Consider the following 115,343-nt stretch of genomic DNA (forward strand, 5'->3'; position numbering starts at 1 on the left):
CTATCTCGCTGAACTGATATCCGAAGATACTGCTGCATCTCTGACCCAGTGTTGAGTCGATAACGGGTGAAAGCATGGAGTCAAATTTCTCCATGATTGAAAAAATTCCTCCAAAAGGTGTGAGTTTTTCGAATTTTATTTGTACCTTTGCAGCGCCTTGTTACGATTTTCGCTTGTTTTCTAATTGCAACACTAAGATAAGTGAAAAATCTGACACGGCAAAATCCTAGGCAACTTATTGTTGCTCAGGAACTTATAAATAAAGTTAAATTATAGTGTTGCGGAATTAAGGTTTTAATTGCAATTTTATGGTCACTTATTTTGATGCATGTGAGATTCTTGAAATGCTGTCTGAAGCATCTGTAAAGGTGTTTCTGGACGGCGGTTGGGGTGTCGATGCACTTATAGGCAGAGAAACAAGAATACATAACGACATCGATCTGTTCGTAGAGAAGAAAGACTATGGTAAGGCCATATCCGTGATTACCTGGAAGGGATACAGAGAAGTTGTAATGGACTATACGACCGATAGCCATACTGTCTGGAAAGATGACAACGGAAGAATAATCGATCTGCATTGTTTCGAATATGTCGAAGATGGAATTCTATATGACGGATACACTTTCCCAAGCGAAACTTTCTCAGGTAAAGGAAATATCGGGAATATTGAGGTAACATGCATAAACCCGGAGGCACAGGTACAGTTCCATCTTGGATATGAATACGATGAAAATGATGTCCACGACGTCCTGTTATTATGCAGAACTTTCAATCTTGAGATACCGGAGCAATATAAAACTCACATCTGATTCAATATGCTATGATTACTGATAGTTATGATATTGAAACTGAACCAATGATCAATCTGTTTGATTTCTACGGCAGACGTGGAGATTTTGCAGATATATGCCTGATAATATTCTCGAAGGAGATTCATCGGCATTTACTTGATTCCTACGAATCTGAAATTATTGCAACTATGCCGGCTTGCAATGGCGATACGCATATCTATAAAACAACTTATAAAGGAGTTACGATAACTTTCTACCTGTCAGGAATAGGTTCAGCAGTAGCATCCTCTCAATGTCATCTTGCAAGCTGGCTAACTGGAGCATCAAAGTTCATTATGTTCGGTTCCTGTGGCAGTCTTGACCGTACAACCACACAAGGTAGATTTATCATACCGACACAAAGTTACAGAGGGGACGGGTGTTCATATTATTTTGCAGCACCATCCGACTATATTGATATAGCCGCAAGCAAGGAACTTTCCATAATTTTCGACAAATTATCTGTACCATATATTACAGGTAAAATATGGACGACAGATTCGATGATCAGAGAAACAAAAGGACTTGTACGCAAACGTATGGAAGAAGGGTGCATCGCTGTAGAAATGGAATTGGCTGGAGTTCAATCTGTGTGCGACTTCTACAATTTGAAGTTGTATGCTTTTTTTGAAACAGGTGACATTTTGGATACAAATGGATATGAAGCCAAAGGCTTGAACAATGCCAACCATAGTTTAAACAAACTTTATATTGCTTTAGAAACGGCAACCTACATCTGAAGTATATCAGAATTGTAAATTCCCATTTAGCGGACTATATAAAAAGTATTCCATAACCATCTATACGTGGTTTACGGAATGCTTACTTTATAACAATTAGGTTTACACTCGTTTATTTTGACGGTGCAAAGTTACTCATGCTATCTGGCTCCCACAACGGGCAATAGTGCACATTTTCAAGAAAATGACGTTTTCAAGAAAAAAAATATCCCTACAAACTTAGACTATGCCAAGTTTCGTAGGGATTTTGGAGGGTATAAACATTAGATTACTTCGTCCAGTGGTAGTGACTGTCGAGCATCAGGAAGATAGCCAAGCCGAAAATAACGAGTCCAAGGACAAAGAAGAACCAGAAGAAATACTGCACATAGTGTCCGAGGTAGGTTCCGTCGTACTCCTTGTACCTTTCCTGAACCCTTCTACGTTCTTCATAAAACATTTGATTGACCTCACGGATATGCTTCTGCATCTGAGTGGTCATCCATTCATGTTGTTTGTCGAACATGTCCTGAATCTTCTTCCAGTCAACATCATCGACTCTGACTGAAACCTTCAACTTGGTTGGGGCATCCTTCAGAACATTGTCAATGTGGGTATTGATGGTGTCAACCTTACCACTGATAGTGTCAACGGCATTGCCAAGAGCAGTCTGAGCTGAATTGTACTTACGGATGGCAGACTCCAGTTGAAGAGTTGCATTGATCCAAGTGTTGGTCGCTTTGTCAATGTTCTCACTCAACTGCCTGAGTTCAGGCGCACGACTGACAACAGCATCCTCGGCATCATGCTCTTCAATCTCTTCCTGGACTTCGTTCATCATGTCATCGAAGTCAGGCTTCTGCTCGTCATCTTCGATGAGTTCTTCTACATGTTTTGTTCTTCTCATTGATATGTAGGATTTGTCTAACGGTGGAATGAACGTCTTTTCTGCGGTGGCTTGCACATGGCATGAGCCATCTGGAGGCAACGGCGAGCCCGCTCACGCTCGTCTTCGTCATCATCCTTACCCCAACCAGAGGAAGGAGCAGAACCACCACCGCCACAAGATTCGGACACGGTTGTTGCTGCATCAATCATATCAAGGAAGAGAAGCATACCTACATGAGAAATGTCCTCTCTTGATGCAGTCATATCAGAATCAGGAACCTGAACCTCATTGAGGAAGATGTCCTTGACCGTGTTCGGAATATAGATTCTCTTCATTTCACCGCTAACATTGACATTGAAGGCAGTCTTGGTAGCAACTGGCAATGGCTTAGAATTGGACTGGGTAGGTTTCGTTGTCTGAGCAACATGGCGAGCAGGGCGAGCCGGTGAAACGGAAGGTGAAGCAGGTCGCATCTTGACCTGAGTAGGCTTAGGATGCATCTTCTTCCATGTGGCTTCAAGCTGTGATACCATGAACTTTCGACCGATGGCAGAAGCCTTGAACACTGAGGCATTCTTGCCGATGGTGTAGCCCACAAGTTTGCAGTTAGTAGTGTCATACCTTGGATTGACCTCATAGCCTCTCATGCGAAGCATATCAAAGTAACGGTCAATGTCGAAACTATCCATCTTCTGAAGGGTATATTCGCAAAACTCCGCTATATCTTGTTGGCGCATTTCACGAACCTCCTGAGGTTGCTCCCAACCATGCCTTGCGTTGATAATTTCCGCAGCCCTTATTGCTCTGATGTGAACATCGTGAACATCGTTGGTCTTGCCGTCATTATCCACACGGCAACAGTCAAGATGCAGGTGAAGGGTTCCAGACTTGGAATCCCGATGCAAGGCAGCAACACTCATAGAATTGCGGAAATTGGTCTTGACCTTCTCCTTAAAGCCTTTGGGTAAAAGTCCGACTGAATCCAAAGCTTCCAATCCTTCATCAGCGAGGTTTGCCCAGTCATCCAAGGTATAGTTCTCTGACTCTTCCTTGGATGGGGAGAGTACAAACGTGGTCATGAAGCGTTCCAACTTTCGCCCAACAGTCCTGTCCTGTTGATGCAACTGGCAGTGATGCTTCATCCGATACCAGATTTCGGTGGCATCGAGATAGTCAGGCATGTGGTTCACCTTGACCACGGTTGCATCCTCCTTCTCCATTGCGTACCTTGCGGCATTGCCGCCATAGGCTACTGGTCTTGCGAGTATAATCATTCGTCTTCTTGAACTTTGGTCAGTACAGGAGAAGTAAGGTTGTCTTCAATGCTATACCAGTGTTTGATGAGTCGTTCAACGGCTTCAATCCACCACTTCATGAACTTTGGAGATCTGAACATCTTCTGCTTTTCCTCGGGTGAAGCATCGTGCAACTTACTGCGGACTTTTATCAAGTCGGTACGTGCCTCAGTCAGAGAGTTCAGGGCTTTGCTTTCCTCTGGAGTGAGTCGCTGACGTGGGTGATGCTTCTTGCCAGTCTCAACGAGATACTTGCCTATGCTCATACCACATTCCTTAGCGAGTTTTTTCAGTTCCTTCCAGTCCTTATCGGTACAGCGGAAGGAATGCACCCTTGTGGGTGTCTTCTTGATAATCTTCTTTTTCTTAGCCATATCTTTGAATATGATTAAAGGGATGAATATAAATCAGTAAAAAAGAAGGACATAGGTCTGCGAGCCTGCGAGTAGCCCGAGAAACTTTTAGGACTGCATAAATTTGGTCACAAATAATGTAGTACAAAAGGATTTCTCGAAAAGTACCTCTTAAAAATCGGTCCTTTTACCTGCTAAGTTCCCGTCAGGGCTTAGAAAGTCGTTTCGGCTTGCCGTGTTGTCCTGTATCGGTAAACGTCCTTTGGGATGGTTTGGCGGTGCAGGTCGCATTCCTGAGTCCTCAGACGGCTATTTGTTGCCGTTCTGGTTGTAGTAGCCGTTAGGCTTCTGATAGCCGTTGAAAGGCGGTCTTTGATTGCCGTTAGGCTGTTGTGGCTGCTGTCCTCCTTGCTGAGAAGGTATCTGCTCATGCTGCTTCCCTTCATTCTGCTTGCCATCGGCTTCACCTTGGGGAGAAGGGCTGTCAGCAGACTGCGGGGAATTGTTTTCAGGAGGTGATGGTGACTTGTTGCCATCTGCTCCAGACTTACCCACATTGCCACTATCATTAGATTGTGGTGATTGGTGCGACACATTGCCAGTTGTCTGAGGATTGTTGCCCTCGGCAGAGTCATTGGATTTGTCATCGGCAGAAGCAGAACCTTCCTTGTCCTTCTTCTTGTCATCAGGATCCTCAGTGATGATGACCTTGGAGGCAGGAACTTCCGCATGGATGATTGCCGTACTGTCGTTATTGCGCTTTAAGGCAAAGGCATTCGACACGAACTTGGCATCAACATACCAGCCTGAGAGACAATGAAGGGTGTAGATGCGGTTATCTTCCACTTCCTGAGAAGAGAAAATGCCCACAGCCTCCATAGCATCCAACAGCTTTGGAACCGTCTTGCGGTCTTTGTCCCAGAGTTTGGCAAGTTGGGTATTGTCAACCATAACTTGACCTGCCAAGATTTCTACTTGCTTGGTCTTGCTGATTTGCACAAGTTTTGGAACTGGCTCGGCAAGATCCACAAGCGACATGAAGCATTCCATACGGTCAATCTTGTACTTCTTGCTTCGAAGATGCTTCAACTGCTCTTCAGAGAAAGTGAAGCAACGATGTAATTTTTTATCGTCCATAGTCTATGATATTATTGAAATGTAACCGAATAAAGGGAAAAGGAATATGCCATCAAAAAGAAGAGAATCACTGGATAAGTTCAACCAGGGATTTCTTCATGTCATCATCAATGACTCGGTATCGGGCAAAAGCAACGCTGCCTTTGGCATGACCAGACATAGAAGCAACCAAATCAGGGTCTTTGACCATGCGGTAAAGATTACCGATAAAAGTCCTTCGTGCAAGATGAGAGGTAGCCACATCTGAGATTGGCTTCTTCTCTTCAAGCCGTGTCTTAGGGTTAATCACAGTGACAACACGATTTACCTTGGCACGCTTCAAGATTCTACGGATAGCATCGTTGAACTTGAAGTTATAATGCTTGGGGAAGATTGGTTCATCATCACCATGGTCATGGCCATCAAGGATAGCCATAGCCTTGGGGATAAGAGGAACCCTTACAACGTCACCTAACTTGCCCTTGGTCTTGATGGGGATATATTCCAGAACACCGTCAATAATGTTCTTGGGGGTGAAGGTCACAAGATCACTATGACGGCATCCGACCATACACTGAAACACGAACATATCACGATACTCAGCAAGTTCTGCATCATCCGTTAGGTCTGCATCCAGAACTTGGTCACGCTCCTGAATGGTCAGGAAATATGGAGTGCCATAGAGTGCCTTGGGCATGTCATAGCCAAAGAAGGGGTCATTGTTTGTGACTCCCTGCTTTCGTACCCAGTTGCAGACGGTACGCATCAAGGTCATGTTAGTGACGATGGTATTCATAGATATGTCATAGTCAGAAGACAGGAAATCCGCAAACACACGAAGATCATCGGCAGTCATGCTGTCAATGTTCATCGGGTGTTTGTGTTCATCCTCAAAACGAGTAACCTTGTCAATCAGGCATCGGGTGTTGCACTCCTGATGCTTGCCGAAATGCTTGTTCTGAAGGTACCTCTCTGCCCAGATGACAAAGGATTTGCTTACCGCCATGCCACTGCCCATGCAATAGGCATTGGGGTGGTGATAGGCAAATATCAGTCGTCTTAGCCAGTCGGAGTTTGCTCCGATATAGTATTCCCTGGTTATGATACCTGTAATCTCCTTGACCTGTGAGTCAAAGAGGTTTCTGGTATCGTCATCCACAAGATTGACACGGCTCTTGTAGCCCTGTCGTTCTTGGCTCCAGTGATTGGGATTGATCTGAAGTTCGCTTGCGCACTTGACATCAAGCCCTTTGTCACGGACACGGAAGTACACCGAAGCACGGCTGTCAAGGTCGTTCTTCGATGTATCTTTCTGACGTATGTAAGCGGTAACTCTCATTGATATGTCTATGATATGACAAAAGGGAAAGAAGAAACTATCTGCGGAAATGCAGGTGACGATGCTCGGGATAGTCCGAAGCAATGTCCTTCAGCTGCTGTTCAAGTCGCTCGTTCTGGTATGGAGTGAGCGCATGGATAGCCTTGATGCAGACACTCTGCACAAGCAGGGTTCGTCTGCCGATAGTGTTTTCTTGGTCAATGCCCTTGTTGGCATGTGAAATCTCGCACAGTTCATTGAAGGCATCCTTCATACTGTGATAGCCTGTGCCATCCTTGGCATAGGTAACGGCAAGGCTGGCTACCTGAGCCAGTTTGTCGTTGTACTGCTGTTGATTGAAATCCTGATTCATAATACTCATTGATTAGTGGTTGGCAAGTTCATTCAGCTTCTGGGCTGCTGCCTCCTTGGTCTCAGCCTCAGACATGCTGCGGTTCTGACGCATCCACTTCAGAAGTTCAGCCTTCTCAAAGTAGATGAGTTTGCCGTTTGGACGGAAGAAAGGAAGCTCATGACGATGGGTCATCTTGTAGAGACTGCTCTTTGATATACCCATGAAAAGGGCTGCTTCTTCAAGTGTCAATACCTCCTTGGCTGCGCTGAGAGTGTTCTCCAGAACCTCGATGCGATGCTCAAATGACTCTACCTTCAAAAGAAGAGTCTCGTTGTCAATAGTCTTATTCATAATCTTGATATTTAGTTGTTTACGTTATCCTGAATGCTTGGTTTTGAGATAGCAAGCCCCTAAGGGTAGCGGAAACCACTACCTTGAATCAGGGCACTGCTTTTGATGAAATGAAACTGGTTGTTATCCTGAATCGGCTCGTTAGCCGTTATTCGTTATCCTGTATATCTATGACCTTGCGAGGGTGCGTGTTGGTCGCTGCCGTTCGCTTGGTTCGTGGAATCTTCTTGTTCTCGGTGTGTGGCTTGCGACTCCTGAATACCGTCTTGGTATTGGAGATAGCCTTGACCTTTTCCTCAGTCAGCACGTCTGCATAGACTGCGGTTGATTTGAGCGACTTGTGACCCATGAGTTTCTTGGTGGTCTCGATGTCACCAGTAGCCGCTTGGATCAATGTGCCAAAGGTATGTCGGGAGGTATGGAAGGAGATTGTCTTCGTGATACCTACCTTCTTGGCTATTCGTTTGAGAGCTGCATCCACATTGGCATGGGCAGGAAGGTGGAAAACCTTGTCATCCTTCTTGGGTGGCATCCATGCTTCTGCGGTTGAGCAGATTGGGACGGCATTGAGTTCCTTGGTCTTCTTCTGGACGATTACAAGTGTGTTCGTTACCTCGTTCCTCATGATGTTTGACCATCGCAAAGCCCTTATGTCGCTGATGCGTAGTCCTGTAAGGCAAGCGAAGCCAAATGCCAACTGGGTTTCCCTGACTCCGTTAGTCTCTTCGGATGCCATGAAGAGTTTGAGTTCATCGGGTGTAAGGTACAGCTTGTGACCAGACTTTGGCTTGGAGATTGTGTCTTCCTTCTCCAACTGATAGAAGGGGTTTGCCTTCAACTTGCCAGTCTTGACTGCCTTGTTGAATACTGCGACAATGCGTTGCTGCATGTTCCGCAAACTGGCATTACTCAACGGCTTTGCCTTGACTCTCACATACTTCTGAGGTACATAGTCATTCTTCAGCCAAAGAAAGAATGCCTTGAACCATGTCTTATCGAACTTCATCAGAGTGATGTGCGGTCTGCGTTTGGCTTTCAGAAACTCCTTCATGCGTTCTTGAAGGTATTGAGTCTGCTCGACAGTCCTCTTGGAATATTCGGGATTGCCGTCCATCCACTCCATGTAAGTCTGGATCCAGTCAATGACTTCGGGTGAGTCATCGTTGGGAATGTCGGGTACAACCATCAAGTGACCTTTCTCGGGAATGGTCTCGGGATGAAGGACGCGCTCGGCACGAATCTCCTGCGCACGTTTCAAGGTAGCCTCGTTGCGTTCCTTTGTCTCTTGGTTAATCTCAGGGATTAGGTAGAGGGAAAGGAACTCAAACTTGCGCTTGCCATTCTCATAGATGTCAAGATACAGGCTCTTGTTGTCGTTTTCAAGGTCTTTTTGTCGAAGTGTGATGGTCATATCAATGATTGTTATAATTGGTTATACCACTGGGGTGAAACACCACCCTGGTTTATCAAAGGGGGTGATTTCAAGTCACCTCCCTTAACTCTTTGAAGGGGGGGGTACTTTCAAAGTACATCCTTTACTTGAACATTCCATCAATGAGGTTGATGGCTTCCTCCTTCTTCTTATCTACGATTTTCGCATAGATTTCAGTGGTCTGAATGTTGGTGTGACCCATCAACTTGCTTGTGGTGAACAGGTCTGCGCCAAGTGTCAGCATCATTGTGCCGAAGGTGTGACGTGAACAGTGGAAACTGATGTGCTTCTCTACACCTGCTGCCTCTGCCCATTTGCGAAGGGCTCTGCCTATGACGGTCTGAGTAGTTGGTATATCAAAGAAGGGAGTTGTTATTCCCTTTGGTTTTGGTAACCAACGCTTTGCCTCTTCAGAGAGTGGGATGATGACAGGCTTCTCCGTCTTCTGCATTTCCATGTCAATATACTCGCCCTTGCCGTCAGGAGTCTTGAAAATGTGAATCGGTGCAAGTTTGTACATATCACTGAGTCGCAATCCAGTGAAACAAGCAAAGATGAAGGCTTGCTTGACCTCTGGGCGGTAACTGTCGGTTGCCATGAGGGCTTTAAGTTCCTCAATGGTAAGGTATTCCTTCTTGCCATCCTTTGGCTGAATGCGCTCCTTGGCATCCAGTTCCTTCATTGGATTGTTTCGGATAATACCTTGACGGACAGCATTGTTGAGAGTAGTCGAGAACATGCCGAGGTAACGGCTTGCCGTGTTCTGGCTGATAGGTCTTGGCTCAATGTACTTGCAGTGTGAGTTTGGGAAGGTGCGAAGGAACTTCACATACCCACGGCAGAAATCAGCATTGACCTCTTCAAGGGTGATGAAGGTCTGATTGGACTCTTCAAGATATTTCTCCACGGTGTGAAGCATTTCAACACGACAATGGAGGGTTGACTTCTTGGTGCTGACTCCACCTTCACAATACTTCTTGATCCATCCTGTCAAGAGTTGTGAACCCTGCTTGACGGTTTCCCAGTCTTGCACTCCGTGACCATGGAGAGCCTTGATGCGCTCTGCCTTGATACGTTCTGCGAGTGCCATCGTTTCCTTGTTCTGCTCCTTGCAGAGTGGATTGACCTCAGGAATGATATAGAGTTTCAGATACTCATACTTCCTGACTCCCTTCCAGTAGATGTCAAGATAGATACTCTTGTTGCCATCTGCGAGGGATTTGAGACGAATCTTTATCGGCTCCTTCAGTTTGACTTGTTTCTTTGGTCTTGCCATGCTTGTATATTTTTTATTGGTAATTTACTCCCGAAAGAAGGGAAAATGAATTGGCTCACCCGATAAACCAAGGGGATTAGGCATATAGTTTTGTAAGTCTGAAAAGAAAGAACTTTATATCCGTTACTCCTCTTAAAGCAGCTCTAAACGCCTTTATTTTAGCATTGAATGATTCAGCAAAGGCATTAGTTGCTCTATTGACAAAGAAGTTCAATACTTCATCATAATGCTCGTAAAGTGTGGCGGCAATAACATTGAAACTCTTAAAACCGGAATCGTCCACTTTATTGTACCAGCGTGCAAGCGAGAGTCTTGCTGCATCTTTGATGGTATTCTTGGAAAATATCATTCTTAGCGAATGTGTGAGAGAATAAGCCTCTTTAAGGTCTGGATATATTTCAAAGAGCACCTCTGCTCTTTTCCTCTGACTTTCCGTCCATTTGTCGGGTGATTTGAAAAGCAGATATCTACTGCGAGCCAACAACTGCTTGTGGGTGTCACCGTTTGCAAGCACAATTGGAGTATATGCTTTGCCCAGGAATTTGGCCTCTTCTCTGGCCTCCGTATCTGCTTGAATGGCCTCCCATCTATATGCGATGCGCATCTCCTGCAAGGCATCATATGTAAGTTTCTGTATATGAAAGCGGTCTATAGTACGCATTGCATTCGGGAAACAGCGTCTGGCTATAAGCTGCATGGAATTCGACATATCCATTGTTATTTCCTTTACTATCTGTCTCTTGTCCTCGCCAATGCGCATAAGTGCTTTTGTGACAGCATCTGCCGCCACACCCTTTACTATCGCAACGATGGTACCTTTGCCTCCACGTGAAGATCTGTTGCTTACTATCGTGTACAACTCGCCATTGCTTGGAGCCGTTTCGTCAATGCAGAGGCTTTCACCTATGTTTTCGGGAAAGACAAGCCAGTCTTCTGCATGTGAAAGTTCTGACCATTCACGGTAGCCGCTGAGTACTTCCTTGTATTGCTTTTCAAACGTATCACCGTTTATGTGATAATAGCGGTCAAGCGAACGGGAGGTCGTAGGAATTGTCTCCATACACTCCTTTTAAAAAAGCCGCAAACTCTTTTGAGTAGCGGGTCCCTTCTGCCTTTAGGTTATAAGAGTCGGAGAAGTATCGATTATTCTGCTTGTCATACCATCTGCGTCTTCTGACAATTAAATCAACGCCTTTGTCGCGTATTGGGAAGTCACGTATAGTTGCGGCGTCACAGAACCCTTTGGATTCAATCTCTGTATTCTCTTTATATTCAGCCTTAACCGATTCGTCAAGATAGATGCGAATAAGGGATGCCTCTTCTTCTACACGTACTACTTCAAAATTTGAAAGTATCTCTGATGGCAGAATTAACTGTGCCAATGCTAAAAGTCCTTGATTATTCATGGTACAAAGGTATAAATAATCTATAGAACCAAAGAATTATCCCCATGGTTTATCGGGTGAGCCAATGAATTTTGCAGAGGGTCTGCGAGGTTTGGGCTTTTCGGATGCTGATATATCGTTTCTGCATCGTGATTATGCCCTTGAAAGCATGTGCAAAGATATGAAAATCAAGCCATATATGAGAAACAAATCAGAAACAAAAATCATTTTATTATATCTTTTTAAGAGTCGGTTGAGCAAGAATCGGAAAATTCAAAAATTCGCTTATTCGCTTGATACTAAGCACTTTATTTGTCACTTCCTTTCTTGTCCTTTCCAACCAATTTTGGAGGACTAAGATATTCTTGACATCCTGCTCCTCGTTGTTCATGGCGATGTAAACCGAGATCGCACCGACCACAGCAACAACGCCAGCGATGGCATAACAGAGCTTCACGACGAAAGGCACGTACTTCGCAATCTCCTCCGTGACGGTTGCCAGAGCATCAGTGCCGGCAGTGTAATCACCAGCGGCGTTCTGGGCATAGGTGGCAATGGTGCCACAGAGGAGCATCAAGGCAAGCGTCTTCATTCGCTTGGCTCCAAACAGATTTTTCGCAATTGTTTTGATTTTCTTCATTTGCTTTCTTTTGATTTACTTAATTTGTTACTACACACAATTATCTCTCCTGCAGGTTGAGATGTCTTTGTTATCCTTAATCTTTTGTACCTATACTATGTTATATCCGAAGAAGGCAGGGAACAGGATGGTGGCACCTATCATGAAAAGGCATGCGCCGATAAGCATCATGATGGACTTGGTAACATCTCCTTCGCCTGTATTCATCTTTATATATATCTGTAGTGCGCCAATGATGGCAACTATGGCTGATATGGCATAAAGGAGATAAACCACGTAGAGCATCATGGTCACTGTGAAATCGTGGGCATTGCTAAGAGCATCAGCTCCCCAGCTGTAATCAACACCACCACATTTGGCAGATGCCGACATGGGCCAGAGGAGCATGATGCCTGCAATGGCAAACAATTGATTGTATTTACATCTTATCCCTGGCATTCTTCTTCTCTATTTTTCGTTTGTTATGCTTCTCGTTGAGATTCTGCATAAACTCATCGGCAAAGAAACTGCACTGAGCTTTGGGGTCGATATGCTCCAAGTGCGCATCATTCTCTTCATTGAGTTCCTGGCTTGTTACGGGCTGCTCCGTCTGGGACGGTTGTGGAGTTTCCTCAACTACAGGAGGATTGACTACTACTGATTTGCCTGTTGGGTTCAAAACCCTAAGTCCATCCTCCGTAACCTGTTCTGTATAGGTGGGGACGCTTAAATCAGGGTCATCGCTGTGCTCTTCTACCGCAACAGGCAGCTCCTCGTTGGCCATGTCACTGACATCATAGGTCTCTTCTTCTGTACTTTTTTCACCTTTCTTTCCGTGGAGGTCTAAAGTGATCTGCACTGCGAAGTACACCACATAAGCAAAGGTTAGGACGAGTGCAAATATTACAAATCCTGACATTGTTCAATTTGATTTTTATGTTATCCAATATAATTATTATCATACTCGGAAGATAGACGCTTGTCCTGTGTTATCCCGAAATTCAGTGCAAAGGAACATATAATTCAACGAACAAAGAAAAATTGCAGGGTTAAGCGTATCATACTTAACACACATTACAAAATAAGTATGATTTTCTTTGAATAATCATACTATAAGGAGCGACTTTAATAAAAAAAGAGGCTCCGTTGAAGGAACCTCTCGAATAGTAGCATTGACAGTGGGGGAATATATGTTATACTGATTTCATAATACCGTTTATAACATCGTTGACATCCTTATAATTGGAATATCTGTGTGATTCATCAACGGTTTGACAACTATAGGCGTTTGTTATCCTTTGGGTGGCTTTAACACCTGCATCATCGTTGTCAAGGAAACAATGAATACATGTATAATCTGCAAGAAAAGGAAGCAGTAATTTTACGTTGCTGACAGAGTTGAGAACGATGTAGTCGCAGTCTTCTTCAACACATAAGTCAATATCCAACTGCCATTTCTTGACGCTGGCATAAGTCAACATGTCGAAAAGACCTTCAAAGACACAACAATGTGGGCATTGAGTGCCAAGTGGACGGACTATGGATATTGATTTTTTACCAATGCTCCTCTTGCTGTACTTGTTACGTGCTTCCATACCGCCTTCTATGTTCTCAAATGCAATGGCATAATAATGCTTATCATAGATGCTATAGTGAACTTCTTTACAGAACTCCTTTGCTACATCAAAGTCAACACGGCGTTGCAGGATATAATCTCGAAGATAAGGATGCGATAACTCAGCAATTAAATCGATTACAGTATGTGCATCCTTGTCTTCATCCCGACTCATTCTTTGGCCTTGCTTCCAGATCTCCTTTTCTTCTTGCTCTTTCATTCTTGCCAAAAAATCAGCTGCAAAATCAAGGTTGTGCTGTCGAATTTCGTTCTCCAGGAATGAAAGAACTTCATGGCTATTCCAGGTTGGTTTCATCTTCTGCACAAGGTTAATGATATTACCTCCTTGACCTTCGCCATAGTCATACCATAAGTTTTTGACAGGATTGACATTGAAAGAAGGAGATTGCTCTGACCTAAATGGGGACAGATACCAATAGTTTCCTTTGAAGACATGAGACTTATGGTAGCCTTGTGTTTCAAGGAACTGGATGATGCTTACAGATTTGATTTCGTCTATTGTCATTACTCTATGTATTTACGGGCAATCGTAGTTTATTATATATATACCCTTTAAACTTAAACTCATAAACTTAATTTTGAGGTCGAGGAATGGGGTGGTAGTGATAGCCGTCTTTACTCTTGGTTATCAGCTTACGCTCGTAGAATATCTTTAGCATTTCTTTTATTGCGTTATCCCCACGCTTGTAGCCTTCTTCCGCATAGGATGCACCAAGAGCCTTCACTAACTCAAGATACTTCTGTGGTGGCTCGTTGCCAAATACTTTCTGTAATACTCTTGTGTGAACATCGTCAGAAAGAGATGTGAGAGGTTTGTCTTTTGGCTTCACAACTGTAACATGATACCCCACATCAAGTACAGGTAGAGAATTGTCATCGATGTAAAACGCCCAGGAGGAGAACTCCTTGTCACGCATATGCATAGGCTTCACCTCACTGATATTGGCATCTTGCTTGTCTTTGCTAATAATCAGTACTGTCTCAGCCTTGTTCTCCAACTCTGTTCCTATATGGCCACGAGTGTTATTGTCATTCTTGTTCAGATGCAATACACAGTGTATATGCAGATTGTATTTGCTCGTCCATGCCATTAGCATTGTCATCACATCGGTGGATTCCTTAGCGTTGTTGATGTCATACATGAGGTCACGAAGACCATCTATAATGACAAGACCAACACCTTCAAAAGTTCTGAGAGCATAGTCAATGAGAGCAATACGTAGTGAGGGGGTAAACTCCCTGAGCCCATAGAATCTTATGCGTTTATCTTCCTTGTTCAAACTAAGACCTGCCAAGCGATAAATACGCTCAATCACATTATGACAGTGGAACTTACTTTGCTCGGTGTCAAAATACAGGATCATACGCTTCCCCTCTGGCAGACTTGCACGGTAGTTAAGTACAGTTGTATTAGTGACGGCAGCTGCTACCATTGCGGTGATATTGAAAGTCTTTTTGCTTTTTGCCTTTCCTGTTGATGCACTGAAATTGCCAAAGGTGGCAATGGTGCAATCTCCAACCCAGAGTATCTGAGGAGGGACGGGTGGCTTCTCAGAGGCTTTTATTTCTCCTTGCCTGAGATAACTGTCAAGTTCATTGTCGTTGAAACTGCTTTTACATAGCATCCCAACTTCAAGTGAACCTGTTTCTGGTTCATCTTTGTCCCCTTTACTGTTTCTTCCTCTTGCCATTATTTTGTCTGTTTTGTTGCTTACACTTTGATGGGTCTATAACAACCTCGGATTTTTCCAGAAGGGCAGTCAGCTGGACATCAGAATAAATCCTGGTCATGTTCTTCTTTCGGCCTTTCATCTAATTAGTCTTTTGCTGGTTCTTTCCTTTCAAAAGAACAGTGGTTAGAGCGCATCCATCTCACTATCTCTTTCCGGTCAAAATAGATTGTCTTGCCCTTGGGCTTATAATGCGGAATCTCCATGTTCATCGTGAGCTTATATATCTGCGACTGTGAAACGCCAAGATATTCTGCGAGTTCAGTGGTTGTGAGCATTTCCTTAGTGATGTACAAACTGTTTTCAATCTTTTTCAGACGCTCTTCAAGCACTTCAGGCTCAACAGATTTGAGTTCACGGACTGTGATTTCTAACAACTCCACGCGTTTTGCGAGAATCTCTATGTCAATTTTCTTGTTTGCCATAATTACATGTATTAAATATTAGACAATGAGGGAGCTACCCCCGAAACGGAATCGATTCGGCGGCAAAGTTACCCTTTATATGTCTGCGGCAACTGACTATCCTCCTGACAGTTCTTTTTGTCAGGAGGATTGAAAGGGGAATTTGCTTTCAGTTGCTTACTTTAGTTTATTTCATTGCATTTCTTTCAGTTGATTTACAAGATTTGAATAAGCTTCATTTGGAAACGGTTGTGTTGATGCCCTAAGTTCTGTCAGGCGTGAACTAATTGCACCACGAGATGACGGCTTCATGGTTTTCTGAGGTGAAAGCAACTTGTTGTCTGCTATGAGTGATACCCAATTATGGGGAATCATCTTTTGCATTGAGAGAGCAAACATGAATTGAAGCACATGACGCATGTTCTGGACAACAAGGGGACGTTTCAACTTGCATCTGAAAAACAAATCCACAGTTCTTTCATCAACTGTATCAACAAAGAAATTCGACTCATTGGCGAATTGCGTGATGAGTCGAATCTGATTTTCATTGAAAGTTGCTAAGGAATGTGGAGTTTCTACCACATATTCAATGTGGTTGAATGAATGAACCATTTCTAAGAAATCTTTCTTCTCAAACTCTGGCAACTTGAAGAATTTTTCTACCAAATCCTTTCTTGTTGTAAGCAGCTCATAAATGCTGAAAAGATTCTTGAAATGGTTGCGGATTGATTCTTCTTCCTGAGAGAAAACGGGAAGATGATAACTGATAAAGTCGTTAACATAGCGGTCATACAACTTGCTGTCATTAACGATTTCCGACTGGTACTGCTCGTATGCAGCACGAAAGAGTGTCCAAAGCTCATCTTTGGAAGGCTCATTCTCCTGTTCTGGGCAATGATTAGAACACTGCAAACACAAAAAGAGAGAGCACAGAGGAGTTTTTCTTCTGACTCATATTGCTTTTTGTTATTGAAAAAATATATAATAAAAGTCCGCATGAAAGGGCGGACGAATACATGTTATCTCTGCTTGTAAACGATATATATAGTGTCATATTAGTGCAAAATTACAATATTACGGTGCAGTCTATTTGCACAGCTTGATAAATATTATATGTTACAATCATTTTGGGATATAAAATGAAAAATCTACATCAGAAAGTCCAATGTAGATTTCAATTGTAAGATGATATGGAAGATTATTTTCTTCTATTCGGTCGTTGGCGCAAGAGTTGATTTATCTCATCAGGAGTCATAGGAGCCTCGGTCTTGCATCCAGATTCCAGCCATTTAATAAGGTCGTCTTTGAAGAAAGTGTATTTCTTGCCTTTCTTGTTGACAGGAATCTGGCCATTTTGGATGTACAGGTACATGGTGGATTTCTTGATTTTGAGAAAATCACATGCCTCCTTCACATCCATAGGTATATGTTGTGAGGTTGATGGTTTATTGGCCTGACGGATTTCTTCACGCAAGACATCAATAGATTGTTCAAGCAAATCACATTTCCTGAGAATATTGGCCATTGCTCTTGGAATGTCATTAAAAGTTATCTCTTCGTACTCCATATAGTATTCTTCCATTAGTTATGATAGTGAAATTTGTAATCGTTGTTGTCGGGCACATCAATGCCAATAACACACTTACCTCTTTGTCTAAGTGTTCTTCTCATGCTTTCAATCTCAACGTCCTGAAGTTCTTGGGGGAAGCATTGCTTGATAAAAGTCGCTCTCTTTTGCCCACTCCAACCAAGTCTCTCACCGATGTTCCATGCATAGTGTCTAATATCGAGAGTGTTGAGTTTACCATTTGTATAAACAGGAATAATACAAGAATCTGGTACCTCATATAGTTTGATATTCTGGTTTAGTATTTCCAAGTTATCGTCAGTCATGTAGGGTGAGAAAACTGCATAAGTGTATTCTGAGACAGCATCAAAGATAGCACTTTTCCTGCTTTGCTGTTTAGCAATATAACGTTCACGCATTATCGTGACCTTATCTGTTTCATGAGAGTTGATCCCAGGATTGATGCTATTGTTGATGACAATATCCCTAATGGCCTGAGATTTGAAGATACTGAAAACTGTGCATACACAGATAACACATATAAAATAATAGAATATCATCGGCAAAGAAAAGAATACCTTCTCTGTCTGAGAGGTATGGCTCAGGTTTGTAATCGCTCCAAGAATTGTTGGAGCGATTACAACCAAAGCAGCGGTTACGAGGTTTGAAATGAGAAGAATCAAAAAGTTCTCTTTTAGCTTTTTTATCATTGCAACTGTACTTTTTTCGAGTTTTATGAATGCAAAGTTAGAGAGAATTCTTCTATTTACTACTATTTAGCACCAACAAAATGACCGCCTTAAACACTATTTATATTTCTCTGTTTCAGCGTTTTACATAGTGGTTTTGCTTTCACTTTTTTGTTTTGTTTATATCTTCTTTTCGGTTGGTTCCTGTTTGATTATTTTCACTTTCTGTTGTTTGTAATCCGTCTTTCACATTCGTTAACGTGATTCTGTTGGCTGCTTCGCGTGTTTTGGGGTCTGCATGTGAAGCGTATATCTGTGTTGTGCTCACATTCTTATGATTGAGCAGATGCTGTACTGTATAGATGTCTGTACCCATTTCGAGCTGCAGTGAAGCATAAGTATGGCGGAAGCAATGAAAGGTGATGTGCTTGGTGATTCCAGACGCTTTAAGCCATTGCTGCATTACTCCGTAGGTCATAGACCTGCTGAAACCTTCAAACACATATTCATCAGTAGTTTTGGGCATGATAAGTGCATAAGCATCTTCTCCAATAGGGACCTTCGTTTGTCTCTTTGTTTTCACACATTCAAAATCCAGATAGTGCCCACCATCTGCATAGCTACAAACATTATTCCATTTGAGGTTGAGTATATCACTGATACGCAGTCCGCTCAGACAGGAGAATAGAGCAGCTTTCCGAACAACAGGTTCAGAGCATTCTGTGTTATAAAGTCTCCTGACCTCTTCCAATGAGAGACTTTGCTTTACAGGCGGCGTACAAGGTATGTTATCTAACAGACTTGCAATATCGTCGGTAAAACGTCTTTCACGATAAGCCTTCGTCAAGACTTGCTTGAATATATTCCAATAGGCGGAAGCCGTGTTTCTTGATAAAGGCTTATTGACAATGTTTCTACCTCTTGACGATACTTTTGTATCAAGAAGATATTCCTTATACTTGTTACAGTACACCACATCAAGCATCTCAAAAGTACATTTGCCTTTGCAAAACTTCTCGAATTGTTTATACGCAGCATCACATTTTGCAAAGTTCCTGTTCACCATTTCTTTGAAATAGATCAGAAAATCTTCTTTAAGCCTGTCTTGATTAAAGAAGTCGTACTTCTCGTTAATTACATCAATGAACACTCTACAACGGATGGCTTCTGCCTTTGAGAGGATGATTTCATTGTACTGCTTCTGCTGGGCATTGATTGGATTGGCATAGATATACAAGCCAAGTGAGCGACGTCGAATTAACTCCATCGTCTCAGGGTCTCTGTACCCGGGCCAGAAGTCCAGGAACAGGGATTTGGTTCCGTTGCGCCTATCTCGCATTCGGAGTTTGACAGATTTACATACTTGCATATTGTTTTATTATTATTTGTTTTTGATGCAAAATTCCTAAATGATACAATGTTGACCTCAGTAAAGAGAAAGTAAATCATACTAATCAAGAGTAATTGATAGTAAATCGTCTTTTGAAAGACGTTTTTCCATCAATCTGTCGAACTCTTCTTTTCTGAAATATATGCATTTCTTCTTCTTTACTTTTGTGATTTTATAGCGTTTTACATAATAATGAACTATATCTTTTGATAAATGATACTTCTTCATTGCCTCCTCGACAGTGTAATATCGTTCGCGACCATCAAAATCTCCATTTTTCACTTGTTCGATATGCTGTTTAGAATAGTAGGTAGTACCATACTCCACCTTTGCGGGAATTTGATGGCGGTAGATAAAGGAGCGTACAGCATCTGCTGTCATTTTGTAGGTTGAACGCATCTCTTCCGGTGTAATCCAGTCTGTAATTTCCGAATAGTTGTTCTTCAGATTATACAGCACATCTATGGCTTTCTTCTCATAGAAGTTGAATCCTTTGAGTGCAATCTTTGGCGTTTTATGCTCTCTGGTCATTACACCTACATGTTTAACTCCCACCTTGAACATCTCTGCAACCTCTTCAGTTGAATAATAGCCATCTGGGGTTGGTGGGCATTTCTTCTCTTGGTGTTGAGCTTGGAGAACAAGCTTTTCGTCTCCGTCTGACTTTTCTGCTACTTTTGCATTTGCCATTCGTTCACGCATGACCTTATCAAAGTCAGTACGGAATATCATCGTAAACTTTCCACGTTTTTCCGTTCTGACATCAAAATGCTTCAAGGTGTAACTTACTTGGTCTTTTGATATGCCATATTTTTCCATAGCCTCTTCATAGGTACTCCAGTCAGGATCGATACTATCGTCCTTGCGTTTGATACAGTCAATATGCACCTTGGAGTAGAAAGCTTTCCCGTTACGGTTTACTCTTGGAACTTTGTGACGCATCACAAAAGTGATAACAGCTGTCCTTGTCATATTATACATATCCATGATTTGGTCAGCAGTGTAATAATTATCAATGTCTATCTCTTCAAGGAGGTCAGCAAAATGTGCGTCAATGGCTTTCTTGCTAAAGAAGGTGTTGCGTCCTTCATATATCTTGGGGATGCCCAGACGGTCACAACGCCCCCATACAGCCTTACGACCAATATTGTACTTCTCCATGATTTCCCGGAGAGTATAGTATTCCTGCTCCTCCTTTCTCTGATAACGTCTTTTCCGATAGGGAGTGGCATCATCAAACACACGTTCAATGTCTGAGTATCTCACAAAGGTCTTATTTCTTAACTTTACGGCTTTGATTAAGCCTGTCTGGAAATAACGATACACTGTAGGAAGACTGACATCGAACAGAACGCTCACGTCCTCGGGGGATAAAAATGCCTTATCACGCAGATAGTTATTTCTCTCTGCGTTTCGAAGAGATTCGGCATTTTCCTTCTCCCTTTTTTTCTTTTCTGCCTCTCGTCTCCGAAATGCGACACGTTCACACCCTCGACAGCAGTACTTGACCGACATTTTGGAAGCAACGAACGCTTTTCCGCATACTCCACATTCTTTAATTATCTCCATTTTACGCTTGCAATTCTGATGTTTTTTTCTGTAAAAGACCCCCGATTTTGTCTCAGTCTTTATCACATATTTTCAGTATTTCTCACGAGTGCCCTGCATAGCGGTTGTGACGGATAATGGAGGATTCTCAGTATTTCTCACGAGGTGTCCTACATAGCGTTTTGCCATTCCATTTGTTCGCACGATTGAAACGCAGGAACGAAATTTGAGCCAAAGTTACCTTGAAAAACTGGTATCAACAAATTACAAATGGAAAGTGTTAAAACGAAAAAAGCCACCAAAATGGTGGCTTATAAGCAGTTACAAAAACGTTTTGCAAGTATGGTCAGGCGGTCTATTTACCGATGCAGAAATGAGAGAAGATATTGCCAAGGACTTCATCCGTGGTGATGGTATTGCCCGTGATTTCGGAAAGATGAAAGAGGACTTGGCGTAGGTCTTCGCTTATAAGGTCGCCTGAAAGATTTGCGGAGAGACCTTCGATTACTCTCTGCAATGCTTCTTGAGACTGGCGTAGCGAATAGTAATGACGGGCGGAAGTGACGAGATAGTCGTTTTCATGTATCTCGGGAATGTTGGCGGCCTGGTATATGGCTTGTTTCAGTTCTTCCAGATTCGTACCGTACTTGGCACTGATGCCAATCTGGCGGAATACGCCTTTGGCTTGAGTGGGAGACTGGGTGTAGGCGTTGTGGTCAATTTTATTCCGGACGATGATAACCTTCTGATTGGTATCAATGGCGTCGATTGCAGTTTGCTCTTCTTCGTCAAAGGTGTCTTTGTCGGTCAGCCAGAGTATGATGGTCGCCTGCTTAAGTTTCTCGAATGTTCGTTCAATTCCAAGTTGTTCAATGGCATCATCTGTAGTTCGGATACCGGCGGTATCAATAAACCTGAACTTGATGCCATTAATAGTCGTAGCGTCCTCAATCACATCGCGAGTGGTGCCGTGGATGTCGCTGACGATGGCTCTATCTTCTCCTAACAACCTGTTAAGCAACGTGCTCTTGCCAACGTTTGTCTTGCCTATGATTGCAACGGCGACGCCTTCCTTGATGGCCTTGCCACTCTCGAATGATTTGCACAGACTATCAATCTTGTTCTCAATGCTTTCGGCCAAAGCAAGCAATTCTCCCCGCTCAGCAAATTCTAATTCCTCATGGTCGGAGAAGTCAAGCTCGAGTTCAAGCAGAGACGTGATTTTCAACAGTTTGTCACGAAGTATGGCCAAGTCGTTGCTGAAGTGACCTTTGAGCTGGGACATGGCTATTTTATGAGTCGCTTTATTGGTAGACGCAATGAGGTCTGCCACGGCTTCTGCCTGACTAAGGTCCATTTTCCCATTGAGGTAAGCGCGCATAGTGTATTCTCCGGGTGTAGCTTGGCGACAGCCTTTTTCAATAAGCATTCTAAGAATCGTGGCGGCTATGAACGTAGACCCATGGCATGAGATTTCAATAGAATCTTCTCCTGTATAGGAATGGGGTGCATGGAATACACTAACAAGGACTTCATCGACAACCTCGCCGTTGGAGTCTATGATGTTGCCGAAATGTATTGTGTTTGGGCGTGCAGATTTTAGAGGCCTCTTCGAGCTTGATATAAACACCATGTCAGCAATGTCAATCGCTCTGTCACCGCTGATTCTTATGAGTGAGATGGCTCCGCCTGCAGGTGTGGCCAGAGCGCATATAGTATCGTTGTTCATCATCTATATAATAAATATGTATATGTACCTCTAATATATATCCACGCCGATGGTGGTGTTGCTATATTCTATCAGCGTCATACCGTTGTCTCTTGTTTCTCACGTAGGACAATAGTATGACGCTGTTCGTTTTATACGAGATGTCTGTCAGGTCAGACTAGATTCTATCAAGTACTTCTATGATAAGATTGTCGATAGAATTCTTGTAATTAGCATTAGCTTCCTTGGCCACCCTGTTGGCAATTACCATACAGCAAGTCATGGCTTTGTGGCCCATGAGAGCGGAGAGGCCGGCGAGCGCGCTGGATTCCATTTCAAAATTGGTTATACGTAAGTCACCATATACGAAGCTCTCTACCTTCTCGTTCTGATGAGGGTCTGCCAGAGGAATTCTCAATTCACGACCCTGGGGGCCGAAGAAACCGCCACATGCGATGGTGATGCCTCTTACCATATCTTCGCCTGCAATGCGGTCTACCAACTCTTTGTCACCATCAATCACGTAGGGCGCTGAGAGAAGCGGACTCCAATTCATGTGCTTCTTAAATGCCTCCTCAAGTTTGAGGTCGCATACGTGGTTACGTCCGGCATAGAAGTTGAGCAATCCGTCGAAACCGATGCTTTTCACGCTGGCAACAAATGTTCCAACAGGTGTGTATGGCTGGAGACCGCCGCATGTACCAATACGTACAAATGTGAGTTGCTTGAAGGTTTCCTTCTCGTGTCTCGTCTTGAAGTCAATGTTGGCCAAGGCGTCCATCTCATTCACAACGATATCGATGTTGTCACAGCCAATACCTGTGCTTTGTACAGTGATACGTTTTCCTTTATATGTACCTGTGATGGTTTTGAACTCTCTGCTTTCTACTTCACACTCCTTGGTCTCAAAATGAGAGGCAACAAGTGCAACTCTGCCAGGGTCGCCAACGAGAATAATCTTGTCAGCGAGCTGTTCTGGCTTAACGTGCAGATGGAAAATGCTACCATCTGGGTTAATAATTAATTCAGATTCAGCAAAATACTTCATAATAGTTATCTGTTAATAAGTTTGTTCTCAGAGTTTCTTATTCTCTTTTCTGTCTCAGTAATTGTGTTGAGCAGTTGCTCTGTTTCTTGTTCTTTATTGATGATGTCAGTAGATACTTTTGCTTTCTGTCCTTTCGAGAGACTTTCATAATTCAGCCTCATCTTGTCAAGTTCTTCCATCTTTTTGCGATAGAGTGCCTTTTGTCCGTTGAACATCAGGAATTGCTGGCGGTTTGCTTTGCTCCTGAAGTTATCCAGGCGATGATAGACCAGCTTGTCATTGATGACAAAGGAGAAATACTCGTCGCTTGACTTGGCTGCTTGGCGTTCCAGCAGATTGGCCTTCTTTTGCAGCCCTTCTGCGCGGTTACCAAATTTCCATGTGTCGGCGATGCTTTGGATGTTGGCATACTTCTTGAGCTCATCTTCCGTCAAGTCATCCTCCTCAAAACTTTTGCGGAGAGTAGGTGGGATGAATGTATAGATACACACCTTGCCCTCTGGCTGGTTGCGGTCGCTTACCAACCATCCTATATTGTCATACTCGTCTATGGCAAGGAAGTAGTCATTGGCTGTGGAATTGAAGGGGAAACCATAATTCTGGGGCTCATAGAACTTGCCACTGTCGCTGTCGAATGTAGTTGTGAAGATATCGTAACCGCCAACACTGTTGGCTCCCTTTGCCGAGAAGAATAGAGTGATACCGTCAGACAAGACAAACGGATAATTGATTTGATGGAAGGCAGAGTCGATGCCTTCTACCTTGGTGCGTTTACCCCATTTCTCGCCAAGCCAGTCCAAGCGATAGAGCTTATTCCATCTGACAGTGTCTTCTTCCGCATAATAGGCTTGGTCTCCAAATTCATTGATATAGACCGACATCATTACTGATGTTTTCTTGGCCTTGTTGAAGAATTTGTTGTAAGACATGATTTCGCCAGACTCCTTATTGAGAGGAATCTTTGTCAGAAACGAGTCTCTGTCTACCACCAGACTGTCAATAAACATGATTTTTGCGGTTGATGGCAACATGGATGCGTATAGCTTCTCTTCGGGAGATGGCTCTGTCGACACCTTGACAGCCGGCCGTTTAACTCTGCGATGCTTTTGGGCTTGTGTTGATACACAAGCGGAGATGAGCATCATCAATATAATCAGTTTCTTCATAATGGTTATACTATTTCATAAACACAAGATAAACTGCACAGATAATGAGCAGAAAAGCAAGAATGTGGTTCCAGTGCAAGTTCTGGCCTTGGAAGAGGATGTTGGCTATAATGGCAAACACGACCAGACTGACGCATTCTTGAATCACCTTGAGCTGTACGAGCGAGAATGGGCCTCCATTGCCATCATAACCTATGCGATTGGCAGGAACCTGACAACAGTATTCCAAGAATGCGATAGACCACGAGAAGACGATAACCCCAATTAGTGGCCAGTCGCGTGAGAGGCCGGTTTGCTGTATTTTCAGATGGCCGTACCAGGCCAATGTCATAAATACGTTGCTCAGTATAAGTAGAATGATGGTGTACAACCCGTTCATTTTCTTTTCTTTATTTGTTGTCGTTAGACATGTTGATTAGGCGCTCAGCCATGTTCTTGGCAGCGCGACGCCCGTCGCCCATTGCCAGAATTACGGTAGCGCCACCTCTTACTATATCGCCGCCAGCATACAGTTCTGGACGACTGCTCTGCATCTGTTCGTTCACGACGATGGTATTCTTTCGCCCCAGTTCCAAGCCGGGTATCGACTTGGGTACAAGTGGGTTGGGCGATACGCCCACAGCAACAATTACCTGGTCACATTCTATTGTCAGTGTTTCCCCAGTAGCTATAGGGCTTCTTCTTCCGCTTGCGTCGGGTTCGCCCAGCTTCATGATATCGAGTACGGCAGCCTTCACGCGTCCTTCTTCATCAGCCAGATATTCTTTGGGATTATGGAGTGTAAGGAAGTTGATGCCTTCCTCTTTGGCATGCTTTACTTCTTCCAGACGGGCAGGCATCTCTGTCTCCGACCTGCGGTAGGCGAGGGTGACATCTGCTCCCAAGCGCTTTGCCGTGCGACAAGAGTCCATTGCCGTGTTTCCGCCGCCTACTACCAGCACTTTCTTGCCGATATTCATGGGTGTGTCTGTCCGTTCATTGGCGGCATCCATCAGATTTACTCGGGTCAGATACTCGTTGGATGACATAATATTGATGTAGTTTTCGCCAGGGATGTTCATGAAGTTGGGTAATCCTGCGCCTGAAGCGACGAATATCCCCTTGAATCCCTGTTCTTCGAGCTGCTCTACTGTTATGGTCTTGCCTACAATACAGTCGGTTTGGAATTCCACGCCCATCTTGCGAAGATTGTCTATCTCAACATCGACAATCTTATTGGGCAAACGGAATTCGGGAATACCATACTTCAGCACTCCGCCAATTTCGTGAAGTGCCTCGAATACATGTACGTGAAAGCCGTGCTTGGCCATTTCGCCAGCGAAACTCAGACCGGCAGGACCCGAACCGACAACCGCTACTTTGATGCCGTTCTTAGGTGCCATATCCGGCAGTGCGATACTATTGCTTTCACGTTCATAATCGGCGGCGAAACGCTCAAGATAACCTATGGCCACAGCTGGTTCGTTCATCTTGAGATGGATACATTTGCTTTCACACTGTTTCTCCTGGGGGCATACGCGGCCACATACGGCGGGCAGAGCCGAGGTTTGTTTCAGCACCTTGGCAGCAGCGAGGAATTCGCCGCGCTCTATATTCTTGATGAATGAGGGGATGTTGATACTTACAGGACAACCTTCCACGCATCCAGGCTTGGCACAGTCCAGACAGCGTTGAGCCTCAACGAGAGCCATCTCTTTGGTGAGGCCTTTGTTGACCTCTTCCAGTCGTGTTGTGGCGCGATAGGTGGCATCCAGTTCGGGCATTACCACACGGGCAATCGTTTTGCGCTCTTTGGCACTCTTCGCCTTTCTCAGTTCTTCACGCCATGCAGCGTTGCGGTCTGTGAGGTCGCATGCTTCGGCAGTATTGTTACACTTGCAGCTCTTGCTGTCATCACAGCTCTCTTTCTCTTCAGCTACGGGAATAGTTACGTGTTCGGCATAGTGTTCCATCTCCACGCGTTCAACGGCCTTGAAAGTACCCATACGCTTGAACATTTCATCCCAATCTACGAGGTTGCCGTCAAACTCAGGGCCGTCGATACATACAAACTTCGTCTTTCCGCCAATAGTCAGTCGGCATGCTCCACACATGCCGGTTCCGTCTACCATAATCGTGTTCAGAGAGACGTCGTTAGGGATATTGTACTTTTGTGCCATCAAGGAACAGAACTTCATCATGATGGGAGGTCCGATGGCAAGCACCTTGTCGACATGCTCGCGCTTGATGACCTTTTCCATACCTGCGGTGACCACACCTTTTTCGCCCCACGAACCATCGTCGGTCATGATGATGACCTCGTCTGAGTATTGGGCGACTTCGTCCACCATTATCACCAGTTCCTTTGTGCGACCGGCCAGTACCGATACTACTCGGTTACCGGCTTTTTTCAGCGCAGTAAGAATCGGTAATATTGCGGCTATTCCAATGCCGCCTCCAGCACAAAGCACGGTTCCGTAGTTCTCGATTTTTGATGGAGTTCCCAACGGGCCTACTACGTCTTCTATATATGCCCCTGGTTCCAATCGGCACAATTTGGTAGAAGAGAGACCTACTTCCTGTACTACCAGAGTAAGGGTTCCTTTGTCGGCATCAGACATGGCGATAGTATAGGGTACGCGTTCGCTGTTCTTGTCGACGCGGATGATGATGAAGTTGCCGGCTTTGCAGCTTCTTGCTATAAGCGGCGCTTCTATTTCAAGGCAGAATACTCTCTCTGAATATTGTTTTTTGGAAATAAGTTTGAACATGGTGGAATGATGATTTCTTGTTGTTAACAAGTGGGGAAGGGCTATTTGCCCTTACCCCATATATAATAAGGTGGAATTAGAAATTCTTGTCGTCGAGCATCTCGAAGCCGCAGTAGGGTACCAGTACACGAGGAACGCGGATGCCTTCAGGTGTCTGGTTGTTCTCAATGATAGCGGCTACAATACGTGGAAGAGCCAGGGCCGAGCCATTGAGTGTGTGGCAGATTTCTATCTTCTTAGTGTCATTGCGACGGAAACGGCAGTGCAGGCGGTTGGCCTGATAACTCTCAAAGTTGGATACTGACGAAACCTCAAGCCAACGCTTTTGTGCAGCGCTCCATACTTCGAAGTCATAGCAGATGGCAGAGGTGAAACTCATGTCGCCGCCGCACAGACGCAGAATATGATAGGGGAGCTCCAGCTTCTTCAGCAGACCCTCTACATGGTCGAGCATTTCGTTCAGACTTTGGTATGAATGTTCGGGAGTGTCGATGCGTACAATTTCAACCTTGTCAAACTGGTGGAGACGGTTGAGACCTCTCACGTCCTTGCCATAGCTTCCTGCTTCACGACGGAAACAGGCTGAATAGGCGCAGCGCTTGATGGGCAGGTCCTTCTCGTCCAGTATCTCGTCTCTGAAAATGTTGGTAACAGGAACTTCAGCAGTAGGGATGAGATAGAGATTGTCCAGATTGGCGTGATACATCTGGCCTTCCTTGTCGGGCAGCTGGCCGGTGCCATATCCGCTGGCTTCGTTCACTACGTAGGGAGGCTGTATCTCCAGATAACCGCTCTTGCGGGCCTCGTCGAGGAAGAAAGCCTCGAGAGCGCGCTGGAAACGTGCCATCTTGCCGATATAGAGAGGGAAACCGGCGCCGGTAATCTTGACGCCGAGGTCAAAATCAACCAGATTATATTTCTTGAGCAAATCCCAGTGGCAAGGAGCGTCTTCGGGAAGTTCGGGCATGGGGCCTCCTTCTTTGACTACCACGTTGTCAGCGGCATCCTTGCCTTCGGGCACGTCGTCGTTGGGTATGTTAGGGATGGTGAGCAGTATGTCTGTCATATCCTGCTGTGCCTTTGCCATAATCTCTTGCAGAGCCTTGTCGGTACATTTGAGCTCGGCAACTTGTTCCTTGGTCGAATAGGCCTCGTCCTTCTTGCCGTCTTTCATCAACTGGCCTATCTGCTTGGACAGCAGGTTCTGTTGTTGCTTGTTGTTGTCTAATTTCTGCTGGGTTTCACGACGTAGCTTGTCGTACTCCAGTACCTTCTCGATGGCTTCACGAGCACCTTTGAAGTGTTTCTTTTCCAACCCGCGCACCACGCGCTCGGTTTCTTCACTGATAAGTTTTAATGTAAGCATAACTTATACTTTATTATAATATGTATATTTACGCAGCAAAGTTAGTAATAATAATTGAAACGAACAAATAATCGTGACTCTCTTTATCTTGAAAAGAAATAAGCTGACAGAACGTCGTTCTCTCAGCTTATTCCGATTGTTTGTCATTATTGTTACTTGATTATCTCAAGTTCTTTGAATGCTTTCTTCAATATCTGAACACCGCGCTCAACCTGTTCTTGGGTGTGAGATGCCATAAGGGCAAATCTTACCAGCGTATCCTGTGGTGCGCAGGCTGGTGGGATAACGGGGTTGATGAACACACCGTTGTCAAAGGCCAGCTTGGTAACCATAAAGGTCTTCTCGATGTCTCTTACATAGAGAGGTATGATAGGACTTTCGGTATCTCCGATTTCAAAGCCTTCTTCCTTGAAACGCTTCAGAGCATAGTTGGTCACATCCCAAAGGTGCTCCAGACGCGAGGGCTCCTCCTGAAGGATGTGCAGAGCCTCGAGAGCAGCAGCGGTAGCAGCGGGAGTGTCGCTGGCACTGAAGATATAAGTACGGCAGCTGTGGCGCAGGAAATTGATGGTGTCTGCATCGCCGGCAATGAAGCCGCCAATCGATGCAAGGCTCTTCGAGAATGTGCCCATGATGAGGTCTACCTCGTCGGTCAGACCGAAGTGGTCGCAGACTCCGCGTCCCTGCTTGCCGAATACGCCAAGGCCGTGTGCCTCGTCTACCATGAGCGAACAGTTGTATTTATGCTTGAGTTCAACGATTTCGGGCAGCTTGGCCAAATCACCTTCCATAGAGAAAACGCCATCGACTACGATGAGCTTGATGGCCTCTTTGGGCAGTTTCTGAAGCACGCGCTCCAGATCTTCCATGTCGTTGTGCTTGTAGTGGAGCTGAGTGGCAAATGACAGACGGCGGCCGTCAACGATACTTGCGTGGTCGCGGTCGTCACAGATAATATAATCTCCACGGCCTACCACCATTGCGATAACGCCAGCGTTGACTGAGAAACCTGTGGCAAAGCATAGAGCGTCGTCTTTATGTTCAAACTCGGCGAGTTCTTTTTCTAATTGTACGTGAATGTCAAGAGTACCATTCAGAAAACGGCTACCGGCGCATCCGGATCCGTATTTATCAAGCGCTTTGTGGGCGGCCTCGATAACTCTCTCGTCACCGGTAAGACCTGTATAGGCGTTTGAGCCAAACATCAATACCTTGTGGCCGTCCATTTCTACTTCTGGACCCTGTTTGCTGGTTATTGCCCGGAAATATGGATACACTCCTGCAGCCATATACTTCTGTGGCTCTCGGTAATTCTTATACCTTTCTTGTAATTGTCCCATTTTAAACTCTCGTTATTAGTCAAATTTTGTGCAAAGGTACAAAAAAAACTTATAAAAGAGCGAAATGTGATAAGAAATAACTCTTTTTGATAAAAATAATACCGTTTGTGAAGAAATATGGAAAGCTTTTTTGTACTTTTGCAGTTAAAGATTCATTTATGAAGTTGAAAGTATTATTCATAATGAACCCTATTTCGGGTACTACGAGTAAGGATGGCATTGCGCCGTTAATCGACAAATATATAGACAGCAGCAAGTTTGATTGTCAGATTCGCGTTACCGAGTATGCGGGTCATGCCGAGCAACTGGCAAGGCAGGCTGTTGCTGATGGGGTTGATGTCTGCGTGGCTGTTGGTGGCGATGGGACTGTCAATGAGGTAGGTCGCGCCATTGTTCATTCCCATACGGCTTTGGGCATTATCCCCTGTGGCTCGGGCAATGGTCTTGCGCGCCACCTGATGATACCTATCAATATCCGGAAGGCGCTCGAGATAATCAATCTGTGCCAGATACGACCTCTCGACTATGGTGTCATCAATGGCTATCCCTTCTTCTGTACTTGTGGAATGGGTTTCGACGCTTGTGTCAGTCACAAGTTTGCCGAAGCTGGCAAGCGTGGCCCCATCACTTATGTCCAGAAGGTTCTGGAGGAAGGACTGAAGTACCAGCCAGAGACTTACGAGATATGTGATGAGAACGGGACCGCTACTTATAAGGCTTTCCTGGTCTCTTGTGCCAATGCGTCGCAGTATGGCAACAATTGCTACATTGCGCCACAGGCATCCATGAGCGACGGACTGATGGATGTAATCATCATGGAGCCATTCGACCTGCTCGAAGCGCCGCAGATAAGCATTGACATGTTCAATAAGACGCTCGACCAGAGCTCCAAAATCAAGACATTCAGAACCAAACATCTGCATATACACCGCTCCAAGCCCGGGATGATACATTTCGACGGTGACCCTGTTATGACCGACGCCGACGTTGAGGTTACGCTGCAGGAGAAGGGCATCAATATCGTCGTGAACCCTTATGCCGACCGAAGCAAGCGCAAGCCTAATGCCTTCCAGAGCGCCGCAGCGCAGATATTCAATGAGATAAATATCGTGCGTGACGACTTGTCGAAGCAGGGACGCCATGTGCTGGCGCTCAGCAAAGTGCTGCAACGCAAATTGAATATCTGACAGATGTTTTTATAGGTAAAACTCTTCTGTCAGTGCTTTATACCAAGCAGAACGGTCACCTCCCTCCATGAGGACGTGACACTTCTCCAGATAGGAGTCGGTCTGATATTTGCCAAACGTAACCAACATGCGTTTGGCAGTTTTTTTCTCTGTCGTCTTGATTAGTGTTTTCTTGTGGATGAAGAACCCTGCGATGCTGCTTTCCTGCAGGAAGACGGCCGACTGGTCGGTGGGGATGATTATCGATAGCAATCCGTTGGGGGCAAGTAGTCTATAGGCATGCCGGAAGAGGTCTTGGGGAAGCAGCGAGTCGGTGTGGCGTGCCATGGAGCGCTGCTCGTCGGGGCATTTCAGTGACTCTGAAAAGAAGGGAGGGTTGCACACGATGCTGTCATATTGTTGTGGTGGTTCAAATGATGACACATCGCTGTGATATACATTGATTCTCGAGGCAAAACGACTGTCAGCGACATTGCCCCGAGCCTGCTGGCAAGCCTTGGGGTCGATGTCGATACAGTCGATATGCGCGCCGTCAAAGCGCTGGGCCATCATCAGGGCGATGAGGCCGGTGCCTGTGCCGATATCCAATATCCTGTCGCCGCCGTCGGCCCAACTGCCCAAGAGCACACCATCGGTGCCCACTTTCATGGCGCACATGTCGTGCTTGACCACAAACTGCTTGAATGTAAAACAATCCTTCATAAGTGTTGCAGTAATCTCCTTAGTTACAAAGGTAATCATTTTCTCTGTAACCGACAACGTTTCGACCGATATCATTGCAGCCAAATCATTGCAAATCGTTTTTGCCGCCACGATGCTCCTTCATGATATTCTACATGTCGCAAGTTACATGAAGGACGAAACGGCGAAATTATCCGCGATGGCTTTTAATATGATTTTGAAGCGCGATTTGGTGATTTCATGACTTGAAACCATCATTGCAAACTGCGATTTGCAGAATTCGCGCTTTGCAATCTGCGCAAAGCCGTCTCGTAGGCAGATGAGGGTTAAAGTTGGCATCGCCAACGCGCCTGTCATTCACAAGATCGTGACTTGTGGAGAGGCGCGCGTCTCTTATACCTATTTATATTTGTATACAGAGAGTGGGGTGGGGGCTTGCAGATAAACGATGCAAACCTATTTTCTCTTGAACACAATCTGCTTGGGCAGCTTCACCCACTTGCGGTTGCGTGCCACCTTCAGCGCGCTTCCCTTGAGCTGCTTCAGGGTGCAGATGCCGTCCTTGCCGATGACCAGCTCTGCCTTCAGGTCTTCGCTTCCATAGTCATTGACCATGTCGAGCTGGGCTGCGGTGTCGCTGTGGTTGGTTCTGGCGTCTGTAATGAGCCATTTGCGGCCGTCTTTGTAGTCGCCCAGAAAGCCCGGCATGGCACCGTATATTTCCTGGTTGGGCACGACCACGTTGTTTTGGTAAAAATCTATTACCAGGTATATCCCCAACTCTTCGTTGACAAACTTTCCGCTGAAGTTCTTGGTTGACTGCGCAATAGAGTTTAGCGCTGCCAAAAGCAAGATAATGATGGTGTATGTTTTTTTCATTTCGTTACTTCCAAAGATGGTTTTTGCTCTTTTCAAGGGCAAAGTTAGTAATTCCAAATCAAGAAACGTGCCTATATTTGAAGATTTTAACACATAAATTTCTTATTCTGCGATTTTTAGATTACCTTTGCGTCGTATTATAAATAGTTATGAAGAGAACATTATTGTTTCCGGAATATATATTTGAGTCGAGTTGGGAGGTTTGCAATAAGGTTGGCGGTATCTACACAGTACTCTCGTCGCGTGCCCTCACACTACAGAAAGAACTCGGTGACAATCTCATTTTTATAGGTCCTGATTTTGGAGAGGAAACTCCCTATTTTACAGAAGACAAGCGGCTTTACATTGATTGGGTTAATCAGGAGAAGGAATTGGCTTTACGCGTGGGTAGATGGAATGTACCCGGCAATCCTATAGCAATCTTAGTTGACTTCAAACCATTCTTCGCTCAGAAGAATGATATATACACTTGGTTGTGGGAACACTATCAGGTGGATAGTCTGCATGCCTATGGCGATTACGACGAAGCCTCGATGTTCTCCTATGCTGCCGGCCGAGTGGTAGAGAGCTTCTATCGTTACTACATCAATGGCAACCGTCGCGTGGTATATCATGGCAATGAGTGGATGACTGGTCTCGGTCTGCTGTACGTCAAGAGCAAGGTGCCCGAGATAGCCACTATATTCACCACCCATGCCACAAGTATAGGTCGAAGCATCGCCGGCAACAACAAGCCGCTCTATCAGTATCTCGACGCTTACAATGGCAATCAGATGGCTGATGAACTCAATATGCAGTCCAAACATTCCATCGAATTGCGTACTGCCCACAACGTTGACTGCTTCACTACTGTGAGCGACATTACCGCTCTGGAGTGCAAGGAGTTGCTGGACAAGCCCGTAGATGTGGTTCTGCCCAATGGATTTGAAAACGACTTTGTGCCCAAGGGCGCTGCGTTTACCCGCAAGAGGAAGTTGGCAAGAGCCAAACTCCTGAACATAGCCAACGCGCTGATGGGTACCAGTCTGGACGACGACACCGTAATCGTGTCGACAAGCGGCCGTTATGAGTTCCGCAACAAGGGCATCGATGTCTTCATCGACTCTCTCAACCGTCTGCGTCACAATGACAGACTCAACCGCAATGTGCTCGCCTTCATCGAAGTGCCGGGCTGGGTAGGCATGGGCCGTCAGGACTTGCAGGAACGCCTCGCGCTGATGGAGCAAGGCAAGACTTTTGATACGCCCCTCGACAATCCGAGAGTCACCCATTGGCTGCACAATGCCAATGACGACAAGGTGCTCGGCATGATGAACTATCTCGACATGCACAACCGTCTCGATGACAAGGTCAAAGTGATATTCATCCCTTGTTATCTTACTGGCGACGACGGCATCGTCGATATGCCATACTATGACGTAGTGCTCGGCAATGACCTCTGCGTCTATCCCTCATACTACGAGCCTTGGGGCTATACCCCGCTTGAGGCCATCGCTTTCCATGTGCCTTGTATCACTACCGATTTGGCAGGCTTCGGACTGTGGGCCAACCAGGTAAAGGGGGCAGACAGCGAACTCAGAGATGGCGTCAAGGTGGTGCATCGTACCGACTATAATTATAATAATGTGGCCGACGAGCTTTGTGAGACCATTAGAGAGTTTGCAGCCATGTCGCCCGACGAGGTAAAGACATGCCGCGATGCGGCAGTGCGCCTCTCCAAGAAGGCATTGTGGAGCAAATTCATCGCCTACTACAAGGAAGCCTACGACATCGCACTCTCCAAGTCTGCAAAGAGATAATATATATTAATAAGGTAATACTAATAAATTACATATATGAAGATAAAGTCAGATTATGTCAACGAGCCGAAATGGAAGGAGTTGACAATCAAATCAAGATTGCCAGAAAAATTAAAATGTCTGGATGAGCTCGCTCACAACATGTGGTGGGGCTGGAACTACGAAGCACGTAACATGTTTAAGTGTCTCGATGAAAAGCTCTATGAGGAAGTTGGACACAACCCAGTGCTTCTTCTGGAGAGATTAAGCTATGATCGCAAGGTCGAAATCGTGAACGATACAAAGCTGATGAAGAAAATCAAGGATGTATATGCGAAGTTTACGACCTATATGAACGTCAAGCCCGATGCCAGTCGTCCTTCTGTAGCTTATTTCTGTATGGAATATGGTCTCAACCAGGTGCTCAAGATTTACTCCGGTGGTCTCGGTATGCTGGCTGGTGACTACCTCAAGGAGGCTTCTGACAGTAATGTAGACCTCTGTGCCGTAGGTTTCCTCTATCGCTTCGGCTACTTCACTCAGAGTCTGAGTATGGACGGCCAGCAGATTGCCAAATACGACGCCCAGAACTTCAATTCTCTTCCTATTGAGCGTGTTCTGGACAAGGATGGCAACCCTGTTGTGGTAGACGTACCCTATATGAACTATCAGGTACATGCTTATGTTTGGCAGGTAAACGTTGGCCGTATCAAGCTCTATCTGCTCGATACCGACAATGATATGAACTCTGAGTTTGACCGTCCTATCACCCATTCACTGTATGGCGGCGACTGGGAGAACCGTCTGAAGCAGGAAATCCTGCTGGGTATTGGTGGTATCCTTACTCTGAAGAAGCTCGGAATTACCAAGGACATCTATCACTGCAATGAGGGCCACGCTGCCCTGTGCAACCTGCAGCGTCTCTGCGACTATGTTGACAATGGCCTTACCTTCAACCAGGCTATGGAGCTGGTTAAGGCTTCTTCACTCTATACCGTTCACACTCCTGTGCCTGCCGGTCACGACTACTTCGATGAGTCTCTGTTTGGCAAGTACATGGGCGGCTATCCTTCACGTCTCGGCATCAGCTGGGATGAGTTTATCGGCATGGGTCGTCAGAATCCAGATGACCACAGTGAGCGTTTCTGTATGTCAACATTCGCTTGCAACACCTGCCAGGGTATCAATGGCGTGAGCAAGCTTCATGGCTGGGTTAGCCAGCAGATGTTCCAGCCCCTGTGGAAGGGATATTTTGCAGAGGAAAACTCAGTGGGCTATGTTACCAATGGCGTTCACTTCCCATCATGGACAGCGACAGAGTGGCGTAAGGTATATGACAAGTATTTCGACGAGTCGTTCATGAGCGACCAGAGCAATGAGTCTATCTGGCATGGTATCTACAACGTTCCAGACGATGAAATCTGGGAGACCCGTATGGCTCTCAAGAAGAAGCTCATTAGCTATATCCGTGAGAAGTTTACCCAGACATGGCTCCGCAACCAGGGCGACCCTGCTCGCGTGGTATCCCTGCTTGAGCGCATCAACCCCAACGCGCTGATGATTGGCTTCTGCCGTCGTTTTGCTACTTACAAGCGCGCCCACCTGCTCTTCACCGACCTGGATCGCCTCAGCAAGATTGTTAACGACCCCGAGCATCCAGTTCTCTTCTTCTTCTCTGGTAAGGCTCACCCCGCCGACGGTGCCGGACAGGGACTTATCAAGAAGATCTTTGAAATCAGCCAGCGTCCAGAGTTCCTCGGTAAGATTATCTTCCTCGAGGACTACGATATGCAGCTTGCCCGTCGCTTGGTATCTGGTGTCGATATCTGGATGAATACTCCTACCCGTCCTCTCGAGGCTTCCGGCACATCTGGTGAGAAGGCCGAGATGAACGGTGTGGTTAACCTCTCTGTTCTTGATGGTTGGTGGGTTGAAGGCTATCGTGAGGGTGCCGGTTGGGCTCTCCCCGAGAAGCGTACCTATCAGAACCAGGGTTATCAGGACCAGCTCGACGCAGCTACAATCTATGGTCTGCTCGAGAATGAGATTATTCCTCTCTACTATAAGAAGTCTAAGAAGGGCTATAGTGAGGGTTGGATTAAGGTAATCAAGAACTCTATCGCCACTATCGCTCCCCACTACACCATGAAGCGTCAGTTGGATGACTACTACACTAAGTTCTACAACGCCCAGGCTGCACGCTACCACAAGCTGGCTGCCGACAACAATCGTCTGGCTAAGGACCTGGCTCAGTGGAAGGAAACCGTTGCCGAGCGTTGGGATAGTATCAACGTTGTGTCTAAGGAGACAGCTCTCCTTGATAATGGCGGCGAGACCGGAGTAAGCTACAAGCTGAGATATGTTATCGACGAGCAGGGCCTGGTTGACGCTGTTGGTCTGGAGATTGTTTCGCTCAACAACGAGCTTACTCCTGATGGTCGCCAGGTTTACAGCGTTCATCCGTTCGAGGTAGTTGGCCACGAGGGCAATAACTATATCTTCGAGGTAAATGTTGAACCCGATGTTGCTGGTGCCTTCCGTACTTGTGTTCGTATGTATCCCAAGAATGCTGAGCTGCCCCATCGTCAGGACTTCTGCTATGTGAAGTGGCTTGACTAACATTATTAAATTTATATATGGAGAGGGTGGTTGTTTGAGCAACCATCCTCTTTTTTTGTCCACATCTGGCATTTTTATTTGTAATAGATTGTGTGATTAATATAAATGATGTATTTTTGCAGATGAGATAGGTCTTTGGAATGCGGCCTGTCAGAATAATATATAGTATAGATATGACCACCGATTACCAGATAAGAGTTACGCCGCAAGTCGCGGCAAGCGAACAGAGTATATTACAGTTTTTGGCAGACGAAAAGGGCGTCGACGTGACTAATGTTACGACCACGCGCATTGTCAAACGGTCAATAGATGCCCGTCAGCGTAATATATTCATCAACCTCACGGTCAGAGTCTACATCAATGAGTTTCCTTCCGGTGACTTCCAACGCACCGTCTATCCCCAGGTAGATGAAAAGCCTCAGGTGCTCGTGATAGGAGAGGGCCCCGGCGGCTTGTTTGCTGCTTTGCGACTGATAGAACTTGGGTATAAGCCGATTGTGCTTGAGCGTGGAAAGAATGTCCATGACCGTAAGCGTGATATGGCACTCATTGCCAAAATCCAAAAGGTGGATGAAGAGTCCAACTATTGTTTTGGCGAAGGCGGAGCTGGCGCTTACTCGGATGGCAAGTTGTTTACACGCAGCAAGAAGCGTGGCAATGTCGACAAAATACTTAATGTGTTCTGTCAGCACGGTGCCTCCACATCCATTCTGGTTGATGCCCATCCTCATATAGGTACCGACAAGTTGCCCCGAGTTATAGAAAACATGCGCAACACTATCCTTGGATGTGGCGGTCAGGTGCATTTCCAGACCAAAATGACCAGCCTCATCACAAAGGGCGACACCGTTGTTGGTGTAGAGGCCGTCGATTTGGTGACAGGTGACCAACGTAGTTGGAGTGGACCGGTCATTTTGGCGACGGGTCATAGTGCTCGCGACGTTTATCGTTATCTTTATCGTGACAATATTGAGATTGAGGCCAAAGGCATTGCCGTCGGTGTAAGACTCGAGCATCCCGCCATGCTTATAGACCAGATACAATATCACAGTAAGCAAGGTCGCGGCAAATACCTTCCTGCTGCAGAGTATAGCATGGTCACTCAGGTTGACGGAAGGGGCGTTTATAGCTTTTGCATGTGTCCCGGCGGTTTTGTAATACCCGCTGCAACAGGACCCGAGCAAATCGTTGTCAATGGTATGAGCCCCGCCAACCGTGGAACCAAGTGGAGCAATTCGGGTATGGTTGTCGAGTTGCGTCCCGAGGATATCGATGCAGACAATCCATTGGCCGTTATGCACTACCAGGAGGAAGTTGAGAAGATGTGTTGGCAACAAGGAAACCGTCAGCAGACAGCTCCAGCCCAGCGAATGGCTGACTTCGTGAACAACAGATTGAGCTATGACCTACCCGCAAGCAGCTATGCGCCCGGATTGATTTCGAGCCCATTGCATTTCTGGATGCCCAAGCCGATTGCATCACGGCTTCAGGAAGGTTTCAAGACCTTTGGTCGCCAGGCTCATGGTTTTCTTACCAATGAAGCGGTGCTCATAGCTATGGAAACACGTACCAGCTCTCCGGTGAGAATACTTCGCGACCGGGAAACGCTTATGCATGTGAGACTCCATGGCCTTTTCCCCTGTGGAGAAGGAGCGGGGTATGCAGGCGGAATTGTGTCTGCCGGCGTAGATGGTGAGCGTTGTGCCGAGCAGTGTGCTGCCTATCTGCAACAAATCTAATTCAGTCAGGCTTGAGATATAGCGTAGATTTCTATCGTAACAATCCGCTGTTCGTGATAGCGGTTATGTTCATTTTAGGCATAGCTTTGGGCGATATTCTTATGTTGCCGTTTGCAGTTTATGCCGTCCTCCTGATTTCCGCTATAGCTATCGGCAGCTGGTTCATGCGCTTCCCGATTGTTTCAAGTCTGAGTGTCCATGTCGGCGCCATCATCGCTGGAGCCTGGCTTGTCACCATCGCGAAAGAGTACAACAAGGCCATTCCCGTCGGGCGACATTATTATGAGGCTGTTGTCGTCAGCCAACCCGTCATTACCGACAAGTCTTTCAAGTGCGACTTGTGGATTGTCAATACTCCAGAGCCTATCAAGGTGAAGGCCACGCTGTTGCGCGATGCCCAACTCTATGGCGATACGCTTAGGCCTGGCGACGGACTTGTCGTCAGCACCGCCTTGAAAGCCGTAGCCGATGTAGACTACAGTGACGGACATTTCGATTATCAGCGCTGGCTGCGTGTCAATCACTATGATGCGACCGCTTATGTATGGCAAGACTGGCAACGTGAGCAAATCAAAATAAGCAATTTGCCAACCATGGAGAAAATACGCATGCGTGCAACGATGTGGCGTGGCAACTTGCAGGAGAATTACAGGCGTCTGGGTCTTGAAGACAGGACATTGGCACTCATTAGCGCGATGACTATTGGCGACAAGAGTCTCCTTGATGACCAAATGCGTGACGAATACTCCATTTCCGGTGCAAGTCACATCCTGGCTTTGAGCGGTTTGCATCTGATGGTGTTGTTTGTGATAGTCAATTACATTATGAATGGCATCGCCAAGTTTCTGATTGGTTACACCGGAGGCAAAGGAAGACTCACTATCAAATTCATTAAGGCTCTTTTATTGTTTGGGTTGATATGGGGATTTACTATCCTTGTCGGACTTTCGCCCAGCATTACGAGAGCCGCGACCATGATTAGCCTGTATGCAGTTGTCGATTTAGACAACAGACCACATCAGCCATTCAATACATTGGCGTTTACAGCCCTGGTAATCCTTCTCTTCAATCCCTTATCCTTGTGGGATGTTGGATTTCAGTTGTCTTTCATGGCCGTTTTGGGTATCTTCTTCTTTCAACCCAAGCGCCGACTCAACTGGTTTCTGTCACTGTTGTGGCTCTCCTTGTCAGCCCAGCTGGCGGTGGCACCATTGCTGTTATACCATTTCGGCCGGTTGTCCTGTTATTTCCTTCTCGCCAACATTGTGGTGGTGCCTTGCGCGTACATTATAGTTTATTCCGCATTTGCCGTATTGCTCCTTACCCCTGTCGCCATAATCCAACGGTGGATGGTGGCCATTCTCACATCTGCCGCCCATACCATGGACAGCAGCGTGAGGGGAATTGCCATGCTGCCCGGCGCTTCTATCGAAAATATTCATTTTGATGGCGTTCAGGTCGTTGCTCTTTATGTGTTAATCATTTGTGTGTATCGCATATTTTGTCTAACTTTGCATTCCAAATGATGAGTCGATATTTTATTTATCTTAGTTTTGACGGAACCGCCTATCATGGTTGGCAGATACAGCCCAATGGAATATCTGTCCAGCAGGTTCTTCAAGAACGATTGTCCACACTGTTGAGAGGCACCATCGAGGTGCTGGGTGCCGGTCGCACCGACGCTGGTGTCCATGCCCATTTGATGGTTGCACATTTTGATTATGACGGCGAGCTCGATGGAGCCCAACTGGCTTATAAGTTGAACCGGATGATGCCACGCGACATAGCCATACACGACGTGAGGAAAGTCGCAGACGATTTGCATGCACGTTTCTCTGCCGTCAAGCGCACCTATCGTTATTATATACATACCCATCGCAATCCTTTCCATCGTTTTTATTCCTTGGAGATGCCTTATCAGCTTGATTTCGAAGCCATGAATGAGGCAGCCCGGCTGCTGCTCGATGTCAAGGACTTCGGCTCCTTCTGCAAGGCAGGCGCTGATGTCAAGACCACGTTGTGCGACCTGACCAAGGCCGAATGGATTAAGATGGAGGAGCCTGGCTGCTGGTATTTCGAGATTAGCGCCAACCGTTTCTTGCGTAATATGGTGCGTGCCGTGGTTGGCACATTGGTCGAGGTAGGACGTGGCCGTATGACTCTGGATGAGTTCCGTGCGGTTGTAGCTTCCGGTAGCCGTAAAAATGCGGGCGAGAGCATGCCTGCTCATGCCCTTTTCCTCTGGGATATAGTTTATTAAATATATAAGTGATGGTCTGGTTAAGTCTTGCTTTCCTTTCAGCGCTGCTGTTAGGTTTTTATGACACATGTAAGAAGAAATCTCTCGATGGCAATGCTGTCATCCCCGTTCTTTTCCTTAACACCCTGTTTTCTTCTGTTATCTTCTTGCCCTTTATTCTTCTGTCCGCAAACTCCCATCTGTTAGAGGGGAGTATGTTTTACGTACAGTCCCAGGGTTGGGAGGTACACAAGTATATCCTGCTCAAGAGTTGTATCGTCCTGTCGTCATGGACGCTTGGCTATTTTGCCATGAAGCATCTGCCGCTTACCATCGTTGGCCCCATCAATGCCACCCGCCCCGTGATGACGTTGATAGGTGCGCTGCTACTTTTTGGCGAGCGACTCAATGCGTGGCAATGGGTGGGTGTGGTCTTTGCCATCATCTCTTTCTTTATGCTGAGCCGCAGCAGCAAGAAGGAAGGCATCGACTTCAAGCACAACATCTGGATAATCTTTCTTGTCGGAGCAGCACTGTTGGGTGCCGCCAGCGGACTGTACGACAAGTATCTTATGGCGCCTGCCGATAATGGCGGCCTCGCGCTTAACAGTATGACCGTACAGAGCTGGTACAATCTCTACCAGATGGCCATGATGGGTATCGTCCTTCTCATCTGGTGGTGGAAGAGGGGGAAGACCGAGCGCTTCAGATGGAGTTGGTACATCGTGTTCATCTCCGTATTTCTCTGCGCCGCCGACTTTGTCTATTTCTATGCCTTGAGCCTTCCTGCCGCCATGATTTCCATCGTTTCCATGGTACGCCGCAGTTCGGTTATCGTCAGTTTCATGTGTGGAGCCTTGCTTTTCCATGAGAAGAACCTGAAGTCTAAAGCCATAGATTTGCTGTTGGTGCTTGTGGGCATGGTCTTTTTGTGGATAGGAGGTCATTAAAAAATCAAAAAAACGTGCATCCACTTTGCCTTTTGCCATATTTCTTGTAACTTTGTACATAAATAACCACATTATTATGTCACGAAACATATTCAAAGGCTTGGGTATTGCCCTGATAACTCCCTTTACACAAGACGGTGAAGTAGATTATGCTGCGTTACAGCGCCTGATACGATATCAATTGGATAACGGTGCCGATTTTTTCTGTATTCTTGCAACCACTGGAGAGGCACCTTGTCTCTCTCGTGATGAAAAAGACAAGATAACGGAGGTCGTTAAAGAGATTACAAATGGCAGAGTGCCTATCCTTAAATATTGTGGTGGCAACAATACTCGTGAAGTTGTTGCCGAAATACAGGAAACCGACTGGTCTGGAATTGATGGTATTCTCAGTATCTGCCCGTATTACAACAAGCCCTCACAAGAGGGGCTTTACCAGCATTTCAAGGCAATAAGCCAGGCAAGCCCTCTACCCATCGTTTTGTATAACGTGCCAGGACGTACCGGCGTCAACATGAAGCCTGAGACTATCGTGCGCTTGGCGCGAGAGTGCCACAACATCGTGGGAGTCAAGGAGGCGAGCGGCTCGCTTGAGCAGGTGGATGAAATCATCAAGAACAAACCAGATGGCTTTGAGGTCATCAGCGGCGACGATGCACTTACGTTCTCTATGGTTGCAAGTGGCGCCATCGGAGTCATCTCTGTGATAGGCAATGCACTGCCCAAGGAGTTCTCGCGTATGATTAGACTTGAGTTCAAGGGCGAATACGACCCCGCCAGAACCATCCACCATCGTTTTACCGAACTTTACAAACTGCTCTTTGTTGATGGCAACCCTGCTGGAGTCAAGGCTCTGCTCAACGACATGGGATATATCGAAAATGTATTGCGTCTGCCTTTGGTCCCCACTACCATTGCGACCAAGGAGAAGATGGCCAACATTCTCAAGGAGCTTCGCATATAGGACGAGACTTCATTATAAGATACGAAAGAGGGATATGCTGTCAGCATATCCCTCTTTCGTATCTCTATTTGGCTTACACTTCAGTAAGTTCACCGGCTATAGAGTGAGCCATCAGCTCTCTGATTTTCTCCGAGTCATCGTATCTCCCTTGCAGATACATCAACTTGGTGGCGGCAGCCTCTACGGTGCTGTCTCTGCCAGAGATGATGCCCGCCTGGAGCAGTTGCCGTCCCGTATCATACCTTCCCATTTCCACCTTGCCCGATATACATTGGCTAATGTTGACCACCACCACGCCGCGATTGCTCGCCTCGCGCAGTTCATTGACAATCCATGGGTAGTGAGGTGCATTTCCGCTGCCATAACTGCGCATGATGATACCCCGGAGTTCGGGAGCCTCAAGCACGTGCTTCACTATATTCTCGTCTATACCCGGGAAGAGGGAGAAGATGATGACATTGCGGTCCATCTCCTTGTGCACGATAAGCGGTTTGCTGTAGTCGGGGGTAAGGATGTGATGGGTGTGGAAGGTGAAATCGACTCCCGCATCGCAGAGGTGCGGGTAGTTGAACGAGTCAAAAGCGTTGAACCCGTCGGCATTCTGCTTGGTGGCACGGTTGCCTCGCAGCAGATGGCCGTTGAAGTAGATGCACACCTCGGGCACCATCGGGGTGCCGTCTGGACGATAGGTCGACGCCAGCTCTATACTCGTCAGGATATTCTCCTTGCCGTCGGTGCGCAACTGGCCTAATGGCAGCTGGCTTCCGGTTAGGATTACCGGTTTGGTGAGGTTCTCTAAGAGGAAAGATAGGGCCGAAGCGGTGTAGGCCATGGTGTCTGTACCATGCAGGATGACAAAGCCGTCATACATATCATACTGTTCACCGATGATAGAGACCAGCTTTATCCATGAGTCAGTGCTCATATCGCTCGAATCTATTGGCGGATTGAACTGATAGATGTCTATATCAGTCTTGATATATTGGAATTCCGGCAAATGCTCTTTAAGATGCTTAAAATCCAATGGCTCCAGGGCGCCGGTAGCGGGGTTTACACCCATTCCAATGGTGCCACCGGTGTAAATGAGCAGTACTTTTCCTTTTTTTCTCATCATTAAGAATGTAAAGATGATTTGTCAAAATCATATATTCCATGCAAATTTACATTTTTTTTGGTTCTTGCACAAAAAAAATCAGTACATTTGCAACCAAAATAACATATTAATTGATTTATTGTATGAAACAATTTATGGATGCCGATTTCCTTCTCGACACGGAGACGGCCAAACATCTTTACCATGACCACGCTGCCAAGATGCCAATTATCGATTATCATTGTCATCTTGACCCTAAAATGGTGGCCGACAATCATCAGTTTTCAAGCATTACCGAATTGTGGCTTGGAGAGGACCATTACAAGTGGCGCGCTATGCGTACCAATGGCATTGATGAAAAATATATTACCGGTGATGCTTCCGATTGGGAGAAGTTTGAGAAATGGGCTGATACCATTTCCTACTGCTACCGCAATCCGTTGTATCACTGGACTCACCTTGAACTTCGTTCGGGTTTTGGCATAGACAAGGTGCTCAGCCCAGCCACTGCGCGCGAAATCTATGACGAATGTAATGAGAAACTCAAACTCCCCGAGTTTTCGGCACGCGGACTGATGTCCCGCTTTAATGTTGAGTGCGTCTGCACAACCGACGACCCCATAGATGACCTGACTTATCACAAGCAAGTCAAGGAAAGCGGCTTCCAGATTCACATGCTGCCCGCCTGGCGCCCCGACAAGGCCATGAATATTGACAAGGCGGGCTTTGCCGATTATGTGCAGACTCTGGGTGAAAAGGCCGGCGTGAACATCGTCCACTTCAAGGATATGGTTGATGCCCTCCAGAAGCGTCATGACTATTTCAACGCCTGCGGATGCCGTCTTTCCGACCACGGCATTGATGAGTTCTACGACGAGCCATACACCGCGTCACAGATTGAGACCATCTTCTCCAAGGCCATGCGTGGCATGAGCCTGTCGGCATTGGAGATTCGCCAGTTCAAGCATTGCTTCCTTACCCTTAGTGCTGAAATGGACGCCGCCGACGACTGGACACAGCAGTACCATTATGGCCCTATCCGCAACAACAATACGCGTATGTTCAACGCCATAGGCCCCGATACGGGCTTCGACTCCATCGGCGAGTTCAATACCGCTACGGCTATGTCTCATTTCTTTGACCATCTCAATAGCGAGGGCAAACTTACCCGCACCATCATCTACACCCTCAACCCCTGTGCCAATGAGATGATAGCCGCGATGATAGGCAACTTCCAGGATGGCAGCGAGCCGGGCAAGATGCAGTTTGGTGCAGGCTGGTGGTTCAACGACCAGCTCGACGGAATGACCCGCCAGATGAACGCCTTGTCCAACCTGGGTCTTCTGTCAAGGTTTGTGGGCATGCTGACCGACTCTCGCTCGTTCCTGAGCTATCCCCGTCATGAGTACTTCCGTCGTCTGCTGTGCAATCTGTTAGGTACAGACGTGGAGCGAGGACTTATACCCAATGACGAGGAACCCTTGGCACGCATGGTGGAGGACATCTCCTACAACAATGCGCGCAGATATTTCAGATTCTATTGATACCGTCCAGACCGAAGATAAACAGAGAGGGCTTGCAGCATCATGTTGCAAGCCCTTTTTATCTTTTGGCATGGCGGCATTGTCATTTGCCCTGTTCTTGATAGTAGATGACGGCAGCGAGAGTCGGGATGTGCGTTTGCTGCATATCATGGTCTTGTTGTGAGAGCAACGCAATATATATCAGTAAAAACCAAAAACATCCGAGGTCTCATTAAAGATAATTCCGTGGTTTGATTTATGGCTTTCACACTTTGATACCGTCTTTTCACGCCATGATTTTGTGGTTTCGCGCTTTGCAATCAACTCGTATCTTATCTCCAACTGAAATGGCGCCTCTGCGCGGTCAGGGGCGCTGGTTGGGGTAGAGGTGGTGGTCGCCATAGAACGGGCGGTTGTTGTCATACCACGCCTGTTGTACATCGACCTGGATGGAAAACGACGGACTGAAGTTGTATTTGGCACCTATACCGATGACATTGGCACCGGGAGTGGCAAAGCCATAACCCGTACGCATGGAGAAGGGTAGGGCGCTGTAGCCCCAATAGCCATATCCGGGCATACCATAACGATTGAAGAAGGAGTTATAGTTGTTGGCTATCGAGAGCTGGCCATAGGCATAGAGTTCCCACTTCTCATTGATTTTATAACCCAGAATGCCATAGAGACCGACATCACGGTAGGCGTCGCCGCCCCAAGTGGTGTTGTTGAAGTAAATGCCGGCTGCACCCCATAACTTGCCGTCGCGCGTAAGGGGCGCGAGATAGGCGGCATTGATGTTCTGGCCGAAGCCGCCACGATGAGGGGCGTGTTTGCCCAGTGTGGCAAAGGCGCTGAAGTCGAGCGCGAGGTTGAGCCCCTCGTGCATGCCGCCGATATAGGTATCGACATTGGGCTCGGGTTGGGCAAGCTCGGTATTCAGAAGCCGTGGCTCGCCATTGTAGATGCGTGGCGCCTGTCCTATATAATATAAGGTGTCGCCGGGAAGCAACCATTCGTTGCGCATATTGTCTGCACTGTGGAGCGGACCACGTGCTATACGCTGTGCAAATATGGCGTGGCTCATGCTGAAGAGCCATATTAAAAGCATAATTCGTTTCATAACGGCAAAATTAATAGTTTCGGATAACTTATCGGCAACTTCGAGGCAAAAAAAGTTGGTTTTGTTTGCCTTGTTAACCTAATTTATGTTACCTTTGTAAATTGTAGAGCTTTTATTAATCACTAATATAACGATAGAAATGGGTTTTTTGAAGTCATTATTAGGCTTGGGTGGCGACGATGACGCCGCCAAGAACGACGATAACAAGAGTAAGGAATTTGATGTGCTCAAGTACGACGGCGTGCGCGCCCTCCGTATGGGTCAGAACGAGTATGCGGTAAAGTGCTTTGAACATGCGCTCCAGATACATGATGACCTTGAGACCTGTGACTATCTCTCCCAGGCCTATCTGCGACTCGGCGACCTCGAGAATTCCTACCAGTATCTCGGTCGTCTCGCCGAAGCACAGCCCGACAATGAGCAGATATGGCTGCGTATGGCCAATGTGGCCTATATGCGTGAAGACTACGACGCCCAGCAACAGATGAGCAACAAGGCTTTGGAAGTTAATCCTGAAAGTGCCGAAGCCCATTACTTGTTGGCCCAATCGTATGTAGGACAGGGCAACCCCATACTGGCAATAGCCATGCTTACCAAGGCAATAGCCATCAACGAGGCTTTCCTCGGTGCCAATCTGCTGCGTGGAGAGACCCTCCTAAAGATGGGCGACCTCGCCGGTGCCGAGGCTGATGTGAAACTGCTCATGGAAAAGGTGCCCGACAATGAGGATGCGCTGCTCCTGGCTGCCAGAGTGGCCAAGGCCAAGGATGACCTCGATGGCGCTTTGGCTTACTATGACCGCGTGATTGACGCCAATCCTTTCAGCGCCGCTGCCATGAAGGAGCGCGGAGCGGTGAAGTATGCTAAGGGCGACAAGGAAGGCGCCGAGGCCGACGCCCGTGCTGCGCTGGAACTGGAACCCGAACAGGTGGCCGATGTCAATGGCGACTATACCGCCCGCGGTACCGAGGACATACAGCGCAAGGTCGAAGAAGCCTATCGCAACACCAATCCATTCGGTGTATAAGCCGGTAGGCTCAGTGAACGTGTCCACCACGTAAACAGGTATGATGGCCCTGCCGACGAGCGGACGCTGTGCACTCGCCAGGTACCTGGAACGAAGGGTGGCTGCGACAGCGATGACCGCAAAGGTGATGGCCAGCGTGGCGACAATTGCAGATAATTGAAAAAAAACTATCGAAATGTTTGCATGGTTCATTAGAAAGTTATACTTTTGTATCATAAACGCAATAATAACGATAATATGATAGCAATGAACGCATACTTTTATGGCTTTTACTTTTACTTTGCAAGCAATTGTGAAGCGGGAAGTTGCGTATAAAATCAACTTAGGATATTAACATAACAGTAATCCCGCTTCAAGCCTATTGGAGCGGGATTTTTGCATAAATAAAAGATACGAATGAAGAGAGTAGCAATACAGGGAGTAATCGGGTCGTTTCATGATATAGCGGCACATCAGTATTTCGAAGGAGAACAGTTGCAAATCATCTGCTGCTCAACCTTCGAACAGATATTCGAGAATATCAGACGTGACCCCACCGTGATTGGCTTTCTCGCCATTGAGAACACGATAGCCGGCTCGTTGCTGCATAATTATGAACTGCTGCGCTCGTCGGGTACTACCATCGTGGGCGAACACCGTCTGCACATCCAGCATGCCATCTGCTGTCTGCCCGACGACGACTGGACCAGCGTGACCGAGGTACACTCGCACCCCGTGGCGCTGATGCAGTGCCGCAACTTTCTCTCCAACCATCCTGGTATCAAGGCTGTGGAAGGCGAGGACACCGCTGGGAGTGCCGAATACATCAGCCGTAACCGCTGCAAGGGTTGGGCGGCCATCTGCCATGCCGATGCCGCCAGGCTCTATGGCATGAAGGTGCTGGAAGACCATATCGAGGACAACAAGCACAACTTTACCCGCTTCCTGGTGGTATGCCATCCCAACAAGGCCGATTTCATGAGGCAGATAGAGCATACCAACAAGTCGAGCCTCGTATTCTCGTTACCCCACGAGGAAGGCAGTCTGTCCAAGGTGCTTACCATTCTCTCCTTCTACGACATCAACTTGACCAAGATACAGTCTCTGCCCATCATCGGGCATGAGTGGGAATATCTCTTCTATGTCGATGTGACCTTCGACAATCTCACGCGTTACCGCCAGTCGATAGACGCCATTATACCACTGACTAAAGAACTACAAATAATCGGAGAATATGAACAACATTAAACCAGCCAGCCGCCTGGACGCGGTACAGGAATATTACTTCAGTCGGAAACTCAAGGAAGTGGCACGACTCAATGCTGAAGGACAGGATATCATAAGTCTTGCGATAGGCAGCCCCGACCAGCCGCCTTCGCCCCAGACCATCGACAAACTCTGCGAGGTGGCACATGACCCGTCGGCCCACGGCTACCAGCCCACGATGGGTACGATGGAATTGAGGAAGGCTATGGCAGACTTCTACCACAGATGGTACGGCGTGGAGGTAGACGCCGCCAGTGAGGTGCAGCCCCTGATAGGCAGTAAGGAAGGTATACTGCATATCACTCTCGCCTTTGTCAATCCTGGCGACGAGGTGCTGGTGCCTAATCCTGGCTATCCTACCTATACCTCGCTCAGCAAGATACTCGGTGCCAAGGTGGTCAACTACAATCTGGACGAAGACAATGGCTGGCAGCCCGATTTCGAAGAACTGGAGCGCAGAGATCTGTCGCGCGTGAAACTGATGTGGACCAATTATCCCAACATGCCCACCGGCGGCGATGCCCGCATGGAAACGTACAGCAAGCTGGTCGACTTTGCCCGCCGCCATGACATCGTAGTGGTCAACGACAATCCCTACTCGTTCATCCTCAACGAGCATCCCCTATCTCTGCTCCAAGTGGAAGGCGCCAAGGACTGTTGTATAGAGCTCAACTCGATGTCGAAGGGCTACAACATGCCAGGATGGCGTGTGGGAATGTGTGTATCAAACCCACAGTTCATCAGTTGGATACTGAAAATCAAGAGCAATATAGACAGCGGTACCTTCCGCGGACTGCAACTTGCTGCGGCGGAGGCCCTGACAACCAATACCGAAGAGTGGCATAGAGAATATAATATCAACGTGTATCGCCGTCGCCGCGAAATAGCCGAGCGCATCATGCAGGCTTTGGGCTGCACTTATGATGACAGTCAGGTGGGTATGTTTCTTTGGGGAAAAATCGCTGACAAGTATGCCAATGCCGAGCAACTCACCGAAAGGGTGCTGCACGAGGCCCGGGTCTTCATTACCCCAGGCTTCATATTTGGCAGCAATGGCGAACGCTATGTGAGAATTTCGCTCTGCGCCCAGGGCGATAAGATGCAGGAAGCACTGAGACGCATCGGCGGTCTGGCATGGTGATGATATTAACGATAAAACAACACATTAAAATACGAATAATATGGAATTGGATCTTCTCCCTCTTAATCTGCCGAGCGATAACGAACGCCCGTTGGTCATAGCCGGTCCTTGTTCGGCTGAAAGTGAAGAACAGGTAATGGAAACAGCCCGACAGCTGGCTGCTAAAGGATGTCATAACTTCCGCGCCGGTGTGTGGAAACCCAGAACCAAGCCAGGTGGTTTTGAAGGTAAAGGTGAAGAGGCGTTGCCCTGGTTGCAACGTGTCAAGAAAGAGACCGGCATGCTCGTATCTACCGAAGTGGCAAAGCCCGAGCATGTGGAACTCTGTCTGAAATATGGCATAGACATCCTGTGGGTAGGCGCACGCACAGCAGCCAATCCCTTTGCCATGCAGGACTTGGCAGACGCGCTCAAAGGAGTGGATGTGCCCGTGTTTGTCAAGAACCCCGTCAACCCCGACCTGGAACTCTGGATTGGCGCCATGGAGCGTATCAATCAGGCAGGCATCAAGCGTATGGCTGCCATTCATCGCGGCTTCTCCAGCTTTGATAAAAAGATTTACCGAAACCTGCCTATGTGGCAGATACCTATGGAGTTGCATCGTCGCATCCCAACACTTCCCATCATCTGTGACCCCAGTCACATCGGCGGTCGTCGCGAACTGATTGCCCCCTTGTGCCAACAGGCTATGGATCTGGGCTTTGATGGTCTGCTGGTCGAAAGTCACTGCTCTCCTGATGAAGCATGGAGCGATGCCAAGCAACAAGTGACGCCAGAAGTATTGGATTATATATTAAGTTTATTGATAGTGAGAGACGAACATGTAACCACCGAAGGCATAACGCTCTTGCGCAAGCAGGTGGATGAACTGGACAACGAGTTAATGAACCTTCTGTCGAAGCGAATGCGTGTATGCCGCGAGATAGGTCAGTACAAAAAGGAGCACAACATGACTGTATTCCAGGCCAACCGCTATTCGGAAATTTTGGACAAGCGTGGCGCGCAAGGTGCGCTGCTGGGTATGTCGCCAGAGTTTATCGCGCAGGTTTTTGAACACGTACACGAAGAGAGCGTGCGCCAACAGGTAGAAATCATCAACCACTAAAACGGCAAGAAAGAGAATAACAGCATCTATGAAGATATTGATTATGGGAGCAGGGAAGATGGGGAGTTTCTTCATCGACCTGCTCAGCTTTGAGCACGAGGTTGCGGTATATGAGAAGGACGCCAAACGCATGCGGTTTACATATAACTGCCAGCGGTTTACGTCTCTTGATGAAATAAAAGGTTTTGCCCCAGAACTGGTTATCAATGCGGTGACGGTGAAGTATACCATACCTGCATTCAGAGAGGTCATTCCATATCTGCCGGAAGACTGCATCCTGAGCGATATCAGCTCGGTCAAGACCGGGTTGAAGGAATTCTATGAGAGTACGCATCACCGCTACGTATCTACCCACCCGATGTTTGGTCCGACCTTTGCCAATCTGAACCAACTGTCGGAAGAGAATGCCATCATCATCAGCGAAGGCGACTATATGGGACGCATCTTCTATAAAGACATCTATGCTCGGTTGGGACTGAACATATACGAATATACCTTTGAAGAACATGACAAGACAGTGGCATATTCACTGAGTATACCTTTCGTCAGTACGTTTGTGTTTGCGGCGGTCATGAAGCATCAAGACGCTCCCGGCACCACGTTCAAGCGGCATATGCGCATCGCCAAAGGCGTATTAAGCGAGGACGACTACCTGCTCCAGGAAATTCTGTTCAATCCCTACACCCATGACCAGGTGTCGCAAATACGCAGCGAGTTGAAGGAACTGCTCGAAATCATTGACAATCGTGATGCGGATGGGATGAAGGACTATCTCACCAAAATCAGGAAGAATGTAAAGGACTAAAAGACACGGGAGGGGTATGTGTAGTCTGCTGGCTCTGCTGATGGGCATTTTCACGATGGTCGAACTAAATTGCGAAAATCTCTTTGATTGTCGTCATGACAGTTTGAAGGAAGATACTGAGTATCTGCCTACGAGTTATCGTCACTGGACTCCTTACAGATATTGGACCAAGCTGAACCACATAGGTCAGGAAATTATCGCATGTGGAGAGTATCGCGGCAGGTTTGAAATCCCCGACCTGGTGGCTTTGACCGAGGTCGAAAACGACAGTGTGCTTTTTGACCTCACCCGTCGCTCCATACTGCGACAGGCTCGTTACGAATATGTAATGACCTCTTCGCCCGACGTGCGTGGCATCGATGTGGCGCTGCTGTATTCTCCGTTTACGTTCAAGCTATTGGACAGTTATGCCATACGTATAGAACCGATGAAAGGGATGAAGCCCACGCGCGATATATTGTATGCCAAGGGTTTGACGATAGCGGATGACACGCTGCATGTCTTTGTGGTGCATGCGCCAAGCCGCTCGGGAGGTGAGAAGGAAACTCTGCCTCATCGAATGTGCGTGGCTGCCAAGCTGTTGGAATCGACAGACTCGGTGCTGGCCATCTCGCCATCGGCAAGGATACTGATAGCCGGCGATTTCAATGATACCGAGAAAGACAGGTCGGTCAAGAAAATCGTGGAGCATGGCTTGGTGGAGCTCTCGACCCAACTGCACACAGCCAATGGTGCAAAGGGAACTTATAGGTTTCGTGGGAGATGGCAGAATCTGGACCATATTTTCGGTACGCGTCCTATGTGGGACGACTGGATAGGTGCTGAGCTGGGTGCCTTCAAGTTCCTGCTCACTGAAGACAAGAAATATGGTGGCGTGCAACCTCGTCGCAATTACATAGGAATGAAGTATCAGAATGGCTACAGTGACCATCTGCCTCTGATAGTACGTTTCAAAATTCGTGGCAATTAGTGTTTTTTCATCTGCTTTTATTTGGAACATATATGAGTTTTCCCTATATTTGCAGATGATTAACAATATAATATAATGTATTATGAAAAAGTGGATTTATTCATCGGCGATTTTGGCGTTTTCCATTATCGTGCTGGGGCTTTGCCTGAAGTGTGGTATAGATGACTTCGCCAACAAAGACCGTAAGGTTACGGTTAAGGGACTGGCTGAGAAGGAAGTGGAAGCAGACAAGGTGACATGGCCAATCCTATTTAAGGAAACGGGTAATGACCTGCCGGCTTTGTATGATGATATTGCCAATAAACAGGCACGGATAATCAAGTTTCTGCATGAGTCGGGACTGAATGACAAGGACATTACTATAAATGCATCCAAGGTGGTGGATCTCAATGCAGACCAATATTCGTCTAACAACAAGCCTTACCGCTACGTCATCACTGCCATTATGACTGTGACTTCACGCAATGTCAAACTGGTAAGGGGCATTATAGCCAAGCAAAGTGTGCTCCTGAAGCAGGGGATAGCTATTGTCGGGGGTGATTATGAAAATCCGACGGTATACGAGTATGTCTCCTTCACGTCGATGAAGCCGAAAATGATGGAAGAAGCTATACATAATGCGGAGAAAACGGCCCAGCAATTTGCTGAAAACAGCCATTCCAATCTGAACAAGATAATCAGTGCCGACCAGGGGCAGTTCAGCATCGAGGACAGGGACCAGAACACTCCTTGGATTAAAAAAGTGAGAGTTGTCACTACGATAACTTTCTCTCTCAAGGACTGAAAATCGCACGATTGTACCAATATTATTGCACATATATATATATATGTGTGCGCGAGGATAGCGCGGATGTTTTAAAATTCTATAAAACATCCACGCCATTCATCTTTTTGTACCAATAATTCGTTATTTTTGCAATAAAAATATACAAAACAATGTTTGAGAATTTAAGTGACAGACTGGAACGCTCCTTCAAGATACTTAAAGGTGAAGGAAAAATCACGGAAATTAACGTTGCAGAAACTCTGAAGGATGTTCGCCGCGCATTGGTAGATGCAGACGTGAACTATAAAGTAGCTAAGCAATTTACAGATACAGTCAAGCAGAAAGCGCTTGGCATGAATGTGCTTACAGCGGTAAAGCCAGGTCAGCTGATGGTGAAACTTGTACACGACGAGTTGGCAGAACTGATGGGTGGAGAGGCCGTTGAACTAAAGCTCAATGGCAAGCCTTCCGTTATCTTAATGTCGGGATTGCAGGGTTCTGGTAAAACTACTTTTACTGGTAAACTTGCAAACAGGCTGAAGACTAACAATGGTAAGAAACCTTTGCTCGTGGCTTGCGACGTCTATCGTCCTGCTGCTATTGAGCAGCTTAAGGTTGTTGCGGCTCAGATTGGTGTGCCTGTCTATACCGAAGAAGGTAACAAGGATGTAGTAGAGATTGCGCTCCACGCCATCCACGAGGCCAAGGCTAAAGGCTATGACCTGGTTATCGTTGATACTGCCGGTCGTCTGGCTGTTGACGAAGAGATGATGGATGAAATCTCTCGTCTCAAGGATGCTGTTAATCCTGATGAGACTCTCTTTGTGGTTGACTCTATGACCGGCCAAGATGCAGTTAATACCGCGAAGGAGTTTAACCAAAGACTTGACTTTGACGGTGTGGTACTGACTAAGCTCGATGGTGATACTCGTGGCGGTGCTGCCCTCAGTATCCGTACGGTTGTCAACAAACCCATCAAGTTCATCGGTACCGGTGAGAAGATGGAGGCTATTGATGTCTTCTATCCCGAGCGTATGGCCGACCGTATCCTCGGTATGGGTGACGTGGTCAGCTTGGTTGAGCGAGCTCAGCAGCAGTATGACGAAGAAGAAGCCAAGCGTCTCCAGAAGAAAATCCAAAAGAATCAGTTTGACTTTAATGACTTCCTCAACCAGATTAACCAAATCAAGAAGATGGGTAATCTGAAGGATTTGGCCAGTATGATTCCTGGAGTTGGCAAAGCCATCAAGGATATTGATATCGATGACAATGCGTTTAAGGGTATTGAGGCCATCATTTATAGTATGACTCCTGAAGAGCGTAGTAATCCTGGTATTTTGAATACAAGCCGTCGCCAGCGCATCGCCAAAGGTTCCGGAACGAATATTCAAGAGGTGAACAGACTGATTAAGCAGTTTGACCAGACACGTAAAATGATGAAGATGGTTACTGGTGGTAGTATGAAGGGTATGATGAGCCGTATGAAGGGAATGCCTGGAATGCCTAAAATGTAATAATGTATGGCCGAATATAAAATAATTGATGGAAAGGCAACTTCCATTGCCATTAAAAAGGAAATTGCTGAAGAAGTAGAGCGTATCGTTGCCGCTGGAGGTAAACGCCCTCATCTGGCAGCTGTGCTCGTTGGTCACGATGGTGGTAGCGAAACCTACGTCAAGAACAAGGTTATTGCCTGCGAGCAGTGCGGATTCGTTTCGTCGTTGATTCGTTATGAAGAAGACGTGACTGAAGAAGAGCTGTTGGCATGTGTAAATCGTCTGAATTCGGATGAAAATATTGATGGATTTATCGTGCAGCTTCCCCTGCCTAAGCACATTGACGAGCAGAAAATCATTATGGCTATCGACTATCGTAAGGATGTTGACGGATTTCATCCCATCAACGTTGGTCGCATGTCGATAGGCTTGCCATGCTTCGTCTCTGCGACTCCATTGGGTATACTTACGTTGCTGCGCCATTACAATATAGAGACATCTGGAAAGAAGTGTGTCGTGCTCGGGCGAAGTAACATCGTCGGAAAGCCCATGGCCCAGCTCATGATGCAGAAGCAATATGGTGATTGTACTGTTACCGTCTGTCACTCCCATTCCCAGAATCTCAAAGAGGAGTGTAAGCAGGCAGACATCATCATTGCTGCCATCGGTAGACCGCATTTCGTTACAGCTGATATGGTGAAACCTGGAGCGGTTATAGTCGACGTGGGCACAACGCGCGTTCCAGATTCAAGCAAGAAGAGTGGTTTCAAACTTACCGGAGATGTCGATTTCGAGAATGTGGCTCCACTTGCATCGTATATAACTCCAGTTCCAGGTGGGGTGGGCCCAATGACGATTTGTTCCTTAATGAAGAACACTCTGTCAGCCGGCAAAAAGGAATTTTACAAATGACAGCGAACGATTATTACCAGCAAGGCAACGAATATCGTAGACAAGGCGATTGGCAAAAGGCCATGAACTGTTATCTTGAGGCAATTGCCTTGGATGGAGATTCTCCTGCCGTTGAAGCTAAGGCGATGCTGGATGATATATTGAACTTCTATAACAAGGACGCATATAATCCTTAAATACTATATTATTATGAGCAAAATCAAGGGTGCTATCGTAGTCAATACTGACAGATGCAAGGGATGTCAATTGTGCATTGTCGCTTGCCCGAAGAATGTTATTGCATTGGCTCAGAAGAAAGTGAACGTACATGGCTATCCCTATGTCGAAGCAGTTAATCCTGACGACTGTATAGGGTGTGCAAGTTGTGGTATTGTCTGTCCTGACGGTTGCATAACTGTCTATAAGAAAAAAATGGAGGAATGATTATGGCAGAACAGGAAGTAAAATTAATGAAAGGAAATGAAGCTATTGCTCATGCAGCAATACGTTGCGGTGCTGATGGCTTCTTCGGTTATCCAATTACTCCACAGACAGAAATCATAGAGACGCTCTCTGTGTTGAAGCCATGGGAGACAACGGGAATGGTTGTTCTTCAGGCCGAGAGCGAGGTGGCTTCTATCAACATGGTTTATGGCGGCGCGGGAGCCGGAAAGAAGGTATTTACGACTTCTTCATCACCTGGTGTGTCGCTAATGCAGGAGGGAATCAGCTATATGGCTGGTGCAGAGATACCCGGTGTCTTTGTAAACGTTCAGCGTGGAGGCCCTGGACTCGGAACCATCCAGCCCAGTCAGAGTGATTATTTCCAGTCAACCCGAGGTGGTGGCAATGGTGATTACTATGTGATTGTGCTTGCGCCTAACTCTGTTCAGGAAATGGCAGACTTTATGGACCTCGCTTTTGATTTGGCTTTCAAGTATCGCAACCCAGCTATGATTTTGTCGGATGGCGTTATAGGCCAGATGATGGAAAAGGTAGTCCTTCCGCCTATGAAGCCACGCCGCACGGAGGAAGAGATACGACGAGAATGTCCATGGGCAACCATCGGCAGGACTCCCGACCGAGACATTAATATTATGACATCGCTCGAGTTGCAGTCCGAGGTGATGGAGCAGCGTAATATACATCTTCAGAAGAAGTATGACATAATCAAGGAGAATGAAGTCAGATTTGAGAAGACCAACCTTGACGATGCCGATTATGTCATTGTCGCTTTCGGCAGTGTAGCCCGAATCTCGGAAAAGGCTGTCGAGCTGGCGCGTGAAGAAGGTATAAAGGTGGGACTATTCCGCCCGATTACCTTGTGGCCCTTCCCCGAAAAGGAGATAGCCGAGTTGGCCAAGACCAAGAAAGGCTTCTTGGTAGCCGAGTTGAACGCTGGTCAGATGATAGAGGACGTCCGCCTCGCCGTCAATGGTGAAACCAAGGTCGCGCATTTTGGCAGACTTGGTGGCATGGTGCCTGACCCCGAAGAGATTGTTAACGCATTAAAGGAGGAATTGCTATGAACAACGAAATAGTATCTCAAGAAAATCTTGTGTATCAGAAGCCAAAATTAATGAACGATACCACCATGCACTATTGCCCCGGCTGCTCGCATGGAGTTGTTCACAAACTGGTTGCTGAAGTAATCGAAGAAATGGGATTGGCAGAAAAGACCGTCGGAGTATGTCCTGTGGGATGCGCGGTCTTCGCATATCGTTATTTGGATATCGACTGGCAGGAAGCAGCCCACGGCCGAGCTCCAGCAGTTGCCACTGGCATCAAGCGCTTATGGCCCGACAGACTCGTGTTTACCTACCAGGGTGATGGAGATATGGCATGTATCGGTACTTGTGAGACGATACATGCGCTCAATCGCGGCGAGAATATTGCAATGATTTTCATCAACAATGCCATTTATGGTATGACCGGCGGACAGATGGCCCCGACCACCCTCGTAGGCCAGAAGACAAGTACCTGTCCCTATGGACGTGACCCGGAAATCCACGGCTGGCCGCTGAATATTGCCGAACTTGCCGCCCATCTCAAGGGAACCTGCTATGTCACTTGCCAGAGCGTCGAGAGTGTTGCGTCGATTCGCAAAGCCAAGATGGCCATCCGCAAGGCTTTCGAGGCATCCATGAAGGGTCTTGGTTCGTCGCTGGTAGAAATCGTTGCGACCTGTAACAGCGGTTGGAAACTCTCTCCAGTCAAGGCCAACGAGTGGATGAAGGAGAATATGTTTGCCAATTATCCCAAAGGCGACTTAAAGGATACGACGAATCTGTAAGTTGAATTATTAAAGGAAATCTATTATGAAAACAGAGATAATAATAAGTGGATTCGGAGGTCAGGGCGTTCTTTCTATGGGTAAGATACTTGCTTATTCCGGACTTATGGAGGGCAAGGAAATCACCTGGATGCCCGCATACGGCCCAGAGCAGCGTGGTGGAACTGCCAATGTTACAGTTATTGTGAGCGACGAGCGCATCTCTTCTCCCATCTTGAGCAAGTATGATGTCGCCATTGTTCTGAACCAGCCTTCGCTTGACAAGTTCATGCCCAGAGTGAAGAAGGGCGGCATCTTGATTTACGATGGATTTGGTATTGCCAATGCGCCAGTAAGAGACGATATTCAGATTTATCGCATCGATGCCATGGACAAGGCAGCAGAGATGAAGAATACCAAGGTGTTCAACATGATAGTCCTCGGAGGTCTGCTCAAAGTATGCCCAGTTGTCAGCACCGATGGATTGAATAAGGCCCTGTACAAAAGCCTTCCCGAGCGACATCACAAGTTGATTCCTCTCAACATGGAAGCCGTAGAAGAGGGTATGAAGATTATCCAGAAAGTCTAAATCCTGCAGCGCAGAACTTTAGAGTCTATAATAAAAAGGTTAAAAGCTATAGCTTTTGACCTTTTTTCTTTTTTTTAACCGCATTATTCTTCGTTTGGTTAAAATTAGTGTTAACTTTGCAACATCAACAATATAATGAAAAACTATTAAAGATAATGGAAAGAACTTGGAGATGGTTTGGCAAGACTGACAAGATTACTCTTGCCATGTTAAGGCAGATAGGAGTGCAAGGTATTGTCACCGCGCTTCACGATGTGCCTAACGGTGAGGTGTGGACGCGTGAGAAGATACACGACCTCAGGGCATATATCGAAAGTTATGGTATGCGATGGAGCGTTGTAGAGAGCCTTCCCGTGTCTGAATCAATAAAATACGCCGGCAAAGACCGCGATGAGCTGATTGAGAAGTATAAAGTCAGCCTTTGCAATTTATCTGCAGAGGGCATTCATACCATTTGTTACAATTTCATGCCCGTTCTCGATTGGGCGAGGACCGATTTGAGCCACCCCAATCCCAATGGCACCACCAATCTGTACTTTTCTCATGCCCAGTTTGCCTATTTCGACATCTGTATACTGCAGAGGGCAAATGCCAAGAATGACTATTCACAAGAGGTCTTGGACGAGGTGGAAAAGCTGAAGCAGACCATGACTCCGGAAGACAACCATAATCTGGTGGAGAATATCATTGTAAAAACCCAAGGCTTCGTCTCAGGCAATATCTCTGAGGGCGACGAGCACCCCGTTGAACTCTTCCGCGAGCTGCTTGACCTCTATAAAGGTATAACCAAGGAACAGCTGCGCGAGAATATGCGCTACTTCCTGGAAGCCATCATGCCCGTCTGCAACGAATGTGACATGTATATGTGCGTGCACCCCGACGACCCACCTTTCCCCATCCTGGGTTTGCCGCGTATCGTCACCAACAAGGAAGACATCCAATGGTTCCTTAATGCCGTAGATGACCCTCACAATGGTCTGACTTTCTGTGCCGGAAGCCTTTCTGCCGGAATTCACAACGACGTGGTAGAGATGGCGCGCCAGTTCAGCAGCCGCACTTGGTTTGTCCATCTGCGCTCTTGCCACATTTTCGACAACGGTGATTTCACCGAAGCCAGCCACTTGGGCGGTCGGGCAGACCTTATCGAGCTCGCCCGTATCTTTGAGAAGGAAAATCCCAACCTCCCCATGCGTGTAGACCACGGCATGACCATGTTGGGCGACGACGAGCGCGGCTATAACGCCGGTTACAGCTTCCTCGGGCGCATGTTTGCCATGGGGCAGGTCCAGGGCATATTGGCCACCGTCGACAGAGAGTTAGGAATAGAATACAGACAACCAGGTTTCTTTGAATAGTATGAACAATTTATTTGATATCCGCGATTATGTAGTAGTGATAACCGGCGGAACAGGCGTGCTGGGTCGCTGCATCGGCAAATACCTGGCACTCAATGGCGCAAAGGTAGTCCTCCTGGGACGCAAAGCCGAAGTTGGAGCAGAGATAGTAGCCGATATCCAGGCCGAGGGCGGCAATGCCAAGTTTATGAAGTGTGATGTGATGAACCTGGAGATGGTTCAGGCCACTTGCGACGCCATTGTGGCAGAGTATGGTCGTGTCGACACGCTTCTCAATGCAGCCGGAGGCAACCAGAAGGGAGCCACAATCGGCCCCGAACAGAACTTCTTCGATTTGGATCCATCCCAGTTCCAGAGCGTACTCAATCTGAACCTCGTAGGCACCGTCATCCCCACCCAGGTGTTTCTCAAACCGATGGTGGCACAAGGCAAGGGCTCGATTATCAACTTCTCCTCTATGGCAGCTTTCCGCCCGCTGACCCGCGTGTGTGGCTATGCGGCAGCCAAGGCTGGCATCTCCAACTTCACCGAATACATGGCTCATGAGTGTGCCAAGAAGTTTGGCGAGGGAATAAGAGTCAACGCCATTGCGCCTGGTTTCTTCATCACCGACCAGAACCGTGCGCTGCTTACCAATCCCGATGGAACCTATACCCAGCGCGGTCAGGACGTGATACGACAGACTCCGTTCGGACGCATGGGCCAGCCAGAGGAGCTCTGTGGAACTATCCATTACCTGATGAGCGATGCCAGCAAGTTTGTCACCGGCACCGTGGCTGTGGTAGATGGTGGTTTCAATATCTTTGCTATGTAACAGATTTTTTAATCATATATCCCTCTTTCAGGAGCAGGTCTTGAAAGAGGGATTTATATATATGTAGATTATGAATATTGAACCTATAGCTTATTTTCATTCCCCTTTCCACTCCAAGTTTGGCATTCCCAAGCAGAGCGGACTGGTCGAAGAACTTGAAGGCTCAATAGTCTTTTGTCCTGAGTATCGCAATGCCGACGCGCTGCGTGGTCTTGACGAGTTTGATTATCTTTGGCTGATTTGGGGCTTTTCTGCCAACAAGCATGCCGCCACCTCGCTCGTTGTTCGACCGCCGCTGTTGGGCGGCAATGAGAAGATGGGAGTCTTTGCCACGCGTTCGCCGTTCCGTCCCAATGCCCTGGGATTGTCGTCGGTACGCATCAGCCGAATAGAGACCGACACTACCCGTGGGCCGGTGATTACGGTGGTGGGCGCCGACCTGATGGATGGCACGCCCATATACGACATCAAACCCTACATACCTTATGCCGACAGCCACCCTGAGGCTAAAGGTGGATTTACCGACACCCACGCCATCTGTCGTTTGACCGTGGTAATTCCTGACTGCTTTCATCACCTTTTCAGTCAAAGCCAGCTCCAGGCTCTCTATAAGGTGCTCGAACTCGACCCTCGTCCGCATTACCACAAGAGCGGACAGAAGGAGTATGGCATGCCCTATATGGACTATGATGTCCATTTCACGGTCAATGATGGCGTATTGACCGTCACGGATGTCATCAAGTAGATTTTCCACCAGTGCAAGCCGCGTCTGAGCCATCAGCAAATCGTTGTCGATGCGCCTCATCCCGATGTAGTTCAATTCTGAGTTGGATGCGTGGCATGAATTCCAGAAATCGTGCTTGGAAACAATAAGCTCAAAGTCTGAAATATCCGTTTCATACTTTGAGCTTAGTTTTAATTGATGCTCTGGACATTTGTGCATTTCTGCCGATTACTTCATCCTATGCTGCGGAGTGGGGGAGACAGCTTGCGAGGCCGCTTATACATGTAATATCATAGAAAACCCCGAACACTGGCTTGCGTACCTGTGTTCGGGGTTGAGCGTTCAGGAAGATATCCTAATTGACTATAATCTCGTCGGTAAAGAGCCAGGCTCCGTCGCGGTAGTTCTTGTGGGCTACCATGCGGACGTAACGCGCCTTGCCGTTGTATACGGTTCCGTACATCTTGAAGAGCAGGGCGTCGTAGTCTTCGGGTATGTCGCAATGGATGGTGGCCACGTGGTCATATTTGCTGCCATCTTCCGATACATAATAATCTACCTTCTCCGGGGCGTATACCCATGGTCCGGTCGAGTGCATGAAGTTGGCGCCGATATAGTGGATGTCCTTGACGGCTCCCAGGTCAACCACAACATCCATATTGTCGGTGGTGCCTTGCCAGCGGCGGTCTGTATAAGTCCATCCGCCAACGATACCGTCGGTAAGTGTGACATCTCCTGCTGCCTTCCACTTGTCGCCGTATGGTATGTTGTATTTCACCTTGCATCCCTTGGCCAGATGGTCTATCTGGGTCTTGCTCTCAGGACGGTTACCATATTCATGGGCGAGGTCAAAGGTCTTGTAACCATCGGCCTTCATCATCTCGCAGAGACCGAGGGCGCGCTTCTTGAAACTGTCATATTGCTTGAGATTGGCGTTGGTCCATCCTGTCTCGGCAATGGCAAACGCACGTGGATAGTACATATACTCGGCGTGGCTGTCGTCGGGGATATACTCGCTCCAAAGGTTGCCCTGGATGCCCAGGAGATGGCGCTTCTGCGTGTCTGTCAGCGTGGCGCCGGGATTGTAGTCATACACCTGCTTGAGCGGGGTGTAGCCACCTATAGAGAGCGGCTCCTTGAACGGAGCGTCCTGCGTATAGTCGAGATAGCAGTATTCGCCGGGAGTCATGATGGCATCGTGGCCGTCGTTGATGGCCTTGATACCGCCGTCGGTGCCTCTCCACGACATCACGGTGGCATTGGGCGTGAGTCCGCCTTCGAGTATTTCGTCCCAACCTATAATCTGGCGACCGCGCTGGTTGACATATTTCTCTATGCGGTTGATGAAATAGCTTTGCAGTTCGTCTACGTTCTTCAGCTGCAGGCTCTCCATGCGCTTCTTGCAGTCGGCACACTTGTGCCAGCCACCCTTGGATGCCTCGTCGCCACCGATATGGATGTAGGGGGAAGGGAAAAGGTCGATGACTTCATCGAGCACATTCTGGAGGAAAGTAAAGGTGGATTCTTTGCCGGCACAGAAATCGTAGTCGGTATATGCCTTTCCGCTGCACGAGATTTCGGGGTAGGCCGATGTCACCTCTTCGCTGTGGCCGGGCATCTCTATCTCGGGTATTACCGTGATATGTCGCTTGGCGGCGTAGGCCAGAATTTCACGGATGTCGTCTTTGGTGTAATAACCGCCATAAGCCTCGTTGCTGAAGTCGCAGTATTTCTTGCCTTGGGCAACCCAGTCCATCCATTTGCGCTCTCTGCGCCAGGCGGCAAACTCAGTGAGTCTGGGGTATTTGTCTATCTGGATGCGCCATCCCGCTCCGTCGGTGAGGTGAAGGTGCATCACGTTGAGTTTCAGCATGGCCATAGCGTCGAGCTGCTTCAGCAGAAACGCCTTTGGACGGAAATGGCGTGACACGTCAAACATGAGTCCACGCCAACGGTAGGCGGGCGAGTCGTTGATGATGCAGCACTGCAGTCTACGCTGCTGCGCCGCCATCTGCATCAGTGTCTGGATGGCGTAGAATGCGCCAGCCTCGGTCTGGGCCTCAATGCGTATCTGGCGGGGAGCGATGCTGAGCGTGTAGGACTCGTCGGTATAGCTGCCAGTGGGAACAGACTTCTTGCTTTTGATAACAATTCCGATGTCGGCCTTGGCATAATTGGCGGCTTGGTGCAGTCTGAGTTTGCAGTCTTGCAGATAAGATGCCAGAGTCTGGCTGCTGCCTTTGATATAAAAAGTCGCCCCGCTCCCGGGCAGGGTATATTCACCCGATTTGATGGTGATGCCGTTGGGCAGAGGGGTTACGCCCGAGGGGACAGCCGTTTCGGCGGCGCTGGCCACACCAGGACACACACACATGATGCAGAGCATGATGTAGGAAAACAATGAAAATCTCATAGTCAATAGCTTGATTGTTAGTAATTATTATTGTTGTTTATTCTTTCGTTTGTCTTTAGCTTTCTTGGCCTTCTTCTTAGCCTTCTTGTCCTTCTTCTGAGGATGCAGCCCCAACAGGTCACGCCAGCCATTGAAGTCTCTCTTCAATATAATGCCAAGGCCCTGGGTATTAAGACTGTTCTTGGTGAAGTAGCGGTCATTGGTCTGGTTGTAAACCCTCACGGCGAGGTTGCCGTTGGGATAGATAAGATACTGAAGGTCAAAGTCGCCGATGAAACTGGTAGTCGCATTGGCGTTGTCGCGATAGCCGAACTGGCCGTTGAACAACAGGCGGTTGTTGAGCATGCGTCCGCTGAGCAGGCCCTCGTATTCGGCGTTGTTCCATCCCTCATCACCCGTCGAAATGTTGGCCCCGAAATTCCAGTTGTCGTTCTTGGTGACCGTGTTGAGGATGGTATTCAGCTGCTGGCTGATGGTACCACTGAGAATACTTTGCATAGCCAGCGATGTACGGCTCTGCTGCTGGGTTGTCAACGATGAGTTGCTGTTGTTGTTCTGTGAATAGAAACGCCCAACGGCAAGAAGATAGAGCACCTGTTGGTTCATACCTTCCTCGCTGTTGATGAGCTGCGTAATCATCTGCTTGGCGTCATTGCTCACGGTGGGCAGGTCGAGTCCGAAGTCAACCTTGGGCATAATCGGCGTTCCGGTGATGTTCATCAGGCAGTTTACGCGGATATTGTTGCTGGTAAACGATTTGCCGACGTTCAAGTCTGACAGGCTCACGCCGTTGACTGCATATTGGGCCTTGAGCTTGAGGATGGCATCCATAGGGTCGCCGCCGAAACCGATGGTTCCACCGGGGAGGAACTGGAAGTCGCGGCGTATGATGTTCTGGATGGTCAGCTTGTAGACGCCACTCTCTACCTCGTAGGTGCCAAACATGTCGAAGTCGCCCTTATTAAAATAGGTGGCGCGTATCGAACCATTGCCGTGGAGGGCTATGTAGTCGCCCGACTGCTTGTCCATGAGCACCCGGAGCGTGGCATCGGGGGTACAGTCAATCTGCAGATTGAGGTGGATGTCGCTGGCGATGTCTATCTCGCTCTCGGTGTCTTGCTCGACCTCGTTGTGGCTGGTATTGGAAGCCAGTTTCAGGCTGTCGCGGTCTTGCCAGTGTATGAAAGACTGATTACTGATGCTCTCGGGGCTCGACGCGTTGTATTCTATGAATGAGCCTTTCTGCGGAGTGGCATGAGCGTCGATGACAACCTCACCACTCTTGCCCTTGATGCGGCAGTCGCCAGTGGCAAATACGGTTCCGAAGAATGTCTGGTCGCCATAGGTCTTGAAGTCGTAGGCCAGGAGATTGTTGGCAGTAATACCTATGTCGTAGGTCATACGGGTAAGGTGCTTGTGGTATATCGCCCCGTTGACAACACCACGGTTGCCGTTGCGGTCCATAATGTTGCAGTTGGCCAATCTTATTTCGTCGGGCACCAGTTTTACGGGGCAGGCTTCAAGGGTGTAGGTGGTATTCAGCGGCTTGATGTCCATGGAGCCATCGGCAATGGCGTTGCCCTCAAGGTTAACTTCACTCAAATCGCCGAATACCCTGACGTTTCCATTAATACGCAGATTGGTATTGCGCATGAAACTGCCGCAGAAACTCTCAATGAATTCTCCACGCGTGTTGTTTGCCTTGATGTTCAAGTCGATATAATTGCGCTGCGGAGATACATATCCGTGAATGTATGTGCGTGAATCGTTCTCGTCGAAAGCCGTCGCATCGATGTCGAGCTGCTCTTTCTGATGGTTGAGCGCCACATTGGCGGTGAGGATGCCCATGCGTCCGTCTTCAAACTTGAAGTCGCGCACCCAGAGGTCGCCTCGCATGTCGGGCTTGCCAAACAGTGAGGAGATATGTGCCAGTCCGGTGGCTTTGCCGGCAAACTCTACCGAGTGGAAGTTGATGAGATTGAGTATATAGCTCACATCGACATCGTGCAGGTCGACGGTCAGCGTGTCGTTGGCATTTGGGGTCGCTTCACCGTTGATGATGATGTGCTGCTTGTTGTGCTCGACCGACAAGTGGTTGACCGTGAGGTGGTTCTCGTAATAATTGATGCTTGCCGGTTTGACATGCCATACGCTGTCGCCAATGGCGATGGTAGAGGGTTGGATGTTGATGTTGGCCGTGGCCATGCCGTGATGGTTGTTGTAGAAGTTGGCCTCGGTATTGATGATTCCGGAGAAGTTGCTCTTGCCGTTGTTCTCAAAGGATAGCAGGGTATGCAGCTTGTTGTCCTCGGCCAGCGCGTGGATGTTCCAATAGGTGCCGCCATCGTTTTTGCCTACCTGCTGCAGATGGGCAAAGGCTTCGAGCACGTCATCTGGCGAGGTAAGGCGGATGTAGCCTCGCTCATAGCTGCTTTTGCCATAATCAAACGAGGGAAGGTTGAGGGTCATTTCTATCTTACGATTGCTGTCTCTTACGCTGCCTTCCAGGGTCAGGGGGCGCTTGAGATATAATGGGATGCCTAACAGCGAGTTCAGCCAGTCGGACTTGACGATTTGGGCATTGATCTGGAAGTCGTTGTCTATATTATGGTTCATTTTGGGCAAGCCTGGGAGGGTAGGGAGCTTGCTTCCGACTATGTTGGTGAGACTCTGCAGCAGTGTGGCGTAGTTGTAACGTCCTGTAACCTTGATGTTTCCGAAATCGCTGTTCATCGCCAGCTCATGCACGTTGTCATTACGCTGTGCATTGAGGGTCAACTGGGATAGGTGGTAGTCTCTGTTTCCGCCCTTGACATTGAAGTTGGATACAGACACCGAGCCCAAGGCATTGTTGAAATTGGAACCGTGAATGTCGGCTTCGATGTCGGCATCAATTGTGGCATCCTTGAATTGGTCTGTAAGATTGAGTCGGGCAAGGTTCAATCCTCTGATTTTGGCTCCGATAGAAAATTCGGGTGTTTTGGCCTTCTTCTTTTTACCGAAGGCTACCACATTGGCGTTGGGGTCATCAATGCTGATTTCTCCATGGTCATATTGGCCGTCTGCGTTGTATTTCAGGGCTATATTCTGGTATCTATATCCGTTGTAGTCAAACTTGGTTACGTTTCCGTTCACACTTTTGAGCTCATATTTGCCATTGGCGTGCAGCGCTTTGAAATCCAGCTGTCCGTCAAGTTCTCCTAAATTGTCCTGATTGGCAATGATGCCGATGTTCAAGTCTTTCGCGTCTATCCTGCCGCTTGTCAAGTGATTGATAGTCTTGGCTTTTAGGATGACTGTGCCAATGGCCGTTGACAGATTGGCATCGGCGGCGATGTCGGAGCCTTGCCCGCTGAATTTTCCATGCAGCGTGGTCTGGCCGATATGGCCGACAAATTCTGGTAGTTGGATTTTGTGCGCGAGGGCATCCGTGAAGTATTTCACCGCCTCTGCATCCATCGTAAATCTGGATAGGACGGCCGACCAATGAGGCGTTTTTTTCCAATCTTGTAACTCTCCGCGGGCCTCAAGAGAGACATCGTTACCCTGATGGATGGCAATACTCTTTAGCTTCAGTGATGACGATGTTCCGCTAAGGGCAGCGCGCAAGGACAGAGGGCGAGAAAAATCTTTGAGGAAGACTGCCAATGGAGCAAAATCGGATGGGGTAATGGTGCCCGATAATCCTCCTTGATATTCTAACGAAGAAGGAATCAGCCCCTGATCATTGCATTGATAAGCAAGGTCCAACTCGGGTATCATAATCTTGCTTTGGGGCGTCTCCAACATAAACTCCCTGAGCGCGGCTTGGCTCCGGTTGGCCACAAGGCTGAAAGTAAAGTCGTTGATCGCCAGTCCGCTCTGTTCGACGCAAGAGAACTTTTTGGTATATATATTCAAAGTATCGTTGCTCAGTTTGTTGAGCATAATATGGGTACTTATCTTGTCGATGTTGATATGGCTGGGGGAAAAAAGCTGGGTTCGGGCAACGTATTTCTCATCATAAATGACATGGCCGTTGCGTATAACGAGCGACTTGATGGCGAGGTCGAGCGTGCTCTTGGTCTCCGTATCTTTGGAGGCCAATGAGTCGAGCACAAACTGGAAATTGGGCTGCTTGCCGGGGGCGGACTTGTAGAGGCGCGCCTGCAGGGCAAAGAGTTGGGCGGATGTAATTGTGATGCGGCCTCGCGAAAGGTCTATGATGTCAAACTTGGCGGAAATGCGTCCTGCCTTCAGCATGTCAACCTGCTCCTTATCATATATAACTACATTGTCGATGATAAGGCGGTTTAAGAAACCTATATCAACACGCCCGATTTTAACTTTGGTACCTAACTTGTCGCCTACAGCTTCGGCTACCTTCTTGCCAATGAAACTCTGCACCGACGGAGTGTGCGTCAGTATCGCAAGAGATATGACGAATCCACAAACAAGCCATATCGAGACGTTGAAAAACCTTTTAATTCTTGTCACATTAACAATTATGAAGTACAAAATTACAAGTTTTTCTTAACCTATACTGAAATATATTTGTTTTTTTTTCCATGTCTGCGGTTTTTTGAGTATTTTTGCATAGGTTTTTTGGAATCAATAGGTATTAAAACTGACGTTTATAAGAATACATTAATATATTTACTTGTATGGCAAATGTAATTAGATTGCGTAAGGGCCTTAACATAAATCTCAAGGGACGGGCTTCGGAGCAAGTATCAAAGGCGGTCGTGTCTGGTGAATATGCTCTTGTTCCTGACGGTTTTGTCGGCGTTACGCCCAAAGTCGTAGTGCATGAAGGCGATTATGTAAAGGCTGGTGATGCGCTTTTCGTGAACAAGCATTATCCTGATGTTAAATTTTCCTCTCCTGTCAGCGGACAAGTTGTCGCGGTTGAACGTGGCGAGCGACGTAAAGTGTTATGCGTTAAGGTCAAGGCCGAAGACGAACAGCACTATCAGAGTTTTGATACTCTTGATGTCAAGGCAGCCGAAGGTTCGCAAGTGATAGACCTTCTGCTCAAAGCAGGTCTCTTCGGATACATCAACCAGTTGCCTTACGCCGTCTCTACAAATCCGACGGTTATGCCTAAGGCTATCTTCGTATCTGCCTTGAGAGATATGCCTCTCGCAGCCGACTTTGAGGTTGAACTCAAGGGTAACGAAGAGGCTTTCCAAACGGGTCTTACTGCTTTGTCGCGTATCGCAAAGACATATCTCGGAATCGGAGCAAAACAGCAGGCTGCGGCTTTGGTCAATGCAAAGAATGTAGAGGTAAATGTCTTTGACGGCCCGTGTCCAGCAGGTAATGTAGGTGTACAGGTAAACCACATAAATCCTGTCAACAAGGGCGAGGTGGTTTGGACTGTTAACCCATCTGCAGTGATTTTCTTCGGAAGATTGTTTATGACCGGTAAGGTGGACTTGACACGTACAATCGCAGTTGCTGGAAGTATGGTGAAAGAACCTTCTTATGTGTCAACCCTGGTGGGCACTCCGTTGTCGGTTATTCTTGATTCCAAATTGACCACTAATGAGCATGTGCGTATCATCAATGGTAATCCATTGACAGGTGTGAAGTCTTCTTTGAACGATTTCTTGAGTCCATGTGCATCCGAGGTTACCGTAATCCCAGAAGGAGACAATGTGAACGAAATCTTGGGTTGGATAATGCCAAGATTTGGTCAGTTCTCTACATCTAAGAGCTATTTCAGCTGGTTGTGTAAAGGTAAGGAATATGACCTCGATGCACGTATCAAGGGTGGAGAGCGCCATATGATTATGAGCGGTGAATATGACAAGGTTCTGCCTATGGACATATATGCCGAGTATCTCATCAAAGCTATCATAACAGGCGATATAGACCGTCAGGAGCAGCTTGGAATCTATGAAGTTAGTCCTGAAGACTTTGCCGTTGCCGAATTTGTTGATTCATCTAAACTTGAACTGCAAAGAATTGTACGTGACGGATTGAATGTTTTACGTAAAGAGAATGCTTAAGATATGAATTTAAAGAACATTTTTGACAAAGCAAGACCGCAATTTGAGAAAGGTGGGAAATATCATGCTTTCTGGAGCCTGTTTGATGGCTTTGAAAGTTTCTTGTTGGTCTCCAACTCTACCTCTAAAAGTGGTGTAAACATACATGATGCGATTGATTCCAAGCGCATTATGAGTATGGTAGTTATTGCCTTGCTGCCCGCGTTGCTGTTTGGCATGTACAATGTGGGTTACCAGAATTATGCGGCGGCAGGTACCTTGGCGTCCGCCAGCTTTATAGAAGTATTTGCCTATGGTTTCCTGGCCGTAATCCCAAAGGTATTGGTCAGCTATATAGTTGGCCTTGGAATCGAGTTTGCCTGGGCGCAGTGGAAGCACGAAGAAATACAGGAGGGCTATTTGGTATCTGGCATCATTATTCCCCTGATTATCCCTGTTACAACTCCGTTGTGGATGATGGCGGTTGCCATTGCTTTTGCTGTGATAATTGCCAAAGAAATCTTCGGTGGAACCGGCATGAACTTCCTTAATGTTGCACTCGTAGCACGAGCATTCCTCTTCTTCTCTTATCCTTCTAAGATGAGCGGTGAGAGTGTATGGGTTGCCAATGATACCATTTTTGGTCTTGGAAACCAGCTTGCTGACGGCTTTACAATGGCTACGCCTCTGGGCTTGATGGGCCAACATCTGCCGACCAATACCTCTCTGATGGATATGATTGTAGGTCTGATGCCCGGTAGTATCGGCGAAACATCCGTAATTGCTATAGGAGTCGGAGCCATAATTCTCCTGTGGAGTGGAGTGGCCAGTTGGAAGACCATGTTGAGCGTTTTCCTTGGCGGAGGCTTGACAGCTGCCTTGTTCCAGTCACTTGGCTTGTCACCCCTCGCATGGTACGAGCATCTCTTCTTGGGTGGTTTCGCTTTTGGTGCTGTATTTATGGCAACGGATCCAGTTACATCGGCACGCACAGAAACCGGAAAATGGATATATGGCTTTTTGATAGGTTTTATGGCGATAATCATACGTCTTTTCAACCCGGGATATCCAGAGGGAATGATGCTTGCCATCCTATTCATGAATGTCTTTGCTCCATTGATTGACTACTGTGTTGTCGAGCGCAACGTATCAGCAAGAATCAAACGTATTAATAAATAGGAGAAACGATTATGAAACTAAATACAAATTCAAATACATACATTCTTGCATACGCGTCTCTCTTGGTCATTGCCGTGGCATTTGTTCTGGCTTACTTCTCTCAGGCGCTGAAGCCCATTCAGGACAAGAATGTGGCATTGGACAAAAAGAAGCAGATTATAGCTGCCCTGAACATCCGTGATGTCAATGACAATCAAGTAGAAGAGTATTATAACAAGCTCGTTGAAGCCGACGAAATCATCAATGAGAAGAATGAAGTTCTTTCAGCTGGCAAGCCCGGCGGAGAAAATGACGGTTTCAAGCTCAATGGCGGTGATTTCAAAGCCGGTAAACTCGCTCTGTTTGTATGCAATGTAGACGGACAAAAGAAATATGTAATGCCAGTCTATGGCATGGGCCTTTGGGGCGGCATTAGTGGATATATTGCCATCAACGCGGATAAGGAAACCATTTATGGCGTTTACTTTAACCACGAAGGTGAGACCGCTGGTCTGGGAGCCGAAATCAAGGATAACCAGAAGTGGCAGCAGCAGTTCTGTGGCAAGCATCTCTTTGCTGATGGTAATCAGGATGCTGTCGCTCTCTCTGTCTGCAAGAAGGTTGACAATCCTGCTACTCAAGTAGATGGAGTAAGTGGAGCCACTCTGACTTGCGATGGTGTTACCCGCATGATTCACGAAGGACTTGGCAAGTACCTTGTTTTCTTAAAGGATAAATAATGTATACATATAAAATCAAAGATTATGTCATTATTCAACAAACAAAATAAAGAGGCATTGATTAATCCCCTCAATCTGGACCATCCGATTCTTGTCCAGGTGTTGGGAATCTGCTCTGCTTTGGCTGTTACTTCCCAGCTTAAGCCTGCGATAGTAATGGGATTGGCAGTGACGGTTATTACCGCTTTTGCCAATACTATCATTTCTATTATCCGCAATACGATACCTATGCGTATTCGTATTGTCGTACAGCTTGTTGTCGTTGCTGCATTGGTAACGATTGTCAGCCAGATACTCAAGGCCTTTGCCTACGATGTAAGTGTGCAGCTGTCTGTATATGTAGGTCTGATTATCACCAACTGTATCCTCATGGGACGCCTCGAAGCATTTGCCATGACCAACAAGCCATGGCCATCATTCCTCGATGGTATCGGAAACGGTCTTGGTTACGCCATGGTGCTGGTCATTGTCGGTGGAATCCGCGAGTTGCTTGGCCGCGGCACCCTGCTTGGCATGGACGTCATCCCTGGTTTCGTTTACGATTTCGGGTATGTCAACAACGGCATGATGACTATGCCTGCAATGGCGTTGATACTTTTGGGATGCGTTATTTGGGTACACCGTGCATTTTTTTACACTGAAAAATAAATCATTATGGAACATGCTTTAAGCTTATTACTCCGTTCTATTTTTGTAGATAATATGATCTTCGCATTCTTCCTCGGAATGTGCTCATTCCTTGCGGTTTCGAAGAATGTGAAGACCTCATTCGGACTCGGTGCTGCAGTTACATTCGTGCTGTTGGTCACCGTGCCTGTCGATTACTTGCTTCAGACTAAAGTATTAGGTCCCGACTGTCTGGTCGATGGCGTTGACCTCTCATATCTCAGCTTCATCATCTTCATTGCGGTGATTGCCGGTATCGTGCAGTTGGTTGAGATGGTTGTCGAGAAGTACAGTCCGTCTCTTTATGCTGCGCTGGGTATCTTCTTGCCTTTGATAGCTGTAAACTGTGCCATCATGGGCGCATCGCTTTTCATGCAACAGCGTATCAACATGGACCCATCCAATTCTCAGTATATCGGTAGCGTAGTTGATGCATTGGTTTATGCTTTGGGCTCAGGTATCGGATGGACTCTGGCCATCGTGGCTATGGGTGCCATACGAGAGAAGCTGCAGTATAGCGATGTGCCTCGTCCGCTTCAGGGCCTCGGCATCACATTTATTATAGTAGGACTCATGGCTATGGCTATGATGTGTTTTAGCGGTCTGAAAATTTAATAGAGCAGGAATATAATTATGGAACAGTTTATATTGTTAAGTATCGGAGTCTTTCTCTTGATTATACTCCTTTTGGTCATTGTGTTGCTTGTCGCAAAGAAGTATCTGAGTCCAAGCGGCAATGTGACTATCACGATAAATGGCGACAAGCAGCTCTCTGTAGAACAGGGAAATAGCCTGATGTCAACCCTGAATGAGAACGGCATCTTCCTGCCTTCTGCATGTGGTGGTAAAGCAAGCTGCGGTCAGTGTAAGGTTCAGGTTCTGTCTGGCGGAGGTGAGATTCTCGACTCAGAGCGTCCCCATTTTACCCGCAAGCAGATTAAGGAGCATTGGCGTCTGGGATGTCAGTGCAAAGTGAAGGGCAATCTCGACATCCGCGTGCCTGATAGCGTGATGGGCGTGAAAGAGTGGGAGTGTACCGTCATTTCCAACAAGAATGTCTCTAGTTTCATCAAGGAATTCAAGGTTGCTCTGCCTCCTGGCGAGCACATGGACTTTGTTCCCGGTTCCTACGCCCAAATCAAGATACCTGCTTACGATTGCATAGACTATAATGTGGATTTCGATAAGAATGATATCGGCGAAGATTATATCAAGGCCTGGGAAAAGTTCAACATCTTCTCGCTCAAGGCACATAACCCCGTGCCCACAGTGAGAGCATACTCGATGGCCAACTATCCTGCCGAGGGAGATATCATCACCCTCACCGTGCGTATTGCCACAACTCCGTTCCTGCCCCGTCCGCAGGTCGGCTTCCAGGATGTTCCCACGGGCATCGGCTCTTCCTATATCTTTAGCCTGAAGCCCGGTGACAAAGTTATGATGAGCGGCCCCTACGGAGATTTCCATCCCAACTTCACTTCTGGTAAGGAAATGATATGGATTGGTGGCGGTGCAGGTATGGCGCCATTGCGTGCACAGATTATGCACATGACCAAGACGCTCCAGACAAGAGACAGAGAGATGCATTTCTTCTATGGTGCGCGCGCCCTGGGCGAGGCCTTCTTCCTGGAAGATTTCTGGGAACTTGAGAAGGAATTCCCCAACTTCCATTTCCACTTGTCGCTCGACCGCCAAGACCCCAAAGCCGATGCTGCTGGTGTAAAGTATTATACCGGATTTGCGGTTAACTGCATCCGCGATACCTACTTGAAGGATCATGAGGCACCTGAAGATTGTGAATACTATCTCTGCGGTCCTCCCATGCTGATTAAGACAGTAACAGATTATCTCGACAGTCTCGGCGTTGATAAGGATGCAATTATGTACGATAACTTCGGTTAAATTCATAGAAGGATTGGTGTCGTTACGTCTGAAAAGGCGCGGCACCAATCTTTTCATATAAAATAAATAGTGACAGAAGGGCAATAAATCTTGCATCGGGACGTTTTATAGTTAATGAAAAAGCTGTTTATTGTTTGGCTTCATGCGCTATTGGGCATTTTTATAGTATCATGCGATGATGATACTTTTACAATGTCATCCTCGGCAGTCCTTTCTTTTTCTGCCGACACCGTCAATGTTGATACGATTTTCAGTAATACCCCTTCCTCCATGCGCTCATTTTGGGTCTACAATCGCAACGATGCAGGATTGCGTTGTACCTCGGTGCGTCTGGAGCGCGGCAACCAAAGTGGATTCCGTGTCAATGTGCGTGGCGAATATCTTGGTGCCGAGGTCGGTTATCAGACCAACAATATAGAACTCTACAAAGGCGACAGCCTGCGTGTCTTTGTCGAAGTTACGCCCAAGACCCAAAGAGAGCCAGGCCCGCAGTTGATAGAAGACAAACTTACATTTCTTCTTGAAAACGGTGTGAGCCAGACGGTATGTCTCAAGGCATATTCCTGGAACGCCAAGACTTTTGACAAGCTCGATATCACTCGCGATACAACTATTTATGATGCCAATCCGATTCTTATACGGGGAGGAATCCACGTATCCCAAGGAGCTACGTTGCAAATACAAGCAGGTACAACCCTCTATTTCAATTCTCAAGCCGGCATAGAGGTTGATGGCACGCTGCGTTCGTTGGGAACCAAGGACGCCCCGGTTGTCCTTCGTGGCTCAAGGCTTGACCGCATGTTCCCCTATCTGCCCTACGACAGAGTTTCGGGTCAGTGGCAGGGCATCAAGTTCAATGCGGAGTCGTATGAAAACGACATCGAGTACACCGATATACATGGCGCCTTCAACGGCATCGTTGCCGATTCGGCCGACATTGACAAGACCAAACTTTCCATCAGACAGTCTACGATACACAATTGCCGTGGCGTAGGATTGTCTTTGAATTACGTCAAGGCAATCGTAGAGAATTGCCAAATCACCAACACCCTTCTGCCTTGTGTCTATGTGAAGGGCGGCGACGTGACCATCAATCATTCTACCATCGCCCAATTCTATCCTTTTGATGGCAATCGCAAACAAGCGTTTACCTTTGAAAGTCCTATTGCACGTCTATTATGTCGCAATAGTATCATCACAGGTTATTCTGATGACGAAATTAATGGTTTAACGGCAGAAGATTGTCATTTCAAATTTGAAACTTGTATAATTCGTACTCCGAAAATAGTAACTAAAGACAGCATTTATTTTATAAACGTGGTCTACGAAGATATTGCCGACACCATACGCTTTGGGAAGAAACACTTCAAGACGATAGACACGCGCAATCTCGTCTATGATTTCTCTCTCGACAGCATCAGTGGGGCTATAGACAAGGCCGACCCTGCCACCTCTCTTCCTATTGACAGACACGGCACCCCGAGAGACCCCAAACCCGACATTGGAGCATTTGAATATAAACAACAATAACTATGAAAGAGTTCAAGATAGAAGTCAACGTAAAGGTTTATCAGTATGATGAACTTTCTGTAGAAGACAAAGAACTTGTGGAACGTGCCAAGGATGCCACTCGTCATTCCTATGCACGTTATAGCCGTTTCTATGTGGGAGCGGCACTGCGACTGGAGGATGGCACCATTCAAATAGGCGCCAATCAGGAGAATGCTGCTTTCCCCTCAGGCTTATGCGCCGAGCGGTCAGCCATATTTGCAGCACAGTCGATGCAGCCCCATCTCGCTATTACTACACTTGCCATCGCAGCCCGCAATGATTCGGGCTTCATCCTTACGCCCATTACTCCTTGCGGGGCTTGCCGCCAGGTGATATTGGAAATGGAAGACCGCTACAACCGACCTATACGCATCCTGCTGTATGGTGAGAATGGCGTATACGAACTGAGCAGTGTCAAGGACTTGCTGCCCTTGTCATTTGTAGATGCCAATATGAAGTTCTGAAACGAAGCTAAAACACATCCTCGTTAAGATTGTGCTTCAAGAAGAAACGTCGTGCTGCTGTGAAGAATAGCAGCACGCCTATGCCATTTACCACTGCAACCATCCAGAAGGCTGCCGTATAATCAAAGAGTTCGGCTATCATACCACCTGCCAAGATGCCTATACCGAAACCGAAATCCCACGAAGTCAATATCGATGAATTGGCTGTCCCTCTCTCATTGTGATGGGCCACATTGATAAACATATTCAGGAAGCCGGGATACATATGGCCGTTGCCCAGACCTATAAGTATGGCTGAGATGTAATAGCCGTACGGGAATGGCATGGCGACAAACAGGGTGTAACCCAACAGGGATAGCAACATGCCATGGGCGGTATTGCGGGTTATATAGCCTTTTCGCAGAGCTTTGGCCCCTTGCAATCGCGACAGGAACAATCCCACCGAGAGGAGCATGAAATAAGTGCCGGTGCCATCCATCACACCGTATTTCTCTTTGCTGTATATGGCAAGATAGTTGCTCAGCACTCCAAAGCAAAAACCGAACAGTGCAATGTTGATGGCCAGCAGCCATGCCCTTGTGAGGAAGAATCGGTCGAGAGACAGTTTTTTGTTGGTTTGGACTGGGCGCCTCGTGCTGTTGGTTTCCAGTGTGGTCAATACTGCCAGTCCGATGAATGCAGTGATTAGGGCTACGCCGAAAAGCCATTTGAAGTCTTGCAGAATGTGATAAATGTACAGTCCGAATGACGGCGCAATAGCCATGGCGAGGTTATTGCTCAATCCGTAATAACCTATACCCTCATTGCGCCTTGACGAAGGCAGTACATCGATGGCACAGGTGGAATTGGCGACAGTGACTGCACCAAACGGCGCACCGTGCAGGGTGCGGACGATGGCGAAAGCCAACAGCGTGCCTGCCCAGAAATATCCTATAAAGCAGGCCGCAAACAGTGAGAAGAATATCAACAGTATGTGTTTGCGGTCGAAACTGTCAACCAGATAACCGCTGAAGGGTCGTATGATGAGCGCCGCGACCGTATAACCAGACAATACCATTCCGATAGTGTCTTTTGAGGCCGCAAAGTACTCATTAAGATATATAGGTAGGAGAGGGGTGAGCACATAAAAGGCAAAGTACAACATGAAGTTGGCAATCATCACCTTTATATAATTGCGGTTCCATAGTCTCTCCATACTGCTTCGATTTACAACATACCCTTAGTGGAAGGCAGTTCGTAATGATAGATGTCTCTACGCACTGCCATCTTGATAGACCTGGCAAAGGCTTTGAAGATGCCTTCTATCTTGTGGTGTTCATTGGTTCCTTCGGCCTTGATGTTGAGGTTCATTTTTGCAGAATCGGACAGGCTTTTGAAGAAGTGCAAGAACATCTCCGTAGGCATATCCCCGATTCTCTCCCTTCTAAATTCGGCATCCCATACCAGCCAGGGTCTGCCTCCAAAGTCGAGGGCCACCTGGCACAGGCAGTCGTCCATAGGCAGACAGTAACCAAAGCGCTCTATGCCTCGCTTGTCGCCGAGCGCTTTCAGGATACATTCGCCTATGACGATAGCTGTGTCCTCTATGGTGTGGTGCTCGTCTACGTTCAGGTCGCCTTTGGCCTTTACCGTCAAATCCACAGTGCCATGCTTGGCAATCTGCTCGAGCATATGGTCAAAGAATCCTATCCCAGTATCGATGTCGCTCTTGCCGCTTCCATCTATGTTCAGACTCACGTAGATAGAGGTCTCGCGGGTATCTCTCTTGATTTCGGCTATACGTTCTCCGCCCAGCAATATCTCAGATATCTTGTCCCACGAAGGGCAGTCGTCGCCCAGGATAAGGGCCTTGCATCCTAAGTTGTGGGCCAATTGTCTGTCGGTATCACGGTCGCCGATGACATAACTGTTAGGGAGGTCGTATTGGGCGTTGTCCATGTATTCCTTGAGCATGCCAGTTCCGGGCTTGCGCATGGGGGAATTGTCATCAGGGAAATGGTTGTCGATATGCTGGGCGTCAAATGTGATGCCCTCGCCAGCCAAAGTGTTGAGGATGAAATTGTGGACAGGCCAGAAGGTATCTTCGGGAAATGAGTCGGTGCCCAAGCCGTCTTGATTACTTACCATTACCAACTTGTAATCAAGATGTTCTTTGATGTATCTTAGGTTCTTGAAGACTCCAGGGACAAACTCCAGCTTTTCGAAGGAGTCAATCTGCTCGTCATCCGGCTCCTTGATAAGCGTGCCGTCTCTGTCAATAAATAAGATTCTCTGTGGTTTCATGTTGGTTTATCTCTTTAGCTTGTCTGTTCTTCTCTGCTTCGTGGACCGTTATCGAACCGCATACGTAGCAAGTTGATAATAATTGCCACAGGGAGATGAAGGTTGTTATAAAACAACATACTATGCTGGTCGTTATGAGCATGAAATAGAAACCGGAAGGGGTTCCGTCCACGTCTCCATTGATTATACCAAGGGTGTTTTGTATGTTGGCAAACAATATGATGGTCAAAGGGGTCATAATGATTGCCGCCAGGACTCCAACGATTAATGTGGTAATCATCGTAGACAAGAACAGGAAGCCCCAATGGCGGATTCCGGTCTTATAGCCTGATTTGAAGACGCTGGCTAAACTTTCTTTTTGTTCCAATATATAATGGGTAAACGCATAAAGCAGCGGCAAAAGCAGGGCTGCAACGATGGCTATGACAGAAATCAACAGAATCAGCGCCAACCCGCTTGTTGCCTGTTCAGACATGTTGAATGTCGTCAACCATTTGTTCACGGTTTCGTAGATGACGCCTGTAAGACAACTCTTTACAGCTAAACTGAACGCGACGAGAACTATGATTGGCGCTATGCAACGCTTAAGGTTGTTCTTGGTCTTTTCTCCATTGACAAAGGCAAATGCCTTTGCCGCAGTCCACAGCCAGCTAACAAATAATAGGATGTACATTGCCACAAGGAAAAGCAAAGAAAGCCAGATGTTGGCGTTGCCAAGGTCATATATTTGCTTGTTTGGCGTGAATGACAAGAGTATTCCCGTAAAGGAAATTGAAACGAGAAGCAAGGGTAACCAGGTGGTAAACAATATGGTTTTCAAATGGCTGAATGCCATTGCGGTCGCTTCCTTCAAACATGCAGAAACGCTTCTGTTAACGTATATACTATCTTTCATAACTTATCCTTCTTTTAAATTCACTGCAAGTAATGGCTGTAGCAATGGCGACATTGAGACTCTCGGCAGTATCTCTTCCATCGGTAAAGTTGGGTATGAACAGACGCTCTGTGATAAGCGACTTGATAGGGTCAGAAATTCCTTTACCCTCATTGCCCATTATGATGATGCCATTGCTGCTAAGTTCTTTGGTATAAATGTCTTCCCCGTCAAGTACTGTTCCATATATAGGCACATCTTCGGGTACACTCTTGAGGAAAGAAAACAAATCAACGTAACTTATAGATATGTGGGCAATACTTCCCATCGTGGCTTGTACAACCTTGGGGTTGAATACGTCAACCGTATCCTTGCTACATACAATTTGGGTTATGCCAAACCAATCTGCGATGCGTATGATTGTACCAAGATTTCCTGGGTCTTGTACTCCGTCGAGTGCAAGTATGATTTCCTTTGCAAATGTCGTTGGCAGTTTTGTTTGTGTTTGCGAAAATACTGCCAATACTTCTTGTGGATGCTGTAAGAAACTCAACTTCCTCAGTTCGTCTCCGGTAACTATGTATTCTTCGCAGTCATCATATTGTTTGGCAATACATGGAGGGTTCCACGCTTCAGTATGAACAAGTATCTTGGGGTCATGTTTGGCAAGCATATCACCAACTACTTTAGGCCCTTCGGCAACAAATACCTGCTCATTATTACGGTATTTTTTTTGGTCTAATGATTTGATATATTTTATCTTTGCTTTACTGATCATTATTGCGAAAATATTTGTTGCAAAGTTAATAATTATTCTGTTGTTTTTTGTAATTTTGTGGAACTAATTGGAATGTTTTGAAATATATTAATCTATATATAGCTTTTTTTATAGCATTACTGTCGTCATGTAGTGCCTCAAAGTTCATATCCGAAAACGAGTACTTGTTGGATAAGGTTGAGTTGAAGTCAACCGAAAAAGGCTTTGACGCCGCCGTGCTTGGACCCTACATCAAGCAGAAGGCCAACTCCAAGTGGTTCTCCATATTTAAGATACCATTGGCCACATATTCTTTAGCGGGAAAGGACACCGCCAAATGGATTAACCGTACCCTTCGCAATATTGGTGAAGAACCGGTCATTTATGATGTCAACCAGGCTCACCAGAGTCAGAGTGACCTCTTGGCAGCCATGCATAACATGGGGTATATGCATGCTTCGGTGCAATTGGATACGCGCACGAAGGGAAAGAAAATCACGGCTGCATATACCATAACTCCGGGGCAAGCCTATTTCATTGACAATGTACATTATATAATTGACGATGACAGCATTGCCAATTTGCTAAAGATAGAGCAGCCCAATTCCAAATTCCATATAGCCAAAGGTACAAAGTTTAGTGTTGACAAGCTCGACAATATACGTAAGCGTATATCAGACTATCTGCTTAACAGCGGTTTTTACCGTTTCAACAAGGATTTTATTCAGTTCACTGTAGATAGCGCAGCCAACTCTCAGCTCCTTGATGTTACCCTGCATCTCTATCCTTATCGTGCATACAACGATGCCCCTGCCGTTTTTCATCCGCGTTATAAGGTTGGACGGATTGACTATCGTACAGATAACGCAAACGGATATTTGCGCAGAAAGATTATGCTCAACAATACGGCTTTAGTTCAGAACGATTTCTTCAGCGAACAGAAACTTCAGCGTACTTACAATAATTTTGCCAAACTTGGAGCTGTGCGTTATACGAATATCCAGTTTGAAGAGGTTCCTGACAGCCAAGTCTTGAACACGTTAATCGAGTTGACCATGAACAAGCCATCGTCTGTGTCATTCCAACCGGAAGGTACCAACACGGCCGGAGATTTGGGCGCGGCGGTTTCTCTTACATATACGAACAAGAACCTTTTTCATGGAAGCGAGTTGTTGAGCATTGAGTTGCGTGGAGCTTATGAAGCGATTAAAGGTCTTGAAGGATACAACGACCAGAACTACAAGGAATATGGAATAGAGACGCGTCTGGCATTCCCTCGCTTTGTTGCGCCTTTCCTTTCTCATTCTTTTACTCGTAACAGTCAGGCTACTTCTGAGCTTTCTTTAAGTTGGAACTTGCAAAATCGTCCTGAATTTCACCGCCGAGTCTTCTCTGCAGCTTGGCGTTATAGATGGGAGGAGGCGCATCATAATCTGTCTTACCGCTTTGATTTGCTCGACCTCAATTATGTGTCCATGCCGTGGATAAGCGAGACTTTCAAGCGTGATTACTTGGACGATGAGGGCAACCGAAATGCCATTCTCCGTTACAACTACGAAGACCTGTTCATTATGAAGCTCGGTTTCGGATTGAGTTATAATGATGGCAGTGATGCTGTTCGTGCCAATGTCGAGTCTTCGGGCAATCTGCTCAATTCATTGTCGCATATAGCCAAGTTTAAGACCAACTCCAATGGGCAGAACACGCTGTTTGGAATCGCATATGCCCAATACGCCAAGATGGATGTTGACTATACGCACCTTTTTAAGTTTGATGAGCACAACTCTTTGGCTGCTCACATTGGATTGGGCATAGCTTGTCCTTATGGAAACAGTAAGATTCTGCCTTTTGAGAAGCGGTACTTTTCGGGTGGAGCCAACTCCGTAAGAGGTTGGACTGTCCGTGGCTTGGGCCCAGGTAAGTTTAAGGGAAAAGATGGACGCATTGATTTCATCAACCAAACGGGTGATATGAAACTTGATTTCAATCTGGAGTATCGCACGCACATGTTCTGGAAGCTGGATGGCGCTGTATTTGTTGATGCAGGTAACATCTGGACATTGAAAGAATACGCCGACCAGCCCGGAGGCAAGTTTGCCTTCAACGAGTTCTACAAACAGATAGCGGTGGCCTATGGTGTGGGCTTGCGCCTAAATTTCGACTATTTTCTCTTGCGTATGGATATGGGCATGAAGGCCATTAACCCTGCCTATGAGTCCAAGGCAGAGCATTATGCATTGGTTCATCCCAATTTTAGTCGTGATTTTGCTTTTCATTTCGCGGTAGGGCTTCCATTCTGATTAGCCATGCACGCTTATCTTTTACCAATGTCCATTCGTAGATGCCTTCTTCACATTCTGCCGGAGGCTCTCCGAATCCGCGAGCTTCCATATAGTTGCTTACCCGCTGCTTCACGCGAGCCTGCTGCTCGTCTGGGCTATAATCTATTGAGATTATTTCCGTAGTAAGTTGGCTTTCCTTTGCCTTGAGTTGTTCTACATCACCTTCTCTGACTTGACTTGCTGCGAATTCCAGCCACTTTATCGATAGGGGAGTACAATACGCCGCCGCTTTGTCATATTGCCAGTTAAAGTAATATGTCGCAAACGAATCAACTCTTTCACTGATGCATTCATCTTCACTGACCGTTGTATGACAAGAGGCAATGAGTGTCGTTACACCTATTATTATAAAGGGGACTATGATTTTCTTCATCTTTGTTTAAGCGGACTTAATAACAAATATTCATGATAATGTACTTTTAGCAGCCATGATGCTGTCTGTATGCAAAGTTAATCAAAGCGTGCCCGATAACAAAATAAATCTTATAATTTCTTCTGCGCGATGCGTTTATATATACGAGAAGAAGCCAATTCCGTATGGAACTGGCTTCTGTATTGTTTGTTTGGAATAAGTTGTTGTTTATTTAAGCTTCAGCTTTCTTAGTCTTCTCAGCGTAAACTTCGGGAGAGAGAACTGATACTGTGCTCTTGTTGCGTGAGCCCTTGTGGAAGTAAACCACACCGTCGGTCAATGCGTAAAGAGTATCATCCTTGCCCTGTGCTACATTCTCGCCTGGGAAGTGCTTGTTACCACGCTGACGAACGATGATGTTACCAGCGATGATTTTCTGACCACCCCAGATTTTAACGCCTAATCTTTGTGAAGCTGATTCACGGCCGTTCTTAGAACTACCAACACCTTTTTTATGTGCCATTCTGAAATCCTCCTTTTAAGCGACTACTTGTTTAACTTCTACCTGTGTGAACTGGGCGCGGTGACCATTCTTCTTACGATAGTCCTTGCGACGCTTCATCTTGAAAACGATGACCTTGTCACCCTTAACAAGAGGATTCACAACCTCTACTACTACTTTGGCACCTTCAACAGTTGGTGCACCGACTGTGACAGCTCCGTCTTTGTCGACGAGGAGCACTTTGTCAAATTCAACGGTCTTACCAGCCTCGGCATCCTTGATACGGTGAACGAAGAGCTTCTGGCCTTCCTCTACCTTGAACTGCTGACCGTTAATTTCTACAATTGCGTACATTTGTTATAAAATATAAGTTTTTCCGACAGGCGCCTGATGGTGTTTCAGAACTTGTTCGAGCCCGAACGGACTAAATCGGCTGCAAAATTACTAATTTTTATGGACATAGGCGCTTGCGCCAACTATATATTTCTCCGATATTAAGCATATTTAACGTATTGCGGTTAGAATTCAAAGAGCACGCGGGCGTTGAGCATACGGCCGGTGAGATAGTTGGGGACAGCGTACTGCTGATTGGTGACGTCAGTAATCCAATAATAGCTGTTTACATTGTTGATGCCGAGCAAGTTGAGACAGTCTACGCCAAGCCAGATATTCCTGAACGGCATATTCTTCCTCTTTGCTTCATTCTCAAACAACCGATAGCTCATTCCAATATCTGCGCGCTTGTATGCAGGGGCTCTGAATGAGTTGCGCTCGGTTTCTCTGTGAGGCGCCGAGAATGGCAGACCGTCGGCAAAGGCAAGGCGAAGAGTCATCTTCCATCTGTCGGTTCCGGGGAAGTAATCTGTAAAAAACAGGTTCATAGCCCACCGCTGGTCTGTGGGCAACGGCATGGAATGGCCGTTCAGCTTCATTTGGGTTTTCATCAAGGATAGTGATATCCAAGAGTCTGTTCCTGGTACAAATTCACCATACAGCTTCATGTCCAGACCAGCTGCATAACCGCTGCAGATGTTGTCACCATAATATACTACCTTTACATTATTAATAGAGTAGGGTATCAGGTTCTGCAGTATCTTGTAATATGCTTCGGCAGTAAATCGGAAGGGGCGGTTCATGCTTCTGAAGCGATAGTCATAACCCGCAACGAAGTGTATCGACCGTTGGCTTTTTATCTTTTCGTTCAGCCGTGCCACGGTTACATGGTTGACGGTAGTAGTATCACGAAGCTCTTTGAAGAAGGGCGCTTGGTAGTAGATGCCGGTTGCGATGCGCAGTGTGGTGTTTGGCGACCAAGCCGGAATGATGCCCAATGAGATGCGGGGCGACAAGATTGTTTCCTTGTTGAAGTTCCAGTGGCTCATACGCAGTCCGTAGTTGAGCGTATAGAGGGTAGTGGCGCTGTCCGTACCCGATGTAAATCGCCACGTATCCTGTATATATGACTCTATGCGAGAAGCATCCAGCTGGTTTCGGGTGCGCATGGAGTATATCATATACAGGTCCTCGCCGGTATTGGGTACGTTGTAACCAGCCGAATCACGCATCTCATATTCTATGGAGTTCTCTTTGATATGCTCCCTTTTGAGCGTCAATGCGGCTTCGATGTCGTGCTTCTTGATTTTGCTTGTCAGCATCAGCTTCAGACTTTGCACGCGGGCTTCGAGATAGTTGCGGGCGCTCTCGAAATACGTTCCGACAGCCATATTCTCATTGGTCTCGGTCTGGGTGAGCCAGTATTGGCCCTGTATGTCGTAGGTCTCACGCTCTTTGGTCGAGAATGCCGACGCAATGAGTGACAACCGCGTCTTGCTGTTAAGGTTTCGATTGATTGCCAACGAACCAAAATAGGTGCGGAAGAGGTCTTTCTCCTGCCCGTCAAAATAGACCTTGAAATTCATTACGTTCTGCATCGTGCCGAAGGCCGTGTTGCGGTCTTTGGGATAGAAGTTGTAGTGACTTTCCGAGATGTTACCGATGAAATCAATCTGCCAACGCTTGTCGGGAGTATAACTCAGATAGGTCTGATAGTCCAGGAAGTTAGGCTTGTACTCTCCGTTTTCCTGCAGCGACCCCAAAAGATATTTATTGGTTTTGTATCTCACGCCATTGGCCCACGCAATCTTCTTGTTGGCCAAACCCACATAGGCGCTTGCGCCCAACAGGCTTGCCGAAGCATTGGCTTCAAACCGCTGTGGTCGTTTATAGGTGATGCCGAGAGCCGATGACATCTTGTCGCCATACTTTGCCTCAAATCCTCCAGTCGAGAACCCAATCTTCGCCACCATGTCTGGATTGATTACCGATAAGCCCTCCTGTTGTCCAGACCTCACAAGGAATGGGCGGAAGACCTCTACATTATTAATATATACGCTGTTCTCGTCAAAAGAGCCTCCTCTTACGTTGTATTGAGAGCTCAGTTCGCTATGGGTTGATACTCCCGCCTGACTTTGTATGAGCTCTTCCACTGCATTGCCACCCACCGAGGGCGACATCTTCATGTCCTTGGTCTTCAGTTCCTGAGTCTGGCCGGTCTGTATCTTTTCTCCTTTCACTTCGACTTCGCCGAGCGTGTTGACGTCGGCATACATGACCACGTGGAGGTTCTGTCTGCCACGAGGGTTGCGCAGTACGCGGGTCTTGGCACGATAACCCAGCATCGAGAAGCGTATGACCACCGAGTCGGCAGAGTGGAGGGTGAGGGTGAATGAACCCTTGGCAGACGTGAGAGCCACCTTGCCTTGGCGGGCACAGGTTACAGACGCAAACTCGATGGGATTGTCCTTGTCGTCGGTAACCCGTCCTTGCAAGACAAAGCTCTGACTATATGTAGAGAGGCATACTGAAGCCAGCAAAGCCAATAATACGAATTGTTTCATAACCATATAACGCAAGATAGGGCCGATTATTGTGTCAGCCCACTATCCACTTGCAAATAATCGTATTGACAAGCGGAATATTCAGATGGTACCATCTGTACTTGTTGGTTGAAACCGCACCGAGATTTAGCATCATCTTTGTCAGTGTGTTGTGCATGGAGGGCTGACCGGCGTCGACGATGAAGAATTTGCCGCAGTCCCGACGATAGGCCTCTTCGATGGCATGCCATACAGAGATGTGGAATAAATGATTCTTGGGAACCAATTTTTTGTTCGTCACGGCATAACAGCCATAAGCATTGCCATTGGCGAAGAGGCATACGCATCCGGCAACCACTTTGTTGCCGTTGGTCGTGACATAGATTTTGATTTGTGGATTGTGATGATACTCAAGGATAAGTTCCTTGTTAGGCAGAAAACTTTGAAGCACGTAGCGGTAGGACTTCTTGAGGAGCTTGCAGAACTCCTTGACCTCTGCGTCGCTGGTCGCTTCGCGCGTCTGCAGACCCTTTTCCGAGACTTCTTTGAGGTATCTGCTGCTTTTCAGACTCAATCTGTCTGTCGGGTTTGCCTCCTTCAGGTCCAGAAGAGTCTCCATCCAGCCGGTTGGGAAGTAACCGTAGGCTCTCAGATGTTGGTAACCATACATCTTGTAAGGTATGTTGGAGAACTCGATGTATAGACACAGCTTCATTTTCAATATCCTTGTCAGTCGTCCAAGCAACATTCCGAATATCTCCTGGGGATTGGCATTGTCGGTATAGTCGCCTGTGCCGAAGACGCGGGCTTGCTTGTACAGATAGAGCGGAAACAGGCTCTTGCGCCAACGGGTAACAGCCAGCAGCTGACCCACTACTTGTCCGTTTTCATCCTCGGCTATGGCCATATAAGGGGTATGACCTGGTGCCTGTTCATACATTCTGAACAGTACAAGGCTGTGCTGGAACTGCCAGCTTGTCGATTGCGGCATATCTGTGCCTCTTGATATGATGCGCGTTCGTATTTGGTGCATTTGGCAAATATACAAATTACATTTGTAACTGCCAAAACAAATGCAGATTTTATACCTGCCGGAGCATATTGCCCCTTGCGAGTATAAAATCTGCCATCTGTCAATGTCAGTGATTATCTACAGCTGTTTGCGGCTAAGCACATAGACGAGCGCACTTGCTCTGCCGTCTCTCCTGATAGGCGATTGTGGCGTCCGAGAGATTTCCTGCAACTCGCGCGAAGCTGCGCAGTGCGACTGCCGGGTAAGGCGAGCATAATCACCGACGCGCATGAAGGGATGGGCTCCATCGCCCAGATAGCCGACGGCAAGGCCGATGCGCTCTTCCTTGCTGTAGGGCGACTTGCGCAGCCGGTGCTCTTTGTCGCGTACCAAGGTGCATTGCGAGGAAATCGTGCGGACCAGCTGTGAGGCTGCCCTGTAGATTATGCCCGTCACCTTCAGACTTCTGGCGTTGGTTTCCTTTCCCGTGTCCGTACCAGTCAGCTCTTTGGGCATCGTCATGCCGACAGACGCCCTGAAAGTCCCGATGCCGTCGATTGTCACCGAATTGCCAGAGGCCATTTCCAGCGCCATCTGCTTGCCGATGGCTGCGATTACCTGTACCACCTGTCCTTTGTCAAGGCCCGAACCGGGATAGGTAAGGCGTCTTACCAGTTCGTCGAAGTCAATGTTCTCGTTGACCTTCATGCGGTAATAGAATTTCTTTTCGCCCGTGTTCCTGAGGTCGGGCATCTCCTGTTTGAAATACTTTGCCATAGTTAGATGCAATAAGTCAGTAAATAGTTTGATGTGTAATTCATGGTGCAAATGTAAGCATAATTTTCTGTTACCACCAAATCCAAAGTTAGTCTAAGGCGCGATTTAACAGATGCCAACCATCGTTTAATTATTTCACACTTCGCCATCGCCGTTTCGTAGTCTGCAATCAGTTTTTGCTTGGACTGCGGCATGTATGGCTGCATTGTCTATTTACTCATTACGACCACCGGAAACCGGTCAATTATCATGAAAGTGAGGAAAAATGTCGGAAATTATTTTGAATTCTTCTTCGCTATCACTAACTTTGTATCAGATAATAACGACGGCGGATAGCACCGTTGTCACATTAATCAGTAAAGACGTATGGATTTCAAAGATTTAGTAGCACATCGACGCAGTCATCGCCGTTTCAGTGATGAAGAGATTGCCCCCGAGGCTCTGCAGCTCATACTGCGGTCGGCGCTTATGTCGCCGACATCCAAGAGTAGCCGCAAATGGCATTTCGTAGTGGTAGATGACAAGGTGGCGCTCGAGAAGATGGCCGACGCCAAAGAGGTTGGAGCCGCCTTTCTCAAGGGTGCGCCCTTGGCCATCGTGGTTTGCGCTCCCCCCGACGAGGATGAATGTTGGATAGAAGACGCGTCCATCGCTGCGGTTACCATACAGTATCAGGCTGCCGACCTGGGCTTGGGTTCCTGCTGGGCGCAGATGCACGGCCGCGGTCTCTCCGACGGTACCACCGCCGACGAGGTCATTCACGGCATCCTGGGACTCGATGATGCCTACAAGGTATTGTGTGTCATCGCTATAGGTCATTATACTGATGAGCGCAAGCCTCAGAATGAAGATGCGCTGAAATGGGAAAATGTTACAATATACAACGGGAATGATTAATTACGATTTAACCAAGGTCAAGGCCATCATCTTCGATGTAGATGGCGTGCTTTCGGCCGAAACGATAGGCATGGATGACGAGGGCCAGCCTCTGCGCACGGTCAACATCAAGGATGGCTATGCCATACAGCTTGCCTGCAAGATGGGGCTGCATATAGCCATCATGACTGGTGGCCGTTCGGAAGCTATTGTCAAACGATACACCTACCTCGGGGTAGGCGATGTCTACATCAACTGCTCTATGAAGATGGAGACCTATCAGGATTTCAAGGCAAAGAACAATCTGGATGACAGCGAGGTTATCTATGTGGGCGACGACATCCCCGACTATCAGGTGATGCGTCGCTGCGGTTGTCCGTGTTGCCCCGCCGACGCCTGTTCCGATATCCAGGAAATCAGCACCTATGTCAGCCGCTGCAAGGGTGGTTACGGCGTAGGCCGCGACATCATCGAGCAGGTGCTCATGGCTCAGGGAAAATGGTTGAGCGACAGCAAGGCTTTCGGTTGGTAATCGTATTAATATCAAGACGATGATAGATACTCCTTATCATATAATCCTTGCCTCCAACTCTCCCCGCAGGAAAGAACTTCTGGGCGGATTGGACTTGGAATACGAAGTGCGCGTGGTTCCCGGTATCGAGGAAAACTATCCCGACGGACTTACCCCCGAGCAGATACCCCAATATCTGGCTTGCCAGAAGGCTCAAGCCTATACGCTGAGTGCCGGAGAGATGCTGATAACAGCCGATACCGTTGTGGTGTTAGGCAGAGAGGTGCTGGGCAAGCCTGCCGATGAAGCCGAGGCCAAAGCAATGCTGGCCAAACTGAGCGGCAAGACACATGCCGTGGTCACCGGCGTGGCTCTTACCACCCTGACCAAACAGCACGCCTTCCACGTGGTGACAGAGGTAACCTTCAAGCAGTTTACCCAGCAGGAAATCGATTACTATGTGACTACCTATCGCCCCCTGGACAAGGCCGGTGCCTATGGCATCCAAGAGTGGATAGGTTTCATAGGTGTCACTGCGCTCAAAGGCAGTTTCTTCAATGTGATGGGGCTGCCAGTACAACGCATATACGAAGAGATATTCAAGTTCTGAGTATCCCCCATGAAGTAAGGACAAATCCCGTTTTGGCATGTCGCGATGCAGCCAGCCTAAACGGGATTTCCCTTGTGCTGTGGCTATCTGCGGCGCTTGCAACATGCAATTTTTCTTAAAATAAAGTGATATTTCTCCTTTTTTAATATAATTTAGAACCTATCTTTCGGCTCTATGTTTGTTTTGTAGTACTTTTGCACCAAAATCAATATAAAAGCAAAAAAGATTATGGCAGAAGCTATCGATATCCGCGAACTCAATGTGCGGATAGAACAACAAAGTACCTTTGTCACCAATCTGACAACAGGTATGGATCGCGTAATAGTAGGACAAAAACATCTGGTTGACTCGCTTCTTATTTCCCTCTTGAGCGATGGTCATATATTGTTGGAAGGCGTACCCGGCCTGGCAAAGACTCTGGCGATAAAGACCCTGTCACAGTTGATAGACGCCAAATATAGCAGAATACAGTTTACTCCCGACTTGTTGCCTGCCGACGTTGTAGGAACAATGATTTATAGTCAGAAAGAGGAAGCCTTCCAGGTCAAGAAGGGCCCTGTATTTGCCAATTTTGTACTTGCCGATGAGATAAACCGAGCTCCCGCCAAGGTGCAAAGCGCTCTGCTCGAGGCCATGCAGGAACACCAGGTGACTATCGGTGACAATACGTTCAAGCTGCCTACTCCCTTCCTGGTTATGGCTACCCAGAACCCCATTGAACAGGAAGGCACCTACCAGCTTCCCGAAGCCCAGGTAGACCGTTTCATGCTCAAGGTCATCATAGACTATCCCACACTGGAAGAGGAGAAGAAGATTATGCGTGAAAACCTTGTGGGCGGTCTTCCACAGGTAATGCCTGTGACAACCGCCGAAGAGATAATGCGTGCGCGTGAGGTGGTAAGCCAGGTTTATATCGATGAAAAGATAGAGCAGTACATCGCCGACATCGTATTTGCCACACGTTATCCCGACCGTTATAATCTCAAGGAGCTCAGCGACCTGATTACCTTCGGTGGCAGCCCCCGTGCCAGCATCAATCTGGCCAAGGCCGCCCGTGCCTATGCCTTCATCAAGCATCGCGGTTATGTGGTGCCCGAGGATGTGCGTGCCGTCGCTCACGACGTTTTGCGCCATCGCGTAGGATTGAGCTATGAGGCAGAGGCCAACAATGTCACTGCCGAAGAAATCGTATCCAAGATTATCAATAAAGTTGAAGTTCCTTGATGGAAACATCTGAAATCTTAAAGAAGGTCAGGAAGATAGAGATAAAGACTCGTGGATTGAGTCAGAACATCTTTGCCGGACAGTATCACTCAGCCTTCAAAGGAAGAGGTATGGCCTTTTCCGAGGTTCGTGAATACCAGTATGGCGACGACGTGAGAGATATCGATTGGAATGTAACCGCCCGTTTCCACCGTCCTTATGTCAAGGTGTTTGAAGAAGAGCGCGAACTTACGGTGATGCTCCTTGTCGACGTCTCGGGTTCGCTCGACTTCGGTACGTCGCATCAGTTGAAGCGCGAGATGGTTGCCGAGATTGCTGCCACGCTGGCTTTCAGCGCCATACAGAACAATGACAAGATTGGCGTGATACTCTTTTCTGATCGGATTGAGAAATATATCCCGCCAAAGAAGGGCCGCAAGCACATCCTCTATGTTATCCGTGAGATGCTCAACTTCAAGCCCGAGAGCAAGCGTACGGACATCGGCATGGCTATCGAGTTTCTCACCCGTGTGGCCAAGCGTCGCTGTACGGCTTTTGTCTTAAGCGACTTCTATACACGCAACGACTTTGAAAAGCAGTTGCAGATAGCCAGCCAGAAACACGACATCGCCTCGATACAGGTCTATGACCCGCGTGCCAAAGAGCTACCCGATGTAGGATTGCTCAAGGTGTGTGATGCCGAAACCGGCCACGAGACTTATATCGACACTTCGAGCAAGAAGCTGCGCCAGGCTCATGCCAATTATTGGCGCCAGCGGGAGAGTGTGCTCAGGCAGACTTTCGTCAAATGTAATGTCGACTGGGTGTCGGTGGCTACAAATGAAGACTATGTGCGCAGTCTGATGTTGCTCTTCGCCCAGCGTGGACATAGTTAAGTATGAATAGAGAATAAGTAGTTTATGTATTTTAGATATTTGCTTTTATCAATGTGTTGTCTGCTGCTGGGCGTAAAGTCGTCAGCACAGGTAAGCGTTGAAGCCAAAATCGACTCCATAAGCATTCTTGTGGGTGAGCAGACCAACCTGGAGGTTGCCGTCACAGCCCGCAAAGGAGCAAAAATAGTATGGCCCAACATCAAACCGTCGCACTATCTCGTTCCCGGTGTCGAAATCATTGATGTGACCGATGGCGATACTTCGGAAGTGGACAACAACGTAAGGATAAGTAAAAGAATTACATTGACATCTTTCGACGAGAAACTCTATCCTATACCCGGCATGAAGGTAAAGGTGGATGGAAAGCCCTATGAGGCCAACCAGTTGGCACTGAAGGTAATGACCATCGATGTCGACACGCTTCATCCCAATCAGTTCTATCCTCCCAAGACCGTGCAGAACAATCCGTTCTTGTGGAGTGAATGGAGCGGTCTGTTCTGGATGAGCGTATTGGTACTGGTGCTGATGGGTGGCATCTTCTACCTGTATATCCGTCTGCGTGAAAACAAGCCAATCATTGCCAAGATACGTATTGTCAAGAAGGTGCTGCCTCACCAGCGTGCCCTCTCTGCCATGGAGAAAATCAAGGCAGAACATCTGGAACGTTCGGACGACCAGAAGACTTATTACACGCAACTCACTGATGCTCTGAGACAATATATCAATGAGCGTTTTGGTTTCAACGCCATGGAGATGACTTCCTCGGAGATTATCGAGCGTTTGCAGCAGAATGGCGACAAAAAGATGATCGGTGAACTCAAAGAGCTGTTTGAGACAGCCGACCTCGTGAAGTTTGCCAAGTACTCTACGCTCATCAACGAGAATGACCTGAACCTGGTCAACGCCATCAACTTTATCGACCAGACCAAGTTGGAGAACGTGCCTACCGAAGAGAGGGTAGTGCCTCAACTGAGTCAGGAAGACAAACGAACAAAGAATACACGACGCGCCATAAAATGGGTGATAGCCCTATCCTCTGCATTGGTGATAGTGCTGTTGGCTTACATCATTTATAGTGCCATTCAACTAATCAGTTAAATATGGAATTTGCCAATAAAGAGTATTTCTTTCTGCTTCTCTTGCTGATACCTTATGTGCTTTGGTATTTTCTGTATCGCAAGAAGAATGAGCCCACAATACGAATGAGTGATACATTCGCATACCAATATGCTCCCAAAAGCTGGCGTATAAGGATTATCAACCTACCGATGCTGTTGAGATGTATCACCTTTGTTCTGATAGTAATCATTCTGGCTCGGCCACAGACCCACAATGCGTGGGATAAAAAGGAGGTCGAAGGCATCGACATCATGCTCGTTATGGACGTTTCGACCTCAATGTTGGCTGAAGATCTGCGTCCCAATCGTATAGAGGCCGCCAAGAATGTTGCCGCCGAATTTATCAATGGGCGTCCAAATGACAATATCGGCTTGACGATATTCGCAGGCGAGGCATTTACCCAGTGTCCGATGACAACCGACCATACATCGCTGCTCAACATGCTTCAAACCGTGCGCACGGACATCGCGGCAAGAGGCTTGATACAGGATGGAACAGCTGTAGGAATGGGTTTGGCAAGCGCGGTGGCACGACTGAAGGACTCAAAGGCCAAAAGCAAAGTGGTAATCCTGCTCACCGACGGTTCGAACAACATGGGAGACCTCTCGCCAATGACCTCGGCACAGATAGCCAAAAGCATGGGCATCCGCGTATATACCATCGGAGTGGGTACCAACAAGGTGGCACGTTATCCGGCGATAGTTGCTGGCGGCGTGCAGTATGTCAACATACCTGTAGAGATAGACACCAAGACGCTAAGTGATATAGCTGCCACAACGGATGGCAATTTCTATCGGGCAACCAACAATGCCGAGTTGAAGAACATCTACAAGGATATCGACAAGTTGGAGAAGACAAAGATGAACGTAAAGAAATTCTCTAAGAGATATGAGGCTTATCAGCCATTTGCCATTGCGGCCATCCTCTGTCTGCTTTTGGAAATATTATTAAGAACAACGGTATTAAGAAGAATTCCCTAAATTATGAGATTCGAAGATTCTATATATTTATGGTTACTGTGGGTGGTGCCGATACTTGCCTTCATCAGATTGGTAGTATGGCGCCAGCGGCATAACAAGTTCAAGAAATTTGGCGACCCCCAACTCTTGAAGTTGCTTATGCCTGATGCTTCTCCGTATAGACCTACGGTAAAATTCTGGCTTTGTCTTGCCGCATTGTCATTGCTGATTATTGTCCTCGCACGCCCGCAGATGGGTTCTAAGGTGTCGCAAGAAAAGCGAAACGGCATAGAGTTGATTATTGCAATGGATATCTCAAATTCGATGAAGGCACAGGATGTGGTTCCCTCGCGTCTGGACAAAGCCAAGTTTATGGTAGAAAGCCTGGTCGACAATTTCAATAATGACAAGGTGGGACTTGTGGTCTTCGCCGGCGATGCTTTTGTGCAGCTGCCGATAACCAGTGACTATGTATCAGCCAAGATGTTCCTGCAAAATATCAGTCCGTCGCTTATCAATACCCAAGGCACCGACATTGCTAAAGCCATTGACATATCCATGCACAGCTTTACGCAACAGGAGAAGGTGGGTAAGGCCATCATTCTCATCACCGATGGTGAAGACCATGAAGGTGGCGCGTTGGAAGCAGCCAAAGCCGCAAAGAAGAAGGGTATCAATGTGTTTATCTTGGGCGTAGGTAGCGAAAAAGGAGCTCCAATTCCCAATGACGATGGTGGATACTTGACTGACAATACGGGGCAGACGGTTATGTCTGTTCTCAATGAAAAGATGTGTCGTGATATCGCTCAGGCAGGAAGTGGCATGTACATCCATGTAGACAATACAAGTGATGCGCAGAACCAACTGAACAACGAACTTGAAAAGTTACAGAAGGGAGACTCTGACAGCGTGATTTACAGCGAATACAACGAGCAGTTTCAAGCATTTGCAATCTTGGCAATGCTTCTTCTTATCATAGAAGCGTGTCTCCTGGAGGTGCGCAATCCCTTATTCAAGAATATCAAATTGTTTAAAAAGAAATGAGATTACGGTATATTTTCTTGATATCTATATTGCTTACTATCAGCGCTCATCTGTCAGCCCAGAATGACAGACAATTGGTGCGCATAGGTAACAGGTTCTTCTATGAACAGAATTACGCAAAAGCAGAAATTGAATATCGTAAGGCTATAGCCAGTAATGGCGGAAATACTCAGGCCATATACAACTTGGGGTGTGCTTTGCAAGCACAAAAGAAAGACTCTGCAGCGATAAAACAATATGAACTTGCAGGTAAAATCGAAACCAACAAGATAAGAAAGTCAAAGTCCTATCACAATATAGGCGTCATTTGCCAGTCTCACCAAATGTACAAGGAAGCCATCGAAGCCTATAAGGAAAGTCTGAGAAACAATCCAGGTGATAATGAGACTCGTTACAATTATGTATTGTGTAAGCGGTTGCAGAAAAATCAGAAGAATCAAAACGACAAGCAACAAAACAAAGACGACAATAAGGACAAAAAGAACAAGGACAAGAAACAAGAGAACAAGGATAATCAGCAGCAGAAGCAGCAGCAGAGTAATGAGCAAATGAGCAAAGACAATGCCGAGCAACTGCTTAATGCAGCTATCCAGGAAGAGAAGGCTACGCAGCAGAGACTGAAGAAATCGATGCAGAAGCCACAAAAGCGAAACTTGGACAAGAATTGGTGATTTTGTCAGATACGTGTTCTTTTTTATAATCGCAATCATAATGACAGACATATTGAATGAATTGAAGATGAAACGATATATATTGATACTCGTTGGTATTTATATTACAATGGCCATCAAGGGACAGCATATTAACGTTGCTGCCCCTTCTCGGGTTAATGTCGGTGAAAATTTCAGAGTGGCATATACAGTAAGCACTCAGGATGTCGATGATTTCAGATCAAACATGCGTTCTACTGACGAAGTCGAAGTCATCGCTGGACCTTATGCCTCCAAAGTCTCAAGTTTCAGTATGGTCAATGGTCATACAACTTCCAGTTCATCCATAACATACACATATACTCTATATGCCAACAAGGCCGGAATATTCACGGTTCCCGCCGCTCACGCTAAAATCCATGGCAAAACTATTGCCTCTCATAGTACAAAGATAACGATATCCGGTCAGGCGCGTAGCAACAATAACAATGCTCACAACAATCCAAACACTTCTGCCATCCATGAACAAGGTAGCAGAATATCTGGTAACGAACTCTTTATCAAGGTAAGTGCTAACAAACGCAAGGTTCATGAACAGGAGCCGATCTTGCTGACTTACAAAGTGTATACAACGCTGGAGCTGACTCAGTTGGAAGGAAAGATGCCGGACTTGACAGGCTTCCATACACAAGAAGTCAAGTTGCCGCAACAGAAGAGTTTCCATATAGAGAGGGTTAATGGTCGTCCATATAGATGCGTAACATGGAGCCAGTACGTCATGTACCCTCAAATGACAGGTAGCTTGAAGATACCAAGCATCACTTTCCATGGTATCGTGGTTCAGGAGAATCGCTCGGTTGATCCTTTTGAGGCTTTCTTCAATGGCGGCTCTGGTTATGTGGAGGTAAAACGCGACATCGTTGCCCCGGGCTTGTCCGTTGAGGTAGAGCCGTTACCCACAAAACCGGCGAATTTCTCTGGCGGAGTCGGTAAATTCAATATCTCTGCCCAGGTAGACAACAAGGATATCAAGGCGGGTGAGCCTCTTAACTTCAGAGTCGTTATCGGTGGTTACGGCAACTTGAAACTTATCAAGCAGCCTGTTGTAAAGTTCCCCAAAGATTTCGACCAGTATGATGCAAAGATTACAGACAAGACCAAACTTACGTCCAATGGCTTGGAGGGAAACATGATTTATGACTTCCTTGCTGTTCCACGCAATCAAGGCAACTATACAATACCTCCCGTTGAACTCGTCTACTATGATGTTGACCGCAATCAGTATCGCACCGTGAAGACGCAGGCCATTAATTTGCAGATAGCTAAAGGCGATGGCAAGAGTGGTAGCGTCTCTGACTATGCCAAGGATCAAAATACTGATATCCGTGGCATCAAAGAAGGCGGAGTCACAATCAAAAATTTCTCTTCAATGTTCTTCGGTAGCGTAGCCTATTGGACTTCATTGATTATTGTAATAGTAATCTTTGTCGTATTGCTGGTTGTTTTCAGAAAGAGGGCAGTCCTTAACGCCGACGTGGTCAGAATCAAGGGTAAGAAGGCCAACAGAATTGCAACCAAACGACTGAGGAAGGCAAGCAAACTGATGATACAAGGTAAATCCGAAGAATTCTATGACGAGGTGCTTAGAGCCTTGTGGGGATATGTCGGCGACAAGTTGAATATGGCTATCGAAGAATTGTCAAGAGATAACATTTCGCAGACATTGGCCAATCACAGCGTTGATGATGCTACCATCCAGAAGTTTACTGATGCCTTGACAGAGTGCGAGTTTGAAAGATTTGCGCCCGGAGACCCTGCGGGCAACATGAACAAGACTTTTGAATCTGCAATGACTGCCATTATTGAAATTGAGAGAGTGATGAAAAAGAAGAACCGTATCAATACGAAAGCGTTGTTGGTAGTGATGGCGCTGGCAGTTTCATGCCAGGTTGGTGCTGTTACCAAAGAAAATGCTGACAAGGAATATAAGAGAGGTAACTACCAACAGGCCATACAGGATTATCAAGAGCTCCTGAAGAGCGGTAAATCTCCTGAGATTTATTATAATCTCGGCAATGCGTATTTCCGTTCTGACAACATTTCGCAATCAATTCTCGCCTACGAGCGTGCGTTGTTGTTATCGCCCGGAGACGCTGATGTACGGTTTAACCTGAAATTTGCGCGCAACAAGACCATTGACAAGATAGTACCAGAAGACCAGATGTTTTTTAAGACATGGTATCAGTCACTGGTATTTTACACTGGCATTGATTCTTGGGCTATTGTCAGCCTAGTGTCCATCATCGGAGCATTGTCTTTGGTCCTTTTCTACTTATTTGGCAATCGAGTATTGGTCAGGAAGGTAGGTTTCTATGGCGCCTTAGTTCTTATCGTTGTCACCGCATTCAGCATGCTTTTCGCGCAACAACAAAAGGAGATGCTGTTACACAGAACAGGCGCAATTATCATTTCTTCCACAGTAAATGTGAAGAAGACGCCCGCTCCTACATCTACTGATGTTTATGTCTTGCATGAAGGTACGAAGGTAGACATAACAGACCAGTCCATAGAGGGTTGGTACGGCATCAAACTTGCTGATGGAAGAGAGGGATGGATTAAGTCTTTATCTTTGGAGAAGATATAATTAGCTGTAATTAAGCATGAATTATTCTACACTATATGACGCAGACAAAACCTTGCTGATGGTCTTCAATGGGAGCCATTGCGCCTTCGTTGACAGATTGGCAGTGACGCTGACTTGCGGCTATATGTGGATACTGCTTTATATTGCCCTCTTGCTGTTGGTCATAAATAACCATAAAACTGTGGCCCAAATCTCATTGGTCATAGGTATGGCCTTGCTTGCTATAGTCTTGAGCGAGGGAATGGCAGACTTGATAGTTAAGCCACTCGTTGCTCGACTTCGCCCCATCCATGATACACTTATGCAAGATAGTGTTCAGGTCGTCAACAATTATCGTGCAGAGGGATATAGTTTCTTCTCTGCCCATGCATCCAACACTATGGCTGTGGCCGTTTTCTTCAGTTTGTTAGTTAAGGACCGCCTCTTCGCATGTACCTTGATTACCTGGGCGCTCGTCAATTGTTGGACGCGGCTTTATCTTGGCGTCCATTATCCGAGCGACATTATCGTTGGGATGGTGTGGGGCAGTGTCAGCGGCCTTTTTGCCTATACTATGTATAATAAGGTAAAAGACACAAGACGCGTTAGGGCCTCCGACGACGCCGCGACCACCGATATGGCGTATCGTCGTTCAGATATCAACACAGTAATCTGCGTCATGGCGCTATTAGTTATATTCGCAATCATTTTTAGTTTGACATAATGGATACAAAACATATTAAAATCAGTGATTACAATTATCCGCTGCCCGATGAGAGGATAGCCAAATTTCCTCTTGCCCAGCGTGATCATAGCAAACTACTCTTGTATAAACACGGCATAGTTTCGGAAGATGTTTTCAATCATCTGCCCGACCATTTGCCGGCTGGTTCGTTGATGGTATTCAATAATACCAAAGTGATACAGGCGCGTATGCACTTCAGGAAGGAGACCGGCGCATTGATAGAGATATTCTTGATGGAGCCCGCTTTCCCCGTTGACTATGAGCAGATATTCCAGACACGTCGCCACTGCGCGTGGAGGTGCATGATTGGTAACCTCAAGAAATGGAAGGAAGGTTCTCTGCATCGCGAGTTTGACATCAACGGCCATAAGTTTGTCCTCTCAGTCAGCCGCGACAACTCTCAGAACACAAAGGTCGCCACTGGCACCAACTTCTGGATTAACTTCGATTGGGATTCCGACGAGGTAAGTTTTGCGGAAATCTTGGATTCCATCGGCGAGCTTCCTATACCGCCATATCTTAACCGCGAGACACAGGAAAGTGACAAGACGACATACCAGACTGTCTATTCCAAGATAAAGGGTTCCGTAGCTGCCCCAACAGCAGGACTTCATTTCACCAAGGATGTCCTTGAGGCCTTAGATGACAAGGGTATTCACCGCGAGGAATTGACGCTCCACGTAGGCGCAGGAACCTTCAAGCCGGTCAAGACCGAGCAGATTTGTGGCCACGAGATGCACAGCGAGTATATCGTCGTCAAGCGTACCACCCTGCAAACCCTCTTGCAGCACGACTGTAAGGCCATCGCCGTGGGAACGACAAGCGTCCGCACACTTGAGAGCCTATATTATATAGGTGTCAAATTGCAGTATAATTCCAATGCTACTGAAGACGAGCTCCATGTCAATCAATGGGAGCCTTATGACGACAACCGTAATGGCAAGATAGTTGATGGCATCAGCCCCTGTCAAGCTATTCAGAATATACTGACATATCTTGAGACAAACCATCTTGAGGCACTGCATACAAGCACACAGATTATTATAGCTCCGGGTTTTGAGTACAAGATAGTCAAGATGCTCGTCACCAATTTCCATCAGCCACAAAGCACATTGCTTTTGCTGGTAAGTGCATTTGTCAATGGAGACTGGCACAAGATATATGACTACGCGCTGAGCCACGATTTCCGTTTCCTCAGCTATGGAGACAGTTCATTATTAATTCCCTAATTATTGGAAACGTAAAGATATGAAAATAGGAGATAAAGTTAGCTTCCTCAGTGAAACCGGCGGCGGAGTCATTGCAGGATTTCAAGGTAAGAATATTGTCCTCGTTGAGGATGAAGACGGCTTCCAGATTCCAACCCCCATCAATGAGGTAGTGGTCATTCGCAATGACGATTATAGCATTGCCAAGGTAGTTGCCAAGACCGAAAGCAAGCCTAAAGACAACAAGAGTGTCAAGGCCCTGCTTGCAGATGGTACGGATTCCGATGTCGATACCGATGTCGAATATGTCGACATCGCCGACAAGGAAGTTACCTTTAAGATGCCAGCCGAAGAGCGCAAAGGCGGAAACGCTCTCTCATGCTATCTTGCCTTTGTCCCAATCAATATCAAGGAGATGACGACCACCCGGTTTGAAGCCTACCTTGTCAATGACTGCAACTATTGTCTGCAATACTCGTTCATGACTGCCGAAGGTAACGCCTGGACCCTACACTCACAGGGAGAAATCGAGCCCAATACATCTTTATATATAGAAGAGGTAGGAAGAGAAGAGCTCAACAGCCTTCTCAAGATGGGATTCCAACTCTTTGCCTACAAGAGAGAGAAGTCTTTCATCCTTAAACCTGTCGTTGAGGTTCAACTTAGGCTTGACCCCGTCAAGTTCTATAAACTCCACTCGTTCCAGAAGACCATTTATTTCGACACACCGGCATTGTTGTACACCATTGTAGAGGACGACAAGATTGCGCATCCTCTCCATATCGATGCCGCTGAATTGAAGAGCAAGATGGCAGGCAACGTTGAACCTTCCCGTTTGGTGTCTGGCAAAGATACTGCCACCAAGCCACAGTCTGCACCGCGTCCGCGCAATAACGACGAACTGGTTGTCGACCTGCACATTGACGCTCTTCTCGACAGCACTGCTGGCATGTCGCATGCCGATATCCTCAACTATCAGATTGGCAAGTTCCAGGAAGTGCTGGATAAATACAGCACCCAGAAGGGCAAGAAGATTATCTTTATCCATGGCAAGGGCGAGGGCGTGTTGCGCCATTCCCTCATCAATATGCTCAATTACAAATATAAGAGATACCAGTATCAGGATGCATCATTCCAGGAGTATGGTTATGGAGCAACTCAGGTAACTATCAGATAACTTAACCATTCACAAACAGAACATTATGAACTACGGATTTATAAAAGTCGCTTCGGCAGTTCCCTCTGTAAAGGTGGCAGATTGCAAATACAATGTCGAGCAGATAGAACAACAGATTATATTGGCCGAAGGGCAGGGGGTAGAGATTATTGTTTTCCCCGAACTGTCCCTTACTGGCTATACATGTCAGGACCTGTTTAGGCAGAACCTCTTGCTCGAAACCACAGAGAGTGCCATGCTCATGTTGCTCGACTTCACACGTCAGCTTAACATCATCTCCATCGTGGGTCTGCCCATCGCTGTTGGTGATTTGCTGCTCAACTGTGCCGCCATCATCCAGAAGGGCCAGATTTTGGGCATTGTTGCCAAGGAGTATCTGCCCAACTACAACGAGTTCTACGAGAAGCGTTGGTTTGCTTCTGTTCAAGACCTGCGCACTACCGAACTGCGCTTTGCCGGCAATCAGATTAACCTCTCCTTCACGCCGCAGATTTTTGTCACTTGCGATGGCGTAAGGTTTGGTGTCGAAATTTGCGAAGATGTCTGGGCCCCCACGCCTCCCAGCAATCACCTTGCGTTGGCAGGTGCCGATATCATCTTCAATCTTTCTGCCAGCGACGAACTGATTGGCAAGCACGATTATCTCTGCAAGTTGCTGGCTCAACAGAGCGCACGCACCATCACTGGATATGTCTATTCGAGTGCCGGCTTTGGCGAAAGCACCCAGGATGTAGTCTATGGCGGCAATGCATTGATATTTGAGAACGGCCATTTGCTGCAGAGCGGGCCGCGCTTTGCGATGACACCACAGATGCAGGTAGCTCAGATAGATGTTGAACGCCTGCGGACAGAGCGCCGAGGCAACACCACCTATGTCAATGCCCAGCGCCGAATGATAGGCGAAGACGTCATCTTCAAGAACGCCCACTCCATACTGCCCAAGGATTTCGTTCTGGAGCGCCCGGTCGACGCCCATCCCTTTATACCTTCTCCCGATATGATGGAAAAGAGTTGCGAGGAAATACTGAACATCCAGGTTATGGGACTTGCCAAGCGCCTCGTTCACACCAGTTGCCAGAAGGTTGTCATCGGTATAAGCGGTGGACTCGATTCCACTTTGGCATTGTTGGTATGTGCCATGACATTCGACAAGTTAGGACTCGACCGCAGCGGAATTATCGGTGTGACCATGCCCGGTTTCGGCACCACTGACCGCACTTACACCAATGCCATCAAACTCATGCAGAGTCTCCACATTACCATCCGAGAGATAAGCATTGCCAAGAGCGTTACCCAGCACTTTGAGGATATTGGTCACGACATCTCTGTTCATGACACTACTTATGAGAACTCTCAGGCCCGAGAGCGTACCCAGATATTGATGGATGTAAGCAATCAGGAGGGTGGGCTCGTTATCGGTACGGGCGACCTGTCCGAGCTGGCTCTTGGTTGGTGTACGTACAATGGCGACCACATGAGCATGTATGCTGTCAATGCCAGCATCCCCAAAACACTTATTGCTTGTCTGGTCAAGTTTGTTGCTGGAACTATGGATGCCGACACCTCTGCCACTCTCCATGATGTGGTCGACACTCCCATCAGCCCCGAACTTGTTCCTGCCGACGAGGATGGCAATATCCAGCAGAAGACAGAGGACCTGGTTGGCCCCTACGAGCTTCACGACTTCTTCCTCTATTATTTCATGCGTCATGGATTCCGCCCGATGAAGATTTTCCTGCTTGCGCAGAAAGCCTTCGAAGGCCAGTACGACGATGACGTCATCAAGCATTGGCTCAAGACATTCTTCCGCCGCTTCTTCTCCCAGCAGTTCAAGCGCTCGTGCCTGCCCGATGGCCCCAAGGTTGGCAGCATCAGCCTGAGCCCCCGAGGAGACTGGCGTATGCCCAGCGATGCTTCGAGTGAGCTGTGGCTCAGAGAGTGTGAAATGCTCTAAGCCCGTCACCCACTTATAGAAATGATAAAGGCCATCTATTCAGCATAATAGATGGCCTTTATATTGATGTTTGGTCGTATTATTCACGTATCTTGATTTGGCAGTCGTCGAGAGAGTCAATGATGGCGAGGCTCTCACAGCGTACGCCAGCCTCTTCGATGACTTCGCGACCATGCTGGAAGGCTTTCTCTATGATGAAGCCCATGCCGACGAGCTCGCAGCCAGCCTGGTTGCACAGGTCGATGATACCCTTGGCGGCATTGCCATTGGCGAGGAAGTCGTCAATAAACAGCACCTTGTCTTCGGCGGTGAGATACTCCTTCGAGATGATTACGTTGTACTCTCTCTGCTTGGTAAAGGAGAACACGGTGGTAGAAAGCAGACCCTCCATTGTCGAGGGTTTCTTCTTCTTGGCAAATACCACCGGCAGGTCAAGCAGGAAGCCCATCATTACAGCCGGAGCGATGCCCGATGCTTCAATGGTGATAATCTTGTTGATTTCGGTGGATGCGTAGCGGCGTATAAATTCCACAGCTACCTGCTTCATAAGATTAGGGTCCATCTGATGGTTGATAAACTTGTCTACTTTCAAAATTCCTCCAGGATAACACTTACCCTCTTTCTTGATGCGGTCTATCAGAGTTTTCATCGCTTTGTATTGTTATATTTCTTGACTATGTGTGTTGATATGTTTGCTATTTGTCTTTGTCAAAGTTCTTCAGCCAGTTGTCTATCAGTTTTCGTGCCAATGACAGTTTTTCTGGTATCTGTGGGAGTTTGTCATAGCGGAACCACGCACCTTTACTCAACTCCGAGTATTGCAGATGCAGGTCGCCCGACTCGTACTCAGCATAGAAGCCCACCATCAGGCCGCAAGGGTAGGGCCAGGGCTGTGATGCCCAGTAGGTAAGGTTCTTGATGGTAAGCCCGGTCTCTTCCATGACCTCGCGGCGCACGGCTTCTTCGAGCGTTTCGCCAGTCTCTACAAATCCTGCCACCAGCCCGTAGAAATCTGTCTTGAAGTTTCGCGCGTGTACCAGCAGCACCTCGGGACCGCGGTGTATCAGCACGATGATCGCAGTGGCCAACTGCGGCCATATCTCCTTGCCGCAGTGCGTACACTTCTTGGATATGTCGGTGTGCATTGCCATAGGCGAACCGCAGCAGCCACAGTAGCGTGTGGTTGAGTCCCAATAGAGCAGCTCATGACATTTCCCCGCTTTCAGATAGAACTCGTTGGGAATTTTATAGAACGATGGTCTCAGCCCGCACATTTCATAGCGTCCGCTGTCATCCTGTATGGGTTCGCTGATGGCAAAAGCCTTGACCTGATGACCATCTTCAAAGGGCGAAACATTGAGTATATTGGTCCAGGGTTGGGTCTTCACCGGACTCTTGGGCCCACAGGGAATTATGTAGCTCCCGTCTTCTGTGCGTTCCAGCAGCAGGCTGTCTTTGCAGAATACAAACCAATACGTATCGTTCATCGACTTACTTTTTACGATTGAACAGCAACTCGTAGTCACGCTTTGCAGCAGGCATGACCAGCTGCTCTGGCACAAATCTCCAGTTGTTGTTGGGTTGTGGGTCAAGTGTTCCTTCGCTTTCGATGGCCTTCATCAGATAGTAGCGTTGGTCCTTGTCGCTGCGCCAGATTATCCTGCTTTCCAGACTGTCGTGGCTGATACCGGCACCACGAGTGAGCAGTTCGCCGCCACCATTGCCACGATAGCTGTTTACAGCTACCTTATACCAGGCCTTGGGGTCAAACGGCTGTCCATTGCTCATGCGATGGATTGTGACCTTCTGGCCGTTAGGTTTGGTTACATCTACCTCGTAGTCTATGCCGGCTGCACTGTCAAAGTTGAACGAGAAGTTCTGGAAACCCATTCTCTGCTGGTCGTTTTTGGTATATTCATTCAACAGTAGCAGATGGTCGTCGGGCGACTGCATGGTGTTGACCCAGAGCGAATAACTCATCTCGAGATGCTTGCGTATCTCTTCGCCCGTGAGACGCATCACGTACAGCTGGTTTTCGTACTTGTACAGCTTGAACATATCGCTGACATAGATATCGCCTTTGTTGATTTGTGCGTCAAACAACAATGGTGCGTTGAAGGCTATGTCTGCGCCGGTAATCTTCAACTCCAGATTGAGTATCAGGTCATTGAACGCACTTGAACCAAAGTAGCAATCACGTGTTGATATTGAATTGGCAAAGGTTCCTATCTTTTTGTTGACAAAGGCATTGATTTTGGAAATCCACTCTTCAAAGTGAGCCATATACTCTTTGTCGACCTCTATGTCTCTTACATCTACCAGCTGGCCCTCGACAGACTTCTTGCAGTGCTTTTTGCCTTTTTCTATCGTGATGGTCGCTTCAGCCACTTTTCGTGCTGCATTGGCAGGGTCGAGACACAGCACCTTGTTTCCGCTTTCGCTGGTGACATAGTCTGCATAAGGTGTGTGGTCGTGGCCGAACAGGATGAGGTCAAAGCCATCCACCTCGCGCGCCACCTTCAATGCAGCATCTTCTTCGTAGTCGGCGGTGACTATACCGCCTTCCTTTCCGCTGTGGAAGAGACCGATGATGACATCAGGCTTTTCATTGGCCTTGAGATAGTTCACCCATTCACGGGCAGCCGTAACCATATTTACAAAGGAGAGACCGCTCCACAGACGCTCTGTCAGCCAGTTGGGGATGGCTGGAGTTATCATTCCCAGCACGGCAATCTTCACTCCGCCGCGGTTAAGTATAGTATAAGGCTTGAGATAGGGCTTGCCGGTATTGGTGTCGATGATATTGGCTGCAATAACAGGGCATTTCACTTCCTTTATCCATTTGTCATACACCTCATGACCAGGCTCGACATCGTGGTTGCCTATGGTCTGTGCGTCGTACTTGAGGTAGTTCACCACCGAGGCGGCTATATTCTCAGATGTAGTGTCGATGTAGTTGGAATAGTAAGAGATAGGCTGCCCTTGCAGTATGTCGCCATTGTCGAGCAGTATCACATTGTCGCCATGTTGCTCGCGCAGCTGCTTGACATAACTGCTGACACGTGCCATCGACCCAGCCATCGGCCTGCGGTTGATGTAATCGTAGGGGAAGAAGCTGCCGTGAACATCACTGGTTTGAACAATTTTGATGGTGACCGTCTTGGATTTGGCCATGCATGTCAATCCGAAAGGAAGCAATAACGCCATAACTGCTATAAGTTTTTTCATATATTACCTTATTATATATTAGCATTGCAAAAGTACAAAATAATCGCGAGTTAGGCATGGTTTTTGCAATAAAAGTTGGCAGATAGGAGGATTTTAATATGGCATTTGTAGATTATTATAAGATTTTAGGTGTAGACAAGAACATCCCACAAAAAGATGTACAAGCAGCATACCGCAAGAGGGTAAAGCAGTTCCATCCGGACTTGCATCCCGATGACCCCAAAGCCAAAGCCAAGTTCCAGGCGCTCAACGAGGCGTATCAGGTAATCAACGACCCCGAGAAGCGTAAGAAGTACGACCAGTATGGAGAGCATTGGCGCGAGGCTGGCAACTTTGGCGGCCAGCAGGAAGCTGGGGGCTGGAGCAGTGGCAGTCCATTTGAGGGCTTTGATTTCAGCAGTATGGGTGGTGGAAGTGGTAATGGCTTCTCCAGTTTCTTCGAAAACCTGTTTGGAGGTGGTGGTTTCCATAGCCGTCATCAGTCTTCTATGCAGGGAGGTATGCAACAGGATATGGAAGCCTCTGTTTCCATCGATTTATACACAGCCTTGCTTGGCGGCGAGGTGATGGTCCAACTGGGTGATGGCTCGCGCATCAAACTGAGGGTTAAAGCTGAGACTCAGAATGGTACCAAGGTTAGACTGCGCGCAAAGGGATATGACCTGGGCAATGGCCAACGCTCCGATTTGATTATCACCTACAACGTCACTCTCCCCACTGGGCTCAATGCACGCCAGAAAGAGCTGCTCAGACAGATGCAGCAACTGTCATAGCACCAAGCACAGCATGAGGTTGATGCGCGACAAGACTTTCATGATTTTATAGATAGACTCCGTTTGTCATTCCGTAAGGATGATGAACGGAGTTTTTTCGTTTACCATCCATTCCTTCCCCTTGCTGTCTATCGCTATAAGCCGCCGATTGCAGTCTGTCATCGCTGGGAACACCAATTCATTCCAAGTGCATCAAGAATAATCTCTCCTCATAGTTGTCATCCTGCTCGAGATGAAATAATTCTTGAGTTCAAACTGTGAATTATTCATTTCGCGCTTCCAAACAGTCGTTTCAAACCGTGATTTTCCTAATTCGCACCCCGCAACCACTCTGTCTATGGTCTGGGCAGACGATGACGCGCATGGGGCAAAAAAATAGGCATGCACTATAGGAATGACCATAGTGCATGCCTATGCCTGGATGTCGACGACACGTCTATTTGATAGTGTCAAATCCCTGTCCGAAGACGCCGTGACAGAAAGTTTGTGAGATAAGAGCCTCTGGGTCTATGCTCTTGATGTGGTTGAGCACATCCTGCGACTCATATTTGCGCGCCAGCACCATCAGCACATGCACATCGTGCTTGGAGTACCATCCGGTGCCTTGGAGCAGGGTTACGCCGCGATTGACGTCCTTGTTGATGGTATCAGCAATCTGCTCGTATTTCTTGGAAATGATGAGGAATTGCACCGTCTGCCTGGTACCGTTGATGATGTAGTCGCACGTGACGCTGGCTATGAGCGTAAAGGCGATACCATAGATGATGATTTCGGTACTGTGGTATAGCAGGTACGACGAACTGATAATGGTAAAGTCAATGAACTGCATGGCTCGCCCGAAGCTCAAACTGAATTTCTTGTTCAGCCATGCCACGATGATGTCGGTGCCGCCCGTAGAACCGTTGTGGCTGAACACAATGCCCAATCCGGCTCCACCCAGAATTCCACCTATTAGCACATGCATGAAGCGGTCTTCACCAACGGTGATGACAAGGTGGTGGGCAAAGAACGGCTGCATGACTCCGATAACCAGAGACAGTATGGTGACGCCGATAATCGTACGTATGGTAAACTGCTTGTTGAGCGCCCTGAAACCGATGAGAAGCAGCGTGATATTCAATACCCAGATAGAGATGGCGGTGGGGATGTCGAATGCGTAATACAGCAATGCCGAGATACCCGACACGCCACCCATGACAAACTTCTCGGGGAGGATGAATGCGGTATAACCAAACGCATAGGAGGAAATACCCAGCGTGATGAACAATAGGTCCATCAGCTCGTGCTTTACATAACTCTTAGTACCGAATGCGGCGATACTCTCGTGGTCTTTGTTCATCTTGTTTATGTGATTGAGGTCAATAATTCATATTTTAATAGATGTGTAGGTGTCAAGTGTGCCGCTCAGCGTCCAAGTAGCAGTTGCTATGACGATGCAAATTTAATAATTTATTATGACTCTCTTTTCAAGTTCATCCATTTTTTCTATGCACAATGGTCATTTTATTCCAAAAGATGGTTTCGGGAGTCCCCTCGTGGCTCTGCCCGCATGAATAACCTATGCCACTAAGGTCGGAAGATAGTCGCATCAATCTCGTCCTCAAATCGCGCGGTCATGACGGCGTGATTTCTTAAAACTGCACGATATCAATAGTTTTTAGTTACTTATTATAAAATAAGAAACTGAGATAACCTTAAATTGAATAAAAATGACTAACTTTGCAGTTCAAATTGAAAGCGAACCATAATGGACGAAAGAAATAAAGCATCAATACAGATGATAGCAGAGTATGATGGAGATATCACCAACCTCTATGGTACGACACCGGAAGGGGTTGTTCCAATTCTGGCAACACGCAATATGGTGATGTTCCCTGCCGTCATTTCGCCTATTCTCGTAGGCCGCGAGCAGAGTGTAAACCTCCTCAACTATCTGGATAAGCACCCCGGCACACTCATAGCCATCTTCTCACAGAAGAACCCTGATATAGAGCATCCTCGCGAGGAAGACCTCTATCGCTATGGCTGTTATGCCAAACTGGTAAGACGCATCGAGCTTCCTGGTAGTGAAAACTGTACCGCCATCTTCCAAATGATGGGCCGTTGCCACCTGGACAGCATCGAGAAGACACGTCCCTATCTCTGTGGCGCCGTGTCAGAACGCTCGGAAATCATGCCCGATGTCAACGACAAGGCATTCAATACTGCCATGATAGACCTGGTGGCCGCCTCAAAGGAGTTTATCCATAAGAATGACGAGCTGGCAGACGAGATGGTGTTCTCTATTGACAACATCCACAATCCCATAATCAGTCTCAACTTCCTCTGCACGGCTCTGCCGTTCTCGGTAAAAGACAAGATGGAACTTCTCGAGGAGAGCAACCTGATGGACCGTGCGCTCAACACCTTGCGCCTGCTCAACCGCGAGCTGCAGTTCTTGCAGTTGCGCAATCAGATTCGTATGAAGACACGTGAAGAGCTCGACGAACAGCAGCGCGAGTACTTCCTGCAGCAGCAGATCAAGAACATCAAGGAAGAGCTGGGCCGTGGCGAAGGCTCGCCCGAGAAGAGAGAGCTCGAAGAGAAAGCCCGCAATAAGAAATGGTCGAGCGAAGTGGCTAAAGTCTTTGAGAAAGAGCTGGAAAAACTCGACATACTTAACCCCCAGAGTCCTGACTACAGTGTGCAGCTCAACTATCTGCAGACCTATGTGTCTCTGCCTTGGGGCGAGTACACTCAGGACGACCTGGACCTCAAGCGTGCACAGCGCATTCTCGACCATGACCACTATGGCATGGAGAAAGTGAAAGAGCGCATCCTCGAGTATATCGCCGTGCTTAAATTAAGAGGTGACCTCAAGTCGCCCATCATCTGCCTTTACGGTCCTCCCGGTGTGGGCAAGACCAGTCTTGGCAAGAGCATCGCTTCGGCCTTGCGCCGCAAGTATGTGCGCGTGTCACTGGGCGGACTCCATGACGAGTCTGAAATCAGAGGTCACCGCCGTACGTATATCGGTGCCATGCCCGGCCGTATCATCAAGAGCATCCAGAAGGCAGGTTCTTCCAACCCCGTCTTCATCCTCGACGAGATTGACAAAATTACACAGAACACCCACAATGGCGACCCCTCGTCGGCTCTGCTCGAGGTGCTTGACCCTGAACAGAACACGGCTTTCCACGACAATTATCTCGATGTCGATTACGACCTGTCCAAAGCCATGTTTATAGCCACAGCCAATGAGCTGAATACAATCCCCCGTCCTCTGCTCGACCGTATGGAAATCATAGAGGTGAGCGGATATATCACCGAGGAAAAGATAGAGATAGCCAAGCGCCATCTGGTTCCTCGCGAACTGGAAAACAATGGTTTTGTCAAGGTCGGCGAGAAACCAACCTTCACCAAGGCTGCCCTCGAAACCATCATCGAGCGATATACACGCGAAAGCGGTGTGCGCCAGTTGGAAAAGCAGATCAACAAGTCTCTGCGCAAGATGGCATATCAGATGGCTAAAGAAGGCTCTCTGCCATTGAAGAAGGTGACACCCAAAGAACTGGAAGGCCTGTTGGGCAAGCCACCGTTCTATCGCGACATCTATCAGGGCAATGCCTATGCTGGAGTGGTGACAGGACTGGCCTGGACAAGCGTGGGAGGCGAAATACTCTTCATCGAAACATCGCTCAGCAAGGGTAGGGCAGGCAAGCTCACCCTGACAGGTAATCTGGGTGATGTCATGAAGGAAAGTGCCGTCATTGCACTTGAATATGTCAAGGCCCATGCTGAACGCCTGAATGTAGACTACCGCATATTCGACCAGTACAATATGCATATCCATGTGCCAGAGGGCGCTACGCCCAAAGACGGCCCATCGGCTGGTATCACCATCGCTACCTCGATAGCTTCGGCCATCACCCAGCGCAAGGTAAGAAAGAACACAGCCATGACAGGCGAGATTACCCTGAGAGGCAAGGTGCTGCCCGTGGGTGGCATCAAGGAGAAAATCCTGGCAGCCAAGCGTGCGGGAATTACAGATATACTGATGTGTGCGGACAACCGCAAGGATATCGAAGAGATACCCGCCATGTATCTTGAAGGAGTAAACTTCCACTATGTGGAGAATATTCAGGATGTGTGGGACTATGCCTTGCTGGATGAGAAGGTAGCCAATGCGGTACACTTTGATATAGAAGAAGACAAGAAAGAGAAATAACGAAGACGATAAAGAAATGACGTTTGAACTACAACATACAGATACATACAGTGATGCTCGCACGGGTATCATAACCACCGACCACGGCCAGATAAAAACCCCGATATTCATGCCGGTAGGTACGTGTGGCACTGTCAAGGGGGTGCATTTTGAAGAGCTTCGCCAACAGGTGAAGGCCCAGATTATCCTTGGCAACACCTATCATCTGTATCTCAGACCTGGACTTGAGGTGCTCCGTAAGGCTGGTGGTCTGCACGGTTTCAACGGATGGGAGAAACCTATCCTTACCGACAGTGGCGGTTTTCAGGTCTTCTCTCTGACCGGTATAAGAAAACTGCGTGAAGAGGGTTGCGAGTTCCGTTCTCATATCGATGGCTCCAAGCATATCTTCACTCCTGAAAATGTGATGGACACTGAACGCGTGATTGGTGCCGACATCATGATGGCGCTCGATGAGTGTCCTCCTGGAAAGAGCGACTATGAATACGCCAAGAAAAGCCTCGGCCTTACCCACAGATGGCTGGACCGCTGTATCAAACGCTTCGAGGAAACCGAGCCCCTGTATGGCTACAAGCAGAGCCTGTTCCCCATTGTTCAGGGATGTACCTACAAGGACCTGCGTCGTGAAGCTGCCAAGTTTGTGGCTGACAAAGGTGCCGACGGCAATGCCATCGGCGGTCTGGCAGTAGGAGAGCCTAAGGAGGTAATGTATGAGATGATAGAGGTGGTCAATGACATTCTGCCTAAGGACAAGCCCCGATACCTCATGGGTGTGGGTACGCCCGAAAACATACTGGAAGCCATCGCCAGAGGCGTGGATATGTTTGACTGCGTAATGCCTACGCGCAACGGTCGCAATGCCATGCTCTTCACCTACCAGGGTACGATGAACATGCGCAACAAGAAATGGGAAATGGACTTTAGCCCCATTGACCCTAACGGTTGCGAAACCGACCTGGTGTATACCAAGGCCTACCTTCACCATCTGTTTAAGGCTCAGGAGCTGTTGGCTATGCAGATAGCAAGTATCCACAACTTGGCATTCTATCTTCGTCTGGTCACCGATGCCCGCAAGCATATCGAACAAGGTGATTTCATGCAGTGGAAGAACAGCATAGTAGAACAGTTAGGAAGGAGAATCTGATATGGCTAACATTAGAGATTTAAGACGTCACTTTACGCGCTACAAGATAGCCAGATGGATAAGCACACATCCAGTGTGGATGCATAAACTTATCAAATGGCTGTACGACCACACCGCTGGCGTGCGCAATGTGCTGCATAAAGTGTACAGGCAATTGAAGTGGCTGCGTTTTCTCAGTCCATCCAATTATCTGAAGCGACTCGACTGGTATATTGTCCGTAAGTTTATTGGTACTTATGTATTTGCCATCGCGCTGATAATCTCGTTGGCAATCGTCTTTGACGTCAACGAGAACCTGGAGAAGTTCAGCCGTTTCCATGCTCCGCTCGAAGCCATCGTCTTTGACTATTATGTCAACTTCGTTCCTTATTTCTCTAATCTGTTCAGCCCGTTGTTTGTCTTCATTGCCGTAATATTCTTTACGTCTAAACTGACAAGCAATTCGGAGATTGTAGCGATGTTGGCGGCAGGTGTATCCTTCAAGCGTCTTCTGCGTCCCTATATGTTCTCCTGTGTGCTCATTGCCATGCTGTCTTATTATCTCAGTGCCTATGTCATCCCCCATGGTACGGTAATCAGACAGAACTTTGAGGCAAAATACAAAAACCGCGCCAAGAACACCTCGGCCGAGAACGTGCAGCTGCAGGTGGGTAAGGGCATTATCGCCTACATACAGCACTATGACAACAACCAGAAGAAAGGTTACGGTTTCTCTTTGGACAAGTTTGAAAACAAGAAGCTGGTAAGTCACCTGACAGCTATGGAGATACAGTATGACACCATCTCTGATTCAAAGTTTCACTGGACAGCCAGCAACTGGAAAATAAGACAGCTCAAAGGCCTCAAAGAGCGTATTACGAGTGGCACTAAACTTGATACGCTGATACAGATGGAGCCTACCGACCTGGTCTACTCAAAGGGCCAGCAGGAGACGTTTACCAGTCCTGAGCTGAAAGACTACATTTCCAAGCAGATAGACCGTGGTAGTGGCAATGTGGTGCAATACCAGGTGGAATATCATAAACGTATAGCGTCGTCGTTTGCGTCATTTATCCTGACAATCATTGGATTCTCTTTGTCATCACGCAAGCGAAAGGGCGGTATGGGCTTGTATTTGGGTATAGGTCTGGCTTTGAGTTTCACCTACATCATGCTGCAGACCGTATCTTCAACATTTGCAATCAACGCTGGATTCCCACCGTTCCTGGCGGCATGGATTCCTAATGTTATATTTGCCTGTGTAGCTTATTATTGCTATCGACAGGCTCCCAATTAGTATTACATTGGCTGTAAGCCATTAAGTTAGTAGAATATGTATTTTGACGAATTAGATTTAAATGACAACGTGCTGGATGCACTCTATGATATGCATTTTGAAGAGTGTACTCCTGTTCAGGAAAACTGTATTCCTGAAATACTCAAAGGCCGTGATGTGCTGGGAGTAGCACAGACTGGAACCGGAAAGACGGCAGCCTATCTGCTGCCCATACTCTCCAAGTTGGATAGCGGAGGCTATCCCAAGG

Annotated in this window: 106 protein-coding genes and 1 pseudogene (1 of these 107 running past the window's edge); 57 read left to right on the plus strand and 50 right to left on the minus strand. The window is 47.3% G+C overall.

Annotated elements, in window-relative coordinates; genetic code table 11:
• Positions 1-139: pseudogene (locus CIK95_RS12875) on the minus strand (IS1380 family transposase); the annotation flags it as partial.
• A gap of 169 nt (positions 140-308) precedes the next feature.
• Here CIK95_RS12875 and CIK95_RS08120 point away from each other — a divergent pair.
• Positions 309-809 carry a nucleotidyltransferase domain-containing protein gene (locus CIK95_RS08120; RefSeq protein WP_006743465.1) on the plus strand — a complete coding sequence of 167 codons (501 nt, stop codon included), beginning with the start codon at positions 309-311 and terminating at the stop codon, positions 807-809.
• Between the two features lie 11 nt (positions 810-820).
• A complete protein-coding gene (locus CIK95_RS08125) occupies positions 821-1,570 on the plus strand; it encodes a nucleoside phosphorylase (protein ID WP_006743466.1) in 750 nt (249 codons plus the stop codon).
• Between the two features lie 268 nt (positions 1,571-1,838).
• Here the strand turns inward: CIK95_RS08125 and CIK95_RS08130 are convergent, their stop codons facing one another.
• The 29 genes from CIK95_RS08130 to CIK95_RS08275 form a co-directional block, all read right to left on the minus strand.
• Positions 1,839-2,456 (minus strand): hypothetical protein, encoded by a 618-nt coding sequence (locus CIK95_RS08130; protein WP_005812828.1) that lies wholly within the window; start codon positions 2,454-2,456, stop codon positions 1,839-1,841.
• A 17-nt stretch (positions 2,457-2,473) separates the two neighbouring features.
• Positions 2,474-3,658, minus strand: a complete 1,185-nt coding sequence (locus CIK95_RS08135; RefSeq protein ID WP_227713878.1) for a hypothetical protein — start codon at positions 3,656-3,658, stop codon at positions 2,474-2,476.
• Between the two features lie 50 nt (positions 3,659-3,708).
• Positions 3,709-4,107: a hypothetical protein gene (locus CIK95_RS08140; RefSeq protein ID WP_005812832.1), complete on the minus strand. Its 399-nt coding sequence runs from the start codon at positions 4,105-4,107 to the stop codon at positions 3,709-3,711.
• Positions 4,108-4,395: 288 nt separating this feature from the next.
• Positions 4,396-5,223 (minus strand): hypothetical protein, encoded by an 828-nt coding sequence (locus tag CIK95_RS08145; protein ID WP_005812835.1) that lies wholly within the window; start codon positions 5,221-5,223, stop codon positions 4,396-4,398.
• A 67-nt stretch (positions 5,224-5,290) separates the two neighbouring features.
• Positions 5,291-6,541, minus strand: coding sequence for a site-specific integrase (locus tag CIK95_RS08150; protein WP_006743468.1), 1,251 nt, complete (start codon positions 6,539-6,541; stop codon positions 5,291-5,293).
• A gap of 37 nt (positions 6,542-6,578) precedes the next feature.
• Positions 6,579-6,902: a hypothetical protein gene (locus tag CIK95_RS08155; protein WP_008655120.1), complete on the minus strand. Its 324-nt coding sequence runs from the start codon at positions 6,900-6,902 to the stop codon at positions 6,579-6,581.
• Between the two features lie 3 nt (positions 6,903-6,905).
• Positions 6,906-7,226, minus strand: coding sequence for a helix-turn-helix domain-containing protein (locus CIK95_RS08160; protein WP_006743470.1), 321 nt, complete (start codon positions 7,224-7,226; stop codon positions 6,906-6,908).
• Between the two features lie 148 nt (positions 7,227-7,374).
• Positions 7,375-8,637 carry a site-specific integrase gene (locus CIK95_RS08165; protein WP_006743471.1) on the minus strand — a complete coding sequence of 421 codons (1,263 nt, stop codon included), beginning with the start codon at positions 8,635-8,637 and terminating at the stop codon, positions 7,375-7,377.
• A 124-nt stretch (positions 8,638-8,761) separates the two neighbouring features.
• Positions 8,762-9,934 carry a site-specific integrase gene (locus tag CIK95_RS08170; RefSeq protein WP_009317644.1) on the minus strand — a complete coding sequence of 391 codons (1,173 nt, stop codon included), beginning with the start codon at positions 9,932-9,934 and terminating at the stop codon, positions 8,762-8,764.
• A gap of 76 nt (positions 9,935-10,010) precedes the next feature.
• On the minus strand, positions 10,011-10,994 hold the full coding sequence (locus tag CIK95_RS08175; RefSeq protein ID WP_094423238.1) for a transposase: 984 nt from the start codon (positions 10,992-10,994) through the stop codon (positions 10,011-10,013).
• Positions 10,960-11,340: a hypothetical protein gene (locus CIK95_RS08180; RefSeq protein WP_094423237.1), complete on the minus strand. Its 381-nt coding sequence runs from the start codon at positions 11,338-11,340 to the stop codon at positions 10,960-10,962. The genes CIK95_RS08175 and CIK95_RS08180 overlap by 35 nt, the downstream gene beginning before the upstream one ends.
• Positions 11,341-11,551: 211 nt before the next feature.
• Positions 11,552-11,959, minus strand: coding sequence for a DUF4134 family protein (locus tag CIK95_RS08190; RefSeq protein ID WP_094466753.1), 408 nt, complete (start codon positions 11,957-11,959; stop codon positions 11,552-11,554).
• A 90-nt stretch (positions 11,960-12,049) separates the two neighbouring features.
• Positions 12,050-12,397: a DUF4134 domain-containing protein gene (locus tag CIK95_RS08195; protein WP_094466754.1), complete on the minus strand. Its 348-nt coding sequence runs from the start codon at positions 12,395-12,397 to the stop codon at positions 12,050-12,052.
• Complete coding sequence (locus CIK95_RS08200) at positions 12,378-12,857, minus strand: hypothetical protein (protein ID WP_094466755.1); 480 nt, start codon at positions 12,855-12,857, stop codon at positions 12,378-12,380. The genes CIK95_RS08195 and CIK95_RS08200 overlap by 20 nt, the downstream gene beginning before the upstream one ends.
• Before the next feature lie 274 nt (positions 12,858-13,131).
• The gene (locus CIK95_RS08205; RefSeq protein ID WP_094466756.1) at positions 13,132-14,079 is read right to left on the minus strand and encodes a toprim domain-containing protein; all 948 of its coding nucleotides are present in this window, start codon (positions 14,077-14,079) and stop codon (positions 13,132-13,134) included.
• A gap of 67 nt (positions 14,080-14,146) precedes the next feature.
• Positions 14,147-15,265: an AAA family ATPase gene (locus CIK95_RS08210; protein WP_094466757.1), complete on the minus strand. Its 1,119-nt coding sequence runs from the start codon at positions 15,263-15,265 to the stop codon at positions 14,147-14,149.
• Positions 15,266-15,390: 125 nt separating this feature from the next.
• On the minus strand, positions 15,391-15,729 hold the full coding sequence (locus CIK95_RS08215) for a helix-turn-helix domain-containing protein (RefSeq protein ID WP_094466758.1): 339 nt from the start codon (positions 15,727-15,729) through the stop codon (positions 15,391-15,393).
• A 171-nt stretch (positions 15,730-15,900) separates the two neighbouring features.
• Positions 15,901-16,620 (minus strand): hypothetical protein, encoded by a 720-nt coding sequence (locus CIK95_RS08220; RefSeq protein WP_254046444.1) that lies wholly within the window; start codon positions 16,618-16,620, stop codon positions 15,901-15,903.
• A 286-nt stretch (positions 16,621-16,906) separates the two neighbouring features.
• Complete coding sequence (locus CIK95_RS08225) at positions 16,907-17,290, minus strand: helix-turn-helix domain-containing protein (protein WP_094466760.1); 384 nt, start codon at positions 17,288-17,290, stop codon at positions 16,907-16,909.
• Complete coding sequence (locus CIK95_RS08230; protein ID WP_094466761.1) at positions 17,290-17,985, minus strand: hypothetical protein; 696 nt, start codon at positions 17,983-17,985, stop codon at positions 17,290-17,292. Before CIK95_RS08230 ends, CIK95_RS08225 begins: the two co-directional genes overlap by 1 nt.
• Positions 17,986-18,127: 142 nt before the next feature.
• Positions 18,128-19,333 (minus strand): site-specific integrase, encoded by a 1,206-nt coding sequence (locus tag CIK95_RS08235; RefSeq protein WP_094466762.1) that lies wholly within the window; start codon positions 19,331-19,333, stop codon positions 18,128-18,130.
• Between the two features lie 81 nt (positions 19,334-19,414).
• Positions 19,415-20,923 carry a helix-turn-helix domain-containing protein gene (locus tag CIK95_RS08240; RefSeq protein ID WP_094466763.1) on the minus strand — a complete coding sequence of 503 codons (1,509 nt, stop codon included), beginning with the start codon at positions 20,921-20,923 and terminating at the stop codon, positions 19,415-19,417.
• A 334-nt stretch (positions 20,924-21,257) separates the two neighbouring features.
• Positions 21,258-22,631 (minus strand): tRNA uridine-5-carboxymethylaminomethyl(34) synthesis GTPase MnmE, encoded by a 1,374-nt coding sequence (mnmE, locus tag CIK95_RS08245; RefSeq protein ID WP_094466863.1) that lies wholly within the window; start codon positions 22,629-22,631, stop codon positions 21,258-21,260.
• Between the two features lie 157 nt (positions 22,632-22,788).
• Positions 22,789-23,661 (minus strand): nucleoside phosphorylase, encoded by an 873-nt coding sequence (locus CIK95_RS08250; protein WP_094466764.1) that lies wholly within the window; start codon positions 23,659-23,661, stop codon positions 22,789-22,791.
• A gap of 2 nt (positions 23,662-23,663) precedes the next feature.
• Positions 23,664-24,824, minus strand: a complete 1,161-nt coding sequence (locus CIK95_RS08255) for a hypothetical protein (RefSeq protein ID WP_144007783.1) — start codon at positions 24,822-24,824, stop codon at positions 23,664-23,666.
• A gap of 10 nt (positions 24,825-24,834) precedes the next feature.
• Entirely contained in the window at positions 24,835-25,203 is a 369-nt protein-coding gene (locus tag CIK95_RS08260) for a DMT family protein (protein WP_094466766.1), read from the minus strand.
• A 10-nt stretch (positions 25,204-25,213) separates the two neighbouring features.
• Positions 25,214-27,574 (minus strand): bifunctional dihydroorotate dehydrogenase B NAD binding subunit/NADPH-dependent glutamate synthase, encoded by a 2,361-nt coding sequence (locus tag CIK95_RS08265; RefSeq protein ID WP_094466767.1) that lies wholly within the window; start codon positions 27,572-27,574, stop codon positions 25,214-25,216.
• Between the two features lie 76 nt (positions 27,575-27,650).
• Positions 27,651-28,940, minus strand: a complete 1,290-nt coding sequence (serS, locus tag CIK95_RS08270; RefSeq protein ID WP_094386495.1) for a serine--tRNA ligase — start codon at positions 28,938-28,940, stop codon at positions 27,651-27,653.
• A 152-nt stretch (positions 28,941-29,092) separates the two neighbouring features.
• The gene (locus CIK95_RS08275) at positions 29,093-30,280 is read right to left on the minus strand and encodes an aminotransferase class I/II-fold pyridoxal phosphate-dependent enzyme (RefSeq protein ID WP_022311062.1); all 1,188 of its coding nucleotides are present in this window, start codon (positions 30,278-30,280) and stop codon (positions 29,093-29,095) included.
• 158 nt (positions 30,281-30,438) lie between these two features.
• Between CIK95_RS08275 and CIK95_RS08280 the strand changes: the two genes are divergently transcribed.
• The gene (locus CIK95_RS08280; RefSeq protein ID WP_094386493.1) at positions 30,439-31,467 is read left to right on the plus strand and encodes a diacylglycerol kinase family protein; all 1,029 of its coding nucleotides are present in this window, start codon (positions 30,439-30,441) and stop codon (positions 31,465-31,467) included.
• 9 nt (positions 31,468-31,476) lie between these two features.
• Here CIK95_RS08280 and CIK95_RS08285 read toward each other — a convergent pair whose 3' ends face one another.
• Together CIK95_RS08285 and CIK95_RS08290 are read right to left on the minus strand one after the other, a co-directional pair.
• Positions 31,477-32,169 carry a tRNA1(Val) (adenine(37)-N6)-methyltransferase gene (locus CIK95_RS08285; RefSeq protein ID WP_094466768.1) on the minus strand — a complete coding sequence of 231 codons (693 nt, stop codon included), beginning with the start codon at positions 32,167-32,169 and terminating at the stop codon, positions 31,477-31,479.
• A 435-nt stretch (positions 32,170-32,604) separates the two neighbouring features.
• The gene (locus tag CIK95_RS08290) at positions 32,605-33,027 is read right to left on the minus strand and encodes a hypothetical protein (RefSeq protein ID WP_094421969.1); all 423 of its coding nucleotides are present in this window, start codon (positions 33,025-33,027) and stop codon (positions 32,605-32,607) included.
• Positions 33,028-33,176: 149 nt separating this feature from the next.
• On the opposite strand from CIK95_RS08290, the gene CIK95_RS08295 reads away from it, so the two are divergent.
• The 7 genes from CIK95_RS08295 (at position 33,177) to dapA (ending at position 43,316) form a co-directional block, all read left to right on the plus strand.
• The gene (locus tag CIK95_RS08295; protein ID WP_094466769.1) at positions 33,177-34,826 is read left to right on the plus strand and encodes a glycosyltransferase; all 1,650 of its coding nucleotides are present in this window, start codon (positions 33,177-33,179) and stop codon (positions 34,824-34,826) included.
• Between the two features lie 36 nt (positions 34,827-34,862).
• Entirely contained in the window at positions 34,863-37,424 is a 2,562-nt protein-coding gene (gene glgP / locus CIK95_RS08300; protein ID WP_094466770.1) for an alpha-glucan family phosphorylase, read from the plus strand.
• Between the two features lie 173 nt (positions 37,425-37,597).
• Positions 37,598-39,163, plus strand: a complete 1,566-nt coding sequence (locus tag CIK95_RS08305) for an NAD(P)/FAD-dependent oxidoreductase (RefSeq protein ID WP_094466864.1) — start codon at positions 37,598-37,600, stop codon at positions 39,161-39,163.
• Between the two features lie 65 nt (positions 39,164-39,228).
• Positions 39,229-40,689, plus strand: a complete 1,461-nt coding sequence (locus CIK95_RS08310; RefSeq protein WP_144007784.1) for a ComEC/Rec2 family competence protein — start codon at positions 39,229-39,231, stop codon at positions 40,687-40,689.
• Positions 40,689-41,423: a tRNA pseudouridine(38-40) synthase TruA gene (truA, locus tag CIK95_RS08315; RefSeq protein WP_094466865.1), complete on the plus strand. Its 735-nt coding sequence runs from the start codon at positions 40,689-40,691 to the stop codon at positions 41,421-41,423. The genes CIK95_RS08310 and truA overlap by 1 nt, the downstream gene beginning before the upstream one ends.
• A gap of 11 nt (positions 41,424-41,434) precedes the next feature.
• Positions 41,435-42,352, plus strand: coding sequence for a DMT family transporter (locus CIK95_RS08320; RefSeq protein ID WP_094388404.1), 918 nt, complete (start codon positions 41,435-41,437; stop codon positions 42,350-42,352).
• 76 nt (positions 42,353-42,428) lie between these two features.
• A complete protein-coding gene (dapA, locus tag CIK95_RS08325) occupies positions 42,429-43,316 on the plus strand; it encodes a 4-hydroxy-tetrahydrodipicolinate synthase (protein WP_022311052.1) in 888 nt (295 codons plus the stop codon).
• Positions 43,317-43,389: 73 nt separating this feature from the next.
• Here the strand turns inward: dapA and CIK95_RS08330 are convergent, their stop codons facing one another.
• Positions 43,390-44,427 (minus strand): type I asparaginase, encoded by a 1,038-nt coding sequence (locus tag CIK95_RS08330; protein WP_094466866.1) that lies wholly within the window; start codon positions 44,425-44,427, stop codon positions 43,390-43,392.
• Positions 44,428-44,552: 125 nt separating this feature from the next.
• On the opposite strand from CIK95_RS08330, the gene uxaC reads away from it, so the two are divergent.
• Positions 44,553-45,953, plus strand: coding sequence for a glucuronate isomerase (uxaC, locus tag CIK95_RS08335; RefSeq protein WP_094466772.1), 1,401 nt, complete (start codon positions 44,553-44,555; stop codon positions 45,951-45,953).
• Positions 45,925-46,116: a hypothetical protein gene (locus CIK95_RS12880; protein ID WP_144007785.1), complete on the plus strand. Its 192-nt coding sequence runs from the start codon at positions 45,925-45,927 to the stop codon at positions 46,114-46,116. The genes uxaC and CIK95_RS12880 overlap by 29 nt, the downstream gene beginning before the upstream one ends.
• Before the next feature lie 180 nt (positions 46,117-46,296).
• Here CIK95_RS12880 and CIK95_RS08340 read toward each other — a convergent pair whose 3' ends face one another.
• Complete coding sequence (locus CIK95_RS08340) at positions 46,297-47,052, minus strand: hypothetical protein (RefSeq protein ID WP_094466773.1); 756 nt, start codon at positions 47,050-47,052, stop codon at positions 46,297-46,299.
• Between the two features lie 139 nt (positions 47,053-47,191).
• Between CIK95_RS08340 and CIK95_RS08345 the strand changes: the two genes are divergently transcribed.
• The 17 genes from CIK95_RS08345 to tsaA all read left to right on the plus strand — a co-directional run bounded on the left by CIK95_RS08345 (position 47,192) and on the right by tsaA (position 62,273).
• Positions 47,192-48,079: a lipopolysaccharide assembly protein LapB gene (locus CIK95_RS08345; protein ID WP_094466774.1), complete on the plus strand. Its 888-nt coding sequence runs from the start codon at positions 47,192-47,194 to the stop codon at positions 48,077-48,079.
• 396 nt (positions 48,080-48,475) lie between these two features.
• A complete protein-coding gene (locus CIK95_RS08350; protein ID WP_094388400.1) occupies positions 48,476-49,306 on the plus strand; it encodes a prephenate dehydratase in 831 nt (276 codons plus the stop codon).
• Complete coding sequence (locus CIK95_RS08355) at positions 49,293-50,465, plus strand: pyridoxal phosphate-dependent aminotransferase (protein WP_022311044.1); 1,173 nt, start codon at positions 49,293-49,295, stop codon at positions 50,463-50,465. Before CIK95_RS08350 ends, CIK95_RS08355 begins: the two co-directional genes overlap by 14 nt.
• Before the next feature lie 40 nt (positions 50,466-50,505).
• Positions 50,506-51,570 carry a bifunctional 3-deoxy-7-phosphoheptulonate synthase/chorismate mutase type II gene (locus CIK95_RS08360; RefSeq protein WP_094386469.1) on the plus strand — a complete coding sequence of 355 codons (1,065 nt, stop codon included), beginning with the start codon at positions 50,506-50,508 and terminating at the stop codon, positions 51,568-51,570.
• Positions 51,571-51,598: 28 nt separating this feature from the next.
• Positions 51,599-52,375, plus strand: a complete 777-nt coding sequence (locus tag CIK95_RS08365; RefSeq protein ID WP_022311042.1) for a prephenate dehydrogenase/arogenate dehydrogenase family protein — start codon at positions 51,599-51,601, stop codon at positions 52,373-52,375.
• 16 nt (positions 52,376-52,391) lie between these two features.
• Positions 52,392-53,345, plus strand: coding sequence for an endonuclease/exonuclease/phosphatase family protein (locus tag CIK95_RS08370; RefSeq protein WP_022311041.1), 954 nt, complete (start codon positions 52,392-52,394; stop codon positions 53,343-53,345).
• A gap of 82 nt (positions 53,346-53,427) precedes the next feature.
• Positions 53,428-54,129, plus strand: coding sequence for an SIMPL domain-containing protein (locus tag CIK95_RS08375; protein ID WP_022311040.1), 702 nt, complete (start codon positions 53,428-53,430; stop codon positions 54,127-54,129).
• 152 nt (positions 54,130-54,281) lie between these two features.
• Entirely contained in the window at positions 54,282-55,625 is a 1,344-nt protein-coding gene (gene ffh / locus CIK95_RS08380) for a signal recognition particle protein (RefSeq protein ID WP_094386464.1), read from the plus strand.
• 6 nt (positions 55,626-55,631) lie between these two features.
• A complete protein-coding gene (gene folD, locus CIK95_RS08385; RefSeq protein ID WP_022311038.1) occupies positions 55,632-56,519 on the plus strand; it encodes a bifunctional methylenetetrahydrofolate dehydrogenase/methenyltetrahydrofolate cyclohydrolase FolD in 888 nt (295 codons plus the stop codon).
• A complete protein-coding gene (locus CIK95_RS08390) occupies positions 56,516-56,695 on the plus strand; it encodes a tetratricopeptide repeat protein (protein ID WP_022311037.1) in 180 nt (59 codons plus the stop codon). Before folD ends, CIK95_RS08390 begins: the two co-directional genes overlap by 4 nt.
• 13 nt (positions 56,696-56,708) lie before the next feature.
• Positions 56,709-56,942, plus strand: coding sequence for a 4Fe-4S binding protein (locus tag CIK95_RS08395; protein ID WP_094421186.1), 234 nt, complete (start codon positions 56,709-56,711; stop codon positions 56,940-56,942).
• 2 nt (positions 56,943-56,944) lie between these two features.
• The gene (locus tag CIK95_RS08400; RefSeq protein WP_094386637.1) at positions 56,945-58,027 is read left to right on the plus strand and encodes a 3-methyl-2-oxobutanoate dehydrogenase subunit VorB; all 1,083 of its coding nucleotides are present in this window, start codon (positions 56,945-56,947) and stop codon (positions 58,025-58,027) included.
• Positions 58,024-58,791 (plus strand): thiamine pyrophosphate-dependent enzyme, encoded by a 768-nt coding sequence (locus CIK95_RS08405; RefSeq protein ID WP_022311034.1) that lies wholly within the window; start codon positions 58,024-58,026, stop codon positions 58,789-58,791. The genes CIK95_RS08400 and CIK95_RS08405 overlap by 4 nt, the downstream gene beginning before the upstream one ends.
• A gap of 25 nt (positions 58,792-58,816) precedes the next feature.
• Positions 58,817-59,359, plus strand: a complete 543-nt coding sequence (locus tag CIK95_RS08410) for a 2-oxoacid:acceptor oxidoreductase family protein (RefSeq protein WP_094466775.1) — start codon at positions 58,817-58,819, stop codon at positions 59,357-59,359.
• Positions 59,360-59,514: 155 nt separating this feature from the next.
• Entirely contained in the window at positions 59,515-60,714 is a 1,200-nt protein-coding gene (gene uxuA, locus CIK95_RS08415) for a mannonate dehydratase (protein ID WP_094466776.1), read from the plus strand.
• A 1-nt stretch (position 60,715) separates the two neighbouring features.
• Positions 60,716-61,528, plus strand: a complete 813-nt coding sequence (locus tag CIK95_RS08420) for an SDR family oxidoreductase (protein WP_094466777.1) — start codon at positions 60,716-60,718, stop codon at positions 61,526-61,528.
• A gap of 70 nt (positions 61,529-61,598) precedes the next feature.
• The gene (tsaA, locus tag CIK95_RS08425) at positions 61,599-62,273 is read left to right on the plus strand and encodes a tRNA (N6-threonylcarbamoyladenosine(37)-N6)-methyltransferase TrmO (RefSeq protein ID WP_094466778.1); all 675 of its coding nucleotides are present in this window, start codon (positions 61,599-61,601) and stop codon (positions 62,271-62,273) included.
• 334 nt (positions 62,274-62,607) lie between these two features.
• Here tsaA and CIK95_RS08430 read toward each other — a convergent pair whose 3' ends face one another.
• A complete protein-coding gene (locus CIK95_RS08430) occupies positions 62,608-64,665 on the minus strand; it encodes a family 20 glycosylhydrolase (protein WP_094388392.1) in 2,058 nt (685 codons plus the stop codon).
• 27 nt (positions 64,666-64,692) lie between these two features.
• Positions 64,693-69,141 (minus strand): translocation/assembly module TamB domain-containing protein, encoded by a 4,449-nt coding sequence (locus CIK95_RS08435; RefSeq protein ID WP_144007786.1) that lies wholly within the window; start codon positions 69,139-69,141, stop codon positions 64,693-64,695.
• A 167-nt stretch (positions 69,142-69,308) separates the two neighbouring features.
• On the opposite strand from CIK95_RS08435, the gene CIK95_RS08440 reads away from it, so the two are divergent.
• The 8 genes from CIK95_RS08440 (at position 69,309) to cdd (ending at position 77,118) form a co-directional block, all read left to right on the plus strand.
• On the plus strand, positions 69,309-70,658 hold the full coding sequence (locus CIK95_RS08440) for a Na(+)-translocating NADH-quinone reductase subunit A (protein ID WP_094466780.1): 1,350 nt from the start codon (positions 69,309-69,311) through the stop codon (positions 70,656-70,658).
• A 3-nt stretch (positions 70,659-70,661) separates the two neighbouring features.
• Entirely contained in the window at positions 70,662-71,816 is a 1,155-nt protein-coding gene (locus CIK95_RS08445; RefSeq protein WP_094466781.1) for an NADH:ubiquinone reductase (Na(+)-transporting) subunit B, read from the plus strand.
• Between the two features lie 11 nt (positions 71,817-71,827).
• Entirely contained in the window at positions 71,828-72,535 is a 708-nt protein-coding gene (gene nqrC, locus CIK95_RS08450) for an NADH:ubiquinone reductase (Na(+)-transporting) subunit C (RefSeq protein WP_022311025.1), read from the plus strand.
• Between the two features lie 24 nt (positions 72,536-72,559).
• The gene (locus tag CIK95_RS08455; RefSeq protein ID WP_022311024.1) at positions 72,560-73,183 is read left to right on the plus strand and encodes an NADH:ubiquinone reductase (Na(+)-transporting) subunit D; all 624 of its coding nucleotides are present in this window, start codon (positions 72,560-72,562) and stop codon (positions 73,181-73,183) included.
• Between the two features lie 6 nt (positions 73,184-73,189).
• Positions 73,190-73,816 carry an NADH:ubiquinone reductase (Na(+)-transporting) subunit E gene (gene nqrE, locus CIK95_RS08460; protein WP_022311023.1) on the plus strand — a complete coding sequence of 209 codons (627 nt, stop codon included), beginning with the start codon at positions 73,190-73,192 and terminating at the stop codon, positions 73,814-73,816.
• A gap of 18 nt (positions 73,817-73,834) precedes the next feature.
• Complete coding sequence (nqrF, locus tag CIK95_RS08465; RefSeq protein ID WP_022311022.1) at positions 73,835-75,103, plus strand: NADH:ubiquinone reductase (Na(+)-transporting) subunit F; 1,269 nt, start codon at positions 73,835-73,837, stop codon at positions 75,101-75,103.
• 270 nt (positions 75,104-75,373) lie between these two features.
• Positions 75,374-76,633: a right-handed parallel beta-helix repeat-containing protein gene (locus tag CIK95_RS08470; RefSeq protein ID WP_254046445.1), complete on the plus strand. Its 1,260-nt coding sequence runs from the start codon at positions 75,374-75,376 to the stop codon at positions 76,631-76,633.
• A 2-nt stretch (positions 76,634-76,635) separates the two neighbouring features.
• Positions 76,636-77,118, plus strand: a complete 483-nt coding sequence (gene cdd, locus CIK95_RS08475) for a cytidine deaminase (protein ID WP_094386442.1) — start codon at positions 76,636-76,638, stop codon at positions 77,116-77,118.
• 7 nt (positions 77,119-77,125) lie between these two features.
• On the opposite strand, the gene CIK95_RS08480 is transcribed toward cdd, so the two are convergent.
• From CIK95_RS08480 to CIK95_RS08495, 4 genes are read right to left on the minus strand one after another with little or no spacing between them, the layout of a single operon-like run.
• The gene (locus CIK95_RS08480; RefSeq protein ID WP_094386440.1) at positions 77,126-78,313 is read right to left on the minus strand and encodes an MFS transporter; all 1,188 of its coding nucleotides are present in this window, start codon (positions 78,311-78,313) and stop codon (positions 77,126-77,128) included.
• An 11-nt stretch (positions 78,314-78,324) separates the two neighbouring features.
• Complete coding sequence (hisB, locus tag CIK95_RS08485) at positions 78,325-79,401, minus strand: bifunctional histidinol-phosphatase/imidazoleglycerol-phosphate dehydratase HisB (protein WP_094388388.1); 1,077 nt, start codon at positions 79,399-79,401, stop codon at positions 78,325-78,327.
• Complete coding sequence (locus tag CIK95_RS08490) at positions 79,373-80,296, minus strand: hypothetical protein (protein WP_094388387.1); 924 nt, start codon at positions 80,294-80,296, stop codon at positions 79,373-79,375. Before CIK95_RS08490 ends, hisB begins: the two co-directional genes overlap by 29 nt.
• Entirely contained in the window at positions 80,286-81,053 is a 768-nt protein-coding gene (locus CIK95_RS08495) for an RNA methyltransferase (RefSeq protein WP_094466783.1), read from the minus strand. The genes CIK95_RS08490 and CIK95_RS08495 overlap by 11 nt, the downstream gene beginning before the upstream one ends.
• 77 nt (positions 81,054-81,130) lie before the next feature.
• Here CIK95_RS08495 and CIK95_RS08500 point away from each other — a divergent pair, with 77 nt between their 5' ends.
• Positions 81,131-83,332 (plus strand): BamA/TamA family outer membrane protein, encoded by a 2,202-nt coding sequence (locus CIK95_RS08500; protein ID WP_094466784.1) that lies wholly within the window; start codon positions 81,131-81,133, stop codon positions 83,330-83,332.
• Here CIK95_RS08500 and CIK95_RS08505 read toward each other — a convergent pair.
• From CIK95_RS08505 to CIK95_RS08530, 6 genes are all read right to left on the minus strand, one after another.
• Positions 83,286-83,747 (minus strand): hypothetical protein, encoded by a 462-nt coding sequence (locus CIK95_RS08505; RefSeq protein ID WP_094466785.1) that lies wholly within the window; start codon positions 83,745-83,747, stop codon positions 83,286-83,288. The genes CIK95_RS08500 and CIK95_RS08505 overlap by 47 nt on opposite strands.
• Before the next feature lie 211 nt (positions 83,748-83,958).
• Positions 83,959-84,249, minus strand: a complete 291-nt coding sequence (gene rpmA, locus CIK95_RS08510) for a 50S ribosomal protein L27 (protein WP_022311013.1) — start codon at positions 84,247-84,249, stop codon at positions 83,959-83,961.
• 15 nt (positions 84,250-84,264) lie between these two features.
• Entirely contained in the window at positions 84,265-84,582 is a 318-nt protein-coding gene (gene rplU / locus CIK95_RS08515; protein ID WP_022311012.1) for a 50S ribosomal protein L21, read from the minus strand.
• A gap of 164 nt (positions 84,583-84,746) precedes the next feature.
• Positions 84,747-87,125: a carboxypeptidase-like regulatory domain-containing protein gene (locus CIK95_RS08520; RefSeq protein WP_094466786.1), complete on the minus strand. Its 2,379-nt coding sequence runs from the start codon at positions 87,123-87,125 to the stop codon at positions 84,747-84,749.
• 34 nt (positions 87,126-87,159) lie between these two features.
• Positions 87,160-88,095 carry a GNAT family N-acetyltransferase gene (locus CIK95_RS08525; RefSeq protein WP_144007787.1) on the minus strand — a complete coding sequence of 312 codons (936 nt, stop codon included), beginning with the start codon at positions 88,093-88,095 and terminating at the stop codon, positions 87,160-87,162.
• A 159-nt stretch (positions 88,096-88,254) separates the two neighbouring features.
• On the minus strand, positions 88,255-88,893 hold the full coding sequence (locus CIK95_RS08530) for a hypothetical protein (RefSeq protein ID WP_094466788.1): 639 nt from the start codon (positions 88,891-88,893) through the stop codon (positions 88,255-88,257).
• Positions 88,894-89,259: 366 nt separating this feature from the next.
• On the opposite strand from CIK95_RS08530, the gene CIK95_RS08535 reads away from it, so the two are divergent.
• From CIK95_RS08535 to CIK95_RS08600, 14 genes are all read left to right on the plus strand, one after another.
• On the plus strand, positions 89,260-89,790 hold the full coding sequence (locus CIK95_RS08535) for a nitroreductase family protein (RefSeq protein ID WP_094466789.1): 531 nt from the start codon (positions 89,260-89,262) through the stop codon (positions 89,788-89,790).
• Positions 89,783-90,301: an HAD family hydrolase gene (locus tag CIK95_RS08540; protein WP_094466790.1), complete on the plus strand. Its 519-nt coding sequence runs from the start codon at positions 89,783-89,785 to the stop codon at positions 90,299-90,301. Before CIK95_RS08535 ends, CIK95_RS08540 begins: the two co-directional genes overlap by 8 nt.
• A 19-nt stretch (positions 90,302-90,320) precedes the next feature.
• The gene (locus CIK95_RS08545; RefSeq protein ID WP_022311006.1) at positions 90,321-90,890 is read left to right on the plus strand and encodes a Maf-like protein; all 570 of its coding nucleotides are present in this window, start codon (positions 90,321-90,323) and stop codon (positions 90,888-90,890) included.
• Between the two features lie 228 nt (positions 90,891-91,118).
• Complete coding sequence (locus tag CIK95_RS08550; RefSeq protein WP_022311005.1) at positions 91,119-92,114, plus strand: MoxR family ATPase; 996 nt, start codon at positions 91,119-91,121, stop codon at positions 92,112-92,114.
• Positions 92,114-92,989 carry a DUF58 domain-containing protein gene (locus CIK95_RS08555; protein ID WP_094386420.1) on the plus strand — a complete coding sequence of 292 codons (876 nt, stop codon included), beginning with the start codon at positions 92,114-92,116 and terminating at the stop codon, positions 92,987-92,989. Before CIK95_RS08550 ends, CIK95_RS08555 begins: the two co-directional genes overlap by 1 nt.
• A gap of 24 nt (positions 92,990-93,013) precedes the next feature.
• Complete coding sequence (locus CIK95_RS08560) at positions 93,014-94,087, plus strand: hypothetical protein (protein ID WP_094466791.1); 1,074 nt, start codon at positions 93,014-93,016, stop codon at positions 94,085-94,087.
• A 2-nt stretch (positions 94,088-94,089) separates the two neighbouring features.
• Entirely contained in the window at positions 94,090-95,088 is a 999-nt protein-coding gene (locus tag CIK95_RS08565) for a VWA domain-containing protein (protein WP_022311002.1), read from the plus strand.
• Positions 95,089-96,111, plus strand: a complete 1,023-nt coding sequence (locus tag CIK95_RS08570) for a VWA domain-containing protein (protein ID WP_094466792.1) — start codon at positions 95,089-95,091, stop codon at positions 96,109-96,111.
• Positions 96,108-96,782 (plus strand): tetratricopeptide repeat protein, encoded by a 675-nt coding sequence (locus CIK95_RS08575; RefSeq protein WP_094466793.1) that lies wholly within the window; start codon positions 96,108-96,110, stop codon positions 96,780-96,782. The genes CIK95_RS08570 and CIK95_RS08575 overlap by 4 nt, the downstream gene beginning before the upstream one ends.
• Before the next feature lie 40 nt (positions 96,783-96,822).
• A complete protein-coding gene (locus tag CIK95_RS08580) occupies positions 96,823-99,405 on the plus strand; it encodes a BatD family protein (RefSeq protein ID WP_094466867.1) in 2,583 nt (860 codons plus the stop codon).
• A 16-nt stretch (positions 99,406-99,421) separates the two neighbouring features.
• Positions 99,422-100,108 (plus strand): phosphatase PAP2 family protein, encoded by a 687-nt coding sequence (locus tag CIK95_RS08585; protein WP_094466794.1) that lies wholly within the window; start codon positions 99,422-99,424, stop codon positions 100,106-100,108.
• The gene (locus tag CIK95_RS08590) at positions 100,108-101,358 is read left to right on the plus strand and encodes an S-adenosylmethionine:tRNA ribosyltransferase-isomerase (protein ID WP_094466795.1); all 1,251 of its coding nucleotides are present in this window, start codon (positions 100,108-100,110) and stop codon (positions 101,356-101,358) included. Before CIK95_RS08585 ends, CIK95_RS08590 begins: the two co-directional genes overlap by 1 nt.
• A gap of 19 nt (positions 101,359-101,377) precedes the next feature.
• The gene (locus CIK95_RS08595; protein ID WP_094466796.1) at positions 101,378-102,514 is read left to right on the plus strand and encodes a DUF2027 domain-containing protein; all 1,137 of its coding nucleotides are present in this window, start codon (positions 101,378-101,380) and stop codon (positions 102,512-102,514) included.
• Between the two features lie 25 nt (positions 102,515-102,539).
• Positions 102,540-104,468: an NAD(+) synthase gene (locus tag CIK95_RS08600; protein WP_022310995.1), complete on the plus strand. Its 1,929-nt coding sequence runs from the start codon at positions 102,540-102,542 to the stop codon at positions 104,466-104,468.
• Between the two features lie 79 nt (positions 104,469-104,547).
• Here CIK95_RS08600 and xpt read toward each other — a convergent pair whose 3' ends face one another.
• Genes xpt through CIK95_RS08615 form a run of 3 tightly spaced genes read right to left on the minus strand, consistent with a single transcriptional unit; the run spans position 104,548 to position 107,696 of the window.
• On the minus strand, positions 104,548-105,117 hold the full coding sequence (gene xpt / locus CIK95_RS08605; protein ID WP_094386407.1) for a xanthine phosphoribosyltransferase: 570 nt from the start codon (positions 105,115-105,117) through the stop codon (positions 104,548-104,550).
• Between the two features lie 46 nt (positions 105,118-105,163).
• Complete coding sequence (nudC, locus tag CIK95_RS08610) at positions 105,164-105,955, minus strand: NAD(+) diphosphatase (RefSeq protein ID WP_094466797.1); 792 nt, start codon at positions 105,953-105,955, stop codon at positions 105,164-105,166.
• 4 nt (positions 105,956-105,959) lie between these two features.
• Entirely contained in the window at positions 105,960-107,696 is a 1,737-nt protein-coding gene (locus CIK95_RS08615; RefSeq protein ID WP_094466798.1) for a bifunctional UDP-sugar hydrolase/5'-nucleotidase, read from the minus strand.
• Positions 107,697-107,794: 98 nt separating this feature from the next.
• Between CIK95_RS08615 and CIK95_RS08620 the strand changes: the two genes are divergently transcribed.
• Positions 107,795-108,469 carry a DnaJ domain-containing protein gene (locus CIK95_RS08620; protein ID WP_094388371.1) on the plus strand — a complete coding sequence of 225 codons (675 nt, stop codon included), beginning with the start codon at positions 107,795-107,797 and terminating at the stop codon, positions 108,467-108,469.
• Positions 108,470-108,905: 436 nt separating this feature from the next.
• Here CIK95_RS08620 and CIK95_RS08625 read toward each other — a convergent pair whose 3' ends face one another.
• On the minus strand, positions 108,906-109,808 hold the full coding sequence (locus CIK95_RS08625; RefSeq protein ID WP_022310990.1) for a YitT family protein: 903 nt from the start codon (positions 109,806-109,808) through the stop codon (positions 108,906-108,908).
• A 408-nt stretch (positions 109,809-110,216) separates the two neighbouring features.
• Here CIK95_RS08625 and lon point away from each other — a divergent pair, with 408 nt between their 5' ends.
• The 4 genes in view from lon to CIK95_RS08645 are tightly spaced (at most 36 nt apart) and all read left to right on the plus strand, a layout consistent with a single transcriptional unit that may run on beyond the window.
• Positions 110,217-112,676 carry an endopeptidase La gene (gene lon, locus CIK95_RS08630; RefSeq protein WP_094466799.1) on the plus strand — a complete coding sequence of 820 codons (2,460 nt, stop codon included), beginning with the start codon at positions 110,217-110,219 and terminating at the stop codon, positions 112,674-112,676.
• A 16-nt stretch (positions 112,677-112,692) separates the two neighbouring features.
• The gene (gene tgt / locus CIK95_RS08635) at positions 112,693-113,820 is read left to right on the plus strand and encodes a tRNA guanosine(34) transglycosylase Tgt (protein WP_094466800.1); all 1,128 of its coding nucleotides are present in this window, start codon (positions 112,693-112,695) and stop codon (positions 113,818-113,820) included.
• A gap of 1 nt (position 113,821) precedes the next feature.
• Complete coding sequence (locus CIK95_RS08640) at positions 113,822-115,096, plus strand: LptF/LptG family permease (protein WP_094466801.1); 1,275 nt, start codon at positions 113,822-113,824, stop codon at positions 115,094-115,096.
• A 36-nt stretch (positions 115,097-115,132) separates the two neighbouring features.
• Positions 115,133-115,343 carry the 5' end (the start) of a DEAD/DEAH box helicase gene (locus CIK95_RS08645; protein ID WP_094466802.1) on the plus strand. It continues 1,424 nt past the right edge of the window, so the window shows 211 of its 1,635 coding nt (coding positions 1-211); its start codon is at positions 115,133-115,135; its stop codon lies off the right edge, out of view.

Origin of the sequence: Prevotella sp. P5-108 (assembly GCF_002251385.1) — a bacterium.
Taxonomy (GTDB): domain Bacteria; phylum Bacteroidota; class Bacteroidia; order Bacteroidales; family Bacteroidaceae; genus Prevotella.

Excerpts from the sequence above, each read along its gene's own strand:
- CIK95_RS08120 (WP_006743465.1), top strand. The coding sequence starts at position 309 with ATGGTCACTTATTTTGATGCATGTGAGATTCTTGAAATGCTGTCTGAA.
- CIK95_RS08125 (WP_006743466.1), top strand. The coding sequence starts at position 821 with ATGATTACTGATAGTTATGATATTGAAACTGAACCAATGATCAATCTG.
- CIK95_RS08130 (WP_005812828.1), bottom strand. The coding sequence starts at position 2,456 with ATGAGAAGAACAAAACATGTAGAAGAACTCATCGAAGATGACGAGCAG.
- CIK95_RS08135 (WP_227713878.1), bottom strand. The coding sequence starts at position 3,658 with ATGGAGAAGGAGGATGCAACCGTGGTCAAGGTGAACCACATGCCTGAC.
- CIK95_RS08140 (WP_005812832.1), bottom strand. The coding sequence starts at position 4,107 with ATGGCTAAGAAAAAGAAGATTATCAAGAAGACACCCACAAGGGTGCAT.
- CIK95_RS08145 (WP_005812835.1), bottom strand. The coding sequence starts at position 5,223 with ATGGACGATAAAAAATTACATCGTTGCTTCACTTTCTCTGAAGAGCAG.
- CIK95_RS08150 (WP_006743468.1), bottom strand. The coding sequence starts at position 6,541 with ATGAGAGTTACCGCTTACATACGTCAGAAAGATACATCGAAGAACGAC.
- CIK95_RS08155 (WP_008655120.1), bottom strand. The coding sequence starts at position 6,902 with ATGAGTATTATGAATCAGGATTTCAATCAACAGCAGTACAACGACAAA.
- CIK95_RS08160 (WP_006743470.1), bottom strand. The coding sequence starts at position 7,226 with ATGAATAAGACTATTGACAACGAGACTCTTCTTTTGAAGGTAGAGTCA.
- CIK95_RS08165 (WP_006743471.1), bottom strand. The coding sequence starts at position 8,637 with ATGACCATCACACTTCGACAAAAAGACCTTGAAAACGACAACAAGAGC.
- CIK95_RS08170 (WP_009317644.1), bottom strand. The coding sequence starts at position 9,934 with ATGGCAAGACCAAAGAAACAAGTCAAACTGAAGGAGCCGATAAAGATT.
- CIK95_RS08175 (WP_094423238.1), bottom strand. The coding sequence starts at position 10,994 with ATGGAGACAATTCCTACGACCTCCCGTTCGCTTGACCGCTATTATCAC.
- CIK95_RS08180 (WP_094423237.1), bottom strand. The coding sequence starts at position 11,340 with ATGAATAATCAAGGACTTTTAGCATTGGCACAGTTAATTCTGCCATCA.
- CIK95_RS08190 (WP_094466753.1), bottom strand. The coding sequence starts at position 11,959 with ATGAAGAAAATCAAAACAATTGCGAAAAATCTGTTTGGAGCCAAGCGA.
- CIK95_RS08195 (WP_094466754.1), bottom strand. The coding sequence starts at position 12,397 with ATGCCAGGGATAAGATGTAAATACAATCAATTGTTTGCCATTGCAGGC.
- CIK95_RS08200 (WP_094466755.1), bottom strand. The coding sequence starts at position 12,857 with ATGTCAGGATTTGTAATATTTGCACTCGTCCTAACCTTTGCTTATGTG.
- CIK95_RS08205 (WP_094466756.1), bottom strand. The coding sequence starts at position 14,079 with ATGACAATAGACGAAATCAAATCTGTAAGCATCATCCAGTTCCTTGAA.
- CIK95_RS08210 (WP_094466757.1), bottom strand. The coding sequence starts at position 15,265 with ATGGCAAGAGGAAGAAACAGTAAAGGGGACAAAGATGAACCAGAAACA.
- CIK95_RS08215 (WP_094466758.1), bottom strand. The coding sequence starts at position 15,729 with ATGGCAAACAAGAAAATTGACATAGAGATTCTCGCAAAACGCGTGGAG.
- CIK95_RS08225 (WP_094466760.1), bottom strand. The coding sequence starts at position 17,290 with ATGGAAGAATACTATATGGAGTACGAAGAGATAACTTTTAATGACATT.
- CIK95_RS08230 (WP_094466761.1), bottom strand. The coding sequence starts at position 17,985 with ATGATAAAAAAGCTAAAAGAGAACTTTTTGATTCTTCTCATTTCAAAC.
- CIK95_RS08235 (WP_094466762.1), bottom strand. The coding sequence starts at position 19,333 with ATGCAAGTATGTAAATCTGTCAAACTCCGAATGCGAGATAGGCGCAAC.
- CIK95_RS08240 (WP_094466763.1), bottom strand. The coding sequence starts at position 20,923 with ATGGAGATAATTAAAGAATGTGGAGTATGCGGAAAAGCGTTCGTTGCT.
- mnmE (WP_094466863.1), bottom strand. The coding sequence starts at position 22,631 with ATGAACAACGATACTATATGCGCTCTGGCCACACCTGCAGGCGGAGCC.
- CIK95_RS08255 (WP_144007783.1), bottom strand. The coding sequence starts at position 24,824 with ATGAAGAAACTGATTATATTGATGATGCTCATCTCCGCTTGTGTATCA.
- CIK95_RS08260 (WP_094466766.1), bottom strand. The coding sequence starts at position 25,203 with ATGAACGGGTTGTACACCATCATTCTACTTATACTGAGCAACGTATTT.
- CIK95_RS08265 (WP_094466767.1), bottom strand. The coding sequence starts at position 27,574 with ATGTTCAAACTTATTTCCAAAAAACAATATTCAGAGAGAGTATTCTGC.
- serS (WP_094386495.1), bottom strand. The coding sequence starts at position 28,940 with ATGCTTACATTAAAACTTATCAGTGAAGAAACCGAGCGCGTGGTGCGC.
- CIK95_RS08275 (WP_022311062.1), bottom strand. The coding sequence starts at position 30,280 with ATGGGACAATTACAAGAAAGGTATAAGAATTACCGAGAGCCACAGAAG.
- CIK95_RS08280 (WP_094386493.1), top strand. The coding sequence starts at position 30,439 with ATGAAGTTGAAAGTATTATTCATAATGAACCCTATTTCGGGTACTACG.
- CIK95_RS08285 (WP_094466768.1), bottom strand. The coding sequence starts at position 32,169 with ATGAAGGATTGTTTTACATTCAAGCAGTTTGTGGTCAAGCACGACATG.
- CIK95_RS08290 (WP_094421969.1), bottom strand. The coding sequence starts at position 33,027 with ATGAAAAAAACATACACCATCATTATCTTGCTTTTGGCAGCGCTAAAC.
- CIK95_RS08295 (WP_094466769.1), top strand. The coding sequence starts at position 33,177 with ATGAAGAGAACATTATTGTTTCCGGAATATATATTTGAGTCGAGTTGG.
- glgP (WP_094466770.1), top strand. The coding sequence starts at position 34,863 with ATGAAGATAAAGTCAGATTATGTCAACGAGCCGAAATGGAAGGAGTTG.
- CIK95_RS08305 (WP_094466864.1), top strand. The coding sequence starts at position 37,598 with ATGACCACCGATTACCAGATAAGAGTTACGCCGCAAGTCGCGGCAAGC.
- CIK95_RS08310 (WP_144007784.1), top strand. The coding sequence starts at position 39,229 with ATGTTCATTTTAGGCATAGCTTTGGGCGATATTCTTATGTTGCCGTTT.
- truA (WP_094466865.1), top strand. The coding sequence starts at position 40,689 with ATGAGTCGATATTTTATTTATCTTAGTTTTGACGGAACCGCCTATCAT.
- CIK95_RS08320 (WP_094388404.1), top strand. The coding sequence starts at position 41,435 with ATGGTCTGGTTAAGTCTTGCTTTCCTTTCAGCGCTGCTGTTAGGTTTT.
- dapA (WP_022311052.1), top strand. The coding sequence starts at position 42,429 with ATGTCACGAAACATATTCAAAGGCTTGGGTATTGCCCTGATAACTCCC.
- CIK95_RS08330 (WP_094466866.1), bottom strand. The coding sequence starts at position 44,427 with ATGAGAAAAAAAGGAAAAGTACTGCTCATTTACACCGGTGGCACCATT.
- uxaC (WP_094466772.1), top strand. The coding sequence starts at position 44,553 with ATGAAACAATTTATGGATGCCGATTTCCTTCTCGACACGGAGACGGCC.
- CIK95_RS12880 (WP_144007785.1), top strand. The coding sequence starts at position 45,925 with ATGCGCGCAGATATTTCAGATTCTATTGATACCGTCCAGACCGAAGAT.
- CIK95_RS08340 (WP_094466773.1), bottom strand. The coding sequence starts at position 47,052 with ATGAAACGAATTATGCTTTTAATATGGCTCTTCAGCATGAGCCACGCC.
- CIK95_RS08345 (WP_094466774.1), top strand. The coding sequence starts at position 47,192 with ATGGGTTTTTTGAAGTCATTATTAGGCTTGGGTGGCGACGATGACGCC.
- CIK95_RS08350 (WP_094388400.1), top strand. The coding sequence starts at position 48,476 with ATGAAGAGAGTAGCAATACAGGGAGTAATCGGGTCGTTTCATGATATA.
- CIK95_RS08355 (WP_022311044.1), top strand. The coding sequence starts at position 49,293 with ATGAACAACATTAAACCAGCCAGCCGCCTGGACGCGGTACAGGAATAT.
- CIK95_RS08360 (WP_094386469.1), top strand. The coding sequence starts at position 50,506 with ATGGAATTGGATCTTCTCCCTCTTAATCTGCCGAGCGATAACGAACGC.
- CIK95_RS08365 (WP_022311042.1), top strand. The coding sequence starts at position 51,599 with ATGAAGATATTGATTATGGGAGCAGGGAAGATGGGGAGTTTCTTCATC.
- CIK95_RS08370 (WP_022311041.1), top strand. The coding sequence starts at position 52,392 with ATGTGTAGTCTGCTGGCTCTGCTGATGGGCATTTTCACGATGGTCGAA.
- CIK95_RS08375 (WP_022311040.1), top strand. The coding sequence starts at position 53,428 with ATGAAAAAGTGGATTTATTCATCGGCGATTTTGGCGTTTTCCATTATC.
- ffh (WP_094386464.1), top strand. The coding sequence starts at position 54,282 with ATGTTTGAGAATTTAAGTGACAGACTGGAACGCTCCTTCAAGATACTT.
- folD (WP_022311038.1), top strand. The coding sequence starts at position 55,632 with ATGGCCGAATATAAAATAATTGATGGAAAGGCAACTTCCATTGCCATT.
- CIK95_RS08390 (WP_022311037.1), top strand. The coding sequence starts at position 56,516 with ATGACAGCGAACGATTATTACCAGCAAGGCAACGAATATCGTAGACAA.
- CIK95_RS08395 (WP_094421186.1), top strand. The coding sequence starts at position 56,709 with ATGAGCAAAATCAAGGGTGCTATCGTAGTCAATACTGACAGATGCAAG.
- CIK95_RS08400 (WP_094386637.1), top strand. The coding sequence starts at position 56,945 with ATGGCAGAACAGGAAGTAAAATTAATGAAAGGAAATGAAGCTATTGCT.
- CIK95_RS08405 (WP_022311034.1), top strand. The coding sequence starts at position 58,024 with ATGAACAACGAAATAGTATCTCAAGAAAATCTTGTGTATCAGAAGCCA.
- CIK95_RS08410 (WP_094466775.1), top strand. The coding sequence starts at position 58,817 with ATGAAAACAGAGATAATAATAAGTGGATTCGGAGGTCAGGGCGTTCTT.
- uxuA (WP_094466776.1), top strand. The coding sequence starts at position 59,515 with ATGGAAAGAACTTGGAGATGGTTTGGCAAGACTGACAAGATTACTCTT.
- CIK95_RS08420 (WP_094466777.1), top strand. The coding sequence starts at position 60,716 with ATGAACAATTTATTTGATATCCGCGATTATGTAGTAGTGATAACCGGC.
- tsaA (WP_094466778.1), top strand. The coding sequence starts at position 61,599 with ATGAATATTGAACCTATAGCTTATTTTCATTCCCCTTTCCACTCCAAG.
- CIK95_RS08430 (WP_094388392.1), bottom strand. The coding sequence starts at position 64,665 with ATGAGATTTTCATTGTTTTCCTACATCATGCTCTGCATCATGTGTGTG.
- CIK95_RS08440 (WP_094466780.1), top strand. The coding sequence starts at position 69,309 with ATGGCAAATGTAATTAGATTGCGTAAGGGCCTTAACATAAATCTCAAG.
- CIK95_RS08445 (WP_094466781.1), top strand. The coding sequence starts at position 70,662 with ATGAATTTAAAGAACATTTTTGACAAAGCAAGACCGCAATTTGAGAAA.
- nqrC (WP_022311025.1), top strand. The coding sequence starts at position 71,828 with ATGAAACTAAATACAAATTCAAATACATACATTCTTGCATACGCGTCT.
- CIK95_RS08455 (WP_022311024.1), top strand. The coding sequence starts at position 72,560 with ATGTCATTATTCAACAAACAAAATAAAGAGGCATTGATTAATCCCCTC.
- nqrE (WP_022311023.1), top strand. The coding sequence starts at position 73,190 with ATGGAACATGCTTTAAGCTTATTACTCCGTTCTATTTTTGTAGATAAT.
- nqrF (WP_022311022.1), top strand. The coding sequence starts at position 73,835 with ATGGAACAGTTTATATTGTTAAGTATCGGAGTCTTTCTCTTGATTATA.
- CIK95_RS08470 (WP_254046445.1), top strand. The coding sequence starts at position 75,374 with ATGCGCTCATTTTGGGTCTACAATCGCAACGATGCAGGATTGCGTTGT.
- cdd (WP_094386442.1), top strand. The coding sequence starts at position 76,636 with ATGAAAGAGTTCAAGATAGAAGTCAACGTAAAGGTTTATCAGTATGAT.
- CIK95_RS08480 (WP_094386440.1), bottom strand. The coding sequence starts at position 78,313 with ATGGAGAGACTATGGAACCGCAATTATATAAAGGTGATGATTGCCAAC.
- hisB (WP_094388388.1), bottom strand. The coding sequence starts at position 79,401 with ATGAAACCACAGAGAATCTTATTTATTGACAGAGACGGCACGCTTATC.
- CIK95_RS08490 (WP_094388387.1), bottom strand. The coding sequence starts at position 80,296 with ATGAAAGATAGTATATACGTTAACAGAAGCGTTTCTGCATGTTTGAAG.
- CIK95_RS08495 (WP_094466783.1), bottom strand. The coding sequence starts at position 81,053 with ATGATCAGTAAAGCAAAGATAAAATATATCAAATCATTAGACCAAAAA.
- CIK95_RS08505 (WP_094466785.1), bottom strand. The coding sequence starts at position 83,747 with ATGAAGAAAATCATAGTCCCCTTTATAATAATAGGTGTAACGACACTC.
- rpmA (WP_022311013.1), bottom strand. The coding sequence starts at position 84,249 with ATGGCACATAAAAAAGGTGTTGGTAGTTCTAAGAACGGCCGTGAATCA.
- rplU (WP_022311012.1), bottom strand. The coding sequence starts at position 84,582 with ATGTACGCAATTGTAGAAATTAACGGTCAGCAGTTCAAGGTAGAGGAA.
- CIK95_RS08520 (WP_094466786.1), bottom strand. The coding sequence starts at position 87,125 with ATGAAACAATTCGTATTATTGGCTTTGCTGGCTTCAGTATGCCTCTCT.
- CIK95_RS08525 (WP_144007787.1), bottom strand. The coding sequence starts at position 88,095 with ATGCCGCAATCGACAAGCTGGCAGTTCCAGCACAGCCTTGTACTGTTC.
- CIK95_RS08530 (WP_094466788.1), bottom strand. The coding sequence starts at position 88,893 with ATGGCAAAGTATTTCAAACAGGAGATGCCCGACCTCAGGAACACGGGC.
- CIK95_RS08535 (WP_094466789.1), top strand. The coding sequence starts at position 89,260 with ATGGATTTCAAAGATTTAGTAGCACATCGACGCAGTCATCGCCGTTTC.
- CIK95_RS08540 (WP_094466790.1), top strand. The coding sequence starts at position 89,783 with ATGATTAATTACGATTTAACCAAGGTCAAGGCCATCATCTTCGATGTA.
- CIK95_RS08545 (WP_022311006.1), top strand. The coding sequence starts at position 90,321 with ATGATAGATACTCCTTATCATATAATCCTTGCCTCCAACTCTCCCCGC.
- CIK95_RS08550 (WP_022311005.1), top strand. The coding sequence starts at position 91,119 with ATGGCAGAAGCTATCGATATCCGCGAACTCAATGTGCGGATAGAACAA.
- CIK95_RS08555 (WP_094386420.1), top strand. The coding sequence starts at position 92,114 with ATGGAAACATCTGAAATCTTAAAGAAGGTCAGGAAGATAGAGATAAAG.
- CIK95_RS08560 (WP_094466791.1), top strand. The coding sequence starts at position 93,014 with ATGTATTTTAGATATTTGCTTTTATCAATGTGTTGTCTGCTGCTGGGC.
- CIK95_RS08565 (WP_022311002.1), top strand. The coding sequence starts at position 94,090 with ATGGAATTTGCCAATAAAGAGTATTTCTTTCTGCTTCTCTTGCTGATA.
- CIK95_RS08575 (WP_094466793.1), top strand. The coding sequence starts at position 96,108 with ATGAGATTACGGTATATTTTCTTGATATCTATATTGCTTACTATCAGC.
- CIK95_RS08580 (WP_094466867.1), top strand. The coding sequence starts at position 96,823 with ATGACAGACATATTGAATGAATTGAAGATGAAACGATATATATTGATA.
- CIK95_RS08585 (WP_094466794.1), top strand. The coding sequence starts at position 99,422 with ATGAATTATTCTACACTATATGACGCAGACAAAACCTTGCTGATGGTC.
- CIK95_RS08590 (WP_094466795.1), top strand. The coding sequence starts at position 100,108 with ATGGATACAAAACATATTAAAATCAGTGATTACAATTATCCGCTGCCC.
- CIK95_RS08595 (WP_094466796.1), top strand. The coding sequence starts at position 101,378 with ATGAAAATAGGAGATAAAGTTAGCTTCCTCAGTGAAACCGGCGGCGGA.
- CIK95_RS08600 (WP_022310995.1), top strand. The coding sequence starts at position 102,540 with ATGAACTACGGATTTATAAAAGTCGCTTCGGCAGTTCCCTCTGTAAAG.
- xpt (WP_094386407.1), bottom strand. The coding sequence starts at position 105,117 with ATGAAAACTCTGATAGACCGCATCAAGAAAGAGGGTAAGTGTTATCCT.
- nudC (WP_094466797.1), bottom strand. The coding sequence starts at position 105,955 with ATGAACGATACGTATTGGTTTGTATTCTGCAAAGACAGCCTGCTGCTG.
- CIK95_RS08615 (WP_094466798.1), bottom strand. The coding sequence starts at position 107,696 with ATGAAAAAACTTATAGCAGTTATGGCGTTATTGCTTCCTTTCGGATTG.
- CIK95_RS08620 (WP_094388371.1), top strand. The coding sequence starts at position 107,795 with ATGGCATTTGTAGATTATTATAAGATTTTAGGTGTAGACAAGAACATC.
- CIK95_RS08625 (WP_022310990.1), bottom strand. The coding sequence starts at position 109,808 with ATGAACAAAGACCACGAGAGTATCGCCGCATTCGGTACTAAGAGTTAT.
- lon (WP_094466799.1), top strand. The coding sequence starts at position 110,217 with ATGGACGAAAGAAATAAAGCATCAATACAGATGATAGCAGAGTATGAT.
- tgt (WP_094466800.1), top strand. The coding sequence starts at position 112,693 with ATGACGTTTGAACTACAACATACAGATACATACAGTGATGCTCGCACG.
- CIK95_RS08640 (WP_094466801.1), top strand. The coding sequence starts at position 113,822 with ATGGCTAACATTAGAGATTTAAGACGTCACTTTACGCGCTACAAGATA.